Origin of the sequence: Streptomyces sp. NPDC059224 (assembly GCF_042754285.1) — a bacterium.
Classification (GTDB): domain Bacteria; phylum Actinomycetota; class Actinomycetes; order Streptomycetales; family Streptomycetaceae; genus Streptomyces.
The window spans coordinates 1-115,343 of record NZ_JBHZAN010000021.1 but is presented as its reverse complement, the minus strand read 5'-3'; the positions used below and the strand labels follow the sequence as shown (position 1 = coordinate 115,343).

Sequence of the window (115,343 nt, the reverse complement as noted above, 5' to 3'; positions counted from 1 at the left end):
ACGAGGCCGAAGCCGCCATGGACGAAGCCCTGGACATGTACCGGAAGATCGCCGACCGCTCTCCCGCCCGGCACCTGCCGAAGCTGGCCGACGCCCTCTCCAGTGCCGTGCAGGTCTTCCGCTCGTGCGGAGACGGTACACGAGCGGTCGCGGCGGCGGAGGAGGCGGTGAAGCTGCTGAGGCCGCTGGCCGAGCGGCAGCCGCTCGTCTACCGGTACTCGATGGGTACGGCGCTGAACAACCTGGCCAACCAGCGCTCCGAGGAGGAGCAGCCGGAAGAGGCCGTGCGGGCCGTGCGGGAAGCGGTCCTGCTCTTCCGGGAAGGCATGCGGACGCTGCCCGACGCCTACCGCCCGGCGCTGGCCGACGCGTTGTGCAATCTCGGCAACTTCTTGAGCGACACCGGACGGCACTCGCAGGGCCTGCGGACCGTCAGGGCATCGATCGAACTGTTCAGGGAGCTCGTCGCGACGGAACCAGAAGTCCACGCGCCCCGCCTGGCGGTCGCCGTCGACGTGCTGGGCAACATCCTCACCGACCTGGGCGAGGAGGAGGCCCTGACGCACTACCAGGAGGCGTACGAACTCCTCGTCCCGTTCGCCGAAGCCGAGCCCGGCGCCCAACTGCATGCTCTGGCCGATGTCGGCGCCAACTGGGTGGCGGCCCTGATCCTCCTGGACCGCTGGAACGACGTGCTCCTCCTCGCCGAACGCACCGTCGGCCTGCTGCGCACGGCACGGCATCACCCTGCTCCCTACCGGAAGGCACTGTCCAAGGCCCTCAGCACGCGCGGTATCGCGCTCGAGGACCTGGGCCGCCCTCACGACGCGGTCGGCCTTTTCCGTGAGGCGGCATCGCTGTCACGACAGGTGGTCAAGGAGCGGCCGGATCATCTGCCGGTCCTGCTCCACGATCTGCGGCATCTGGCCGACGCCCTGCACAATGTCGGCCGTCGGCGCGAGGTCGCCGAGGTGACGGCCGAGGCTCTCTCCGTGCACCGGCATCCCGCCGCGGCCGGGCTCCCGCCCGAAAGCGAGGCCGAGGCACTGATCGCACACGCGGAGGCACTGGTGGAGGCGGGCGAGCACCAAGGTCTGGAGGTGGCCGCGAAGGCCGTGGGGAGGTGTCGCGAGCTGGCACCGGACTCCGCCGAGGCCGAGGCGCTGCTCTGCCAGGCGCTCGCCTGGTACGCGTCGGCCCTGTCCCGGGAGCGGATGCAGCAGGCCTCGATCGAGGCCTGCGAGGAGGCGCTGCGCCGTAACCGGGCACTCTCCCTCGACGTGGCGTCGGCAGCGCTGTCCCTGGCCTGGGAACTGGCCGAGACCGGCTCCGGCGGACGCGCCGTCGATCTCGCCGAGGAGTCCCTGCACCTGCTCGACTTCGAGGACCCCGACATGGACATCGAGGTGGCCACGGCGTTCGAGGTCGTCGCCAGAGCGCACATCGGGCTCGGCCAGGCGGACCGGGCACTGGCGCCCGCACTGCGTTCGGTCGACCTCCAGCGCTCCCTCGCGGAGAAGGTGCCGGAGGTGTACGCGTCGGGCTTCGCTCAGGCACTGGGCCCCTACGCGCTCGCCCTGCGCGCCGTGGGCCGCCACGCGGAGGCGAAGGCCGCCGCCGGAAAGGCGGTGGCCCTGGTCCGCGGCCGCTTCGCCGAGGAGCCCACGGCCTACGCCTTCGACCTGGCCTCGGCGCTGATCCTTCAGGGCCGTGTGCAGCCCTCGTCCGCCGCCCTGGAGGAGGCGAGGCGGATCGCCCTTCGGTACGGCTGGCACCGCCTCGCCGAGGAGGCGCGTCCGGCGTAGCGGCGTTCCGCCGTGCTCTGCCCGGGAAGCGCCCCGTGGCCGCCCCCCGGCACGGAGTCACATCTCGTGCACGTCGACGGAGAAACCGCGGGCGAGCGCGCGGTTGAGGTGTTCGGCGTGTGCGCCGAGCCACTGCACGGTGGGGGTGCCGGGGGCGCTGATCCCGAGGAGTACGTAGTCGTCGGCGTCGTCGGTGCTCCGTCCGCAGACGCAGCACAGGAGGCGCTGGAACATGGTGTCGGCCGGGCTTGTGGCACTGGGCATGAGCGGCAGGGTAATGAGCATGTGCGGCCCGGCGCCGGGATTTTGTGCCGCGCCCGGCGCGCACCGGCTCGGCACCAGAGCGGCTGAGCCTGCTTCCTTCCTTTGGCGGAGCCCGGGTGACACCGGTGGGTTCGCGGCGGTGACCTTGACGAGGACGCAGGGCACGCGCCGATGACCGGCTGGGTACGGTTGCGTCGGGGGGCGCTCGTACCGCTACGCCCAGCGCGGCACCGGCGAGTCCCGTTGGCGGGGCCGCCATACCCTCGCCCGGCACGTCGGGCAGCTCGGCGCCGAGCAGGGGTGGCACCGGGTCGTCACCGCCCGGGGCCGCCCGGTCCCCGCCACCGAGCTGCCGTGGCTGCGCGCCCGCGAAGTGTGCGTCCATGCCGTCGACTTCGGTACCGGTACCACCTTCACCGGCCACTCGGACGGCTTCCTGACCGCGCTGGCCGACGAGATCCGTGCCAGGCGCGGGCTCACCCACCTGCCCGACGCCTCCGCGCTCGGCCCGTGGCTCTGAGAGGTGAGTCCTGTCCCCCTCTGATGTGAGCGTCGTAGGCGGCGGCCTCGGCGCCGTGTTCTCGCATGGTCATGCGCGACGCCGTCGACGGCACCGAACCGACCCGGCTCGATCTGCGCGAACTGCGCGACCTGGAACGGCGCCACGGATACCCGTACCTGGTGATCCACCGCAGCGACCCGCACGGCCTGCTGCCGCGCGCGTGCGATCGGGCCGCGTCGAGCCGGTCACCGACGCGCGGGTGACCTCGTACGACAACACCGACGGCGGTGCCCGTGTGACCCTCGCCTCCGGCCGGACGGGCGGCAGGACCGGGGCGCGCCCGACGAGCTGGACGCCGCCTCCGCCAGGACCTGCGACTTCGTCAGGACGGCCTGCCGTTCACGGGGCGGGACAAGTGGTGGCGGATGTTCGACCGCGATCCGATAACGAACTGGGTGCTGGGCCAGCACGTCGCCCGATGCCGCGCCGAGGACGGCACGGTCCCGCTGTCCTCGGCAAAGGCCGAGAAGCCGACCGCCGCCTCGTGGCGGACGACCGCGGCGCTTACGGCCCGTCAAGGAGCTGTGCGGAGCGTGTGGCGCGGAGCCGGTGTGTACGGTCGCCGTGCGGCGGCGCGTTAGGGTCCGGACATGGCGAACCTTCGGCAGGCACAGAAGCAGATGACGCGCCGGCTGCTGCTGGAGTCGGGACTCGAGCTGTTCAAGACGAAGGGCTACGCCGCCACCACGGTCGACGACATCGCGACCGCGGTGGGCACCACCCGGGTGACGTTCTACGCCTACTTCCCCTCGCGCAGCGAGCTGATGAAGACGCTCATCGACGAGCAGCTCAACGAGGCCTTGCAGCGCGTCAGTTCACCCGAGCACGGCTCCACGGCGCAGGGCCTGGTGGCGGCCGTCACCGACGGGACGCCGGAGGCGGTCACCGACTGGCTGCGGCGCACCGCCGACAGCTGGCCCGCGATCCGGCCGATCATCCGGGTGGGCCGGGACGCCGCGGCGATCGATCCGGAGCTCGCCCACCTGGTGGACCGGTGGCTGGAGGAAGCCATCAGGGACATCGAGGACGGACTGACCGCGGCCGGGCGTCTCGACCCTCATCAGCGCCGCTTCCGGGGTGTGCTGGCGATGGCCGAACTGGACTTCGTCGCCCAGCACTGGGACGGCGCCGACTGGAAGCTCACGCGCGAGCAGATGCTCGACGAGCTCGCCGCCAGCTGGGTGCGGCTGCTGAACTGACGGCGGCGCCCGCGCGCGGCGCCGGCTGTTCGACGTCCTCAAGGGGCCCGGGAAGCTCGACAGCGGCTCCTGTCCCCCGATGCGGTCGCGCCCCTGCCGTCGACGTCTTCGTGGAGGGCTCCCGCACGGTCGTGACCGCCGGGCAATGGCCGCCGAAGGAGATCGCGCACAGGCCGCTCTACCTTCACCCGTGCCGCCGCGCGACTGCACGTCGTCCAGTCCGCTCCCTGCCCGGACCGCCCCCGCCGGGCGGCACGCTCACCGACCTCACCGCTTCGGTGCTCGACCTCGTCGTGCCGGCCGGCCATCCGCTCGCCCGTCGCCACACCGTGCCGATCACCGAACCGGACGGCCTGGACTGCGTGGACTTCCCCGTGAGCTACGGCATCCGGACCGTCGCCGACCGAGCCTTCGCCACCGCCTCCGTCACCCGGCGCGTCGCCCTGGAGATCACCGACCTCCCCACCGGCGTGTCCTACGTCCGCGACCGCCTGGGCGTGGCGCTCTCGTCAGGGCAGCGGACGTCGCCACGTCGACCGTCGACGACGCGGACCTGGTCTGGCCGTTCTCCCTGGCCGTCCCCTCCGAGCGCGCCCCCTGATCGCGACGGCCCACGAGTTCCTCATCTGGCGGGACTGACCGCCGGTCTTGCCGGCGGGACGGCAGCGGGCCGCTCAGCGCAGGCCCGCTGCCTCACCCGGTCCGCCGGGCTCGGACCGCTGTGGTCCCGGACCGGGAAGGACCCGTGGCTCGGGGCCGGTGCCGCCGGGGCGGCCCGGCCCCGCCGTCAGCACCAGCACTTCGTCCTCGGCATGCCACACGCGCCGTTCGGACTTGCCCGGAGCCAGCCGGACGGCGCCGTACCGGCGGGCCGCCCGTGGAAGGTGCGCGTGATAGCCGATGGCGCACTCGCCGCGTTCCAGCGCCGCCGCGACCACCGTGGCGAACGCGGCCTCACGGCCCGGCGTTACGTAGTGGTCGGCCGTGCGCAGGGCGAGCGCTCCGCCGCGCTCCGTGAAGATCTCCTCGAACACGGCGGCGAGTTCGGGGGCGTGCGCGATCTGGGCCATGACCAGGGCGGTGAGTTCCCCGCGGACCACGACGTCGGAGGCGTGCCCGAGCGGGGCGACCCTCCCACTGCGGCGGTCGTGCATCTCCGCCACCACCGGCAGCACCCGGCCCGTCCGTTCCTCCCACGACCGCAGGGTCAGCAGCGCCAGCAGGGTCGGGGCGTCGGAGCCCGCGGGAGCGGGCCCGTGGTCCGTACCGAGAGCGATCACGCTGTCGTACACGGACAGTTCGAGCCCGTGGAGGGCCTCGGGAGCAGCCAGGTCGCGGGTGTGGTGCGTGACGGCGAGCGCGGGCGCGTCGGCGGCGGGGCCGGGGGATTCCTGCCGTGCGAGGGCGAGTTCGAGGTCGGTACCCGGATCCGTGACGACGTCGAGGGACGAGCCCGGCCGGACGGTTCGGCACAGGGTGTCCACGATCATCGGCGCGCGGCGGTTCCAGCCCAGCAGCAGGAGCCGGGAGGGCGGTTCGGGCACGGGCCCGGGCGGTGCGCCGGCCATCATGTCGACCGGTGCCCGGCGGTCCAGGAGCGGGGCGGGCCGGTCGTCATGGGCGACGGTGACGAGACGGTCGCCCTGTTCCAGGACCGTGCGGGGTGCCGGGGTGAGCAGGGGCCGCCCGTTGCGGAGCAACCCGACGGCGCAGGACGTGTCGAGGCGGAGGGCCACCTCCTCGAAGGACAGCCCGACCGCCTCAGGCACGTCGGTCACATGGAACTCGGCGCCGGAGAAGTCGAGGAGGTCGCGCAGGACCGACGGCATCCCCGGGCGCCGCGCGGACTGGACGAGCAGCCGTGCGGCCGTCCGGTCGGTTTCGAGCACCGTGCCGCGCGGCCCGGCGGCCAGGCGCGCGGCGGGCAGATAGCGGCCGTCGTGCACCGCCGCCACCACCCGTGGCCCGGGCCCGTCGGCCGGCAGGGCGCGCAGCGCCAGCAGGGTCCGTACGGTCGTCAGGTCGCCGTCGGCGTCCGCGGCGGGCAGCACCACCACCGCCCTGGCCGCGGCCGGCGTGACCAGCGCCAGGTCGTCCGGGTCGGTGAGCGTGCCGCTGCGGCAGACCAGCCGGACGCCCTCGGTGACGCCGAGGGCGTCCGTGAGCGCCATCCCTGTCTGGGCAGGGTCCCGGTCGGCGAGCACGGTGATCACATGCCGTCCGCCGCCGGCCCGTCCGGCGATCAGTTCACGGATCACGGTGACGGTCTGGTCGTTCCAGCCGACCACCACGTCGTGGTCGCGCTCCAGTACCCGGGAGCGGCCGCGCCGCAGCTCGGTGAGCTGTTCGCCGAGGCCCGTGGTGACGACGCCGACGACGGTCGACACGCACAGCAGGGCGATCAGACCGAGGAGGACGGACAACAGCATCCGCGCCGGCGCGCCCGTCACCGCGCCGAGCCGCAGGGTCTCCGCGCTGGTGCGCCACACCTGGGCGAGGCGGCCGGAGAAGGAGTGCGGCGCGTCGGGATCGGTCCACACCAGCAGGGCGCTGACGGGGACGACGACGGTCAGGCAGCAGACGGCCAGCCAGCCGAGCAGCGTCCCCGTGCTGCGGGCGAGTGTCCTGTCGAACAGGTAGCGCGCCCGGTGCCGTAACGGAGTCCGCTCCTGCCCTCGGTCCACATCTGCCCCCTGATGATCTCCGCGTACGTCTCCCGGAGTCGAAGCGTGCCCGGCACAGATATCGCGACACGCCGTCCGACCGGCACCTTCACACTTTCGGGCAGCATCGGTCGGCTCAAACCCGGGTGCGGCGGCCGGGTTTCCCCACCGCGGCCAGGTCGACGGCGGTGCCGGTCAGGGCGAGCAGGGCGGGGCGGGTGCGGTCGAGGACGCCCTCGGCGAGGGCGGCGAGCGCCTCGGCTCCGATGCCGAGCCATGAGGACGCCAGGACCGCGAGGGCGGGCTTCGACCAGGCCGGCAGCGGGAGTCCGCGCCCCGCGGCCGGCCCGGGTGAAACGCTGCCGGGCCAGGGCGATCACCGTCCACGCGCACAGCAGGCCCAGCACGAGGAGCCAGCCGACGCTGAAGAGCATCGAGAGGATGGGGCCGCCCTCGGCGGCACGGAGCCGTCGGGCGTGCAGCACGCTCGCCGTGAACAGAGCGAGCAGCACCACGACGGGGGGACGAGCAGCGTCCGGGTGTCCCGCTGCCCGGGGGTTCAGCATCTCCCCGACGCTCCCGGCCAGTTGCTCGTACTCGTCCAGCGTCTTCACGTGTTCGCCGGCGCGCGGTGCGGCCCGACGATGTCAGGGCGAGGACCCGGCGACTGCGGCCGCTCTCCCGCCGGACCTCCGTCAACAGGCCGGTCTCCCGCTGCCGTTCGCACGGTGCGTAGACCTGCGCGTGCGGCACCGGCCAGAACGGCGCGGCGGTCCGGGCCGCCTCCGCGCATCCGCGCGGGCGCCGCGCGGACCGCGTTCGCTCCAGGAGCCGTTCGGCGACGCGTACTTGTCCCACCGCCGATTCCCGCTAGCGTGGGGGCGCCAGGTCACCAGGTCCGCCTCTCCCCCCGCCCCAGGAGGCTCCGTGTCCATCCGTCCTCGCCGGCTCGCCGTCCCCGCTCTGTTCATGGCGGCCGCCCTCGCCGTGGCGGCTCCGGCCGCCCAGGCCAGCGGCACCAAGATGACCCAGGCGGCCGCGGCCGCCAAACTCTCCGCCGCGGGCATCACCTGGAGCTCCAGCGGCAACTGCACCACCCGCTCCAACTCCACGTGTACGTCGTTCGACCAGATCAACTCCGGCACGGTCGACGCCATGATCACGCTGAAGCGGGCCAGTGGCTGTGCCGTCAACATCACCGGCGGCACGGAGGTCGGCCACGCGTCCGGCACCTACAGCCACTACAACGGCTACAAGGTCGATCTGGCGCACAACTCGTGCCTGGACGGCTATGTGCACAACAGCTTCACCTACATCGGTTACCGCGGTGACGGCTACCCGCAGTGGCAGGCCGCCTCCGGCAACCTCTACTGCGACGAGGGCAACCACTGGGACGTCACGGTCTACTGAGTTCAGCGGCGCGGCTCAGGCGCGACGCCGCGTCGCAACGGAACGCATCCGCCCGCCGGGTGCAGGCCGGGATCGAGTACCGAACGGCGGCAGGGCTGAGTACGAGCACGCACCCCCGGCCTCCTCGGACCTTCGACACCGAGTTCTCTCGCCGACCCGGCCGCCGTCCTCGCCTCGCTCCGGCGCGTCGGCGTCGAGCCGGCCGTCATGGCGGCCGCGGGCCCGTGGCGCATCCCTCGTCTGGGACGCATGCTCGCCCGCGAAGGCCACATCCCCGTACACCGCGACGACCACCGCGCCTCCCGGCGCCTCGGCCTGGCCGCGGCGGCCCTGGGCGAGGGCCGTCCGGTCCTCGTCTACGGCGAGGGCCGGCTCCCCCGCCGCACCGACCCCGCCGCGGCCGCACCCGCCGCCTTCCGCAGCGGCCTGGCCCGGCTGGCCGAGTACACCGGGGCCCCCGTCGTCCCTCTCGGTCAGGCGGGAGCCCGGCGGATCACCTCGGGCAACACCGTCAAGCAGATCGCCGGCCTCGTCACGACCCCACTGCGCCGGCCCACCGTGCACGTCCACATCGGGGCGCCGATCCGGCTCACCGGCGACCGGGCCACGCGTACCGCGCAGGCCCACGGCGCGGTGACGGCCGCGTGGCGGACGGCGGCCGAACGCCTCGGCGAACCCGCCGGGCCGCCGTCGCGTCACGGCTGACCCGCGAGCCGGACGGTCGGCTTCGCCGGGTACGGCCGTCTAGCCGCGCCGCCGGCCCTTGGGGCGGCGGGGGTAGGGGAAGAGCCGTGGGCGGCGCTTGGCGGCCACGTCCTCGATCCAGCCGAAGAGCAGGATCGCCAGGCAGATCAGCGGAACGGCGATCACGAGCGGGGTCCACTGGCTCGCCAGCAGCCACTGCGCGTGGTCGTAGAAGAAGCTGTTGCTCCACAGCGGGTCGATCAGCGGCTCGGTCAGCACCAGCGCGAAGGAGTGCCACAGGTAGACCGTGACCGCACGGGAGTTGAGCAGGCTGATCACTCCGTTGAACCGCTCCAGCGGCCTGGGCCACCGCTCCCAGGACGGGCTCAGGTGGAGCAGCAGCAACACCGCGCCGAACGACCAGATCGCCTGGGCCACCGGCACCGCTTCCAGGTCGTGCCCGAGCCGTGGGTCGTCCACCGGCGACCGCAGCAGCCACCAGCAGCCGAACATGAGCACCAGCGGGGCGAGGGACGGCACGACGTACTGCGGGATCCTGCGGAGCAGCCCCTCCTGGTGCGCCATGCCGAGCAGCCAGCAGGCACCGAAGGTGGTGAAGTCGGTGGCGGCCTCCATCAGCCGTCCGGACTGCTCGACCAGACCGGAGTTGATGACGAACGCGAGCGCCAGCGGCACCAGCAGGGTGACCCAGGGCAGTCTCCGCATCGCCCTGAGCATGAGCGGCGAGAGCAGGACGTACCAGAGGTAGGCGCGCAGGTACCACAGCGGCACACAGATCTGTTCGGCCCAGGAGCTCGGCAGGTGACCGCCGAACGTGTGCAGTGAGGCCCCGAACGGCGGCTCGCTGAGCGGCAGGACCCAGTACGCCAGATCCGTCCACCACCAAGAGGGGTGGTGGACGTCGGGCCGCCAGCCTTCCAGGAGCATCAGCGGCACCACGACCGCGCCGAACAGCCACATCGGCGGCAGCAGACGGCGCAGCCGGCCGCGGATCACGCTCAGCGCGGGCCGGTTGAGGGACCGCGCCATCAGCGACCCGGCCAGCGCGAACATGACGCCCATGGAGGGGAAGACGATCGGCAGCCAGTTCCAGCTGAAGTTGTGGTAGACCACCACGCGGACCAGGGCGAGCGCGCGCAGCAGGTCGAGGTAGCGGTCGCGGCCGGGTGTGCGCGCGGGCTCCGGCTCCGCTTCCTCGGCCCGCGGGAGGTGCTGCGCAGAAAGCACGGCCGGGTCGATCACCCGCAGGGCGACGGTGGAAGCGTCCTGGACGCCGAAGGCACCTCGTTCCGCGGTACTCATGAAGAAGTCGCCCCCGTGGTGACGTCGAGTCCTACCTCACCGGTGCGCCGCAGCTTCTGCCAGCGCAACCGGCCTCCGGTCAGTGCGGTGATGAAGGACTGCATCAGCACCATGTACATGAGCACCCGGTAGACCACCTGCTGGGCCGGCAGCGTGATCAGGTGCCACGCCTTCTCCCTGTCCAGGCGGAAGGACCACCAGGCGCAGACGGCCTGCAGGGCCATCACCGCGAACCACGCGGCCAGGGTCTTGTACGCGTCGACGAAGACCACGCCGTAGACCATGCCGATGTCGATGGCGGGTGCGAGCATCGGGGTGACCACCATGAACAGGGCGACGAACGGCAGGCCCACCCGGCCGAAGTGGCCCGCCGCGCCGCGCTCCAGCACCGCGTGCCGGTGCTTCCACATCGCCTGCATGGTGCCGTAGCTCCAGCGGTACCGCTGCGACCACAGCTGCTTCATGCTGACGGGCGCCTCGGTCCAGGCGCGGGCGTCCTCTGCATAAACGATCTTCCAGCCGGTCCGGTGCAGGGCCATGGTCACGTCGGTGTCCTCGGCGAGCGTGTCGTCGCTCATGCCGCCCGCCTGCGCGAGCGCCGTGCGGCGGAAGGCGCCCACGGCCCCGGGGATGGTCGGCATGCAGTCGAGCACGTCGTACATCCGGCGGTCGAGGTTGAAGCCCATCACGTACTCGATGTGCTGCCAGGCGCCTATCAGTGTGTCGCGGTTGCCGACCTTGGCGTTGCCCGCCACCGCGCCGACGCGCGGGTTGCCGAAGGGCTGCACCAGCTCCCGGACGGTGGCGGGTTCGAAGACCGTGTCGCCGTCCATCATGACGACCAGGTCGTACGAGGCGGCGGCCACACCGGTGTTGAGGGCGGCCGGCTTTCCGCTGTTGGGCTGCCGGATCAGCCGGACCATCGGCAGATCGAGCTCGTCCACGAGGGCGGCCGTGTCGTCGGTCGACCCGTCGTCGACCACGATCACCTCGATGGGATGCTCGCTTCTGGCAAGCGAGAGCAGGGTGTTGGTGATGCATTCCTGCTCGTTGTACGCCGGTACCACCACGGTGACCGGTTCGACGACCGGGTCGCCCCAGGAGAAACCCGGCCTGCGGATGCGCCGCACGTGGATCGCCGAGAGCACCAGCATCAGCGCGAACCGCGCCATGACCAGCACGCCGACCACCGCGAGCAGCCCGACCAGCCACGGCAGCAGCCGTACCGAGAAGGTGGTGCACCACAGGAACGCCTTGCCGACCCACAGGTTGTACCCGGTGACCTCGGTGTTGGCGGAGCCGGTGCCGAGCGCCTCGCCGAGGGTCTTGAAGGTGTAGCCCTGTGCCTTGAGCCTGTCGATGACGACCGGGAGCGCGGCCAGCGTCTGGGCCCGGTTCCCGCCCGCGTCGTGGAGCAGGATCATCTCGCCCTGGCCGGGCAGGTCGGGCATGGCGGACCGGACGATCGAGTCGACGCCGGGGCGTTTCCAGTCGTCGGTGTCCTTGTCGATGAAGGCGGTCAGGTACCCCTCCGACCCTGCCTGCTTCGTCACCGGCCACGACCAGTCGTCCAGCGCGTCCACGGTGGAGGAGTAGGGCGGCCGGAACAGGCTGGAGTGGATGCCGGCGACACCGGCCAGCGCGAGCTGGGTCTCGCCCAGTTCCCAGGTGAGCCTGGTGCCGGAGTGCAGCGCGAGGTCAGGGTGGGTGAAGGTGTGCAGTCCGATCTCGTGGCCGTCGGCCACGATCTGGCGGATCAGCGACGGGTTGCGGGTGACCATCGAGCCGGTGACGAAGAAGTCGGCGCCGACGTTCTCCTTCTTGAGCACCTTGAGGATCTTCGGCGTCCACTGGGCGGACGGGCCGTCATCGAAGGAGAGGACGACCGTCTTGTCCGGGATCGTGTAGTTGACCGGCTTGCCGTTCCTGTCGCCCCGTGCGTCGACGACCGGTCCTCCCTCCAGCACGCTGGTCGGGACGGTGCCCTTGTCGACCGAGACGGCGATGCGCTCGTCGTGGAAGACCTCGTTGTTCGCCATGCCCCGGAGCACCATCAGCGCCAGCAGGGTGGCCAGGACGGTCACCGGCAGGAAGAAGCGCAGGGGAGGTGCGGCGAGCCGGCGCGGCCTCGCGATGGACTGCCGGGAGCGGTGGCGGCGTGAGCGGGACATGGTCTTCCTGGTCGGTCGCGTCTGGCTACTGCGCGGCGGCGGTCACGGAGCCTGACGCCGCCGTACCGGCCGTCGCCGTCGTAGCGGTGACCGACGCGGTGGCGTCGGACGTGGCCGCTGGGGCGGCGGCGCCCGCTCCGGACCCGGCGACGCCGGGAGCCGCGGGCAGCGGTGCGTTGAGGTACTGGCCGGGCGGGGTGGTGTCCGCGGTGCCGGGGACGGTGAGCGCGGGCGCCTGCGACTGGGTTCCGGCCAGGCCGGAGACCATCGCCACCACGAACCCGGTGCAGACGAGCCCCACCAGCCAGCCCAGTCCGCGCAGACGGCGGCCGCGCAGACCGGTCCGGTCCACAAAGACGGGAGCCGATTCGACCTCCGTGGAGGCACTGCTCATCGACGGCCTCGAGCTTCCTTGATCGTGTTGCAACTGTCAGCCCGGTGCTGCCGAAAGCAGTGACTGGTACGGAAAAAAGATCAATGGGTACGGCAAGGAGGTCATCCCGCCCGCTTCCGATCTTGCGGCAAGATTAGTATGGAGATTCAGTGAATGTCACGTGGGTCTCGTAGAGTTCCTGCTAAGTCGCTTGCCTTCAGCCCGATCGGACCTCGCCGCATGGCCATCGCCCGCCGCCACCACCGCCTGACGGTCGCCGTGATCCTCATGGTCGCCGTCTGCTTCGTGGCGGATGCCTGCGGCGGCGCGGGAACCAAGGGCGCGGCCGGCCCGGCCACGTCCGCCACCCCGGCCGCGCGCTTCCGGGTTCCGTCCATGCTCAGGCCGTCCGGCCGCGCGCTCGGTGTCGTCGACGACAAGACGCCCTGGCAGTACGGGATCGTCAGCACCTTCACCCACGAAGCAGGGCGGGCGCCCGACATCCGCGAGTACTACAGCTCCTGGGGCGACGACTTCGACACGGAGGGCAACGCCTTCCTGTGGCGGCGCGGCCGGCTGCCCATGATGGCGCTGGTCCCCTCCGACACCTCGCTCGCCGACATCGCGAAGGGAACCGACGACCCCTACATCCGCCGGCTGGCAGGCCAGATCACCGCCTACGACGGGCCGTTGGCCCTCTCCTTCGCCGGCGAGATGAACGGCCCGTGGAACTCCTGGGGTCCCCGGCACACCAAGCCGTCGTCCTTCGTCGCGGCGTGGAAGCACGTGCACGACATCTTCGCCGCGCAGGGCGTCACCAACGTGATCTGGGTGTGGACCCCGCACGTCGTCGACTCGGGCACCACCGCCGGGCTGCGCCCCTACTACCCGGGCGACGCCTACGTCGACTGGGTCGGCCTCATCGGCTACTACGGGCCGATCGACGGCGCCGCCTTCTCCAGCCTGTTCACCCCCACCCTGCGCCAGATCAAGGGCTTCTCCGGCAAACCGGTACTGATCGCGGAGACCGGGGTCGCTCAGAGCAAGGACAAAGAGGCCCACATCCGCGACCTGTTCCAGGGCGCCGCGAAAGCGGGCGTCATCGGACTCGTCTGGTACGACCAGCACAAGGACTGGCCGGGCAGCAAGCAGCTGATGGACTGGCGGATCGGCACCTCGACAGGTGCGCTGGCCGCGTTCCAGGTGGAGTCGGCCCGCAACGGCTTCGGTCATCCGTTCAAGAACGGCTGATCCCGAGCAGGCAGGGCAAGCCGGGCACAGGCCCGACCCTTATCACCGCGCGTCGATGCGACCGGAGCATGCGAGCGCGGCTACCCGACCAGGGGGGATCACGGAGATGACGAAGGAATCGTCACCGGGCCAGGGAACTCCGCGGGAGGAGCCCGGCTGGGCCTTCCAGCCCCGCCGGCGGGCCGCCGCCCCGCGGCCGTACGAGGAGCGGCGGCAGACGGAGCCGTCCGCATCCGGGCACGGCCGGCCGACCGGCAACTCCTCGGCCCCGCGCTGGGACACCACCGTGCCGCTGCGGTTCCCCGAACCCCGCACGGGCCGCCACGAGGCCGTCCCCGAGCCGGACCGCGGCCACCCGCCGCTCCCCCGGCGCGGCAGCGAAACGGTCGTCACCGAGCCCGGACACCCGGCAGCGGCCACCGCCGTCCTCGACCGGGCGGGCCTCGCCCACCCGGAGTCGGCTGCCCCGCAGCCGGCCCCCGCCGCGGGCGCGGCCGGCGGCGAACGGCGTGGGGGGAGCAGCCGGGTGGGCAGGATCGCGCTCGTCCTCGTCGTCCTCGCCGCCCTGGTCGGGGCCGCCGCCGTCCTGCTCGCACAGGAGGACGCGGCCACCGTCGCCTCCAGCAACCTGAGACAGGCGTGGCAGATACCGGCCCCCGCCGCCGACGACACGCTGACCGGCAGCTGGCTCACCGGCGAACTGCTCGTCCGGGCCAGCAGCCGAGGCGGCCTGCGGGCGTACGACCTCACCGACGGCAGGCAGCTGTGGAACACCACACCCTCCGCCGACGCGGCCGAACGCGGCACCGTCCCCTGCGCGATGTCGCCGACGCTCAGCGCCCGGGGCATCGGCACGGTCGCCTTCGGCAAGGACGGCAGCACCTGCACCTGGCTGGCCGGCGTGCGGGCGGCCACCGGAAAGATCCTCTGGTCCATGCCGCTGACCAGCACGAAGCACCCCGCCGCGGCGACCGCCGCGACCTACCTGCAGGGTGATGTCGCGACCGTGGTCAGCGAGAACTTCCTGGGCGGGGTGGACATCCGCACCGGCGACCGGGTGTGGGGGTACAAGGCCCGCGGCCACTACTGCAACGCGTACGACTGGGGCACCGACGGCACCGTACTCGTAGGCGACTTCTGCCTCGACCGGAAGACCAGGTTCACCCTCACCGCGTACGACGGCAGAACCGGCAGGAAGATCTGGCAGAAGCCCGAGAGCGCCCACTCCGAGGTGACCCACATCCTGTCCGGCTCACCGCTGGTCGCCGCCGTCCACACCGCCCGGCAGGACGCCGTGCGGGTCTTCGACACGAGCGGGACCGGCCGCAAACTGGCCGTGGGCGACGACGAACTCACCAGCGGCAACGACACCGCCGCCGATCACTCCGCCCGGATCTACGGCCACGTCCTGGTCACTCCGGCCTCGGCCGCCGGCCGCACGGTGATCGACGGCTTCGACATCACCACCGGCGCCAGACTCTGGACCCATGACTCCGCCGTGCTCGCCGTCCCCGCGCCGGGCGCGGACGACACGGTGTACGCCGTCACCACGTCCGGCTCCCCACAGCTCATCGCCATCGACCCGCGCACCGGTCACAGCAGACCGGTCGCGGGCCTGCCGGCAGGGACCGGCACGTGGCACCTCACCTCCGGCACGGTGTACGTCCGCCCCGACGGCGGCGTGCTGGAACTCAACGCCCTCGGGACGAACGGCGGCGTACGGCTCTACCAGTAGGGCACCGTGCGCACGAAGCCCGGGCCACACGCCCACGGGCGGCTCGTCAGGCGACGACACCCAGGGCAGTGCCCCGGCCCGTGGCAAGGTGGGCACCGGCGTGGACCGCGAGACGCCGGCCGTGCGGTTCGGCGACCGGACCCACGACTACGGCTTCGCCGCCGTCCAGGGCACGACCTACGACGGCCGCGCCTACACCGTCTACGCCGGCACGTCGCTCGCGGACGAACAGGCCACCCTCGACCAGGTCTCCCGCGCCATGCTCGCCGCCCTGCCGTTCCTGCTCCTCGTCGTGGCCGGCGTGACATGGCTGGTCACCCGGCGCGCCCTGCGCCCGGTGGAGGGCATCCGGGCCGAGATGGCCGCGATCACCGGCAGCGGCGACCTGACCCGGCGGGTCCCGGTACCCCGCTCCCGCGACGAGATCGCCCGTCTCGCCCGCACCACCAACCAGACACTGGCCGCGCTGGAGAAGTCCGTCGAACGCCAGCACCGGTTCGTCGCCGACGCCTCCCACGAACTCCGCAGTCCGATCGCCTCGTTGCGCACCCAGATAGAGGTCGCCGACCAGCACCCCGGGCTGCTGGACACCGGAGGCCTCCACCACGACGTCGTACGCCTTCAGCACCTGGCCGCCGACCTGCTGCTGCTCGCCCGGCTCGACGCGGGCGAACAACCCGGCCACGCCCGCCTCGACCTGACCGCACTGGTACGGGAGGAGGTCGCCCGGCGTTCCCCGTCGGACCGGGTGACGCCCGGTGTACGGGCCGACGAGGACGTGCCGCAGGTCCGGGGCAGCCGCGGCCAACTGGCCCGCGTGCTCGGCAACCTCCTGGACAACGCCCAGCGGCACACCGCCACCGCGATCACGGTGACCTTGGTCCGCGCGGGCGACGACGCCGTCCTCACCGTCGCCGACGACGGCCACGGCATCGCGCCCGCCGACCGTCCCCGGGTCTTCGAACGGTTCGTCCGCCTCGACGAGCACGCAGCCGCGACGAGGGCGGGGCCGGCCTCGGCCTGGCCATCGCGCGGGACGTCGTACGCAACCACGGCGGGGACCTCACCCTCGCCGAGGCGCCCGGAGGCGGCGCCGCCTTCCTGGTCACCCTGCCGGGCGCACCGGCCGGCGACGGCGACGGCGACCGTGTCTGACCGCGTCCCCGTGCCCGGGCCGTGACGCCGGTAGGGCCGGAGCACGGGCGGCACAAACCGGTCGCGAGGGTTTTGGTATCGTCACGCCGTCGGACCACCCAGCATCCTCACGGTCCGCGCAACCACGGCATTCCCAGCCGGTGACACGAGCCCACGAGCCGTCAGTCCGGCCCCGGTCGCCAGGACCACGCGCGTCCGAGGCGGGGCATGCTCTCTCGTCCAGAGGCAGACCGTCATGCGCAAGTTCCGGACCGGCTCCCGCCGTGCCGCCGTGCCCCTCTCCGTCGTCCTCGCCGTGGCCTCCCTCGCCGCCGCCGGCTGCTCCGGCGGCCGGACCGGCACGGGTACGTCCCCGAAGGCCCCGGCGGCGAAGGTGTCGGCCCCGCCCGTCCACGCCGGCGTCGACTACCAGCTCGGCGGCGCCTACACCCCGCCGAAGGGCGTCTCCGTGGTCTCCCGCGACCACACGGCATCTCCCGCCCGTGGGCTCTACAACCTCTGCTACGTCAACGCGTTCCAGGCCCAGCCGGGCGCCGAGGGGGAATGGGACGCCGACCTCCTGCTGCGGGACCGCTCCGGGAAGGTCGTCATGGACGAGGACTGGGGCGAGGCGATGCTCGACATCGGCACCCCGGCCAAGCGCGCGCGGATCGCCGAGAAGGTGGACGACTGGATCGACACGTGCGCCGACAAGGGGTTCGACGCCGTCGAGCCGGACAACTACGACAGCTACACCCGCGCCCCGCGCGGACTGCTGACCGCCGCCGACGCCGAGGCGTTCCAGACCCTGCTCGCCCGCCACGCGCACGCCCGGCACCTCGCCATCGCCCAGAAGAACACCCTCGAACTGGCCAGGGACCGCAAGCGGGTCGGCCTCGACTTCGCGGTGGTGGAGGAATGCGGGCAGTACGACGAATGCGGCTCCTACGTCGACGCGTTCGGCGACCACGTCATCGTCGTCGAGTACACCGCGAAGGGCATGAAACGGGCCTGCGCGGGCTGGGGCGACCGGATCAGCGTCGTCCGACGGGACCTCGACGTCGCCCCGGCCGGCCACGAACGCTACGTACGCGAGACCTGCGACCGCTACTGACGACGAACCGTCAGGGCCGCGCCGGCCGACGCCAGACCCCCGCCCCGAGGGGGCAGGGACCCGCTGCGAGAACTTACGCCATGTTCGCTCAGCTTCTCGCGGCCACGGGTGTGCTCGCCGTCCCGACCACGGTCCCCGGCCCGGACATGGCGGTGGTGACGAAGCGGGCCATCGCCCCGGCCGGCGGGACGGGCTTCGGACGGCGGGCGGCATCACCGCGGGGCTGCTCATCCGGGGCGCGCTCAGCCTCGCCGGTCCGGCCGCCGTGCCGGCGGCGTCCGCCACGGCCTGCACGGCAGTCAAGCTCCTCGGCGCGGCCTACCTGGCCCTCCTCGCAATCCAGGCGCTCCGGCAGAGCCGGCGCGGCCGTGCCGTCACCGCGCCCGCTCTGCCCCTGGCCGGCAACCCGTGGCGGACCGGGCTGGTCGGCAACGTCCTCAATCCGAAGATCGCCGTCTTCTACACGGGCCTGCTGCCCGCTCTCGCACCGTCCGGCTTCTCGCCGCGCGCCGGGACGGCCCCTGCTGGTTCTCGTCCACACCGCCCTCACGATCGTCCGGCTCGGCAGCTGGGTGATGCCGCTTCCCCGAGCCCGTGCCTTCTTCGGCAGGCCCCCCGTACGCCGCGCCCTGGACCGCGTCACCGGTGTCCTCCTGATCGGGTTCGGAATCAGGGTCGCCACCCCTCAGCCCTGAACCCGCATGTCCGGGCATGGCGCCCGGGCGGGCGGCGGCGGGCGCCGAGGGTGCTGCCTCCCCGCTTAGTTCATGACTTGATTTAACTGGTGAGTTTCAACGGTCCGCAAGCCTCGCGCAGTTGGAATCTTTCCGGAGCCCTCTTCTGCCGGATCCCTTGACACCTGGATGACATGCCCTCAACACTCCTCGGCGGGAGAGCGCTCTCCCAACGTCTCCCGGCGCCCCCCCACGTCAGCCCGTCCGACACCACGTCATGGGGGCGCCCGGCGACGGCCTCTGACACCCCACCGTCCAGGAGGAGGTCTCCATGCCACGGAGATCGAAAGGCCTGTCAGCCACGCTGATCACCGGCGCGCTCCTGCTGACCTCGCTCGGCCTCGGCGGCATCGCCGTCAGCGCCGGGCCGCCGGCACCGCACAGCGCCGCCGCACAGTCGTTCGCTGCCACCCACTCCGGTCACGCGATGGCCGCGTCCACGGCCAACTCCCCCGAGGATCCGGACGGCGACGGCTACATCCCCGCCAACCCGCCGGTCACCGGCGTGACGCCGTCCACCCAGGACCCGCCGCACCGCTACTTCCACGAGTTCCAGGCCAACTGTGCGGTCACGCACACCAGGCCGGACGACCCCATCGTCTACCCGCAGCAGCCGGGCAAGTCCCACGACCACACGTTCATGGGCAACACGACGACCGACGCCAACAGCACCACCGCCTCGCTGTCGGCCGGCGGCACCACCTGCAAGGCCCCCGGCGACCTGTCCGGCTACTGGATGCCCACCCTGTACAACGGCGACCAGCAGATCCTGCCCGTCGGCCCTCAGGTCATCTACTACAAGTCCGGTGTCACCGACTACACCAGCGTCCGGCCCTTCCCCAAGGGTCTGCGCTTCGTCGTCGGCAGCCCCCTGCAGAGCGCCGACGAGTTCCGGCACCATCCCGGTTTCGTCGAGGGCTGGGAGTGCGGTGACAGCTACTTCAACACCGAGTTCCCCGCGACCTGCCCCAACCGCGCGGACGTCCAGCTCAACATCCGTTTCCAGGCTCCCAGTTGCTGGGACGGAAAGTACCTCGACACCCCGGACCACAAGAGCCACATGGCCTACCCCGTGGTCAAGCCCGGCACGAACGACAACATGTGCCCGGCCGACCACCCCGTGGCGCTGCCGATGATCGAGTTCAAGATGGCCTTCCCGGTCAACGGCGACATGTCGAAGGTCCGGCTGGCCAGCGGCACGGGCCACAGCTTCCACTACGACTTCTTCAACGCCTGGGACGACCGCACGCTCAAGGCGCTGGTCGACCACTGTGTCGTCGGCGGCCTCCAGTGCGACGCGCGCGGCTACGACGAGACCCACCCGGAGGCGGGCGCCGCGCTCGACGAGCACTACCGACTGCCCTGAGGAGCTCGCGAATGACCCCACGCACCCGCACCCGCACCCGCACCCGCACCCGCACCCGATCCAGCCGTGTCGTGGCACCCCTGACGGCCGGCGTACTGGCCGCCGGATTCCTCGCCGCTCTACCCGCCACCCAGGCCCACGCCGCGGGCAGCGTCGTCAAGGTCACCGGCGGCCAGGGCGCCTGGCAGCTGACGGTGGACGGGCAGCCGTACCAGATCAAGGGCCTGACCTGGGGCCCGAGTGTCTCCGACGCCGAGAAGTACCTGCCGGACCTCAGGTCCATGGGCGTCAACACGATCCGCACCTGGGGCACCGACGCCACCAGCAAGCCGTTGTTCGACTCCGCGGCCGCCCACGGCATCAAGGTCGTCGCCGGCTTCTGGCTGCAGCCGGGCGGCGGTCCCGGCAGCGGCGGCTGCGTCAACTACCTCACCGACACCGCCTACAAGAACCAGGTGCTCGACGAGTTCCCCAAGTGGGTCCAGACCTACAAGGACAACCCCGGCGTGCTCATGTGGGACGTCGGCAACGAATCGGTCCTCGGGCTGCAGAACTGCTACAGCGGCGACGAACTGGAGAGGCAGCGCGACGCCTACACCACCCTCGTCAACGACATCACCCGGAAGATCCACGCCATCGACCCCAACCACCCGGTCACGTCCACCGACGCCTGGGTCGGTGCCTGGCCCTACTTCAAGAGGAACGCGCCCGACCTCGACCTGTACGCCGTGAACTCCTACAACGCGGTCTGTGACATCAAGTCCGCCTGGCAGCAAGGGGGTTACACCAAGCCCTACATCGTCACCGAGACCGGGCCGGCCGGCGAGTGGGAGGTCCCCGACGACGCGAACGGCGTCCCGCTGGAGCCCTCCGACCAGGCCAAGGCCGCCGGCTACACGCGGGCCTGGGGCTGTGTCACCGGGCACCAGGGGGTCGCGCTCGGCGCCACGATGTTCCACTACGGCACCGAGTACGACTTCGGCGGCATCTGGTTCAACCTGCTGCCGGCCGGCCAGAAGCGGCTGTCGTACTACGCGGTGAAGAAGGCCTACGGCGGCGACACCAGCCACGACAACACCCCGCCCGTCATCTCCGACCTGACCGTGGAGGGCGGCGCGGGCCAGGTGCAGGCCGGACGAGACCTCGTCCTCGCCGTGAAGGCCACCGACCCCGACGGCGACCGGATCTCCTACGAGGTCCTCGACAACAGCAACTACATCGACCAGAGCAAGAACCTGGCCTCGCTGCCCTTCACCGACCTCGGCGGCGGCCGCCTGAAGTTCACCGCGCCCGACCGTCCGGGCGTCTGGAAGGTGTACGTCAAGACGACCGACGGCAAGGGCAACGTCGGGGTCGAGACCCGCTCGATCCGGGTCGTGCCGCCGGTCCCGTCCGGCACCAACGTGGCACGGGGCAAGCCCGCCACCGCCTCGTCGTACCAGGCGAGTTACGGTGACTGCCCCTGCACCGCGGCCAACGCGGTCGACGGCAACCAGAGCACGCGATGGGCCAGTGACTGGAGCGACCCCCAGTGGCTCCAGGTCGACCTCGGCACCCGCACCACGTTCCGGCACGTCCAGCTGTCCTGGGAGGCCTCGTACGCCAAGGCCTACACCATCCAGACCTCCGACGACGGCCAGAACTGGCAGACCGTGCGCACCGTGTCCGACGGCAACGGCGGGATCGACGACTTCGACGTCACCGGCACCGGCCGTTACGTCCGCGTCAACGGCACGGCGCGGGGCACCGGTTGGGGCTACTCGCTGTACGAGTTCGGCGTCTACGCCTGACCGAGGCAGCTCTCCCGGAGCGGCGACCCCGCTCCGGGAGAGCGCTCTATTGCGGGATTCGCAGGTCCGTTAGGGTGCCTGCATGAGCAGACGGGCCCCGACGCTGGAGGACGTCGCCCGGGAGGCCGGTGTCTCCCGGGCGACCGTTTCCCGCGTCGTCAACGGCATCCGGAACGTGGATCCGGAGATACAGGAGGTGGTCCGCGGGGCCATCGAGCGGACGGGTTACGCGCCCAACCGGGCCGCCCGTTCCCTGGTGATCCGGCGGGCCGAGACCGTCGCCCTGGTGGTGTCCGGCGCCGGCGACACCACGGACGCCGGCCAGAACGCGTTCGCCACCTCGGTGTTCGCGGACCCCTTCTTCGGACGGGTCGTCAGCGGGATCGTCGGCTTCCTGCGCCCCCGCTCGATGCACCCCGTCCTCATGTTCGCGGAGTCCGCCCAGGCCCGGGAGGAGGTGCTGACCTACCTGCGCCAGGGACGTGCAGACGGCGCCCTCGTGGTCTCCACCCACGCGGACGACCCGCTGCCCGCCCTCATCGCCGACGCCCGGCTTCCGGCGGTGCTCTTCGCCCGCCCCTCCCGTCCGGTCCGGCTCAGCTACGTGGACCTGGCGCACCGGGACGGCGGACGCCTCGCCGCGGAGCACCTGCTCGCGCGCGGCTGCCGCCGGCCCGCCACGGTCTGCGGCCCCCTGGACGTGGCGGCGAGCCAGGAGCGGCTGGCCGGCTTCCGTGACACGCTGGCCCGCCACGGCCACCCCTGTGTTCCGGTCGCCGAGGGCGGGTTCACCCTGGACAGCGGTCTCGCGGCCATGTCGGACCTGCTGGCCCGCCACCCCGACACGGACGGTGTGTTCGCCGCCAACGACCTCATGGCGCAGGGTGCCTGCCAGATCGTACGGGAGCACGGACGGCGGGTGCCCGAGGACGTCGCGGTCGTCGGCTTCGACGACTCCGGCATCGCCGTGACCTGCCGGCCCCGGCTGACCACGATCCGCCAGCCGGTCGAGGAGATGGCGGCGGAGATGGCCCGCCTGCTCGACGAGCACATCCACGGCGTACGCACCGAAGCGACGTCGGTCATCTTCGATCCGGAACTGGTGGTGCGCGACTCGGCCTAGCGCCGGGTGGAGGCGGACGGGTGCCGGGCGTGGTCGGGGCGTCGACCGACGGCTCGTCCGGTCCGGGAACCCTGCCACCGGCGCCGTGATCCGCCGGACCGCACGCGCTACTCGTCGAGGAACCGGTACGCCTCGCCCAGGGCCCGGATCACCACGGTGCCGTCGCGGACCTGCCACTCACTCATGCCGTCGACCTCGTGGCTGACGACGAAGAGACCGGTGATCAGGTCGTTGTCGTCGTCGGAGGCAGGAATACGCGCCACGCTCCGCAACCGCTCCAGAAACCAGTCGACGGACTGAGCACGCATCTGGGCCCCGAAGAAGACCCAGTTGACGAAGTTGTACTGCCGCGGGGGAAAGGCCCAGCCACCGCTGTACGTCCGGTCAGGATCGTCCGATCCGACGATCTCCCTGACCTGGGCGAGTTGCCGGTCATCGCACTGCAGCCAACCCCTGGCGTCGACGAAGACACCCACGACGACCACTCCCCCCACGTTCCACACGCCGTCCGGGCCGGCCCGCCGCCCCGTCGGCACGATAGAGGCGACCGGATCGTTCGAGCAATGCGTTTCGGCCCGCGCGGGAGAACCGCACGATCCTTCGCGGCGGCCGGCGGGCCGGCGGCGTGGCGGCGCGCTCCGGCGCCGTGTCCGGGCCGTCGCCCGCGGGCACCACCTCGCCTTGGGCGCTCAGTTGCCGACCTCGGCCGGCCGCGCGTCGAAAGGCGGCTCCTGTGGCCCCGCGACGCCCCTGGCGCATGACCTCGTGCAGACCCCCTAGGCGTACCGACCAGTCGGTACTACCCTCTGGCCACGCTCTCGGAGCCGGGCCGCCGCAGTGCCCGTCGCACCGACGCGAAACGCCCGGTTTCCGGGTATCCCTGGGAGGAGCCGCATGTCCGCTGCCACGACACCGTCCGACGCCGACAGACCCGCGCCCGATGTCCCCTCCGCGGACACCCGCGGCCCGATGGCCCGGCTGTACCGCCGCGAACTGACGGACTACCCGCCCACCGGCCGCCGCATGGCCTACCTCGCGATCGTGGTCGTCACCACGGTCGTCCTGTACTACATGCTGTACATCCAGTACGCGGTGGCGACGTCGATCATCACGCACTTCGACATGACGTACCGCTACTTCATCTGGGTCTCGGTGATCGGCAACGCGGTCGGGGCCTTCGCCTCGCTGGTGGCGGGCCTGGCGGACCGCTGGGGCCGGGCGAATCTGGTGGTCTACGGGCTGTTGGTCGCCGCGCTCCTGGTCTTCTTCGGGCTGCCGAACGCGGCGAACAAGACCACCTATCTGGTGCTCTTCGCGCTCGTCAGCTTCATCGAGGGCATCGTGCTGGTCGCCACCCCCGCACTGATCAGGGACTTCTCCCCGCAGCTCGGCCGGGCCACCGCGATGGGGTACTGGACGATGGGCCCGGTCATCGGCTCCCTGGTGGTCACCACCGTCACCAGCAACACCCTCGACAGCGCCAGCTGGCAGGACGAACTGCGCTATTCGGCGATCGCCGGGTTCGTCGTCTTCGTCGTCGCGGTCTTCGCGCTGCGCGAGCTGTCCCCGGCGCTGCGCGACCAGATCATGGTGACGCTGCGGGACCGGGCGCTGGTCGAGGCACGCGCCAAGGGGCTGGACACCGAGGCGCTGCGCCGCGGCGAGTGGCGGCAGATGATGCGCCTGGACGTACTGGGCTCGGCCTTCGCCATCGCCGTGTTCCTGCTGCTGTACTACGCGGCGGTCGGCAACTTCGTCGTCTACTTCTCGACCGTGTTCGGCTACAGCGAGCAGCGCACCAACGCGCTGGCCAACTGGTACTGGGGGGCGAACGCCATCGCCCTGGTCCTGGTCGGCCTGCTCTCGGACCGGCTGAAGGTGCGCAAGCCCTTCATGATCGTCGGCGCGGTCGGCTCGATCGTGGTGACCGCGGTCTTCGCCACCCGCGCCACCCACCTGACGACCGGCTACTACACCTTCGCGTGGCTGTTCATCGGCATCGGCGTCTTCAGCGGCATCGCCTACGCGCCCTGGATGGCGAGCTTCACCGAGACGGTGGAGAAGCACAACCCGGCGGCCACCGCGGCGGGTCTGGCGGTGTGGGGCTGGACCGTGCGCATCGTGGTCGCCGTCTCCGCCGCCTTCATCCCGGTGCTCGTCACCTCCGTGACCCCCCTCGTGGAGCACGGTGCCGAGGTCAAGGCCGCCTCGGCGCAGGCCGCGCCCGCGCTGGCCGTCGTCAACGCGCACCCGGAGCTCTTCGCCGAGATGAACAAGTACCCGCCGGGCAAGGTGCCGCCCGCGCTGGGCGCCCGCGCCGTCCAGGAGGTCGGCGCGGAGAACCTCGCCGTCGTGAAGAAGGCGGGGCCGCAGCTGAAGCTGTTGCAGGAGTACGGCGCCAAGGTCGAGAAGGCGTCGAAGGACGGCCCCGGCGAATGGCGCACCTGGTGGTGGATCTGCGTCGGCGGCCAGGTGCTCTTCCTGCCCTTCGTCTTCGTGATGGCAGGTCGCTGGAGCCCCAGGAAGGCGCGCATGGACGCCGAGGCGCACGAAGCCGCCGTCAACCGCGAACTGGCCGCGCTCGCCACCGCCGAGGAGTGACAGGACAATAGACCCGGCACCGGCCGCCCCGTACGGGGCGGCCGGGATCACCCGGCAGGAGCCGCCCGGTGGATGAGGCACGGATCAGCCGGGGCGCCTCGCGAACCGCGTCCTGGCCTCGACGACGGACGACCGAGACACCCTGTTTGCTCCACGAAGAGGAGGAACGTCGCGTTGTCAGTGGCGGACGGCAGTATGCACGTCATGACAACACCTGCAGCACAGATCGTGGATGCCGTCGCCTACGCGCGGGCGGTCCAGGAGGCCGTCGGGGCGGCCGCCGCGTACTACGCGGGCGGCACGTCGCCGCTGGACGACGACGCCTACGACCGGTTGGTGCGCTCGATCGCCGGGTACGAGGCCGGACACCCCGAGCAGGTGCTGCCCGACTCCCCCACCGGGAAGGTGGCCGGCGGCGCGGTGGAGGGCGATGTCCCGCACACGGTGGCGATGCTGAGCCTGGACAACGTGTTCGCCGCTTCGGAGTTCACCACCTGGACCGAATCGCTGGCCCGTCGGATCGGGCGCGAGGTCACCCGCTTCCACGTCGGCCCGAAGCTGGACGGCCTCGCGATCGCCGCCCGCTACACCGACGGCCGCCTCACCCGGCTGATCACCCGCGGGGACGGGACGGCCGGGGAGGACGTCTCGCACGCGATCGGCACCGTCGAGGGGCTGCCCGAGCGGCTGGCCGAGCCGGTCACCGTGGAGGTGCGCGGCGAAGTCCTGATGACGACAGGCCAGTTCGAGTACGCCAACGAGGTGCGCACCGAGCACGGTGGGCTGCCGTTCGCCAATCCGCGCAACGCGGCGGCGGGCACGCTCAGGGCCAGGGAGCGCCTCTACACGGTGCCGATGACGTTCTTCGGCTACGGGCTGCTGCCCCTGCCCGGCACCGACCCGGAGCTCGCCGACCGGCTGACCGCGTCCGCGCACAGCGACCTGATGCACCTGGTCGCCGAGCTCGGCGTGCACACCAGCGCCCGCACCGCCGTCCCGGACTCCGTCGCCGAGTCCGTGGCGGAGGTCCTGGCCCGGGTGCAGGACATCGCCGCGGTCCGGGCCGGCCTGCCGTTCGCGATCGACGGCATCGTCGTCAAGGCCGAACTCGCCGCCGACCGGCAGGCCGCGGGCTCCGGCTCGCGCGCGCCCCGATGGGCGATCGCCTACAAACTCCCGGCCGTGGAGAAGATCACCCGGCTGCTGGCGGTCGAGTGGAACGTCGGCCGCACCGGCGTCATCGCCCCGCGCGGCGTCCTGGAACCGGTCGTCATCGACGGTTCCACCATCACCTACGCCACCCTGCACAACCCGTCCGACATCACCCGTCGCGACCTGCGCCTGGGTGACCAGGTCATGGTCCACCGCGCCGGCGACGTCATCCCCCGCATCCAGGCCCCCGCCGCCCACCTGCGCACCGGCGACGAACAGCCCATCGCCTTCCCCGAGACCTGCCCGCGCTGCGGATCCGGCATCGACAGAAGCCAGGAACGCTGGCGGTGCACGCAGGGCCGCAACTGCCACCTGGTCGCCTCGCTCTCCTACGCCGCCGGCCGCGACCAGCTCGACATCGAAGGCCTCGGCCACACCCGCGTCGTCCAGCTCGTCGACACCGGGCTCGTCACCGACCTCGCCGACCTGTTCACCCTCACCCGCGAACAGCTCCTCGGCCTGGACCGGATGGGTGACACCAGTACCGACAACCTCCTCGCCGCCATCGCCAGGGCCACACGGCAGCCGCTGTCACGCGTCCTGTGCGCGCTCGGGGTGCGCGGCACCGGCCGCTCCATGTCCCGGCGCATCGCCCGCCACTTCGCCACCATGGACAACATCCGTGCCGCGGACGCCGAAGCGATGCAGCAGGTCGACGGCATCGGCGTGGAGAAGGCACCCTCGATCGTCGCCGAACTGGCCGAACTCGCGCCGCTCATCGACAGACTCGCCGCCGCGGGCGTCAGCATGAGCGAACCCGGCGCCACTCCGCCCGCGCCCGCCGATGCCGCGGACTCCGACCACGCGGCACCCGCGGCGGCCGCGACGGCGGCGGGCCCGCTGGCCGGGATGGCCGTGGTCGTCACCGGCGCGATGACCGGAGTCCTGGAGAAGCTCTCCCGCAACGAGATGAACGAACTGATCGAACGGGCGGGAGGGCGTTCCGCCTCCAGCGTGTCCAAGAAGACCGCCCTCGTCGTCGCCGGTGCGGGCGCGGGCTCCAAGCGGGCCAAGGCCGAACAACTCGGCATCCGGCTCGCCACACCCGACGAGTTCGCCGCGCTCGTCTCCGCCCTCCTGAGCTGAACCGTCGATCACTGACGGGGCCCCGGCCGGCGCCGGGCCCCGTGGCGGCGGTGCCGCGGTCGGCGCGGTGCGAAGGTCAGGTGCGACGCGGCGAGCCTCGTTCACTCTCCTGAATCGTTGCCACACCTATTGACCCCACTTCGGAGCCCGGATTACGGTTCCCGAGCCCACCGTCATTGAAACGATTCAACCGATGGCGGCCCGCCTACAAGGCCCTCTTCCTGGAGGGCGACTTCTTCTACGGCTCCAGCCCGACGCTGGCCGTCGCCGACGCCCGCAGGCTGCTCGCGTTCGCCCGCGCGGGACTGCCCACCGTGCTGTTCGGCGCCTTCGACCAGGCTCTCACGCCGGGCCTTCCCGACGACGGCGAGAGCGCCGAAGTGCGGTCGCTCACCGCGCGGTTGCTGGCCCTTCCGAACGTCCGCCAGGTCACCGACAAGACCCTGGTCGGTGCGGCCTTCGAGGACCTCGGGGTGACGTCCGACGTCTCCTACAGCGTCTCCTCGACACTCCTCAACGCGCACCGCGCGACCGACGAAGCCGACTTCTACTACTTCTGCAACGGCAAGCACGCCGAGACCGTCAAGCCGGCGGTGGCCGCCATCGACCACGACGTGACGGTGCACAGCACCGCGCGCTCCGGTTCCGGCGCCGTCCCCTACCTCCTGGACCCCTGGACCGGCCGCGTCACGCGGCTCGCCGAGTACGCCCAGGACGACGACGCGTTCACCTTCCGGGTGACCCTCCAGCCCGGTGAGACCCTGATGGTCGCGCTGGCGCGGCCCGCCGTGTTCGGGGACCGGACCGGTGCCCGTCCGCACGCGGTCGCCACCGACGCGGACAGCGTGCGCTTCGCGGACGGCTCGCTGACCGTGCGCGCGACGACGGCCGGCACGTACACCACCACCCTGTCCGACGGCCGCACGGTCACCGCGAGGATTCCCGAGGTGCCGGCGCCTCTCACCCTCGACCAGTGGACCCTGTCCGTCGACGACTGGCGGCCCGGCGCCGACGCCGACAGCACCGAGATCGTCGGACACACCCTCCCGCTGGACGGGCTGCTGCCCTGGTCGCAGATCCCGGAGCTGGCCGACGTCGGCGGCATCGGCCGCTACCGGACGACCGTCACGCTGCCGAGGACGCGGTCGTCCTCGACGGGCGCCCTGCTGCGGCTGGGGAGCGTCACCGACACCTGCCGGGTCACCGTCAACGGCGTCCGGCTGGACCCGGTCGACCGCCTCAACCCCGTGGCCGACCTCGGCGGCCACCTCCGCGCGGGCTCCAACACGCTCGAAGTCGAGGTCGCAGTCCCGCTGTTCAACCGCCTGCGGGTCAGCAACCCCACGGTGTTCGGAACGGCGACACGCCAGGCCTACGGCCTCGTCGGCCCGGTCCGACTCGTCCCCTACGCCGAGCAGACCGTGTCGTGAACAAGCCGGGGACAGGGGCCGCGGGCGCTCGGTAGCCGTACCCGCCGGCTGAACTCCCCGGATTCCGCCTGGCCTACGATGTCGCGGTGAAGTTCGTGATGGTGCCGGGGGGCTGGCAAGGCGGGTGGGTGTTCGACTCGGTGGCCGCCGAGTTGAACCGAGACGGTCACCAGGTCGAGGCGGTGACCCTGTCGGGATTGGAGTTGGACGGTCCGGTTGATGCGGACCGTCCGCCCAATCTCGACACTCACATCGACCAGGTGGCCGAGATCGTGGAGAGCAGCGACGGCACGCCGCTCGCTCTGTGCGGACACAGTTACGGCGGGATGGTGATCGCCGGTGTCGCGGACCGGCTCGGCGACCGCCTCGACCAGCTCGTCTTCATCGACGCCTACGTCCCGGAGGACGGGGATTCGTGTTGGTCTTTGACCAGCGACGGTTTTCGGGAGTTGTTCGTGGCCGGCGCGCGCGGCGACGGCCGGTGGGTCGCGGTTCCCGACGGGCTCGACCCTCGCGCGCGACCGCACCCCATGGCGAGCTTCGTCCAGTCGGTCAGGCTGGGAGGCGACCCCGGCCACGCGCTCGGCCGGACGTTCATCAGTGGTGGCGCATGGGCGGGCAGCCCGTTCGTGACCCTGACGGAACGGCTCCGGGAGGACTCGGACTGGCAAGTCCACGAGATTCCCGTCGGCCACAACATCGCCCGCCGCGACCCGCACGGCCTCGCCGCGGTTCTCCGCGCCTTGCCGCCGGGCTCCGCCTGATCCACAGCCGGTCGCCCCGGCGTCAGTCCAGGGTCTGCGTCAGTTCGCTCCGGCCGGGTGTGTGAACGAGACGGCCGTACGCCCCGTTGACGATCGGCATGTAGGGCGGGACGTGGCCGCACTCGATGTCGGCGACGATCGGCACGTTCAGGGAGCCGAGCGCGTCGAGGACGGCCTCGTGCTGGCTGAGGGAACGGTTACCGGGTGCGTGGGTCCGGCCGACGAGCACCGCGTTCGCGTGGTCGAAGAACCCGGCGAGCCTCATGCCATGCAGGTTCCGGCAGATGGTGAAGGCATCGTCGCCGGCCGCCTCCACGTACACGAGGAGTCCGTCCGGTGACTCCTCGAGGGCGAAGGCCGAGACGTCCAGGCAGGCCGTCCCGGCGAGATTGCACAGTGTTTCGATGCAGCCGCCGATCAGTCTCCCCTCGGCCTCGACGTCACCGCTCCCGTCGAGCCGGGTCCAGGCACCCGCGGAGTCGAGCGTGTACTCGCGTACGTCGGGGAAGGCCGCGAAGTCGTCGAAACCGCTGGTCCGGTGGCGACCGGGCGGGGTCTGGGTGAACCGGTGCCCCGGGGGTGCCGCGACGATGTCGAGCCACGGCCGCAGTCCGTCGGGCACTCGGTAGGGCGTGTCCATGAGGTTGTTGCCATGGAGGGTCGCCGTCCGGGTGAGCAGGGTCATCGGCGTGATCAGGGTCGACATGTCGGAGAATCCGACCAGCCAGGTGGGCTCGGCCTCCCGCAGCCTGTCCCAGTCGAGCAGCGGCAGGAGGTCGATCGCGGTCTCCCCGCCCCACGGCGGGACGACGGCTTTGACGGTGGGGTCGGTCAGCATCGCCATCAGTTCGCCCGCGCGCTCGGCGGCCGGCGCACTGACGTGCCCGGAGCCGTCCATGCACCGGCCGACGACGACCTCGTACCCGCGGTCCCGGACGTGCCGGACGGCGACATCGAGACGCGCACGGAGTTCCGTCGGGACCCCGCTCGACGGCGAGGTGACACCGACACGGTCACCGGGACGCAGGGGCGACGGGTAACGAATGGCCATGCGCCGGATTCTGGCACGGTGCCCTACCCGTGCGGCACCGAGTTCCCCGCGCCCCGAACGGTCAGTAGCCGACGGTGAATCGCTCACCGATGTGCTGTGGCCGTTCGATCTCGTCGAGCAGGGCCACCGCGTAGTCCTCCGCGGAGATGCGGCTGCTGCCGTCCTCGGCCACGATCAGGTCTTCGGTGGCGGTGCGGTAGGTGCCCGTGCGCTCGCCCGGTTCGATCGTCGCGGCAGGGCTGAGCGACGTCCACCTCACATCGTCGACGGTGCGGCAGTAGTCCAGGGCGTCCCCGTGGGCGTGCATGATCTGAAGCAGGAACTCCGGCAGACCCTCCGCGTCCCAGACCTGCGAGCCGTCCGGGTTGCGCAGGGAACCGGCACCGCCGACCAGGATGAGCCGCGGTGCGCCGGCGCCCAGCGTGCGGATACCTGCGACGAGGGATTCGGCGCTGGGCTTGATGGTGGCGATGTGGCCCGGCCCGTCACCTCCGCCGACCGCGCTGACGACGGCACTCTGTCCCCCGGCATGCGCGGCGACGGACTCCGGGTCCAGAACGTCCCCGGTGACCACCGTCAGGCCGGCGTCGTCCCGGTCGATCTTCGCCGGGTCACGGACGACGGCGGTGACGCTGTGGCCGCGACGGAGCGCCTCGTCCAGGATGCGGGATCCGAGGGTGCCGGTGGCACCGAACAGGGCGATCTTGGACATGCGAGTCTCCTGTTCCCGTTGGTCGTCACTGGGCCCGCACACTAGTGAGACCACTCGCCACAGGCCTGCCGCATCGGCTCGCCCCGGACGAACATGACCCCATCGGACGACACCGTCCGACCAGGTGGGGAGTGGGACCGGTGACACGGACCCGCCGCCGGCCGCACGTCACACCGGGGTCGGGCGCCGGACCGTCTAGAATCGAACACATGAACGAGTTGCCGCCTGATCCTCCGCGCCTCCGGGCGATCCTGGCGCACCTCGACAAGCAGATCGCCGACACCGAGACCGTCGCCACCTACCTGCGTCTACAGCGCGGTGCCGTCCTGGCCGCGATCTCCCGCACCGAACGCAAGGCGGTCCCACGCCCCGCGCCCCCCGCGCCCCAGCGACCCCCGGCCCCGGCCACCCGCCGCGACTCCGGCGGCCGCCCGACGACCCGCTACATCGTCGAACGGCCCGCGAGCGCCTCGAAGACCGCGCTCGTCCACACCGGTGACTGCACCAAGGGGCTCACGGCCAGCCGTCCCATCGAGGCCGACGTCGCCCGCGAGGTGCTCACGAACGACCCCAAGGGCTTCCAGGCCTGCGGTGCCTGCCACCCGGACACCGAACTGGGCATCGACACCGCATGACCGGTCAGGACCGGTGCCTCCTTGCCGCCCCGCGCGCCCGTCAACGGGCGACCGCGTCCTCCACGGTCGGGCGGACATCCAGGACGGTGTCCGCTCCCGTCAGTTCCAGGACCCTCGCCAGCGGCGGGGCGGGCCTGGCCACGCGGAGCACAGCCGTCCGGTTGAAGTGCAGCAGCAGGTTCAGGACGGTCGAGTCCGCGAAGGTGAGGCCGGCGGCGTCCAGCACCACCTTGTCGTGCGTCCGTGCTCCGGCCTCCAGCGCCGCCGCCAGGGCCGAGGTCGAATTCAGGTCGAAGGCGCCGAACACGGCGACCACCCACGCGTCGCCGTGTTCGCACTGGACCACCCGGGGCAGCGATCCCGCATGCGCCGTGGTCGGATCCTGCCGCCTGTCCTCGCCATCCGCGGAACTCATGCCGGTGAGTATGTCGTGAAGATCTCGCCCGCGCGAGAGAACGGCACCAGCTCGAAGAGACATGCGTCCGGCCCGTCACCACCGCGGAACGGGGTGTCGGGCCGGGCTGGGTCAAAAGCACCGGGAGCGCCGGCGAACCCGGCTCAGGACCGGGTCGCCGACGGGTGGGTCAGTGGCGGTTGGGAGTGCTGTTGCGGTGGCCGCCGTTGCGGTGGCCGTGGCGGTGGCCCCAGCTGACCTGGTCGACGATGCGGGCATGGTCGTTGCGCAGGGTCGCGGTGTCGTTGTGGTCGTCCCAGGCGTAGCCGCGGCGGTCCTGGTAGACGTCGCGGGCGTTGTCGCGGCCGCCCCGGTGTGGACGCGGACGGTGGCCCGTCCTTCCAGACGGACGTGGCGGAAGGTGTAGCGGCGGCCGTCCCCGCCGGTCAGGGTCCAGTGGTCCAGGTTCACCGTCCGACGGGTGGCGTTGGTGATGTCCACCCACTCGTTGTTCAGGGAGCGGTTGGAGCGGTCGTCGCGTCCCGGGGAGTCGTACTGCACCTTGCTGATCACCACGTCGCCGTGCGGGCGGGCGCCCGGACGGCCGTCGGCGGCGGCGGGCAGGGCGAGCGCGCCCACGGCGGCAGCGGCCACGGCAGCGGCGGCGGTCAGACGGCGGGCGGTCACGGACACGGACACGAGGTCCCCCTTCCCGGAGCCGGCACACCCGGGGCGGGCGACGGGAACGTCGCAGGCCACCCGGGGTGCGTGGTGCGGGTCGGCGGCCGGTCGGCCGCACACCCACACCACCCAGGCCGTCACCCGAAAGTGAGCAACAACGGGAGCGACCGGGCGGGGCCGGGGCTTGGACGGTCGCGGTCGTCGGAAAGTCCGCACGGAAGCGAGAGCGGCGGGATGTTCGCGAAGTGGGCGGAACGTCCAGCGGGATGGTCATCCCGCCCGCCCTGAACCGGTACCTGTGGTCAGAGCAGTCGCCGGATGTCACCGCGCACCCGGTAGAAGCCGCCGGCCGCCGTGTGCAGGGAGTCCACGACGTAGCGGGCCCCGGGTTCGCGTATGGCGTGCGGGAACTGGACGTTCAGCGACTGGTCGAAGCCCTCCGACACGACGTGCACCCGGACCCGGCCCGACTCCTGGACGCACTCCACGACGATCGCCCCGGTCGGCGGCTGCGCGACGGTGGCCACCGCGCTCACGGTCGTGGCGGGCGCGTGGGCCGGCATCGCCGCGGCCAGCTTGACGTCCCGCGGCACCGGCACCGTGCCCCGCTGGGCCGCCGTCACGGCCGCTTCGCTCGCGTCCACGCAGACCAGCGAGCCGTCGGTGGTCACCAGGTAGAGCCGCTCGTCGTGGTACTGCATCGACAGCGCCGAGCCGTCGCCGGTGCCCAGCTTCCACAGCCGGGTGCCGTCCTGGTCGAAGCAGTAGACGGACGAGGACGCGTCACCGGCGAACACGAACCGCCCGCCGGGCGAGGTGGCGCACGAGTACACGGCGCTGTCGCAGGTGTACGTCGCCTCGATCGCGCCGGTCGCCTTCGAGAGCCGCTGGACCGCCTTGTGGGCGGTGCCCGCGTACACCACGTCGCCCTCCTGCCAGCCGAACAGCACCCCGCCCTTGGTGGGCGTGTGCCACAGCTCCCGGCCGCCGTCGGGGGCGTAGGCCGTGACGCCCCTGCTGTGGCCGTGGTAGACGGCATGTCCGTCGGCGCGGACCATCCAGGCCTGCTCGCCCTGGCTGCGGCGGGCCCACTGGTGCTCGTCCTCGTGGTCGATGACGGTGAGCCGGCCGTCGCGGTCGGAGACGTCCAGCACGCCCTCGTGGATGTCCAGCCAGAAGATGTCGACGTCCGCGGCGATGTCGTAGGCCACGAACGGCAGCTTCGAGGACAGGTCGTACACCTTGCCGTCGTCACAGCCCGCGTAGATCCAGAAGTCGTCGGCGACCAGGCACTTCACGCCGTCCGGGAGGCTGAAGCGGGCCAGCACGCCGCCCTCGTGGTCCAGGTTGTACACATCGCCCGACTGGTTGCCGACCCAGCAGCGGTCGTCGTCGACGTGGATGCCGAACGCGGCGGAGCCGGTGCGGAAGCGCCACAGCACGGGCGCGGCGGAGCGCGCGGTGGAGGGGGCCGACGCGACCTGACGCCGGGTCACCGAGCGTGGCGCGCGTACTCCCCGCACGGCCGGGGCGTATCCCTTGCGGACCTTCTCGCCGACCTTCTTCGCGGCCGCGGCCCGTGCCTTGTCCACCGTCGCGAACGTCGTCGTCTGTGTCTGCCCCTCGGCACCGATCCGGCCGTACCGCACCGTCACCACCAGGTCGGCGACGGACACCTCGTAGAACTTGTGCGCGGCGCCGTCTTCCTGGGACAGCTCCAGGTACGTCGTCGACACTGCAGCAGAACCGGTGGACATGGCAGACCAGACCCCTCCCGTCACGGATCCGCCGTTGATCCGGCGAATCCCACTGGTCAAACCGTAGTCGGCGGCACTGACAACGGCCTTCGTGCGCCCGCTCGGTACCGGCCCCGCTCGCTCGCGCCGTCTAGGCGCCCGTCCCGGCCGTCGCCTCGTCGTCGTGGGATTCCGCCGCGTGCGGGATCACGGGGCGGTGCACCGTCAGGTTCTCGACCCGGTAGGAGAGTTCGGTGGTCTTGGGGTCGGGGCGGGGGTGGTAACGGCCGGCGCAGACGGAGAGGCTGACGATGAGGTGCGCGTACCAGCCGGATCCGACACCCCGTCCGTCGGCGAAGACCTGGGTGCCGTTCAGCGCCCAGAGGACACTGCGCCGGCCGAAGGTCACCCCGAGGTCGACGGCCCCGCCCGGACGCACCGCCGGGTGGTGAAGGTAGGTGTGTCCCTGACCGACGTGGTTGGTGAGCTCCAGCAGATCGGGGTTGTCGGGGTGGTACTCGAAGACGTCGACCTCGTTTCCGCCGTCCCGCCAGGTCCAGATCGCCGGCCAGGCGCCCAGCCCGGTGGGGAGGCGGACCCGCGCCCGGAGCTGGTCACCGGTGCGGACCGTGAAGCCCTCCTCGCTTCCCTCGGTGGTCAGCAGGCCGGTGTTCCACCAGCCGTCGGTCCTGCGGGTGGCGCGGAACGTGCCGGTGCGGCAGTAGGCCGCATCCGAGGTGAGGTAGTCCAGTTTGTTGTCGTCGGGGTTGGTGGGGCCGCCGCCGGGATAGGCCCAGGAGCGTCCGGCCACCCATTGCCGGGCGGAGGTGAAATCGGCCGTGAAGACGACGTCGCTCACGTGCGTGCTCCCTCGGTGGACACGGCGTCGGATGCCGCTGTGCTGCCCGGCCCGGCGGCCGGCCATGCGGTGGCCGCCGGTCCCCCGGTGATCCTCGCACCTGGGCGTGAAGGGGCAACCGTCCGCGTTCGAACCGCTTCACGGCATACGAACACGTTCTCCTGCCGGGCAGGCGACGGCCACCGCGGCTCTCACGCCGGTGGGAGGACGTGGCCGGGATCGTGCGCGGGGTCGTACGGTCCGGCGCCGCGGACCGTACGACCCCGGGGTCACCGGTGACCGCGCGGTGTCACCCGCCCGCCCTCGGTGGTCAGCGCTCCTCCTCCTGGCCCAGACCGAGACCGGTCGACCAGGACGTGACGTACACACCGCCCTTGTAGATGTCGGTCGTACCGGGGAAGAGGAAACTCGTCGCGCGGCTGCTGCCGTCGGGCATGGCGAGCTTCAATCCGCTGACCTGCACCTTGTTCTCCGGTGCGTCGGGGACCGAGTAGGCGATGGTCGTGTGCAGCGGCGAGTCGGAGCGCAGCACGAGGGTGCCGCCGCGGCCGTTGACGGTCACCGGGAGCTTGTGGGTCTCGTCCGGCGGCGAGCTGAAGGTGATCAGCGGGGTGTCGCTGAGGGTGCAGGTGATGCCGTCGTGTGCGAGGAGCGTCAGGTCGAAACTGCGGTGGCTGAGTCCGTAGGAGTAGCCGCCGAAGTAGAACGAGACGTTGTTGGTGGAGCACGGTTTGACGGATGGCTTGGCCGATGGCTTGGCGGGGCTGGCGCTCGCCATCGCGGAGCCGGCCAGGAGCATGGCGGACAGCGCCGCCGCGACGGCCGTGGCCCGAGTCCTTCGACGCATGGGGACGGGTCCTCTCGTTTCTCGTCGGTGGAAGCAGAATCGGTGGTGGCGGAAGAGGTGGGTCAGAACGCGCCCAGGCCGTGGGGCATGCCGATTCCGGTCAGCCCGTCCCAGCCCTTGCCGGCGTTGCACAGCGACGCGCTGGTCCCGGGATAGTCGGCGCACTGCCGGTAGTCCTCGTTGTTCCCGCCGGTGACGTCCGTGAAGTCGGACTGCGGGGCCTTGTAGAGGGTGTTGGGACCCTGGACGGCGGCCAGGTGGCCGGCCCGGGCGTACAGGCCCGCTATGTAGGGGGCGGAGGCGCTCGTACCGCCCACGATGGTCCAGTCGTCGGGCTCGCCGCTGCTCGGCGCGTAGGTGTCGTAGACGGCCAGACCGGTCGCCGGGTCGGCGTCCGCGGACACGTCGGCGGCGGCCCGGTGGTGACCGCAGGCGGCGGTGGCGGACTTCGGCTGCCCGGTGGCCGCGGCGAAGCGGGTCTCGCAGCCGCTGCCGGCGGCCCACCAGCCCGTCGCCGGAGCGTCGGCGGGCAGGGTGACACCACCGACCGCGGTCACCGAGGGCAGGTCGGACGGCCATGACTGGTGGATGCCGCCGTTGAAACCGGAATCTCCGGTGGACGCGGTGATCGCGACGCCCTTGTGCCGGAGAGCCTTCAGGTAGGCACCGCTCGTGTTGGTCACGTCCGCGGTGTATCCGTAACTGATGCTGATCGCCGAGGCTCCCTCGGCCACCGCCGTGTCGACCGCCTTGGCGAAGTCACCGGTGGACACGTCGTTGTCGTCCTCGCCGTCCTGCCAGGGCACGGAGATCTCCAGCAGGTGGCAGGTGGGGCAGGCGGCGGAGGCCGCGTCGAGGTCGAGCGAGGTCTCCAGGGCGACGTCCTCCTCCAGTGCCGCCCCGGCCCCGCTCCTCTGCGGTGCCGGCTGCTTGCCACCGGTGTAGTTCTTCAAGGTCAGACAGCCGGACGCGGTGCCGCAGGCGGGCAGCCCGAAAGCGGCGCGGTAGGTGGCCAGATCGGAGGCCAGGGTGGCGTCCACACCCGCGTCGATGATCGCGATGGTGGCGGTGCTCTTCGACTTCGCGGGCAGGCCGTAGGCCTTGGCGAGGTCGCTCGGACCGTAACCGGCGGGCGCGGAGGCGCGCAGCGGGGTGGCGCTGCCGGTCTTCACCGTGACGACCTGGGCCGCGCACCGCGGACATACGCTGCGCACGCCGTGCGCGGCCAGCAGGGACCCGGACCGCACCTCCTGACGCAGCCGCACCACCGGGTCGCCGCCGTCGGTGACGGCGGCCGTCCGGGCGGTCCCGGCGTCGGCCGTCGGCGCCGCGGCCACGGCGTGGGAGGAGGTCAGAGCTCCGACCAACAGGGCGGAGACCACGGTCAGGACGGCAAGCCCCCCGGCCGTCCGGCGCCTCCTGCCGACCGCCCCCGCGGCCATGCGCAGGACGGTGCGTCTTTCTCTTCTTCGCTGCACGGATCCACGAATCCCTTCTGCGTTCCCCTGGTTGGGTGCGACGCGCCATGCGACGCGTCACGCACGTGGGATCCATGCAGACGCCGAAGAGTTCGCCGAACGGCCGGTAATTTTTCTGACACCCCGTCATGTCAGTGCCGTCGGCTTCCATGACGGGGTGTGCCGCCGTCACGCGCTGCGGGCCCGTCCACCGGAGTGGACGGGCCCCGGGCTTCGCTTCGCGTGCGTCACTTCACGTGGATCGTCACCGTGACGGTCTTGAGCACGGCCGGCAACTTGGTGGTGTCGACCTTCAGGATCTCGCCGTTGTCGGTCTGACCCGTGGCCGGAAGCACCTTCTGGTGGACGGTCCACTTCCCGTCGGGGTCGACGGCGATGGTGTCGATGCCGAAGTCGTCGTCGTTGGACAGGTACAGCGTCCTGCCGGCGTCCGTGGTGGCGATGCCCTCGACCTTGTCGTGCGCGAAGAACTTCCCACTGGGGTCGAACTGGCTCACCAGCGTACCGACGTTGAGGTACGGCTGCTTCTGCGCGACCTGGACGCCGGCACCGGTGAGCGCGGTGAGCGCGGCGTCGGTGCCGACCTTGCCGACGAACGCCTCGGGCGACTTGCCGCCGATCGTCACTCCGCTCACGTCGGTCGCGCCGTTGATGTCGACCTCGTAGAGGGACTTCTGGGCGAACGGCTCGACGTTGCCGTCGCGTTCGTCGATCACGAACTTCGTGTCGGACAGCGCCGTGATCTCGCTGTTCGCGTCGCCCGTGGTGGCCGGGTCGTCCAGCAGGTACAGGTACTGCTTCGTCTTCAGCGTGCGCAGGTCGACGGTGACGATGCGGGTGGGCGAGAGGTTGGACGCCTTGGTGGTGCCCAGATCCGGCTGCTGGAGCGCGGCCTGCATGACGCCCACCAGGGTCGACCCGTCCGGAGTGACCGTCAGGCCCTCCATGCCCTTGTTCTTCAGGCGGTTGGCCAGCTCGGCCGGCAGGTGGCCGACGACCTTGTGGTACTGGTTGTCCTGGCTGTCCTTGTACGGGGTCAGCCGGCCCAGCTCGTAGCCCTTGGCGTCGAAGTGCGTGAGGTACGGGCCGTACTCGTCCGAGACCCAGAACGTGCCGTCGGGCAGCGCCACCAGGCCCTCGGAGTCGTAACCGTAGGGATCCCGTTGGACGGGCACGGGCGTGCCGCCGCCGGCGTTCGTCGCGTTGACGTCGTCGATCACCTCGGTCGTGTCGTGCGGCGGCCGGCCGCTGTAGGGCACGCCGCCAAGGCTCTTGGGCCCCTTCAGGGTGATCTTCCCGACCAGCTCTGCCTTGCCCTTGACGAGTTCGAACTCGCCGATCTGCGGAATGAAGTCGGTCAGCATCTCGGACTTGTTGCCGTCGGGGGCGTCCGCGTTGGGGCCGCGGTCGGTGAGACCGTAGAAGCGGCCCGACCTGCCCGGCACCGGGGCGAGCGCGGAGCCGTAGCCCTCACCGGAGATCTGGGTGGTGGTGCCGCCCGGGCCCGCCACCGTCGCGAGCGAGGGCAGCGGGGCGCCGTTCGGCTGCGTGTCCTTGAACAGCTGTACGGCGTCGGTGGCCGTGTAGGTGAAGGTGTCCGTCCCCTTGAAGCCGGGGCTCGGCGTGTAGCTGAACGTGCCGTCCGCGTCGACCGTCGCCGTGCCGTGGGACGGGTCGGTGTGCCGCACGACGGCGGTCGCGCCGGAGTCGTTGCGCAGCACGTCGCCGGTGACCTTGTCATGGCCGGAGAAGGAGTCGGCGGTCGCGTCGAAGTCGTGCGTCGGGGCCGACAGCCAGCCGTGGGCCTGGGCCACGACTGTTCCGGTGCCGGCCACGGCGACCGTGACGGCGATCGCCGTGCCGATCCGGGTGCGCTTGCGCAAGCGAGGTCTTGAGGTCATACCCGAGAACTTGCAGGTCGGTGATGAACTCCGAGTCGTCATTGGGTGAACCGACGGTTCAGAACCGGCCTGCTTCCGCTCTTGCGGCAGCCGTGGCTCAGAGCGTCCCCGTCGTCTGCTCACCCGACGCACTGCCCGCGAGCCACTCGTCCCAGCCGAGGTTGAAGTCGGCGTAGCCGTTGTCGGCCGGGGCCTTGGCCCGGGGCGAACCGGTGATGGTCACGGGATCGCCCTGCTTGACCTGGCCGTAGAACCACTTGGCGTCCGACATGGACAGGTGGACGCAGCCGTGCGAGCCGCGGGCGCTGCCGCTGCCCGGGTTCGGGTCGCCGGTCGAGTAGTGCACGTACGTGCCCGACTGGGTCAGGTGGACGTCCCAGGGCAGGGTCAGGTCGTAGTAGTTGGGGCTGCCCTTGTCGCAGCTGATGCCGACGCTGCAGGAGGTCATGTGCACCTTCTCCTGCTTGTCGATGACGGCCATCGTGCCGTTCCACGTCGGGTACTCGGCGCTGCCCGCGTTGATCGACAGGGTGCGTAGCGTCTGGCCGTTGCGGGTCACCTTCATGGTGTGGCCGGTCACCGAGACGTCCGCACGCAGGTCGTCGCCGATCTTGAAGGTGTGCGTGTAACCGTGCACGCCGTAACGTCCGTTGCCGTTGCTGACGCCCTTCATGTCGGCGTCGATCTTCACCGTCGTACCGGAGGGCCAGTACGTCTTGGGACGCCAGTCGGCGCGCCTGTCGCCCATCCAGTGCCAGGCGCCCGCCACCGGCTGCGAGGCACTCACCTTCATGTGCTTCTCCACCGTGGCCCGCGCCTTGGCCGCCACCGGGTTCGTGAAGATCACCGAAATGGGCATCGCCACACCGACGGTGGTGCCCGTCTGCGGGGTGATCGTGTCCAGCAGCATCGGCGGACCCGCGGGCTTCGTCGGCGTGGGCGAGGCACTCGCACTTGGTTTCACCGAAGGCTTCGCGTCGTCGCCGCTCGCCTTGTCACTGCCGCCTCCGCCGCAGGCACTCGCACCCACCAGCATCATGCCCGTGACGAGTGCGATTCCTATGCCGCCCTTGCGCCGCCCCACAGCCTGCCCCGCTCTCTCGTTCTCCGGCCCGTACGGACCGGACTCCCAACTTAGTCTCAGACAGTGATGGCATGGCCCGCGGTTGCCTCTCGCGCGTAAAGCCTGTCTCAAGATTCGGCGCGCGCCCGGGGAGGAGCGGGTCAGAAGCCGGTCAGCGCGTCACAGACCGGCCACCCGCGCCAGGGACGCCCGCTCGTCCTCGTCCAGGTGAAAGCCGGCCGGTTGTCCGCCGTCGGCCAGCAGACGCCGTACCCATGCCGCGTCGGCGACGAACGCCGCCCGGCACAGGGCCCGTTCGGGGTGGTCCTCCTCGGGACCGCTGACCGCCGGGTCCCACGCGCTGTCGGGGTTGGCCGGCGCGGACAGCGCGGCGGCCACGAGCACGAGACCGAACACCTCGTCCCGGCGTGGGACCGACGGGTCGGCCGCCAGCCGCAGCAGGTACGGGAGGACCGCCGGCATCGTCGCGCTGATGGACATCGGTCCCGACATCACGAGCCAGTCCAGTGCCCGTTCGGCCATCTCGGCCGCGCCGGGATCGAGCAGCCCGCGCAGGACGACCGGGACATCGCCCGGGCAGCCGGGAATGGAGGACCACTCCACGCCCTCGCACCCCTCCAGTGCCGGATGCGGAGAACCCTCCTGCCTCAGGTACGGGTAGGCGGCCGTCAGAGCCGCAGTCGCGGCCACCGCCGCGGCCTCATGGTCCACCGTGCACACCGGCGTGCCTCCTCTCCGCTCACCCGCACCGTACCGGCGGACCGGGGGCCGGGTCTTGCCGCACCCCGTCGGCCAGGCCCCGGGCGGGCCTACGCGGCCAGGGTCTCGTCCTCTTGGATGTCCTCTTCCCTGATGCCCTCTTCCCGGACGCCGTCCTCGCGGGTGCCGTCCTCGCGGCTGGAGCGGTAGCCCTGCAACAGGCTGTCCGCCATGTGCAGGGCCTGCTCGGTGCCGGTGGCTCCGGTGATCACGCACAGCGTGTAGGTGGCGTCCTCCAGCCGACGGCTGGTGCGGCCGGTGGGGCGTACGTCGTGCTCGATGCGCGCGTCGGCGAACCGGGCCAGCGCGGCCCGCAGTTCCTTCTCCGCCGGAAGAATCATGTCGCTTCCCACTCCCCCAAGCTCGGCTCCCGGGCGCGTCGGCGCCACGGCGAGGCACAGGTTGCACCGATGGCGCCGCGCGCCACCGCTCGACGCGGGATCGCGACGAGTGAGTCTCCGTCTGCCCCGCAACTAGAGGTCTATACCTGGAGGGGCGAGGGGAACCGTCCCCGAGCGGCGGCCGAGGACACCTACCGGGCGTGCGGCAGCTCACCGCACATCAGGTTGCCCGGCTCGCGGGGGTCGTCGCTGGTCCAGAACTGGGTCCACAGGGCGGCGAACTCCGGGCGGCTGAGGTAGCCGTCGCCGTCCAGGTCCAGGCGGTCGAACACGTCCCCTGTCTCGATGACCTGCCCGTGCCACGTGTCGATCAGGCGTTTGTGCTCGCCGCGGCCGATCCGCCCGTCGCCGTTCTCGTCCACCGCGTCGAAGACGGTGTCGGCCGTGGCGGTGACGGCGTCCGGAATGGAAGGCAGCAGGTCGACCATGGCGAGGAGATCATCCATGTCGATCCTGCCGTCCTCGTCCGTGTCGACGGCGGCCGACAGCTGCTGCCACCAGCCCCTCATCACGCTCTCCACCCGCACGGCCAGCCCCGTCTCCGTTCTCACACGCGGCAACCGGCCCCAACGGATGGCGAGCGCCGCGAAGTCCGCCTCCTCCAGATATCCGTTGCCGTCCGCGTCGAACGCGTCGAACATCGCCCGCAGCTTTTCCCGCTGGAACTCACTGGCCATCACATGCCTCCTCGCACGGTGCTGAGGAGATGCTGTCCGCCGGCGCCGCTTCCCCAACGGCGCACGCGCTCACTGGCCCCCAGGCCGACGACCCCGCCCGCCGGGTCCGCGCCACGCGCGCCGGTTTGGGCCGTCGTCAAGAGCACAGCCATCGCGGGGCGCGGCCCCCGGCGGGCAGGGTCACGCCATTCTGCGCCAGGCGGCGATTCTGTCATGTTCATACCTTGACGGGCTTGGTATAGACCTTTTACTTTCCCGGTGTCAGGTTGTCCCGACGTGCGTCCTGTCGGTGTCCGCCGCACCCACGTGCCACCTCGGAAAGGCTTCCCCACCCCCCATGGCTGCTCGCTCCTCCTCCCCCGCCTCACTCCCCTTCCTCACCACCGCGTTACGCGGAACTCCTGTCGTAGCCCTGACGGCCTTGCTGCTCAGTCCGTTGACCGCGGCACCGGCGGCCGCGGCGGCCGGCACGGTCACCGGTCTCGCCGGCAAGTGCCTCGACGTCGCGAGTGCCGGCACCGCCGACGGCACCCCGGTCCAGCTCTACGACTGCAACGGCACCGCCGCCCAGCAGTGGACCCCGGGCGCCGACAGCACCCTGCGCGCCCTCGGCAAGTGCCTCGACGTGACGGCCAACTCCACCGCCGACGGTGCCAAGGTCCAGTTGTGGACCTGCACCGGCGCCGCCAACCAGCGATGGACCGTCACCGCCGCCCACGACATCGTCAACCCGGCCGCGAACAAATGCCTCGACGTCACCGACCGCTCCTCCGCGAACGGTGCCCGGATCCAGATCTGGACCTGCACCGGCGCCGCCAACCAGAAGTGGAACGCCCCCGCGCAGCAGTCCGGCGAACAGTGCTGGGCCACCCACTACGGTCCCCAGCCGCCCGGCGCCCTGACCGCCAGCGGTGAACTCTTCGACAACAACGCAGACACGGCCGCCACCTCCCTCTCCCGCCAGCCCCAACTGCCGTTCGGTACCCGTGTCCAGGTCACCAACGTCGCCAACGGCCGCTCGCTGACCGTTCGGATCAACGACCGCGGCACGTTCGCCCAGACCCCGCAGGAACCCAAGTGCCTTGATCTGACCGACGGCGCTTTCAGCCGGCTCGGCGGAGTCCTCGACCCCGACGCCGGACACATCGTCGTGACCCAGCAGGTCCTCGGCTGACACGTCCGTCGCCGGCAGGCCGGTCCCGCACTCCTCCCTCCCTCGATCCACGTCAGGAGCAGTTCCTCATGCGCCTTCCTCTCCTCATGTCCCGCCGCCGTCGGCGCGGCGCCCTCGGCCGGCTGACGCTGGGCGTCGTCCTCGCCGCCGTCCTGTCCGCCCTGTTCACCGTCGCCCCGGCCCAGGCGGCCACCGGGCAGATCACCGGGCTGGCCGGCAAGTGCGTCGACGTGGCCGGCGCGAGCAGCGCCAACGGCACCGCCGTCCAACTCTACGACTGCAACGGCACCGGCGCCCAGAGCTGGTCCAACAACGGCGACGGCACGTTGCGCGCCCTCGGCAAGTGTCTCGACGTGGTCGACCGCGGTACCGCCGACGGAGCGGCCGTCCAGCTCTGGGACTGTTCCGGCGGAGCGAACCAGCAGTGGGTCGTCACCGCCGCCCACGACATCGTCAACCCCGCCGCGAACAAGTGCCTCGACGTACGGGACAACAGCAGCGCCAACGCCACGCGGCTGCAGATATGGACCTGCACCGGCGCCGCGAACCAGAAGTGGAACGCCCCGGCCGGTGGTGGCGGCGGCAACCCGTCCGGTTTCGTCGTCAGCGAGGCGCAGTTCAACCAGATGTTCCCGAACCGGAACGGCTTCTACACCTACAGCGGTCTCACCGCCGCGCTGAGCGCCTACCCGGGGTTCGCCACCACCGGCAGTGACACCGTCAAGAAGCAGGAGGCCGCCGCCTTCCTCGCCAACGTCAGCCACGAGACCGGCGGACTGGTCTACGTCGTCGAGCAGAACACCGCCAACTACCCTACGTACTGCGACCGCAGTCAGTCCTACGGCTGCCCGGCCGGCCAGGACGCCTACTACGGGCGCGGCCCCATCCAGCTCAGCTGGAACTTCAACTACAAGGCGGCCGGGGACGCGCTCGGCATCGATCTCCTCGACAACCCCTGGCTGGTGCAGAACGACTCGGCCGTCGCCTGGAAGACCGGCCTGTGGTACTGGAACACCCAGAGCGGTCCCGGCACGATGACCCCCCACAACGCCATGGTCAACGGCGCCGGCTTCGGCCAGACCATCCGCTCCATCAACGGCTCCCTGGAATGCGACGGCCGCAACCCGGCCCAGGTGCAGAGCCGTGTCGACGCCTACCAGCGCTTCACCTCGATCCTCGGCGTCACCCCTGGCGCCAACCTGTACTGCTGATCACCTCCGCGGGTGCGTGGAGCCGGCCGGGCATGTGGTTGCCCGGCCGGCTCCGTCGGGTGTGGGGGGCCGTCGACTCCCCCGCCGACGGCTCAGCCCGGCAGTCTCCAGTTCTGGGCCGCCGTGGCGTTGCAGGTGTACAGCTGGAGCTGGGTACCGTTCGCCGTAGAGGAGTTGGGGTCGTCCAGGCACAGCTTCGACTGGGGGTTGACCAGCGATCCGTTGCCGCCGGCGGTCCACTGCTGGGCGCCGCTGCCGTTGCAGGTCCACAGCTGGACCAGCGTGCCGTTGGTGGTCCCGCTGTGATCGGCGTCCAGGCACTTGCCGAGGGTACGGATCGTCCCGTCGCCGGCGATGATCCAGTCCTGGGCGTAGGTGCTGTTGCAGCCCCAGACCTGGACGTGGGTGCCGTCGGAGGTGCCGGAGGAGGCGTCGTCCACACAGAGGTTCGAGGCCACCGCCGAGGTGAGCGGTCCGATGCGCGGCGAAGCGGGGGCCGCGGTGTCTCCGGCGTAGGAGGGCGGTGCCGCGCCGGCCGCGGTCGCCCAGGACGTGTTGGCGCTGGTGCCCAGCGTGAAGTCGAGCGTGCCGCCGGCCGTGATCGCCGTGGTGGGAGCGTAGGCGTTGTTCCATGCCGTGCCGTTCCACGCCGCGGACTGGACGTAGGGGGCGTTGTCGGCGGCGCCGTCGCCGTTGACCGTCAGCGTCGCACCCGAGGGAAGGGTGACCACTGCCTGCGTGAACAGCGGTGACCCGAGGGCGAGGTCGGAGGTGCCGGGCGTCTCGGGGAACATGCCGAGCGCCGACCACACGTACCAGGCGCTCATCGCGCCGAGATCGTCGTTGCCGTCGGCCAGGCCGCCCGGGGTGTTCGACCAGATCTGGTCCTGGATCGCCCGCACCGTGCCCTGCGTCTTGTAGGGCTGCCCCGTGTAGTCGTACTCCCACGGAAGCTCGATGCTCGGCTCGTTGCCGACCCAGGCGTAGCCGTTGGCTCCGGTGTAGCTGCGCAGCACGGTGTCCAGGTAGTGGTTCATCGCCGTGTTGCCGCCCTTGGCGCGCGCCAGCCCGCCGATGTCGAAGGGCACCATTGCGGTGTAGATCCACGAGTCGGCCTCGACCATGTCGGTGCCGCTGGTCGGGTCGAAGCCGCCGGTCCACGAGCCGTTGGCGTTGCGGGGCTCCACGAATCCGGAGGCGGGGTTGAGCACGTTGCGCCAGTCCTGCGCGCGGTTGGCGTAGGTCTTCTGGTTGGCGGTGTCGCCGAGCGCTCCGGCCATCGCGGAGATCGCGAAGTCGGCCGTGTCGTACTCCAGGGTGGTGGCGACCGGGCCGTAGAAGTTGCAGCAGCCGTAGCTGCCGTCGTGCGGCATGTACCCCGGCGCGTTCAGGTAGCCGAGGCCGGGCCGGTCGTTGTTGGTGGTGCTCGCCTGCTTGACCATGTCGGCCAGGGCGGTCGTGGTGTCGAAGTTCCGGGCACCGAAGGCGTAGTAGTCGGCGATGACGGCGTCCGCCGGGTCACCGACCATGACGTACGACTCGCCGTTGTTCTCGGACCACTTGGGGAAGATCCCGGTCTGCGCGTAGTCGTCGACCATGGACTGCGCGGTGTCCGAGGCGACCTGCGGGGCGATGAGGGCCTCGAGCTGGGCCTGCGACCGGTAGATGTCCCAGCCGGAGTAGTTCGCGTACACCGCGCCGTGACCGGCGTCCACGGTGTGCGTCCTCCCGTCGAAACCGTAGTACTGGCCGTTGCTGTCGCTGATCACGTTCGGGTGCAGCAGCGAGTGGTAGAGCGCGGTGTAGAAGCTCTGCTGCTGCGCGGCCGTCCCGCCGGCCACCTGCACCTTGCCGAGCGTGCTGTTCCACGCGTTCTGCGCGGCGGTACGGGTCGCGTTGAAGTCCCAGCCGCCGTTCTCCGCGGTCCGGTTGGCCACGGCGTTGGCGACCGACACGTAGGAGACGCCGACCTTGGCCTGCACGACCGGGTTGCCCGTGGTGTCGAAGGTGACGTAGCCGTTCGAGGCGGCGGCGGCAGGGGTGGCGGCGTCCTTCGTGGCGTTCGGGTCCGCGGTCCTCGAGCTCTTGCCGTGCAGTACAGGCTCATCGGGCTGCTCGGCGGTGTTCTTCGACGCCTCGGCCGCAGCCGCAGAGGTGGTGGGCGACTTCTTGGCGACCGAACTGCCCTGCGACGCGAACGGCTGGTCGAAGACCATGTCGAAGTAGACGTTGTACGTGTTTCCCGCGCCGCAGAAGTGGCCGCTGGTGACCTGCCCGCTCACCTCGGTGTTCGACACCTTGGTGAACTGGGTGGAACTGGCTCCATTCTGACTGCCCGTCAACTTGAATATCAGGTTGGCCTGGCTGGTCGAGGGAAAGGTGAAGCGGGCCATGCCGCTGCGTGTCGTGGTGGTCAGCTCGGTGGTCACCTGGTTGTTGAGCGTGACCTTGTACGACCCGGCGGACGCCGACTCGTTGGCGTGCGAGAAGGCGTCCGTGGCACCGGTGTTCACGGCTCCCACCGTGGGCAGCACCGGTACGTCACCGGCCGCTCCGCAGCCGGGTCCGGCGATGTGGGTCAGGCTGAAGCCGGTGATCGACGAGTCGTTGTACTCGTAGCCCCCGCCGTCGGGACGCGAGGGTGTGTCCGGGCTCCACTGCACCATGCCGAACGGGACGTCGGCCCCCGGGAAGTCGTCCGCCTGGTTCGACGTCCCGATGAACGGATTGACAAGAGTCGCGGGCGAGGTGACGAGCGCGGCCTTGCCTGCCGCCCACGCGGGCGCGCACAGCCCGGCCGCGGCAAGTGCCGCGGCCGCGAGGAGACCGATCGCCATGGTTCCGGGCGGTCTCGACAGTCGTGTGATCACGGGGTTTGCTCCTCTACTCGGAAGTGGAGGTCCGACAACGTTGTCTTCGCGCCCGAGAGCACGGCCCTGGTGATGAACGATGTGCCGGGACGGTGAGATCACCGAGGCTGACAACGTTGTCCAACCGTGGAGATGAGGTGCCTGAGAGACGAACGCTTAGAGAGGACCCTGAGCTGCGGGCGCCCAAGGAGCAGAGCGGGAACTCCTCGTGAAGCTAGCCACAAGGCAGGGGCATGTCAACGAGTGCCGCAAGCCTGCTCCCGGGGGCCGACACGAACCGCGGCCCGGCGTGCGGGTCGCGGGTCGCGGACGGCGTCCCGGCGGAGCGACAGGCTACGGTGGCGCATCCGGCGCCAAGGGAGGCAGTACGTGATCGATGTCGTCTTCGGAGTTGACGTTGGCACCTCGAGCACCAAGGGCGTGGTCGTCGACACCGCCGGCCGCATCCTGGGCGAGGCGGTACGCGGCCATGTGGTCGACCGTCCCCGGCCGGGGCACGTCGAGATGGACGCACACGTGTGGTGGGACGAATTCGTCTCGCTCGCGGCCGAACTGCTCGGCCGTGACGACATCACCGTCCGGGCCGTCGGAGTCAGCGGCATGGGCCCGTGCACCCTGCTGGTCGACGGCGCGGGAGAGCCGGTGCGCCCTGCGGTGCTGTACGGCGTGGACACCCGCGCCGAGGAGCAGATCACGCGGCTGAACGGGGAGTTGGGCGCGGACACGGTCTTCCGCAGGTGCGGGTCGGCGCTGTCGTCCCAGGCCGTCGGGCCGAAGCTCGCCTGGATCCGCGAGCGGGAACCGGAGGCGTGGGCACGCGCCCGCCGCCTCCTGATGCCCGCGTCGTGGCTGGTCCAGCGGCTGACCGGCGCCTATGTGCTGGACCTGCACTCCGCCAGCCAGTGCACCCCGCTGTTCGACATCCAGGAACAGCGCTGGATCCCCGAGTGGGCCGAGTACATCGCGCCCGGCATCGAACTCCCCCCGCTGCGCTGGCCGGGCGAGGAGGCGGGCCGGGTGAACAGGCCCGTCGCGGGCATCCCGGCCGGCACACCGGTCATCGTGGGGACGATCGACGCCTGGAGCGAGGCGGTCAGCGTCGGCGGCCACGGCGTCGGCGACCTGATGCTGATGTACGGCACCACGATGTTCCTCGTGAACACCGTCGACCGGCTCCTGACCAGCCCGTCGATGTGGTCCACGGTCGGCGCCCTGCCCGGCACCCGCTGCCTGGCCGGCGGCATGGCCACCTCCGGAGCCGTCACCGACTGGCTGGGGCACCTCTTCGGCGGCGTCGGCCCCGGCGTGCTCTTCGGCGAGGCGGCCGCCTCGCCTCCGGGCGCGAACGGCCTGGTGATGCTGCCGTACTTCGCCGGGGAACGCACACCCGTCATGGACCCCGACGCCCGGGGCGTGATCGCGGGCCTGACACTGCGTCACACCCGCGGCGACCTGATGCGGGCGGCGCTGGAGGCCACCGCCTACGGGGTACGGCACAACGTGGAGACCATGCTCGCGGCCGGTGCCGACATCCGGCGGATCGTCGCGGTCGGCGGCGGTACCCGGGGCGGACTGTGGCCCCGGATCGTCAGCGATGTCACCGGCCTCGAACAGATCCTCGCCCGCACGACCATCGGTGCCAGTTACGGTGCCGCCTTCCTCGCCGCCGGCCTGATCGGCCGACCGGACATCACGGCCTGGAACCCGGCGGAGTCGGTGGTCCGGCCCGACCGTGCCACCGCACCTGTCTACGACCGCCGGTTCACCCAGTACCGGGTCCTGTACGAGAACACCACCGCGGTCACCCACGCCCTGGCCCGCGACCAGGACACCGGCCCCGCGCAACACGCCCTTCCGTAGGCGGTGCACCAGAGCCCGCCGGCGTCCCGATTCCCCACGGCACCCGCGAGTTCAGGCCGCGGGGGTGTTGTAGTTGACGATTCCCTCCACCATGAGCGCCACCGCGCCGGCCAACGGGCTGGCCGTTCCCGTACCCACGACGTCGGGCAGCCGGTGCGCCTCGCTCTCGGTGACGGCCACCATGCCCCAGAACGCGTTGAAGCCGGAGGGATCCGCCGGCTTGTCGGTGGCCGCGCCCACGGTCAGGACGCCTCCCGCCTCGGCCACCGCCAACGCGCCCATCTGCCGCAGCGTGTCGTGATCCCGCTCCGCCGCGGCCACCACGCTCCAGCCCGCCACCTCCACCTGCCGCAGCGCGTCGAGGAGCGTGCCCTGCGCGTCCGCGCCCGAGACAACGATGTCGGGCAGCACGAGGGCCACCGGTCCCCGTGTCATCGGCAGGGCGGACCGGATCGCCCCGTCGAGACCGGGTCCGCAGGACTCGTCCTGGTAGACGAAGACCATCTGGAACATGTCGGCGTAGCGGGCGAGATGACTCACCGTGTCCAGCTTGTGGGGTGCGAACACGACGACCAGGCGCACGTGGAGTCCGCTCTTGGCGAGTTCGACGACGGCTTCCAGGCTGCGGTCCAGGACGGTGACCCCGGGAGCCAGACAGTGCAACTCCTTCGGGTAGGGCGCCCCGAAACGTGTTCCGTGGCCGGCACAGGGCAGGATGACCGAGACATCAGGTACGGGTGTGGACGGACTCTGCATCGCGTAGCACTCCGGTTGTGTGGACGATGGGGGATCTTGCACACCTCGCCGAGCACAGACTGCCCAGAGCCGGCCGCCGCCGAACCTCCGGCACCACGCGCACCACAGCCACCTCGATGAGCGCTCCCGCGATTCCCGGATAATCAAGTCCGTTGCGAAACAACCGAGTTGACCGGCGCGGCCGTGCGCGGAGGGGGGCGAGGCGAGCATCGCCGGCCCCGGCCGACCGGCAAGACCCGACGGAAGAGGACACTGAATGCGGGTGCTGTTGTCTACATACGGGACACGTGGCGACGTCGAGCCGCTGGTGGCGCTCGCGGTGCGGCTGCGGGAGCTCGGCGCGGAGGTGAGGATGTGCGCGCCGCCGGACGAGGAGTTCGCCAGGCGGCTCGCGGGTGTCGGTGTGCGGCTGGTGCCGGTCGGGCTCCCGGTCAGGGAGTTGATGCGCGGGCAGACCCTGCCCTCGGCGACGGACCTGGCCCGCTACCGGGACGAGCTGGTCGAGGCGCAGTTCGACACGTTCCCCGCGGCGTTCGACGGATGTGACGTGGTGCTGGCGGCCGGTCTGGGGCAGGTCGCCGCACGGTCCGTGGCCGAGGCTACGGGTGTCCGCTACGTGTACGTGAGCTACGCGGCGGTCCATCTGCCCTCTCCGCACCACGCGCCCCCGCCGCGGCCGGGGTGGCCGGAACCGGAGGCCGCCGACAACACCAGGCTCTGGGAGCTGGACGCCCGCAACGTCGACGCGCAGTTCGGCGAGGCGCTCAACAGCCACCGGGCGGCCCTCGGTCTGCCGCTGGTGGACAACGTGCGCGATCACATCATCACCGGCCGTCCGTGGCTGGCGGCGGACCCGGTCCTGGGGCCGTGGCGGACGGCCCCCGGCCTTGACGTCGTACAGACGGGCGCGTGGACGCTCGCGGACGAGCGTCCCCTCCCGGCGGACCTGGCCGGGTTCCTGGACGCGGGCAGCCCGCCGGTCTACGTGGGCTTCGGCAGCATGGCCCCGGCCGAGGGCGTGGGCGGCATGGCCGTCGAGGCGATCCGCGCCCAGGGGCACCGCGTCCTGGTGTCCCGTGGCTGGGCGGACCTGGACCTCCTCGACGACGGGGACGACTGCTTCGCCATCGGCGAGGTCAGCCATCAGAACCTGTTCCGCAAGGTGGCCGCCGTGGTCCACCACGGCGGCGCGGGCACCACGCTGACGGCGGCCCGGGCAGGCGTGCCGCAGGTGGTGATACCTCTCCAGCTGTCGGACAACCCGTACTGGGCCCACCGGGTGGCGGCCCTGGACCTCGGTGCGGCTCTCGACGCCCCCACCACGACCGTCGAATCCCTGGGCATCGCGCTCAAGACCGCCCTGTCCCCCGAGACCCGCGCACGTGCGACGTCATTGGGCGGCCGGCTCCGCACCGACGGAGCGGAGGTGGCCGCGCGCCGGCTGGTCGAGGAGTCGCGGTGAACGACGCCGTCCCGTAACTCCCGGACCGATCCGGGCGAAGGGGCCCCGGGCGGGGTGAGCCGTCCGGGGCCTCGGCCTGTGCGGGCCGTGATCACGTGGTCGATCGTGCCGGGGCCGGCCCGGCACTCCCGTTGCTAGCGTTCGGGTTCATGGACGACGGCGTGTACACAGGCAATGCGGGCAAGGACGCGGCAGCGGACCGGGGTTGGCTGCTCGGGCACTTCAAGGAGGAGGGCGATCCCCGCCACAGCGACGCCGTCGAGGTGAAGTGGGGCGTCCATCCACGCGGTGAGCAGCGGGCGCAATGGGTGAAGGGCGAGGTGCGGACGGCGCTGCTGGTGCTCATCACCGGACGCTTCCGTATGGAGTTCCCCGGCCGCAGTGTGCTGTTGGAGCGGCAGGGCGACTACGTCGTCTGGGGTCAGGGGGTGGATCACTCCTGGCGCGCCGAGGAAGACTCCGTGGTCATGACCCTGCGATGGCCTTCCGTATCCGGATACGCCGTCCCCGACGAACACGTCGCGCCGCGACCGAAGTGAACCATTGGCCTCGTGTGGTCCGCTATCTTCGGGCAAAACCCTTAATGTCGCATGCCGAACGTAAACGGCAATCCGACGCCCAACGTGTGTGGCGTTGGTCACGGTTGACCACTTAATCGGAGCACATTTAGCATCGACGGAAATGAGACACCGCACAGGTGGTCGAATAAACAGAAACGTCCGCAATCGCCACCCGCCCGGATCCGTGAAAGCCCGGTTCGAAATCCGGGACGACCTGCCCTCCACGCCGTTCGTGTGGCAGCGGGATGGAGGCCTTGAACTGCACGGACAGCAGAATGTCCCCACAAGGGTCCCGCCGGGGCCCCGGCCTCGTGGGCATTGTTTTCTGGTCGCACATTGATTGCAACGCGCGCGTTCCGGACGTCGGTCCGACACTCCGGGAACGCCGGCCCTGATTTCCGCCGCATTCTGTTCTCGTGAAGGGTAATCCGTGTCTTTACCCCGAATCGCAGTCAGTAATCATTACGACCAGGAGACGGAATCCGCGCCTTTGTCACTGGCGCAGGAGCGTCTGTGGGTCATGGCGCGCATGGACGGAGACGCCAGCGCCGCCTACAACGAGCCGATGCCCTTCGACATCCGGGGGCCGCTGGACCGGGACGCGCTCATCGAGGCGCTGCATCTGCTCGCGGCCCGGCACGAGGCCCTGCGCACCCGGCTGGTCCCCTGTGAAGGTTCGGCCCTTCAGGTCGTCGATCCGCCGGACACGGGGTTCCCGGTGACGTTCGAGGATCTGACGGGGCTGCCGGACCGGGCCGAACGGTTCACACGCATACGGTCCCGGGTGGAGGGCGCCCCGTTCCGTCTGGGCGAGGAGCCGATGGCACGCGGCTGCCTGATAGCGCTCCGACCACACCATCACGTACTTGTGCTGATGGTCCATCACATCGTCTTCGACGGCTGGTCCCGCTCCCTGCTGCTGAGAGAGCTGGGCCAGGTGTACTCCGCGCTTCAGCGGGGGCAGGACGTCTCCCTGCCCGAACTGACCTGGCAGTACAGCGATTACACGCGCTGGCAGTGGGAGTGGATGGCCGGAGACGAGCCCGCCCCGCACGCCGGCTACTGGACCACCGCGCTGGCGGACACCCCGGCCGTGATCTCCCTGCCGACCGATCGGCCCCGGCCGCCCGAACAGGACTTCCGCGGCGACCGGTTGCCCGTGTTCGTCGACGAGGACCTGACACGGGACCTGCGCGCGCTGGCCTCGGACAACGATGTCTCCCTCTACGCGACCGTCCTCACCGGCTGGTCCGTGCTGCTGTCCCTGCTCTCCGGGCAGGACGACATCGTGGTCGGCGCGCCCACGTCCAACCGCCGACGCGGGGACGTCGAGGGTCTGATCGGCTTCTTCGTCAACACCCTCGCCCTGCGCGCGGATCTCTCCGGCTCGCCCAGCGTCAGGGACGCCCTGAAGCGGGTGAACCAGCGGATCCGGGACGGCCTCAAACACGTCGACCTGCCCTTCGAGCGAGTCGTCGAACTGGTCAACCCACCGCGAAGCCCTGCCTGCACAGCCCTGTTCCAGACCATGTTCGCCTGGGTCCCCTCCATGCGGAAGGAACTCGAACTTCCGGGCCTGGAAGTCGAGTTGCGGCAGGACGCCGCTCACGTACCCGCGAAGTTCGACATGGTCCTGGCCCTGGCCGACGAGGGCCGGCACCTCACCGGGGAGATCGACTACGCGGTGGCGCTCTTCGACCGGGGGACGATCGAACGGTACATACGTCAGTTCCTCCGCGTGCTGCGTCTGATGACCGAGCAGCCCGATGCCGATATCGCCGACCTGACACTGCTCGACGAGGACGAGCAGCGGAATCTCCTCGCCGCCTTCGGCACGGGCCCCGCCGTGGCCGACCCGGCGCCGGCGGGCGTGCTGGAGCGCTTCGCCGCGCAGGTCCGCGAACGGCCCGGGCAGTGCGCGGTGGCCGCCGGCGGCACGGAACTGGACTTCGCGACGCTCGACCGCCGGTCCAGCCGTCTCGCCCACGCCCTGATCGCCCGGGGCGCCGGTCCCGATCGTGTGGTGGGTCTGCACGCCGGACGCACGGCCGAACTCGTCGTCGGTGTCCTCGCGATCCTCAAGTCCGGAGCGGCCTACCTGCCCCTGGACCCCGGCCAGCCCCCGGAGCGGCTCACCACCATGGTGACCGACGCCGCGCCTGTCCTCGTGCTGAGCGACCGGAGGGACTCCGCGGACGACCGCGGACAGCCGTGGGAGCACCTCGCGAAGGTGGAGGCGGAGGGCGGGCACGACGAGCCGCCGGCCGTCGGCGCGGACCTGGCCCGGCTCGCCTACGTCATCTACACCTCGGGATCGACCGGCCGTCCCAAGGGCGTGGCGGTCACGCACGGCAGCGTCGTCAATCTCCTCGACCACTGGCGCGACCTCATGGGGGACGCACCCGGCGAGGCGGCCTCGGCCTGGTCGAACATCGGCTTCGACGCGTCGGTGCACGAACTCCTCGTCCCGTTGACCACCGGCGCCGTGCTCCACCTGGTTCCCGACGAACTCCGCGGTGACCCGCGGGCGTTGCTGGACTGGATGCGCGAACGCAAGGTCACCCAGGCGTTCCTGCCCCCGTCCTACGTCCTGTGGATCGGCGAGGACCCGGCGGCGCGCCTGGCCGGATCGAGCCTGCGCCAGCTCCTCACCGGGGTGGAGTCCCTGCCCGAGAGCACCCTGCACCGCATGCGTGAGCTGCTGCCCGGCCTGCGCGTCTGCTTCGGCTACGGACCGACCGAGGCCACGCTCTACTCCACCGCCTACACCGATCCACAGCCGTTGGAGAGGCCGTGCCCCATCGGGCGGCCGCTGCGGGGCACTCGGCTGTACCTGCTCGACGGCCGCATGCGCCCGGTGCCCGTCGGAGTGCCCGGAGAGGTCTACCTCGGCGGCGCGAGTCTGGCCCGTGGATATCTGAACCGCCCCGGCCTGACCGAAGAACTCTTCGTCCCCGACCCGTTCGTCCCCGGTGAACGGCTCTACCGGACCGGCGACTTGGCGCGCTGGCTGCCGGACGGCAACGCCGAGTACGTCGGCCGCCGCGACGACCAGCTCAAGCTGCGCGGCTTCCGTATCGAACCGGGCGAGGTCGAGGCGGCGCTGCTGGCGGTCCCCGGGGTGCGGGAGGCCGTCGTCCTGGCCGATCGCGACACACCCGGCGGCCCCCATCTGGTCGCGGGGGTGGGCTGTGACGCCGAGGCCACGCGGATGCCGTACGAGTGGCGTGCGGCCCTCAGGGACCGGCTGCCGGACTACATGATCCCCGCCGTGGTGGCCGAGTTCCCGCGACTGCCGCTGAACCGCAGCGGCAAGGTGGACCGGGCCGAGGTGCTGCGCGCCGCCGCCAAAACCCGTGCGGGGCGGGTCAACGCTGCCGCGCCCCGCGACCATGTGGAGATGGCGCTGTACCGGGTCTGGCGCCGGGTGCTGCTCCATCCCGACATCGGGATAGGTGACAACTTCTTCGAGCTGGGCGGCACTTCGATCTCGGCCATCAAGATGGCGTCCGCCGTCCAGGACGAACTCGGCGTCGCCCTGCCCGTCCGGGACGTCATGCTGCACCCCACCATCGAGGCGCTCGCCGAACGGGTGCGCGGCAGCGGCAGCGGCGGCGAGGCGGGGTCCGCGGGATCCAGCAGTCTGGTCGAGTTCCGTGCGGGCGGCGGCCGACAGCGCGTGGTGTGTGTGCACCCCGCCGGCGGCACCGCGTTCTGCTACCTGCCGCTCTCCGCCGAACTGGCCGACGACATCGGCGTGGTGGGGCTTCAGGCGCCCGGCATCAATCCCGGCGAGTCCACCCTGCCCGGCGTCGAGGCGATGGCGGCGGAGTACCTGCGGCTCGTCGACGCACGGGCCGACGAGGCACTGGTGCTGTGCGGGCTCTCCTACGGCGGTCTGATCGCGTACGAGATGGGCCGTCGCCTGGTGGCGGCCGGTCACGAGAAGGTGAGTGTGGTCCTTCTGGACACCCATGGTGCCCAGGACGACGAGCAGCGCGCCGCGATCACGCCGGTCGGCATGGCGGAGTTCCGGGAGAAACTGGTGCGCTTCAACGGCATGTACCCGGGTATCGACGACGACCAGGTGGCCCGGTACCTGAACGTCTACAACCACCACCGTGCGACCGGGCGCGACTACGCCGTACCCGAATCACCCGCCCGTGTCGTGCTGATGCAGGCCACGGACGTGGCGGACGAGGACGCGGACACCGAGGACGCCGCCGCCCGTCTGCGCGCGTTCTGGCGGCGTCGCGTCAGCGGTGAGTTCGCGGTCGAGCCGGTCGCCTGCGGTCACTGGGACATGCTGGAGAGCGACGAACTCCCCCGCGTCGCCGCCGTCCTCACCGCCGAACTGCACCGGCTGACGTCCGCGGACGACGCGGGCGAGACGCGGCGCACCACCCCCTCAGGCACGTCGGAGGCACGATGAAACCGCGCGTCGAGACATCCCCCGCCGACGGAGCCGAGGACCCGGACGCCCCGACCGGAATAGCCCTGTCGGTTCACCGCCGGGCCCTGAGGACACCGCATGCCGAGGCCGTCGCCGACGGTGACGTCGGCCTCGACTACGCCACGCTGAACGCCGCCGCGGCCCTCGTCGCCCAGGAGCTGCGGCGCCGGGGCGTCACCGCGGGGCAGGCCGTGGCCGTGGCGCTGCCGCGGTCGTGGCGTCTGGTCTGCGTGATGCTGGGCATTCTGCGGCTGGGGGCACAGGTCGTGCCTCTCGACACACAGAGCCCCGCCGAACGCCGTCACTTCATCCTCCGCGACTCCGCCGCGGTCGCCCTGGTCCACGAGACGGCCGGGGCCGCCGTTGACCTTCCGCAGGACGTGCCGGCACTCGCCGCGCACGACCTGCTGCCCGGGCCTCCGGACCCCGGTGCCGCCGTGCAGGACCCGTCCGGCCCAGGCGAGGTGTCCTTCCTCTTCTACACCTCCGGAACGACGGGGCAGCCCAAGGGAGTCGAGGTCCGGGACGCCGGGGTGCGGCGGCTGGCACATCCCGGGTACATCCGCATCGAGCCCGGTCTGCGCTACGCCTGCCTGGCCAATCCGGCGTTCGACGCGCTGAGTTTCGAAGTCTGGGCGCCCCTGCTGACCGGTGGCTGCTGCGTGGTCCTGCGCGAGGGTGACGTGCAGACTCCCGAGCGGCTCGCCGCGGCGCTGCGGCGCGAGCGGGTGGACACCGTCTTCATCACCACGGCGCTGTTCAACGCGATGGTCACGGCGGTGCCGGACTGCTTCGCCGCGGCAGGCGAGGTCCTCGTGGGCGGCGAGCAGCTCGACCCGCGGGTGATGCGCCGCTGGTACCGGGACAACGCCGGCAGCGGCACCCGCCTGTTCAACATATACGGGCCGACGGAGTCGACCACCTTCGCCCTGTGCCACCCGATCCCGCGGGACTTCGACGGTGACGTGGTGCCGATCGGCCGGCCCCTTCCGCAGACCGGTGCGGTCGTGGTCGTACCGGGTCAGGAGCGGATCGCCGCATCCGGTGAGGTCGGCGAACTCCTGTTGAGCGGGGCCGGACTCGCCGTCGGATACCGCAGCCTTCCCGAGGAGACCGAACGGCGTTTCGTGCGGCTGCCGTGGCTCGACGGTGGCGAGGAGCGGTACTACCGCACCGGCGACCTCGTGCGGACCGACGACGAGGGCCTGATCGAGTACGTCGGGCGAACCGACCGCCAGGTCAAGGTCCGTGGCTTCAGGATCGAACCCGGCGAGGTGGAACGGCGCGTTCTCACCCACCCGGCGGTCCAGCGTGCCTATGTGTGCACGCGCCGCGCGGGCCTGGCGGGGCCCAACGAGCTGCTGGCGTTCGTCGTCCTCAGACGGGACGTGTCCTACGAGGAGTTCGACAGCCACCTGGCGGCCCAGCTGCCCGCCTACATGCGCCCCCATCAGATTCATCTCGTGGCCGAGCTGCCGCTCAACGCCAACGGCAAGGTCGACCGGGCCGCCCTGCTGCGGCAGACCGACCGTCCCTGGCGGCCCGTCGCCTGCGGCCCCGACGGTCCGGCCGTCACAAAGACGGAGCGTCAGGTCGTCGAACTGGCCGAGGAGATACTCGGCACCACAGGTCTCGGGCTGGGCGACCGGTGGATCGCCAGTGGCGGCGACTCGTTGAAGGCGCTCCGGTTCTGCTTCGCGGTGCGACAGCGATGGGGCCGCGAGCTGACGCAGGCGGCGGTCCTCCACGGCTCCCTGGCCGACGTCGCCCGCTCCCTCGCCACGGGCCGTCCCGGCGAGCAGAACACCTTGCCGGCACCGGTGGTCTCCGGTGCCCGCTCGGCGCCCGCCGGCAGCGAGCAGCAGCGGCTGTGGCTGCTCCAGCGCCGCGCCCCGGGCTCCCGGGCCTACTCCGTCAACCAGGCCTTCCGCGTGGACGGCCCCGTCGACACCACTGCCCTGCGGCGGGCGCTGCGCGGCCTGGTGGCACGCCACGAGGCGCTGCGGACGGGCTTCGGCCTCGGCCCGGACGGCCTGGAGCAGACCGTCGGCGAGCCGTACGACCCCTGGCACGAGCCGGGGCCCCGGCGGACCTGGGACGAGGAAGAGGCGCACATCTTCGCCGACACCTTCTTCGCCGAGCCCTTCGACCTCGCCGTCCCCCGCATGCTCCGCGCCTGCTGGCTGCCGCGAGACGGCGGCGGCACCCTGCTGCTGCACCTTCACCACATCGCCGTGGACGGCTGGTCGTTGGGCATCCTGCTGCACGACCTGTCGGCCGCCTACGCCGGAACCGCGCGGCCCGGCACCCCGGCACCGACCCCGCTGGACTTCGCCGTCTGGCAGAACGATTGGTTCGCGAGCCCGGTCTACCAGACACAGCGCGACGAACTCCTTGCGTTCTACCGGGGACTGGCGGATCCCCAGGAGCCGTTGCCCGCCCCGGACGCGGATCCGGCTCCTCGGGCCCGCCTGCTGCACACCTCGCTGGACGTCGTCCGGCGGTCGCACGTGGACCAGTTGTGCGCCGAGTTCGGACTGACCCGGTTCCAGATCCTGCTGAGCGTGTTCTCCTGGTGCCTGTACGGCGTGACCGGCCTGGTGCGCCCACGCGTCGCCGCCCCGGTCGCGGGCCGCCCGGTGCGCGAGTGGGAGAACAGCGCGGGCATGATGGCGAACACCGTACTGCTGCCGCTGACCGTCGCACCCGGCGCGGACCTGCGCTCGCACCTCGCCCGCACCGGGACCGACACCGGGCAGGTACTGGAACGCCAGGACGTGGCACTGGCGGACGTGCTGACCGGCTGGGAGGCCGTCGGGGACAGCACACCGTTCGACTTCCTGTTCGTCCTGGAGAACACCGACTTCGGGGCGTTGCGACTGCCCGGCTGCGTCCCGACCCCCCTGTGGTGGGCGGCACCGGAGGCCAAATGCCCGATGACGGTCTCCGTGGTCGAGCACGCGGACGGGCTCGACGTGCTGTGGGAGTACGCCGAGGACCGGTTCACCGCCGAGGACGTCGAGGCGATGGCGGACCTGTTCCGGCGGGGCGTGGACGCGCTCGCGGCCGGTGGCCGCGGCACCGCGCGTGAACTCGTCGCGCCCTACCGGCGGTCCCTTCCGGTGCACGGGCGCGGACCCGCCCCGGAACCCGGCTTCACCACGATCGCCGAGGGCTTCGGCCGGCAGGTGGCCCGCACTCCGGACGCCCCCGCCGTCGTCACGGCCGACGGCGCCACCCTGAGCTACGCGGCCCTCGACGCCCGTGCCGCGGACCTCGCCACGGAACTGGCCCGCCGCTACCCGATCCCGGCCGACGGCGGCCCCTGCCGGGCGGCCCTGTACCTGGATCCCTCCGCCGAACACGTGGTGGCCCTGCTGGCCCTGGCAAGGCTGAACGTCACCGCCGTCCCCCTCGACCCCTCCTACCCGGCCGACGTACTGCGCCCGGTCCTGGAACAGGTCGACCCGCTGTGCGTCCTGACCGCGCAGGACGGCTCGGCCACGCTGGACACGCTGCTCCCGGACGGCGTGGTGCGCCATGTCGTCACGGCGGCGGATCCGGCGCGGCACGGCGGCGACGGCACGGGCGCGGAGCACGACCGGCACCGGGACGGCCAACGCCCGGCCGACGCACCGGCGCACGGCGGCACCCGCCCGCTGTACACGCTGTTCACCTCCGGCTCCACCGGCGTCCCCAAGGGCGTGCAGATCTACGACCGCACGCTGTGCGACCTGATCAGGTGGCAGTCCGGTCCTGGCGGCCTGACCGCCCCCGCGGCCACCCAGCAGTTCTCGATGCTGGCGTTCGACGTGTCCTTCCAGGAGATCTTCGGGACGCTGTGCACAGGTGGCGTCCTCCACCTCGTCCGCCCGGAGTGGCGGCAGGACGTACCCGCGCTCCTCGACCGGCTGGACTCCGCGGGCGCCGAGCGGATCTTCATGCCGTACGTGGCCCTGCACCTGCTCGCCGAGTACGCCGTCCGGCTGAACAGGTATCCTGCCCGCCTGCGCGAGGTGGTCACCGCCGGCGAGCAGTTGGTGTGCACGGACAGCATCCGGCGGTGGTTCGCCGGGCTCCCCGGCGCGCGCCTGTTCAACCACTACGGGCCGACCGAGACACATGTGGTCAGTGCCCTGTGCCTGGAGGGGGATCCCGGGCGCTGGCCCGAGCGGCCCGCCGTCGGACGCCCGGTGGCCGGCGCCGATCTGCGGGTGGTGGACGCCCAGGGCGACCCGGTCCCGCCCGGCCGCACCGGCGAGCTGCTGATCGGCGGGACCATGACCACCCGCTGCTACCTCGACGCACCCGCGCTCGACGAGACCCGGTTCGTCGAACTCCCCGGTGCGGGACTGTTCTACCGCACCGGCGACCGGGCGTACTTCGACCGTGCGGGCCTGCTGCACTACGCGGGCCGTGACGACCAGCAGATCAAGCTGAGCGGGCACCGGCTGGAACTCGGCTCCGTCGAGGCCGCCCTGCTGCGCCATCCCGCGGTGGCCAACGCCGTCGTCACAGGCGACGGCGGCCGGCTGACGGCGGGCCTGGAGGTCCGTGGCGAGGTGCCGTCCGCCGACGACCTCACCGCGCATCTGTCCGCCCTGCTGCCCTCCTACGTACGTGTGGACCGCTTCCGCAGGCTGGAGAGGCTGCCCCGCACCCCCAGCGGCAAACTGGACCGGCGGGCGGTCCTCCGGGCACCGGGGGAAGAGATCCGTCGTTCCGGGACCGCCCGCACGGGCCTGTCGGCCGAGGAGGAGCGCATCAGCGCCGCCTTCGAGGAGGTCACCGGATCGGCGATCGCACCCGATCAGACCTTCTTCGAGGCGGGCGCCTCCAGTCTGACGCTGATGCGCTTCCATCTGCGCTGCACCACCGAACTCGGCCTGCGCTTCAGCGTCGCTGACCTGTTCGAGCACGTCACCGTCCGCTCGCTGGCCCGCCATCTCACCACCCGGCGGCCGCCCACCCGGCCGGCCGCGATGGACGACGGGCCCCCGGGGCGGACCACCGGACCCGGCGAGCCGATCGCGGTCGTCGGCATGGCGGTACGAGTGCCCGGTGCCCCGGACCTGGCCGCCTTCTGGGAGCTGGTGGTCTCCGGCGGCACCGGGATCCGCCGCATCGACGCGCCGGAAGGAGTCGTCGGCGCGCACAGCACGCTCGACGGCATGCTCGACTTCGACCCGGGTCACTTCGGCATCAGCCCGCACGAGGCACGGCTGATGGACCCGCAACAGCGTCACCTGCTGATGGCCGGCGTGCAGGCCCTCGCGCACGCCGGAGTGGCGGACACCTCGGCCACCCGGGTGGGCCTGGTGGCCGGCGCGGGAGAGAACACCTACTTCCAGTCCCTGCTGCGCGAGGCGGACCCCGGCCGGCTGCCGGACGGCTTCCAGCTCGCCCTGCACCACGAGAAGGACTTCCTGGCCACCAAGGTCGCCTTCCACCTCGGGCTGACCGGTCCCGCCTTCAGCGCCCAGACGGCCTGCTCCAGTTCCCTGGTCGCCGTGCACCTCGCGGCCGGCCTGCTCCGGCAGGGTGAGGCCGACGTGATGCTCGCCGGCGGAGTGCTCGTCGACCCCGGGCTGACCGGCGGGTACCGCTACCGTCCGCAGCACATCTTCTCCGCGGACGGCGACTGCCGGCCCTTCAGCGACGACGCGACCGGCACGGTCGGCGCGAGCGGTGTCGGCGTCGTGGTCCTCAAGACGCTGCGGCGGGCACGACGGGACGGCGACACCGTCTACGCGCTCATCACCGGCTCGGCGATCAACAACGACGGTGCGGCGAAGATGAGTTACACCGCGCCGTCCCTGGCAGGACAGCGCGAGGTGATCCGCACCGCCCTGTCCCGCGCCGGGCGCACCGGCGCCGACCTCGGCTATGTGGAGGCCCACGGCACCGGTACCCGGCTGGGTGACCCGATCGAAGTGGGGGCGCTGCGGCAGGCGTTCGACGTGAGCGAGTCCGGCCGCTGCGCCCTGAGCTCCGTGAAGAGCCAGCTCGGCCACCTGGGCGCGGCCGCCGGTGTGGTCGGCCTGGTACGCGCGGTCCTCGCCGTGCACCACGGGACCCTGCCGCCCAATCTCAACTTCCGTGCCTTCAACCCGGAGATCGGTCCCGACCCGACGCCCTTCCACGTCCCGGCCGAGGCCGTGCCCTGGCCCGAGGGGCGCGAACGGGTGGCCGCGGTCAGCAGCTTCGGGATCGGCGGCACCAATGCCCACGTCATCGTGGAACAGGACACCGCGACGGGAACGGTGGCGGACCGCGAGGTACCCGGGTGCCTCGTCCTGTCGTCCTCCAGCGCGGACGCCCTCGCCGCCGACGCCACCCGGATCGCGGACTACCTTCAACTGCACCCGCAACGGTACGGGTTCGTGCTGCGTCATCTTCAGGGCGGGCGGGTCGCCCGCCGCCTGCGGGCGGCGGCACCCGTGACGGACGCCGCCGCGGCCGGGCGCTGGCTGCGCGCGGTGGCCACCGGGGCGGTGCCGCTCGGTACCGCGGATCCGGACGCCGTACCGGTCTCCGCGGCCGGCCGCGCGGCCGACGGCCTCGCCGCGGACTGGGCCGCCGGACGCCCCGTCGACTGGGGGGCAGGCTCCGCTCCGGCGCCCTGGGACTTCCCGCCGCCGTCCTTCTCCCTCGCGGAGTACGACTTCGACCGGCCGCCCGAGGAGCCGCGCGAGGCGCCGGCCGCCCCGCCCCGGCGGCTGCCCCGGGAGAACTGGCTGCACCAGCCGCACTGGGTCCGGCTGCGCCGTGCCGCGGTCGCGGACACCTCCGTGCCGGGCGGCCGCGCGTCCGCCGTGGTCGTCGTGGCCTCCGGGAACACTCCGCGGACGGCGCTCGCGCCCTTCAGGGCGGTGGCGTCGCGCGTCGTCCGGGTGCACCCGGCCGGCTCCTTCGCGCGCAGCGGACCGGACGCCTACGACGTGGACCCCGCCGATCCGGCGTCGCTGCGCCGGCTGCTCGACGCGCTGTCCGAGGACGGTGTCCCGGTCTCCGCCGACACCGAGTGGGTGCACGCCCTGCCCCTCGACGTGACGGGGCCGGTCGGTCCCGTCACCCTGGAACACGCCCGCCGCACCTGCGTGGACGGCACGGCTGCCCTGGCCCAGGCGCTGACCGGGCGAAACGCCTCACCCCGGGTGTGGTGGCTGTCGTACGGCGCCCGGCCCGTGGCGGGTGTGGTGGACAGACCCGAACTGGCGCTCCTCACCGGGCCGGTCGAGGTCGCCCACCAGGAATCGGTCCTGGAGGGCCACTGGCTCGACCTGCCCGACGGCGACCTCGGCCGGTGGGGCGGTCACGTGGCCGCGGTCCTCGCCGAACCGCGTGCGGCCGGGCGTCCCGACCGACCGGCCCTGCCGCGCCAGCTCGCGCTGCGGCAGGGTTACTGGTGGCGGCCGGGCACCGTCCCCGTGGCGGTACCGGAGGGGACGCGCTCCCTCGTACCGGCCGGAGCGGACACCGTCCACCTGGTGCTCGGCGGCACGGGTGGCATCGGCCGGGCCGTAGCCGCCTGGCTGCTCGAACACACCCGTGGCCGGGTGCTTCTGCTGTCGAGGAACCCGCGGCTGCCCGTGGAGCTGAACGGCTGGGCGCACCGCGTCGGGCTCGTCCCGGCGGATCTGGCGGCCATGCCCGTGCACGAGGTCGCGGCGGCCGTCGCCGGCCACACCGCACGGCTGGACGGCGTCGTCCACGCGGCCGGTCTCGGCCACGGAGGGCTGCTCGTACGACGCGACGCCACCGCGATGCGCGAGGCCGCCGCGGTCCGCGACAGGGGCGCACTCGTCGTCGAGCACCTGATCGGAGCCTTCCGCCCGGAGATCGCGGTCTACTGCTCCTCGATGTCCGCCCTGCTCGGCGGTGTCGGCCAGAGCGACTACGCGGCCGGGGCGGGGCTCCTCGACGGCTTCGCCCACCACCGGGCCACCGGGACGGAGACAACCGTCCGGATCGGTATCGACTGGGACATCTGGAGCGAGACCGGGATGGCGACCCGGGTCCGGAACCCGGACAGCCGCCATCAGGCCCACCTCGGGGTCGGCCTGACCGTCGAGGAAGGCAAGGCGGTCTTCGCCGATGCGCTCGCCCTGCAACTGCCGCAACTCCTCGTGTCCACCACCGGCATCGAGGTCTCCCGGGCCTTCTACGCGCCGGCCCGGATCGCGGACCGGCCCCGGGGCTCCGGAGCGGTGCCGGCCACGGACGGCGAGGAGACAGAGGCGGCCTCCTGCGACACCGGGGGTGCCGGAGCGCGGGCGGACGCCATGGCCCGGGTGGTCCAGGACCTGCTGGGCGTGGCGGAGCTGGACCCCGAGGACTCGCTGTACGACCTGGGCGCGGACTCGCTGACCCTGCTCAGCCTGATCGCCCGGATCGAGGACGACTACGGCGTCGAGTTCGATCTGGCCTCCTTCAGTCACCGTGTCAGTCTCACGGAGATCCTGAAACACATCGAGGCGGCCCTCACCTCCGCCGAGCCCATCGCCGAGGCGGCCGACGGCGCCTGCCGGGTCGTGCTGGACATCTGGCAGGAGGGAACCGGTCCGGCCGTCCTGTGCCTGGTGCACCCGGTGGGCGGAGACATCCAGGCCTACCGCGCGCTGGTGGCGGCGCTCGGCCCGGCGCCCACGGTGTGCCTCATCGCCGACCCGGGCCTCCGCGACGCCGGGACGCCCGCATGGTCACTGGCCGAGCGGGCCCGTCACTACGACACGGAACTACGAGAGCGCTTCGGCGGACCGGACCACCGGCTGCACCTCGCCGGATGGTCCTACGGTGCCCGTGTGGCGATGGAGATGGCGGGTCTCGCCGAGTCGGCCGGCCGGCCGCTGGAGGCGCTCTACCTCCTGGATCCGCCACCGCCCCAGGCGCAGGCACTGGTCGCCGCCTACGACGAGGCACATCTGGAAAAGGTGTTCGCCGCCGAACTCGGCGCCGGGGCCTCCTCGTTGCCGGCCGGGCACGCACAGGCGTACGCCGAGAGGCTGGCCCGGTGCTGCCGCGCGAACCTGCGCAGCCTCGGGGAGCACCGCGTACGGCCGCTCGTCTCCGTCCCCACGTATCTGTGGCTGGCCGAACGCTCCACGGCGGGCATGCCCACCCCCGTGGGTCCTCGGGAGCCGGACCGGCAGTGGGCCACCTGCCTGCCCCCGTCCGCCGTCCTCAGGTCTCTGCCCACGGACCACTACGGCATCGTCGCGGCACCCCACGTGGACACGGTCGCCGAGACGATCAGGACGACGCTGGCGGCATCGGGCACCGCTGGCCGCGGGATCGCCGACCTGTAAACCGCATCCCCCTCAGGAGGTTGACATGGAGTCATACGAACGCGAGGCACTGGAAGCGGTGACCACACGTCCCGCGTACCCCTACCGCACGCTGACCGTCGAACGGATCACCCCCGTTCTGGGGGCGGAAGTCTCGGGCGTCGACCTGTCGCAGGAGATACCGGCGCAGCAGCTGGAGGAGATCCGGGCCGCCTTCCGCGACCACCACGTCCTCGTCTTCCGCGATCAGACGATCACCGCCGAGCACCACAAGCGCTTCGCCGCCGCCTTCGGTGAACTGCGCCCCGTCAACCCGCCGCCGGAGGAGGGTGATCCCTACATCCTGGAGATCCGCACGACGTCGGCCGCGGCGGATGTGGCGGGCAACGGCTGGCACGCGGACGGCACCGCCGACGCCGAACCGTCCCTGGGGTCGATGCTCTACATCACCGAGATCCCCGAGCCGGGATGCGGCGGCGACACCCTGTTCGCCAACATGCATCTCGCCTACGACATGCTCTCGCCGGCCATGCGCGCCCTGCTGGACCCGCTGACCGCGATACACGACGGCGCGCAGGCCCTGGCGGGATACACACCGCCCGCCGACTACGTCGTCCCCAAGAGCGAACACCCGCTCATCGCCCGGCACCCCGAGACCGACCGCAAGCTGCTGTATGTCAACAAGGCCTACACCAGTCGCATCCCGCAGCTCTCCGCCGACGAGAGCCGGGCCCTGCTCGACATGCTCTTCGACATCACCGCCCGCAGGCCGGTCCTGCACTGCCGCGTCCGCTGGACGCCGGGCACGCTCGTCTTCTGGGACAACCGGTGCGTCCAGCACCACGCGTCGTACGACTACTACCCGTACGCCCGCTACGGCCAGCGCGTCGCCATCAACGGCGGCCCCGTCAAGGGCTGATGCCGTGCACAGGTGCGGCGTCGTACGCGGGACCGGTCCCGTGTACGACGCCGCCCGGTCAGCTTCTGTCCGTGAGGTCTAGAACTGCTCGACGAAGTAGGGCTCGACGGTCATCCAGCCGTTGCCCGAGGCGCCGTTCAGGCGGCCCGAGGAGTTCTGGGCGAGGGTGTACCAGGACTCCACGTAGTCGGGGTCGTCGGTGAACCACCCGTCGGGGATCGCGCTCAGGACCGCGTTCACCAGCGGGATGTAGGTGCCCTGGTCGGTCACCGTGAGCAGCGCCGTGGTGATCGCCTGGGCCAGCGCACGGTAGTTGGTGCCGTCGTCGTCCTCCATCATGACGACGTCGGCCAGGTTGTACTTGTAGTTCGACCAGTTGACCAGGATCTGGTTCGGGTAGTAGACGGTGCCGTCGTAGTCCAGGTAGGGCATGTCCACCGAGTCGACGCGCGCCGCGCCGTCCTGGCCGAATCCGGTCACCAGCGAGAACATCTCGGCGGAGCCCTTGAACCACGGCTCCTCGTCGTCGTTCACCTCGATGGCCGTGACCTTGGTCGCCCACCAGCCGGCGCTCGCGGCGGCGGCGCTGTTCGCCGCCTTCGGCGCAGAGGTCAGCCCCTTGTCGACGAAGGCCTTCTGCAGCACCTTCAGGCCGGCCCGGTGCGCCTTGGTGACGTCGATGTCCAGGATGTACAGCGGGCGGTCCGGGACGCGCGCGGTGTCGACGGCGTGGGCGTGGCCCTGGCTGTCGTACGCCGTGATGGTCGTGGCGTCGTCGTCGGTGGCGGCGACGGCGATCCAGGGGGTGACCTTGGTGTTCAGGTGCGACCGCATGGACGGCGCGCCCAGCCGGACGCGCAGCAGCGAACCGGTCGACACGGGCAGGCCCTTCAGGTCCGCGATGCGACGGTCCGCGGCGGAGACGGCGGCGAGCAGGTTCCTGCCCTGCGGAGCCGCGGTGCGGCCCGCCAGCGACTGGAGGTCCACGTCCTCGGTGCCGAGCGCGGCCGCACGCACCTGCGCGCGCCACCGCGGGTCGCGCAGCGAGGCGGACAGTGCCCGCGCGATGTCCTGTTCGGTCGACCGCACCGGGGACTTCCGCAACGGTGTGGCCTGGTCGCCCGCGTCCCGCACCGGCGCGGCGATCGCCGGCTGGACGGCGCCGCCGATGACCGCGGACAGCATCACGCCGATGAGGACGCCGCGTCTCTTGCTTGATCTGCTCACCATGCTCCTCGTGTTGGTGGTCGCCGCCGCGCCCACGGTGAACGGGCGGCCGTGCTGGGGTGGTGGGCCCGAAGTGCTCCGGGCATCCGGAATTAGCCCGTACATGACACGCGTAGACACGGCGGATGAACGGGCGGCCATGCTTGATCGGCGCCGGGCCGCACAGCGGCACTCGTCGCCTCGAGGGGAGGCTGTGGGAACGGAGTCGCGGCCGGGAGGCGCGGCTACCGGGTACGGTCGGCGGCCGGGCGCCCCCGCGGACTGCCCAGCGACCTGAGCATGATCTTCTCGGTGCCTGCCAGGTACGTCTCCGCCGCGCGGCACGCCTCCTCGCAGTCCCGGTCGACCACCGCGCGCACCACCGGCGCGAGCCGGTCCGTGGCCCGCGCGGCGTCCTCGAACGGCGCCCGCAGCGAGGCCCGTACCGGAAGATATGCGTTGAACAGCGTGTTCGTGAGGAGGAGATAGACCCGGTTCCCCGTGGCCCGCGCCAGTTCGCGGTGGACCTCCGCGTCGGCGAGCTGGACGGCGTCGGCGTCCGGGCCGTCCGCGACCAGACGCAGCAGGTGTTCCAGGCGCCGGGCCTGCCGTTCCGTGCGCCGTACCGCCGCGCGGCCGGCGATCAGAGTGCCGACCTGCCGCCGCACCTCGAAGACCTCCCGCAGCCAGGAGGGGTCCTGCGCGGCCAGCATCGGGAGCAGGTCGGCGCCGCCGACCCGCAGGTAGTCCAGGATGCGCGTACCGATGCCGTGCCGGGTGCTCAGCAGTCCCGCCTGCTCCAACCGGGACAGCGCGTGCTTCAAGGTCGTCCGGGTGACCCCGTACCCGGCGGCCAGCTCCCTCTCGGGGGGCAGCAGGGCGCCGGGTTCGTGCGTGCCGCTCAGGATGTCGTCACGCAGCCGTGCTTCCAGCAGGTCGACCACGGTTCGGCGCGGAATGCTTTCGACGGCCACGGAGGATCTCCCAGGCTTCGGTCAGTGGTTCAGCGGCCCGCTGGTCCAGCGGGCCCACCGGTTCAGCGACTTCTTGGTCCAGTGGCTCAGCCACTGCCTCAGTGAAGCAGCCTCCTGGCACCGCGTCAATTGCCTGACGGACAGGTTCGGTTGCCCACGTTCTACGCGTGGAGAACCGGCGCGCGGCACGGGCCCTCGCCCGGTCGTCGCCTTCCCTGGAGGCGCCCTGACCAAAGGGGGCACCGACCACCACGCCGGCCTCTGAGGACGTGCGCGACCGGGCCCCGGCCCCGGGCCTTCATCAGGCGCGTCCCGCCCGGAAGGGCTGTCCGGCCTCATCCGGTCCCTCCCCGGCACACGGCGGTGCGAGAACCGACTCGCGGTCGCCGGGGGGTGACCGCGTCGTGCTCTCGCAAGAGCCGGGGAGAGCCGGGCCCTAAGCCGGGTCCAGCCCGGTCATGAGTTCCGCGAAGGCCTGGGCGGCCGTCGGTGAGGTGAAGAGCCGGTCGAGACGGGCCCGGGCCACGTGACGCAGGAACGGGCCCGCGTGGGTGTCGTCGCCGGCGTCGTGGACCGTCCGGGTCAGCCAGTGGGAGAACTCCTGGTCGTTCCAGACCCTGCGCAGGCAGCGCCGCGAGTAGGTGCGCAGCCCCGTGTCGTCCTGGTCGCGGACGTGGTCCCGCACCGCGCGGGCGAAGAGATCGGCGTCGTACAGGGCGAGGTTCATACCCTTGCCGCCCATGGGGGACACGATGTGGGCGGCGTCCCCGACGAGGAACAGCCGGCCGTACTGCATGGGGTCGTGGACGAGGCTGCGCAGCCGGAAGGTCTCACGGTCGGTGATCGGCCCCGCGATCAGGGCCGGGTCGGCCAGGCGGGTGCGCAGCGCCTCCCAGACGCGGGTGTCCGGCCAGGCGTCGGGACGGTCGTCGGACGGGCACTGGAGGTAGTAGCGGCTGCTGTGCGGTCCGCGGGGGAAGTGCGCGGCGAAGCCGTGCGAACTGACGGCGAGCAAGGGGTGGGCGGGTGGCGGGGCGTCGGCCAGGACGGTGAGCCAGCCGATGCCGTGGTCGAGGGTGTGCGCGGTGAGCACACCCTCGGGGACGGTGGACCGGGAGACGCCGTGATCACCGTCGCAGCCGGCGACGAAGGCGCAGGTGATCGCATGCCGGGCGCCGTCGGCGGAGCGGAAGCGCACGGTCGGGCGGTCTCCGGTCAGGTCGTGCAGGGAGACGTCGGCCACCTCGTAGCGCAGGTCGCCGCCGTCGGCGAGATGGGCGGCGGTGAGCTTGTGGACCAGGACCTGCTGGGGACACAGGCGCGCCCCGGGGCCTGCGGAGCCGTCGCTGTCGTCGACGAGGTGGCTCTCCCCGTCCACCCGGAACTCCAGGATGCCGTCGTGCGGGGCGCCGCCCAGCACCAGGTCGGCCAGCCCCCAGGACGCGAACATCCGCACGGCACGGCTCTCCACGATGCCGGCCCGCTGCCGCTGCGCCACGTACGCACGGCTGTGCCGCTCCAGGACGACACAGTCGACGCCGCATCTGCGCAGCAGACTGGCGACGGTCAGCCCGGCCGGACCCGCACCGATCACCACGACCGTCGTGGACTGCGACACCTCGGCCGACTCGTGCTCCCCTGCTGCCACTTGCCACCTCCGCGGTCAGCGCAGCGAGGGCCTGGCGGTGTCCGTGGCACGGTCCGCCGTGGGCCCCGTCAACTGCGGGTCACCGGCCATGATCCGGGCGTGCAGGCCGGTCGGCTCCGGGCCGGGGCCGATGCCCAGTTCCTCGGCGAGCACCTGGCGCACCCTGCCGAACACCGCCAGTGCCCCGCCCTGGCGTCCGTGAAGCCGATGAGGTCCGCGACGACCAGCCCGTGCCGCCCCTCCCGGAGACGGTGCTCGAATTACTGCTCACGAGGTCGAGACCCCGGCGAGGGGTTCGCCCCGTCGGAGCGCGAGCGCCTCGTTCAGCAGGCTGCCGCACCCGGCCTCCCGGCCGGCGTCCCGTGCGTTCATGGCTTCGGCGGCGAGTCCCTCGGCCCGCACCGCGTCCACCGACGCGGGTGGGACCGTCAGTTGGCAGCCGTCGCGCAGCGACACCAGGAGCTTGGGCGCGGCCCGGTTCTCCTCCACGACCTGCCGCAGTCCGGATGCCCTCGGCCATTCCCCTCCCCTGACCCAGCCTCCTCGCCGGGCGCATCCCGATGCTCTGCCAGTCTCGACTCACCTGCAAGCCGCGCGACCGATAATCGAGATCTTTTGACCGAAAACAGCAGTCGATTTCCGCCGCTCCGTGGCCCCGACCTCGCACCGGAAGCGCCGGAACGGGCCGCGACCTGCTCCTTCGCCGGCACCACCGCCCGTGACGGGCGTCGGCCGGTCGGGCCACGTACGCGAGACCGCCCACCCCGGGTTCGCGGCAGAGGCCGGCGTCGACGCGCCACGGGCGCGCCTCGAAGGCCTCGCGCAGGCGACGCACAGGAGTCGATGAAACGTTGCGCCACTCTATTGACGCCGCTCACCAACTTTCATATGTTGCCACCGCATTACCGATTTGAAACGTTTCAAGTCGCCTGTCCGCTCCACCGCTCACCGAGCCGCCCTGCTTCGCCCGACGCGCGTGAAGGAGAACTCCGTTGGCCAGTCAGACCACACCCCCCACCCCCGGCTCACCGGAACCCCCGGTCAGCAGACGCGGCTTCCTCGGCACGGCCTCGGCGCTGGCGGCCGGTGCTCTCGCCGCGGGCGCCGTCGGCACGTTCACCGCGGGCGCGCAGGCGGCCACCGGAGCACCCGCGGCCGGGCCCGTCGGGCTGTCCCCGGCCCGCTGGATCTGGTACCCGGAAGGAGATCCGCGCTCCGGCGCCCCCGCCGGACACCGCTACTTCCGCACGAGTTTCACCGTCGCCGAGGGTGAGGTGACCGACGCGCAACTCGTCGTCACCGGCAACGACTTTGTCGACGTATGGCTCAACGGAAAGCCCCTCGCCGCCTCCCCCAGAGCCGCGCAGTCCTGGCGTGACGCCCTGTACGTGGACCTGCGGTCCGCCGTGACCGCGGGGACCAACACCATCGCGCTGGCCGGCCGGAACGAGGGCGGGTCGGCCGGTGTCATCGGGCGGATCCGAGTGCTGACCAGCGGCGGCACGACCGATGTCGTCACCGACGGCCGGTGGTCGGCGGGCAAGGACGTGCCGACGGGATGGGAACAGCCGGGCTTCGCGGCCGAGGGCTGGCCGGCCGCCCGGGATCTCGGCGGCTACGGAACGGCTCCCTGGTACGCGCGGGTCGCCGCTCCCGACCTCTCCGCCCCGTCCCCGCTGAGCGTGGCCGGCCGCACCGTGGAGCGGCGCGCCCTCCCCCTGGGCGTGGACGCGGACCACCCGCGCTTCGGCTGGAGACTCGACTCCACGGAGCAGCAACAGCGCCAGGGCGGCTACCGGATCCAGGTCTCCTCCACGGCGGGCGGCTCCGGTGATCTGTGGGACAGCGGACGGGTCGCGTCCGGCAGCCAGACCGACATCGTCTACGCGGGCCGGCCCCTGAAGAGCCTGACCCGGTACTTCTGGCGGGTGCGTGTCTGGGACACCCGAGGCCGGGCGGCCACGTGGAGCGAGCCGGCGTGGTTCGAGACCGGGCTGCTGGCGCCCGCGCAGGAGTGGTCCGCCGCGTTCATCGGGCGGCCGCCGGGCCCGGACCTCTCGGGAGCCACCTGGATCTGGTACCCGGAGGGCGATCCCGCGTCCCAGGCACCCGTCGCCACCCGCTCCTTCCGGCGCACCTTCACGCTGGCGGCCGCACCCGCCGCCGCCGGCCTGATCGTCACCGGCGACGACACCGCGGACGTCTGGGTCAACGGAACCAAGGTGAGCAGCTCCCGGCGTGTCACCGACTCGTGGAAGAGCGCCGCCACGGTCGATGTCACCGGGTATCTCAGGAGCGGCGACAACACCCTCGCGGTCGCGAGCCAGAACACGACCCTCTCCCCGGCCGGACTCATCGCCAAGCTCACGGTCACGGGCGGCCCGACCGTGGTCACCGACGAGGCGTGGAGGTCGCACCAGGACCCGCCCACGGGCTGGCAGAGCCCCGGATACGACGACAGCGCCTGGCCGGCCGCACGCGCGCTCGCCCCGTACGGCAGCGGCCCATGGGGGTCGAACGTCCAGGTCGCGGGGCCGGCACCGATGCTGCGCGGCACCTTCGACGTGCGGGGACGCGTCACCTCGGCACGGCTGCTCACCACCGCGCTCGGCCTTCACGAGACCCGGCTCAACGGCGCTAAGGTCGGCGAGGACGTGCTGGCCCCCGGGTGGACCGACTACGCGAAGCGCCTCCAGTACAAGGTGTTCGACGTCACCGCGGACCTCCGGCGCGGGACCAACGTGCTCGGCGCCTGGCTCGGCAACGGCTGGTACTCCGGCAACCTGGGCTTCGCCGGCAGCCGGCACTACGGCACCCAGCCGTTCTACGGCGCACAGCTGCACATCACCTACGCCGACGGATCCACCCAGCTCGTGACGACGGACCGCGACTGGAGGACGGCCACCGGCGCGATCACCGCGGACGACCTGTACCAGGGCGAGTCCTACGACGCGCGCCTGCACGCAGAGGGCTGGGACTCGCCGGGCTTCGACGACAGCGCCTGGACCGCCGTCGCCGTGCACGACGGGGCCGTCCCCCGGCTGGTGGCGCAGGTCGACGGCGGTGTCACCGTGCAGCAGGAATTCCGCCCGGTGTCGGTCACCGAACCGCGGCCCGGGGTGTGGATCTTCGACCTGGGGCAGAACTTCGCCGGCTGGAACCGCATCGCGGTCCGCGGCGACGCCGGCACCACGGTCACCGTCCGGCACGGCGAGGTCCTCAACCCCGACGGCACGCTCTACACCACCAACCTGCGGGCCGCCCAGGCCACCGACTCCTTCACCCTCGCCGGCACCGGGAGCGTGGAGACGTACGAGCCCCGGTTCACCGTCCACGGCTACCGTTACGTCGAGCTCAGCGGCCTGCCGTCCGGATTCCGGCCGGACGCCGGCGCCGTCACCGGTCGCGCGGTGTGGACGGACGCCCGGCGGCCGGGCACGTTCAGCGCGTCGGACCCGCTGCTCAACAAGCTCCAGCACAACATCGTGTGGGGCGAGCGCAGCAACATGCTCTCGATCCCGACCGACTGCCCCCAGCGGGACGAACGCCTCGGGTGGACGGGCGACATCGCCGCCTTCTGCGCGACCTCCACCTTCAACCTGGACACGCACGCCCTCCTCGCCAAGTTCGTCGACGACCTGGCGGACGCCCAGCAGGCGAACGGCGCCTTCACGGACGTCGCGCCCGCGGTGATCGGCGGCTCCGGCACGGCCGGCTGGGGAGACGCGGGAACCGTCATCCCCTACACGCTGTGGCAGCGCTTCGGTGATCTCAGCGTCGCGGACCGGCACTTCACGGCGATGGCCCGGTGGGTCGACTATCTGCGCGCCACGGCCGGCAGCGACCTGATACGCGATCAGCAGACCTACGGCGACTGGCTCAACGTCGACGACAACACGGCCCAGGACCTCGTCTGCACGGCCTACTTCGCCTGGTCGGCCCGCCTGGTGGCGCGCATGGCGGCCGCCACCGGCCGGGGCACCGAGGCCACCGCCTACGGGCAGCTCGCCGACCGGGTCGCGGCGGCCTTCCGCGCCCGGTTCGTCTCGGACGACGGCACGGTCCGCGGCAACACCCAGACCGGCTATGTGCTGGCTCTGGCCTTCGAGCTGCTGCCCGCGTCCCTGGCCGGGGCGGCGGCGGACAAGCTCGCCGCCAAGGTCGCGGCCACCGGCGGACACCTCAGCGTCGGCTTCCTCGGCGTGGAGAACCTCCTGCCCGTGCTGGCGGACCACGGTCACGTCGAGACGGCGTACCAGGTCCTGCTCCAGCGCGGCTTCCCCGGCTGGGGCTACATGATCGAACACGGGGCCACCACGATCTGGGAGCGCTGGGACGGCATCCGCACCGACGGCTCGTTCAACGACCCGGGCATGAACTCCTTCAACCACTACGGCCTGGGCTCGGTCGGCGACTTCCTCTACCGCCAGGTCGGCGGCCTCGGCCCCGCGAGCCCTGGTTACGCCTCGCTGCGCATCGCGCCGCGGCCGGGCGGCGGCCTGACCTCCGCCGTCAGCACGTACGACACCCCGTACGGCGCCGCGGCGAGCAACTGGGCCGTCTCAGGCGGCCGGTTGCGGCTGCACGTCACCGTGCCCGTCAACACCTCCGCCGCCGTCACCGTGCCCACCTCGCGACCGGAGTCGGTCGTCGCCCCGGTGCAGGCTGTCCCGGCAGGCCCGGCGACCTACCATCTGCCGGCCGGTCACTACACCTTCACGGCCACCCTCTGACCACCCGGGAGGTACGCGGGGACGGGGCGCACGCGCCGTCCCCGCACGACCGCCGGGGCCCGCGCCGGCGGGCCCTCTTTGAGAAACGACAGCGATAAATCCGATGTACGTGAGCTGTTGGACTCGGGAATCAAGCCGGGGCACAGTAGGCACGTTCACCCCCCGAACGGTATGAAACCCACTGCCACCTGCGGAGACCCCCATGAACCACGTCGCGGACCCCGAGCGGTACAACGGCACGATGCGCTATCGGCGCACCGGGCGTTCGGGCCTCGACCTGCCCGTCCTGTCGCTGGGTTACTGGCACAACTTCGGGGACGACCGGTCCTTCGAGAGCCAGCGGGACATCGCGCTGCGCGCCTTCGACCTCGGGATCACCCACCACGACCTGGCGAACAACTACGGTCCGCCCTACGGCTCCGCGGAGATCAACTTCGGGCGGCTGATGAAGCAGGACCTCGCGCCGTACCGGGACGAGCTGGTCGTCTCGACGAAGGCCGGATGGGACATGTGGCCCGGCCCCTACGGCCAGGGCGGTGGCTCCCGCAAGTACCTGCTGGCCTCCCTCGACCAGTCCCTGCGGCGCACGGGCCTCGACTACGTCGACATCTTCTACTCGCACCGGCTCGACGCGGGCACGCCCCTGGAGGAGACGATGGGCGCGCTGGACACCGCCGTCCGCCAGGGCAAGGCCCTGTACGTCGGGATTTCCTCCTACGACGCCGAGCGCACCCGGCAGGCCGCCGCGATCCTGCGGGACCTGGGCACACCCCTGCTCATCCACCAGCCCTCGTACAGCATGGTGAACCGCTGGATCGAGACGAACGGGCTGCTCGACGCGGCGCAGGAGGAGGGCTTCGGGGTCATCGGGTTCACGGCGCTCGCGCAGGGCCTGCTCACCGGACGCTACCTCGACGGAATCCCCGAGGACTCGCGGGCCGCGGCCGGCACGTCGTTCGACACAAACTGGCTGTCGGACGACATGGTGAACAGGCTCCGCGCCCTCGACGCCGTCGCCCGGCGCCGTGGGCAGACCCTGGCGCAGATGGCGCTCGCCTGGGCGCTGCGTGACCGGCGGGTCACCTCGCTGGTCATCGGCGCGTCCCGTACCGAACAGCTGGAGCAGAACGTCGCCGCGCTGGAGAACCTGGAGTTCACCGCGGAGGAGCTGGCCGAGATCGACACGCACGCCGTCGACGGCGGCGTCGATCTGTGGCACGACGCCCGGACCGGGAAGATGAACTGAGGCCCCGCGCCGGACGTTCGGCAGACGGCCGTGCCGGGGTGCCACTCGGGACGGCCGAAGCGGTGGGCGGCCCAGAGCAGGGCCGTAACTCCGGCGGCCAGCAGGAGCGCGCTTTCAGGAGCAGGGGAGGCTGCCGGCCGGACCACTCGATGCCGGGTGTGGTCGCCGTGGCGCAGTTGGCGGCGCACGTGCGCCACCGGCCGGAAAGAGAAACGCACCGCCCCTGGCCCGCACCATGCGCCGGTCCCCGGCTTCGGCGGCGCGATCGAGTGCGCACGAGCAACAATTGCGAGGGCGTGGACAAACGGCGCAGACCGGCCCCCGCTTCACCGCCGCCCTCCGGCCGGCGGTACGCAACGGGGCCGTTGCCCGAGGTCAGCAGGGTCGGGGCGGCATCAGGCGAAGGCGAGAGAGCGGAACGCGTCACGGACGGGGACGAGGGACTCGTGTTCCCCGGTGCGGTGACCGGAGTTGGTCAGCAGGACCGCCCAGCGGCCCTGCCCGGGGGACAGCCATGCCGCGGCCGCGCCGGAGCCGTGGTGTTCCCAGACGTCGTCGGCCCCGGGAGCCGTTTTCGGCGCCGGACGCCAGAACAGGCCGCCGCCGGGGGTGAGTCCGCCGGTCTGGAGGCGCAGCGACTCCTTGATCCAGGCGCTGCCGAAGCCCGGCCTGCCGTCGCCCCGTCCCGGCTGGAGCAGGTGGCGGAGGAAGGCCGCGAGGTCGGGCAGGACGGAGAGGACTCCGCAGGTGCCGCGGGGGCCGAACCGGGTCCGGGTCATGCCGAGGGGCTGCCACACGTCGGTGGCCGCGAGGACCTCGAGTCTCTGACCGGAGACCTCCTCGGCCAGGTAGCCGAGGACGAGGGCGGCGCGCCCGGTGTACTCCACGGCCTCCCCGGGCGGGCGGCGCACGGCGTCACGGAGGACGCCGTCGCGCATGTCCCGCGGGTCGGTGCCGTACAGGTTGCTCAGGTCGGTCCGGAGCGGGAGACCCGCCGTATGGGTGAGCAGGTGGCGGGCGCTCACCCGGCCCAGCGGACGGCCGCGCACCTCGGGCCAGAAGTCACCCAGCGGCTCGTCCAGGAGCAGCTTGCCGCCCTCGACGAGCGCTCCGACCGTCGACCACACCGCGAGGACCTCCGTGAGGCCTTCGACATCGAAGACGGTGTCGTGCCGCATCGGTTCGTCGGGCCGGCCGGAATCCGGCAACCCCGGCGTGCCGAGGACCATGTTTCCGGAGGGGTCGCCGACGGCCCAGACGGCGCCCGGGTAGACCTGGTCGCGGACGCCTTCGTCGACGATCTGGCGGATGCGGTCGATGTCGAGCTCAAGAGCCATGGTCTCCCGATCTGTCCTGGTCCATACCGTTCCATGCCGTTCTGTACCATCTCCTGCCGCTCAGCGTAGTGAGACGAGCGGGGAGCTCCTGGCTGCGCCACGGCGGGGCGGAGACGTGACACCCGCTCTCCGGCCCGCGGACCATGGCGGGGGCGGACTTCCGGCCTCGCCCGGGCGGACCGCCCGACCCGCCGCACGGGGCGGCGCCCGCCGACCGGCTGAGGTCGCGCCGCCAACCGGCGGGTTTGTGACCGGCCGGCGGCAGACGGGCTCCCGCGGGGGTAGGCATCGACCGATTGACGCGAGGAGCGGAGCGCCCATGATCCGGGTACTGGTGGTCGATGACGAGGCTTTGATCCGCACGGGTTTCACGCACATCCTCGAATCGGCCGACGACATCGAGGTGGTCGCGGCGGTGCCAGGCGGCGAGGCCATGCACATGGTGCGGGAGCTGCGCCCGGACGTCGTCCTGCTCGACATCCGGATGCCGGACGTGGACGGGCTCACCATCCTGGCGGAACTCCGCCGCATGCCGGAGCCCCCGGTGACCGCCATGCTCACCACGTTCGACACCGACGAGTACGTGGCGACCGCGCTGCGTTCGGGCGCCGCCGGATTCCTGCTCAAGGACACCGATCCCGAACAGCTGCCCTACCTGGTGCGCAGCCTGGCCGAAGAGGGGACCGTACTGTCGTCCAAGGTGACACGCCTGGTGGTGGGCGGCTATCTCGACAACACCGTCCGTGAGCCCGGCGCCCTCCGCCTCACCGCCCGGCTCACCGAGCGCGAGCGTGCCGTGCTCGTCCTGATGGCGGAAGGGCTCGCCAACAACGAGATCGGCGAACGGCTGCACCTGAGCACCGGCACCATCAAGGGTCACGTGACCAGCGTGCTCGGCAAACTGCGGGTGAGCAGCCGGGTCCAGGCGGCTCTGATCGCCGAGCGCGCGGGGCTGCTCACCCACGCGCAGGACGAGGGCGCCAGGTGAGCCGCCGCAGGCCGCCGGCCACGCTCGTCGACCTCGTCGTCGTCGGCGTCGCGCTGGCCGACGCCTGGGCGCACGTCGACCTGCAGGACCGGCCGACCACCGGATGCGCGGTGGTCGGCGCCCTTGCCCTGGCGCTGCGTCACCGCACACCCCTGACGACCTTCGTCCTCACGCTCCCCACCGGTCTGGTCACCGACGCCGTGGTCGCGCCCATGGTCGCGCTGTACACGCTGTCCTCCCTCAACCGCCACCGTCTGCTGCTGGGCGGCTGTGCGCTGCTCTACGCGATCATCGACTTCCTGCCGTGGCCGTGGTCGTCCCTGGACGCCACCGAACTGTCCCAGACGAACAGCGTGTTCCACCTCAGCTATACCCTGGCAACCGCTGCCGCTCCCGTCTTCCTGGGCCAGCTCGTCCAGGCCCGGCGCGAGCTGTCGCTGCGGCTCGCCGACATCTCCGAGGCCCGCAGACAGGAACGGCTGCTGACCGCTCAGAGCGTTCTGGCGAAGGAACGCGCCCAGCTGGCCCGGGAGATGCACGACGTGGTCTCCCATCAGGTCAGCCTCATCGCCGTACAGGCCGGAGCGCTCCAGGTGGGCGGGCGGGACGCGGAGACGAGACACGCCGCGGCCACCATCCGTCGGCTGAGCGTGCAGACCCTGGAAGAACTGCGGCACATGGTCGGCGTCCTGCGGGCGTCGGGCAGCAGGCCCACGGAGCTGACCCCGCAGCCCTCGCTCGCCGACCTGGAGCATCTGCTGGAGGCCGGCGGTATCGAGGCGAAGCTGGAGATCGATCTGCCCGATGAGCTGCCGCCCACGGTGCAGCGCGCCGTGTACCGGACCGTGCAGGAAGCACTGACCAACGTCCGCAAACACGCCCCCGGCGCCACCGTGACCGTCCGCATCGGGCTCAGCGACGGCGCCCTGCGCGCCACGGTCACCAACACCGCCCCCACCCGCAGCGCGCTCGCCCTGCCGAGCGCCCACCACGGCCTGGCGGGACTGGCCCAGCGGGCGGAGCTCCTCGGCGGCACCGTCACCTCCGGCCCCACGGCCGAGGGCGGCTACGAGCTCTGCCTCGAACTGCCCCATGAGCGCGGCCGCTGACCACGGACCGCGGTCCGGCTCCACACCCGGCCGGTCGGCCGGGTGCTTTCGGACACCTGGCGGATAGTGCCGGCCGGGTCCTGCGCCGACTGTGGAAGGCACGGGTCTCACCCCGTCGGAAGCCGCACCCGGCCAGGAAAGAGGTAGGTCCCATGACGATCCACCTGACGCTTCTGTGTGCTCCCGGCGGCGACGCCACCGTGGACCCGCTGCTCGGTGACGCCCATCTGAGTGACCAGGCCCTGCACCTGGCGGAATACGCGAGAGCGGTGCTCTCTCCCCACGAGCCGGCCGTCCGGACGCCCTCCGTCCGCTGTTCGGAGACCGCCGACGCCATCGGCCTGGCGGCCTCGTCCGAACCCATGCTGCGCGATCTCGACGTGGGCAGCTGGCGCGGCCGCACGGTCCGTGACATCGCCGCGACCGATCCCGACGGGTTCAGCGCCTGGCGCACGGATCCGGATGCCGCCCCGCACGGCGGGGAGTCGGTACGGCAGCTCTGCCGCCGGTCGGCGGACTGGCTGGGCAGCGTGGCGCAGGACACGGGCCACGCGGTGGCCATCGCCGAGGCGGCCGTCATCCGGGCGGTGCTCGTCCACGCCCTCGCGGTACCGGCACGAGCCTTCTGGCACCTCCCCGTACCGGCCCTGTCCGCGGCCTTCCTCACCCGGCGGGACGAGGGCTGGGACGTCCGGTTCGGCTCGGCCTGGCCCCAGGGGTCCCGGACGCGTCTGGGCTTCGTGCCGAAGCCGGCCTCCAGCGGCTGCGGATAGGGGTCCGGCACCGGCGCCGAGGGTCCGGGGATGCGCCGTCGGCATCCCCGTACGAGCATGGGGTTATGGCATATCCACTCGTCCCCCCAGGGGAGACCCCGCCGGCCGAAGGCTGTACGGCGGAGGCGCACGAGGAACGCGCGGACGGCGGCGCATGGGAGCACCCGGGCCTGTGGCTGGGGCTGATTCTCATCGGCGTCGCGGTCGTCGCCGCGTACTTCATCGCACGCATCTTCCCCATGTGAGCCGTCAGCGGTCCTGAGCAGCCTCCGTCGGAGCAGACCCGGTGCGAGCCTGCCCGGAGGCGTGGGCGCGTGATCGGCAGGTGCGGGCGAATGCTGAGGGAGCCGTATGGACTCCACGCCCTCCCCCTCGTCCTCCTCGCCGTTCGACATGGTCAGCAGCGCGCTGGGGCGATACGTGCCGCGCGGTGGGACGGCGCCCGCGGGCAACGGCGACGGACCCGCCGGTCACGCCATGCGCCGGCGTCCGGCCGACGACCCCGCGGCCGGGCGTCAGGACCAGATCCTCGGCGTGGTCAACCTGGACAAGGACCTCAAGGTCATCGGCCGCAATCTGGACGCCCCCGTGTTCGAGGGGCTGGACGCCGTGCCAGGGAGTCCCTTCGTCGGTCTGCTGCCCCCCGGGGACGTTCCGACGGTCACGCGGCGGCTGCGGCAGGTGCTGGACACCGGTGAGGCGCACGTCGCCCGGATCCAGCGCCTGCGGCGCGGAGACGGTTCGGAGCTTGTGGTCTCGCTGAGCATCCTGCCCGCCGCGGCCCCCCAGGAGGGGCTGACCGTCTCCCTGATCGCCATGGCCACGCGACTGCATCTGTACGCCGCCGAGACCGCGATCGGCACCTCCCTGGACATAGGCGAGACCGCGCAGTCACTGGCGGAGTCCCTGCTGGCCTGGGGGGACGTGGCCGCCGTCGACCTCGACTTCACCGTGTGGACGGGTGAGGGGGTCACCGGTCAGGCACAGGGGCGCATCCGGCTGCGGCGGGCCGCCCTGGTGCCGGACCGGGCCTGGCCCCCGGGCTATGTGACCCCGGGTGACGACCTGCCGGGCGACGCGAGCCGGCTGCTGACCCAGGCGGTACGGCGGGACGACGCCCCGCAGGCCATCGTCATCCCCGACCGGAAGGCGGTCGAGCGGGTGCTCGGCGACCCGCGGGTGATGCGGGCCCTGGTGCCCGGCGACCGGTCGGCCGGTGTGGCGTGCATACCCCTGGTCCTGGACGGGACGCCGCCCGTCGTGCTGGGCGTGGTGGAGGTCTGGCGGCGGGCGGACCGCCCGTTCCGCGACAGCGAGCTTTTCGACCTGCAGGAACTGGTCGCAAGGACCGCCCACCACGTCGACCTGGCCCGTCAGCACCAGCGCGAACACAAGCAGGTGCTGGCCCTGCAGCGCCGGCTGCTGCCACGGACCGGCGGCGACACGATCGAGATCGCCAGTGTCTACCAGCCGGCCACGCCGGACAGCGCGGGCGTCGGCGGCGACTGGGTGAACAGCTTTCCGCTGCCGGACGGCCGTACCGCGCTGGTGGTCGGAGACGTCGTCGGGCACGGTCTGGGAGCCGCGGCGGCCATGGGCCAGCTGAGCATGGAGGCCCGTGCGCTGCTCTCCGCGGGGCTGGCTCCGGACGAGGTGCTGGAACGCCTGGACGAGACCGTGACGCTGCTGGACGACGCCGAGTCCGGACTGGCGGCCGGCTACAGCGCCCTCGGGTCGACCTGCTGCATCGCTCTCTACGACCCGGTCCGCCACAGCGTCGCGCTGGCCAGCGCCGGCCACCTTCCCCCGATCCTGGTCTCCCCCGACGGGCGGGCGAGCACGCTCGGGGTCCGTCCGCATCCCGGCCTGGGCGCCGAGTTCGCGCTGCGCGAGCCGTTCGACGTACACATGTTCGACGTACCACCCGGGTCCCTGCTCGCCCTCTACACGGACGGTCTCGTGGAGGATCCGAGCGTGTCGATCGACGAGGGCATCGGCGCGCTGGCGGACGCCGTGTCCACCGTGCACCCCTGGGACGGGCTGCAGCAGGCCGCGCGGCACGTGGTCGCCGCCCTGGCGCCTCCTCACCAGCGCGACGACGTGAGCCTGCTGCTGGCGCGGATGATCGGCTATCGCAAGGGGGACACCGCGACCTGGCGGCTGCCCGCCCGCGACGACGCGCCCGCCCGGGCCCGCGCGCACGTCTTCGCGCAGCTGGGGCGATGGGGCACCCGGGACGACACCCGCGACAACGTGATGCTGCTGACCAGCGAGCTGGTCACGAACGCGGTGCGCTTCGCCACCGGTCCCGTCACGGTACGGCTGATCAGGATCGGCCACGGTCTGCTGGTCGAGGTGGGCGACACCGGTAACGGCAGGCCCCGGCTGAGCCGGGGCGGCCCTTTCGACGACGGCGGCCGCGGGCTGCACGTCGTGCACAAGCTCACCACCCGCTGGGGGGTGCGCTGGACGGACGCCGGCAAGGTGGTCTGGGCGGAGGTCGTGAGATGACCGGGCCCGGGCAGCCGGGCCCTACAGCCACTCCCCTTCCAGGGCGGTCGCGCTGAGGCCCGGGGCGGCCGCGTACAGGACCGCGCGACTGCCCGGCCTCTGTCCGGCGTCGTACGCCCGCCGCATGATGTCGAACACGGCGGCGCCTCCGCGGTTGCCGGTGGTGTAGCTGTCGCGGCTGAAGTCCAGCAGGCCCGACGGCCACGCGTCGGGCATCGTCTGCTCCATGTACTCCAGCACCCGGGTTCCGCCGGGGTGCGCGAGCAGCACGTCGGGGTGCCATGAGTCGGGGTCGTCCTGGTACCGGACGCGCAGCCACTCCCACATCGCGGTCACCGTCTCCTGCACGGCACGCGGCCCGCGCCGGTCCATCACGAAGTGGGTGCCGTCGGCCCGCGTCTCCAGGCGGTGCAGGTCCTGTGTCCCCGGCAGGGTGTGGTGCCAGGCGGCGTCCAGTCGCAGCACCGACTCGTGCCGCCGGCGGCCCGTGACCACCGCGGCGACCGCGGTGTCCGCGAACAGCAACCGGACGATCAGGGACTCGAGGGTGTCGTCCGCCGGCTGGTAGGTCGTGCTCAGCGCCTCCGAGATCACGACCAGGACCACCCGGTCGGGGTCCGCGGCCACGAGATCCGCGGCCAGTGCCAGCGAGCGGGTTCCGGCGATGCAGGCCCACTGCGTGGCGGGCAGCAGCATCACGTCCTCCCGGAGCGAGAGCCTGTTGGCCAGGGTGACGTCCAGCCCCGGGAGCGCCGGGGTGGTGGAGTGACTGGTGATCAGGCAGTCGACGTCCGAGACGTCCAGACCGGCGCTCTGCAGGGCTCCGCGCGCCGCGCGTTCCCCGTAGGACTGCACCGCCTCCCAGGCGGGCGCGGTGCGCTCCTGGACGGTCTGCGGCGCGGGTATCGCCTCCAGGGCGGCGATCACGCGGTCCACGTCCTGCTGGGTGAACCCTTCGCGCGCCAGGGCCTCTTGGGCCGGCGCGCTGCCGACGGCCCGCAGAGCACCGCCCTTGCCGGGCGCGACGGCGGCCTCCAGCGGCAGCATCCACCCGCGGCTCGTTATCCCCGTACTGGCCGCGATGCCGTCGATCCGTGGTGCCCACGCCGCATGCGGATGCCGGTCGCGCACCTCCGTCACGATCTGGCTGGTTTCCACGGTGTGCTCTCCGTGTATGACGGCAGGAGGGCAGAGGTATGCGGCCATGATGAGACACCTTCCGAACGAAAAGGGACAAATGTCGCGAATGCCGTGCCCTGGGTCGCTGTGGAACGCCCAAGAGGTCGGCGACGGGCTCCACTTCGAGTACCGGCCGCCGCATCGAGCATGGAGGCTAAAGGGACATTTCTGCTGTGATGCAGACAACTCAGACGGCAATGGGTTCACGTGACAAGTCACACACCCCGCAAGCCGAGGCCCTCAGGCCGGTGCCGGGCCCCCACCTGACCCGCCGTCAGCCGGGCCGGATACCGCGCCGTTCGTGAGCCCTCCGCCGGGCGCGGCGATAATCGGCACGTGAGCGCCTACGAGTCCACCGATGCGTCCCAAGGGCTGGCCACGCGGAGCACCACGCGCTGGCGCTCCTTCGTGCAGACCGAGACCGGCAGTGCCGTACTGCTCCTGGGCGCGGTGTGCGTCGCGCTGATGTGGGCCAACACCGACCCGCGCTCGTACGACGCCGTGTGGCAGGCGCACTTCACCATCGGCTTCGACACGAAGCACCTGTCGCTGACCCTGCACGAGTGGATCAACGCCGGGCTGATGAGCCTGTTCTTCTTCGTCGTCGGCCTGGAGGCCCGGCACGAGTTCGACATGGGGGAACTGCGCGACCGGCGCTGGGTACTGCTGAGCGCGGTGGCCGGTCTGGGCAGCATGGTCGTTCCGGCGCTGGTCTACCTCGCGTTCAACGCGGGCCGGGACTCCGCGCACGGCTGGGGTACGGCGATGTCGACGGACACCGCCTTCGCGCTGGGCATCCTGGCCGTACTCGGGTCGCGGCTGCCGGCTTCCCTCAGGGCGTTCATCCTGTCCATCTCGGTCGTCGACGACCTGGTCGCGCTCCTGGTGATCGCCGTGTTCTACAGCGACGACATCCACCTGCCCGCGCTCCTGGTGGCCGTGGGCACCCTGCTGGTGATCATGCTGCTGCGGCTGGCGCGCGTCCGGAAGGGGCGGTACTGCGCCGTCCTGTCGGTGGTCGTGTGGGTGGCGCTGCACGAGGCCGGGGTGGACCCGGTCGTGACCGGGCTGGCCGTCGGCGCCCTGATCGTGGCCTATCCGGCGCCGCGCGAGGATCTGGAGCAGGCCAGTCGTCTCTTCCGCCTGTTCCGGGAACAGCCCACACCGGAGCTGCAGCGCTCGGCCGTACAGGGCCTGACCGCGGCGATCTCCCCGAACGAGCGGCTGGAACAGAGGTTCCTGCCGTGGGTGAGCTTCGGCATCGTGCCGCTGTTCGCGCTGGCCAACGCGGGCATCGAGCTGAACGGTGCGAAGCTCGCCGAGGCGTTCACCTCGCCGATCACGCTGGGTATCGTGTGCGGCTGCGTGGCGGGCAAGGTGATCGGGCTGGTGGGGTCCATGGCGGCCGCGCGGCTGCTGTCCGGAGGACGACTGCGGCCCGGTGTCGGCTGGGGCTCGGTCACCGCGGGCGGCGCGATCGCCGGAGCGGCCTTCACGGTGTCCCTGCTGATCGCCTCGCTGGCCTTCGAGGGCGAGGAACTGGACCAGGCGCGCATCGGCATCCTCGCCACGCTGATCGGCGCCTTCGCGGCGAGCTGGGCGGTCACCGGCGTGGTCAACCTGCTGCCCGCCGCCCGCCGGGCCCGGGCCCTGCTGGGCAACACCGATCCGCTGACCGACCTCGCGGTCGCGGTCGACGTGCGCCACGACCGTGTCCGCGGCCCCGAACGGGCGGCGGTCACCCTGGTCGAGTACGGCGACTTCGAGTGCCCCTACTGCGGCCAGGCCGAGGCGGTGGTGCGCGAGTTGCTGGGCACCGACGCCGACGTCCGCTACGTGTGGCGGCACCTGCCGCTCACCGACGTCCACCCGAACGCGCAACTGGCGGCGGAAGCATCGGAAGCCGCCGCCCGTCAGGGGCGGTTCTGGGACATGCACGACCTGCTGCTGGAGAGGCAGGACGCTCTCGGCGCACGCGACCTGCTGCGGTACGCCGAGGAACTCGGCCTGGACGCGGCGCGGTTCCGGCGGGACCTGCAACAGCGGCGCGGAGCCCCCAGGGTGGCCGAGGACGTGGACTCCGCGGACCTCAGCAGCGTCTCCGGTACGCCCACCTTCTTCATCAACGGCCGACGTCACCACGGCGCCTACGACATCCAGACGCTGGCGGCGGCCGTCGACTACGCCCGGCAGCGCGCACTGGCGGAGCACGCGGGCGCCGCCCGGACGAAACCGGCGACGGACTGAGCGGCTGGGCGTCCCGGCGCATTCCACGGCACGGCGCCGCGGTCACGGCCGGGGGCGCGGCTGCGCCCGCACGGGTGACTCCGTCGTGCCCACCGCGCGGCACCCGGGTCCGGCCGGGCCGACCTGATGATCATCTGAGTGTGACGACCTATCACGGCCCCCGTGCCGCGCACCCCGCACGCCGCACGGCGCTCTCCGCCGGACTCGGCGCCCTCTCGCTGCTCTGCCTCGCGTCCCTGTCGGCCGCACCGTCCGCGGCCGCGCACGAGGGGGCCGTCACGGGGGCGCCCCGGCCGATGACGGCCGCCGAGGCGCGTACCGCCGCGTACCTGGAGTCGATCCGCAACGACCCAAGGCTGCTGCGCGGTTTCTTCCGGCATCTGCCCAAGGGCGGCGACCTGCACAACCACCTCTCCGGAGCGGTCAGGACCGAGTACCTGATCGAGCTCGCGGCCGAGGACGGACTGTGCGTCGACACGGCCACACTGACCGCCGTCGTACCGCCGTGCGGCCCCGGCACCCGGCCGGCCGCCGACGCCCGCACCGACCACGACTTCCACGACGCGATCGTGCGGGCCTGGTCGATGCAGGACTTCCCGCCGGACCAGAACGGTCACGACCACTTCTTCGACACGTTCAACAAGTTCGGCGAGGTGCCGTGGCGCCACCGCGGCAAACTGCTCGCCCAGGTCGCCGACGCGGACGCGGCGCAGAACCAGTTCTACCTGGAGACCATGATCACCCCCGCCTCCGACGGCGCGCGGCAGCTGGCCGCCGAGGTCGGCTGGGACCCCGACCTGGCCGCCCTGCACGCCAAGCTCGTGGCCGGCGGCAGGCTCGACAGGGTCGTGGCCGACGCGCTCAAGGAGGCCGACGACGGTGACGCCGAGTTCCGTACCGCCGCCCGCTGCGGCACCAGCCGGCCCCGCCCGGGCTGTGCGCTGACCGTCCGCTGGATCTCACAGGTCAACCGCGGCAGTTCGCCGGAGCGTGTCTTCACGCAGCTGGCCCTCGGCATGCGGCTCGCCGAGCGCGACTCCCGGTTCGTCGCCGTCAACCTCGTCCAGCCCGAGGACTGGGACAGCTCGCTGGCCGGCTACAGCCTGCAGATGCGCATGATCAACTACCTGCGCACCGTCTACCCGAAGGCCCACGTCACCCTGCACGCGGGCGAGTTGTGGCCCGGACTGGTCAAGCCCGAGGACCTGAAGTTCCACATCGCGGAGGCCGTGAACGTCGCCGGCACCGAGCGCGTCGGCCACGGCGTCGACCTGGTCCACGAGGACGGCTGGCAGCAGACGGCCCGGACGATGGCCGCCCGCGAGATCGCCGTCGAGGTGCCGTTCACCAGCAACGCGCAGATCCTCGGCGTGCGTGGCGCCGACCACCCCTTCGAGACCTACCGTTCCTACGGCGTACCGGTCGTCCTGGCCACCGACGACCCCGGCGTCTCCCGTATCGACGTGACCCACGAATACCAGTACGCCGCCCGGACCTACGGCCTGACCTACCCCGAGCTGAAGGACCTGGCCCGCGCCTCCCTGGAGTACGCCTTCCTCCCCGGCCGGAGCCTGTGGCAGGGCAACCCCACCCGCGACGGCTACCGCCCCGCGACCGCCTGCGCCGGCCAGCTGCCCGGCAGCGGCCGCACCCCGGCCGCGGACTGCCGCCGGCTCCTCGCCGGCAGCGCGAAGGCCGCCGTCCAGTGGCGGCAGGAGACCGCCTACGCCTCCTTCGAGCGGTGAGCGGGGGACGCGTACCCGGCCGGTGTGAGCCCATCGGCTGCAAATTCGGTTGAACAGGTGTCGGGCGACGCATGGTGAGTCATTCATGTGTCGCCCGGACCGATCAGGACAAGGGGTGCAGGAGGCACCGTGCTCACCGCGTTCGTCAATGCCTTCAGGACGCCCGACCTGCGTAAGAAGCTGCTCTTCACGCTGGGCGTCATCGTGCTCTACCGGATCGGCACCCACGTCCCGATCCCCGGCGTCAACTACCGAGCCGTCCAGACGTGTGTGAACGAGGCGTCCGGCAACCAGGGTCTGTTCGGACTGGTCAACCTCTTCAGCGGGGGCGCGCTGCTGCAGATCACGGTCTTCGCGCTCGGCATTCTGCCGTACATCACCGCCAGCATCATCCTTCAGCTGCTGACCGTGGTCATCCCGCGCCTGGAAGCCATGAAGAAGGAAGGCCAGGCCGGCACGACGAAGATCACCCAGTACACCCGCTACCTGACGGTGGCCCTCGCCGTCCTGCAGGGCACCGGCCTGGTGGCCACGGCCCGCAGCGGCGCCCTCTTCTCCGGCTGCTCGGTCGCCGCCGGCATCATCCCGGACCGGTCGGTCTTCACCACCATCACGATGGTGATCTGCATGACCTCCGGCACCGCCCTCGTCATGTGGCTCGGCGAGCTGGTCACCGACCGCGGCATCGGCAACGGCATGTCGATCCTGATGTTCATCTCGATCGCCGCCTCGTTCCCGTCGGCGCTGTGGGCCATCAAGAAGCAGGGCACCCTGGCGGGCGGCTGGATCGAGTTCGGCTCGGTCATCCTCGTCGGCCTCGCCATGGTCGGCCTGGTCGTCTTCGTCGAGCAGGCCCAGCGCAGGATCCCGGTCCAGTACGCCAAGCGCATGATCGGCCGCCGGGCCTACGGCGGCACCTCGACCTACATCCCCGTGAAGGTGAACCAGGCGGGCGTGATCCCGGTCATCTTCGCCTCCTCGCTGCTGTCGATCCCGGCCCTGGTCGCGCAGTTCTCGGGCGGCGACTCCGTCTGGAAGCGGTGGATCGCCCAGAACCTGACCAAGGGCGACCATCCGGTCTACATCGTCCTGTACTTCCTGCTGATCGTGTTCTTCGCGTTCTTCTACGTCTCCATCTCCTTCAACCCGGAGGACGTCGCGGACAACATGAAGCAGTACGGCGGCTTCATCCCGGGCATCCGGGCCGGGCGGCCGACCGCGACGTACCTGTCGTACGTGCTCAACCGGATCACCTGGCCGGGTTCGCTGTACCTGGGGGTGATCGCCCTGGTCCCGACCATCGCGCTGGTCGGGTTCGGGGCGAGCCAGAACTTCCCGTTCGGCGGCACCAGCATCCTCATCATCGTGGGTGTCGGCCTGGAGACCGTGAAGCAGATCGAGAGCCAGCTCCAGCAGCGCAGCTACGAAGGCTTCCTCCGCTGACCCCCGACCGGACAAAATCGATAAAACCGGCACGCCGTGCGGTCCGGACTCCGACTTCAGTCATCCCGTCATCGAAGGAGCGGCCATGGGTGGGCCTGAACCGATCAGCGCCGAGGGCCGTCGCGCGCTGGAGCAGCAGCTGGCCGATCTCCACGCCGAGCGGCAGGACGTCGCCGCGACGCTGGTCGGCGACGACTCCCCGGGCGACCACGCGGACCAGGCCGACGAGTTGCAGCGGGCCGACGAACTGCGGCGCCTGGACGCCCGCATCGAGGACATCACGCTGCGGCTGCACCAGGCGGTCGCCGCCGGGCCGGCCCCCGCGGGCGTGGTCGGTGTCGGCAGCACCGTCACCGTGCGGTTCACGGACGGCGCGGTGCAGAGCGTCGCGATCGGCGAGATCGCCTCCGCGGCCGACGAGAACCTGGTGACGGAGGACAGTCCCCTCGGGCGTGCGCTGCTCGGGCATCGGGTCGGCGACACCGTCAGCTTCGAGACACCCCAGGGCAGCGCGCACGCCACCGTGGTGTCGCTGGGCGACTCCTAGAGCGTGTCACTCCCCCTGGCCGGTGTCCGGCGTGACGGGGGCCGCCTGGTCGGCCGGGGCGGCCGGCTCCCCGCGCCGGAGGACGGTGAACCTGGCCGGCAGCCGCCGCGCCGCGCCGATCACCCACGCCGGGGTGTGCGCGCGGAGGTAGCGGCGGGCGCGGACGTGGGCGCGGTCCACGGCCAACTGAGCCCTGGAGCCCGCCTCGGTGGGCCCGAGGTCGTTGGTGAGGGAGATTTCGAGACCGCCGTTGTACGGGGCGGTCAGGTTGTACAGAAAAGTGGTCAGGGCGGCCAGACACGAGCCCAGGACGACCTCGAGGACGATGACGCTGAAGGCGATGGTCAGGAACGTGCTCAGCCGGGGCAGGGCGTCCGGTGCGAGGAGCGCGGCCAGACCCCAGGCGGCGACCGAGGCGAGGACGGTGAGGACGCCGAGACCGCCGAGGAGCAGGAAGCTCATCACCGTCACGGACCAGGGCTGTGCCTCCGATATCCGCATGCGCATCGTCCGCGGCCGGGACCTGCGGGCCGGCGCGGGGCGGTCCGGTATGGACTCACCCGGTGCGACAGCCGTCGCCGCGGTCCCGGTGCGACCGGGCGCGGCGGCGTCGCCGTCCCGGCCGTGCGGCGCGGGCCCCGGCCCGGCGGCGCGGCTCTTCCGCTCCGTTTCGACGGTTGCGTCGAGCCCGGACGTGGCCCGCTTGCGGGAGGTGTTACGGGTCCTGCGCTTGGCGCGACTCATACGTGTCTCCCTGAGTGGCCCGGCAGCCTCGCAGGGACTCCTCCCGCATCGGACGGCCCCCGACGGCCGCCCGGCGGCCGGTGGGGGCCTGCTGGTCGTTGCCTTCGACGGTATGGGCTCCCGCGTTACCCTGCACTCCTGGTGGCGCACCCGGGGGTGTCCAGGGCCGGCCGCGGCACGGGCGCGGACCGCGGAGGCCCGCGGCGCCGGTGGGGCGTGCGGGCCGCCGGCGAAGGGCGGCTCAGGCGCTGTGAACCCCCACCTCGTACAGCGAGTACCCCCAGCCGGTGCCGCGGGCGAGGCCGTGGACCCGGACGTAGCGGGCCGGGGTCCCGGTGAACCGGGCCGTGTCCAGGCCGCCGTCGCCGGAGGTGGTGGACCAGGCGGTGACCCAGTCCGTGCCGTCGGTGGAGAGCTCGATGCGGTACGACCTGCCGTAGGCGCGCTCCCAGTCCAGCGTCACCCGGGACACCAGGTGGGTGGAGCCCAGGTCGACCTGCCACCACTGGTCGTCGCTCCAGTCGCTGGCCCAGCGCGTGGAGTCGTCGCCGTCGGTGGCACGGCCCGGCTGATAGCTGGTGAACGGGTTCCACTCGGACGAACCGGCGCTCGCCGGCCGTCCCCCGGCGAGGTTCACCGAGGCCTGGTGCCGCTCCGCGGCCCCCCAGGTGCCGAGGTAGGACTCGGCGCCCCGGAAGAGGTCGTCCACCGCGTCCCGGCCGCCGGCCTGCCGGATGTCCTCGATCCAGTCGGGGACCATGCCGACGTGCGCGGCGCCGTCGGTGTTGATGTCGAAGGTGCGCTCGCCGGAGGTCTGCCGGTCGATGACGGAGCCCCCGTCGACGCTCCTGAAGGGGTACGTCACCTTGTTCGCGGCGTCCGCGCCGCGCGGGGCGGGGTGGTCACCGACGCCGTTGAAGTCGGTGCCGAAGCCGTAGCCCACGCCGTACCTGTCGCGCAGCGCCTTGGTCCGGGCGGCTTCCGCGACGAATCCTTCGGAGCCGTGCATGTACTGGGCGACGAAGCCGCCGAGGGAGTAGACGCGCTCGGTCCAGTTCAGGTCCATCCAGCTGTGCGAGGAGATCACGCCGGGGTAGGACTCCGACTCCAGGATGTCCAGGGCCTGGCCGACGGCCTTGACGCCCATGTGGTCGATCTCCAGCATCATCTTGCGTTTCATCATGCCGCGCACCGCGTACGCCCCGAGCTCGGTGAGGCCGCGTGTGTTGCACCGGGCGTCCGAGTCGTAGGCGGGGACGGACACACCCGCCGGGAGGTCCGACTCCGCCTGCGACGAGGCGTTGCCGATGGGGTTGTCGTGCTGCGGGCCGGCGCACTCCTCGGTCTGCCAGAACGTGCCGGTCGACAGGAACTGCCCGACGTTGACGGCCGTTCCGAGGCCACCGGAGTCGAAGCGGACGCCGCACAGCGCGTTGTCGAACTTGTGGCACAGGAACATGGAGCGCACGCCGAGCGCGTACAGCTCGTCCAGCCCCTTGTCGATGTCCGCCTTGCCGCACTGCGGGATGTCGAGGACCTGCTTGCAGCCGAAGGGCTCGGAGGTCTCGACGCCCAGGACGACGGCCAGCTTGCCCTGCTCGACGACCGCGCGTGCCTGCGCGCTGTCGGTGACGATCCGGAACCAGCCCTTGCCGGTGCCGCCGTACATCCGGTCGATGTACGCCTGGAGGTCGTACGTCATCTTCGCCTGCAGCCGGATCGACGTCATCTCGTCGCACCCGCGGTCCTTGAAGGGGTAGACCGAGCAGATCATCCCGTTGGTGACCAGGTCGTTGACGAGCACCCGCTGTCCGCCGCGCCAGGCCCGCTCGACCCAGGCGTAGTAGTCGGCCTGGTGGGTCATCGAGTCGTACGCCGGCCAGTCCCTGAACGTCGGCCAGCCGACCGGGTCGTGCCTGCCGTCGCCGCCGTGGGTGATGTAGTCGAAGAGCGCGAGTGAGCCGTCGGGGTAGTGCTCGGGACAGTCCTTCAGGGCGTCGGCGACCCCGGCCTCGGAGAAGACCTTGCCGCAGATCAGCCTGCCGCCGAAGGCCTCGTTGCCGAACAGGTGGTTGTGCGCGTCGACGAACCCGCGCACCTCGCCCGTGGCGGTGGTGCCGGTGAACGGTTCGCCCGTGACACCGATCTGGACGTCCGGGGCGGGTCGTGCGGCCGGGATCCACCAGTCGCCGCCGGCCGCCGAACTCGGGGTGGGCCCGAGGACCACGGCCAGTACCAGGAGGAGCAGCGACAGCACAGTGACGTTTCTGCGCCTGCGGTACGAGCGTCGAGCCTGCGTCACGGCCACATCCCTCGGTCGGCGGGAAGGCGCGGTTGACGGACCCTTGAGGTTGTCATGACCCGCGCAATACCTCGGACGAGGATGGGGCCGCCCGGCTACCGAGTCAAGGGTCCCGAACGCTTGACCCGCGGACTCAACAGCGCGACTGGCGGGCCCAGTTGCCGAGCACGGGCACACACTTCTCAGCGAAGTACTCGTAGTCGGCCGGGGTGTTGTAGACGTGGGCGGACACGCGGAGGTAGCCGATACCGCCGAAACTGGTGAAGGCCGCCTCGACGGCGAGTTCGCGGGCCACCCGGTCGCGCAGCGCGTCGGCCTCGATCCGGCTGCGCCCGAGTCCCTCGGGCAGCCGTACCAGACGCATGCCGGGGACGGGCATCCCGACGTCGGCCCGGCTGTCGTCACCGGTGAGCCGGGTGAACGCGGCGCCGATGACGTGGGCCGCGTGGTCCGCGAGCCCGTCCATGTACCGGCGGGCGGCGGCCCAGCCCCAGGTGCGCTCGACGAAGTCGAGGGACGTGGGCGCGGCGAGGTAGGAGGTCGCGTCGAGCGTGCCCTGCTGGTCGAAGCGGTCGGGATAGGGGTCCTCGGCCCCCCAGGAGTCGATCAGCGGGTAGAGCAGGTCCCGCTGGGGTCCGCGGGCGACCAGGGCCGCCGTGCCGCGCGGGGCGCAGCCCCATTTGTGGAAGTTGCCGGTCCAGAAGTCGTAGGTCGCGCCGTCGAGCGGTGCGGCGAGCAGACCGGGCGCGTGGGCGCCGTCCACGAGCATCGCCGCGCCCTGCCGGCGTGCCTCCGCGCCGATCCGCTCGACCGGCAGCCGGCGGGCGGTCGCCGAGGTGATCTGGTCGATCACCACCAGGTCGGTGGCCGGCCCGATCTCGGCGGCCACGGCCTGGTACGCCTCGTCCTCGTCCGCGCCGAGCGGTACCCGCGCCGTGCGCACCCGGCCGCCCCAGCGGCGGGCCAGCCGTTCGGCTCCCATGGTGACGGCCCCGTAGCCGTGGTCGGTGACGACGATCTCGCCGCCACCGCGGCGTGGGAGGACGTTGTAGACCACGCTGGCGCCGGCGCTGGCGTTCGGAACCAGGGCGAGGTCACCGGCGTCGACCTGCAGGAAACCGGCGAGTTCGACGCGGGTGGCGGCGATCCGTTCCGGCAGCTCGGGGAACCACACCACCGGAGCGCGCTCCATCTCGGCGCGCAGCTGTGCCTGCCGCTCCTGTGCCACCAGCGGAACGGCACCGAACGAGCCGTGGTTCAGGTGGGTCAGAGCCGGGTCCAGGGACCACGCGTCGGCGGCGGGTGCGCCGTCGGCCAGCAGCAGGGGGTGCGGCGCGACGGCCACCTCGGTCTCACTCACGTCAGGAAGCCTCCGGGAACACAGCGATCTCCCGGCATCCTGACACGACGCCGATCGCTCCCCGGGACCGGGTCGGCGCTCGTCCTCAGCCCGCCGCGGCGCTCAGTCCACGGGCCACGTGTGCGCCGCCGCGTTCAGGTGCATGTAGTCCATGTACGCGGTGGTCATGCGGCGCAGCGCCTCCCGGCGGTCGCGGACGCCCGTCCGCTCCAGGTGGTGGACCGTCTCCGCCTGCCACAGGGCACCGTTGCGGCCGTTCACGCAGCGCTGCTCGACGATGCCCAGCATGGGCTCGCGCCAGGAGGCATCCAGGCCGGCCAGCTCCAGACCCCGGTGCGCCAGCGGCAGCAGGCGCCTGAGCACGAGTTCCGTGACCGGCACCTCGCCCACCCCCGGCCAGTACAGCCGGGCGTCGATGCCGTCCCGGGCCGCGGCGTGCAGGTTCTCCTCGGCGACCGCGAAGGACATCCGCGACCACACCGGACGGTCCTCGTCCACCAGGGCCCGGGTCAGGCCGTAGTAGAACCCGGCGTTGGCGATGATGTCGGCCACGGTGGGGCCGGCCGGCAGGACGCGGTTCTCGATGCGCAGGTGCGGCCCGCCGCCGGTGACGGCGTAGACGGGCCGGTTCCAGCGGTAGATCGTGCCGTTGTGCAGGGTGAGTTCCCCGAGCTGCGGCACGCCCCCGGCGTCCAGCACCCGCCGTGGGTCCTCGTCGTCGCACACGGGCAGGAGCGCCGGGAAGTAGCGCACGTTCTCCTCGAACAGGTCGAAGACACTGGTGATCCACCGCTCGCCGAACCACACCCGCGGCCGTACCCCCTGCGCCTTGATCTCCTCCGGACGGGTGTCGGTGGCCTGCTCGAACAGGGGGATACGGGTCTCGCGCCACAGTTCCCTGCCGAAGAGGAAGGGCGAGTTGGCGCCGAGGGCGACCTGCACGCCCGCGATCGCCTGGGCCGCGTTCCAGTAGGCCGCGAAGTCCCTGGGAGCCACCTGCAGATGGAACTGGGTGCTGGTGCAGGCGGCCTCCGGGGTGATGGCGTCGGCGTACATCGAAAGGCGCTCCACGCCTTCGAGGCCGATACGCAGGTCCTCGCCGCGCGCCGCGAAGATCTGCTCGTTCAGCAGCCGGTAGCGCGGATCACCGGACAGCGCAGCCTCGCCCACGTCCGGCTCGCCCAGCGTCGGCAGGATCCCGATCATGATCAGGTGGGCGCCCACCGTCGCGGCACGGTCCTCGGCGTGGTTGAGCGCGTCCCGGATGGTCTGCTCCCAGGCTCCGGGGCCACCGGAGGTCAGCTCCCGGGGCGGGATGTCGATCTCCAGGTTGAAACGGCCGAGCTCGCTCGACCAGGCCGGGTCGGCGATCGCCCGCAGCACCTCGGTGTTCCGCATCGCCGGCAGCCCGTCGCCGTCCACCAGGTTGAGCTCGATCTCCATGCCGACCTGGGGGCGCTCACTCTCGAAGCCCGCATCACGCAGCATCTGCGCCAGTACGTCGAGACAGGTGTGCATCTTCTCGCGGTACCGGCGCCGGTCCTCCCGTGTGAACACCCGGGCCGGCACATCACGTCCCATCGGGCCCTCCCGGGTCCCCTCGGCGGATGCCTTCCGGGTCCAGCGTCGCACTTCCCGGGCATCCCGGACACTCGCGGCGCCCGCGTTCACGGGGCGCGCCCGGCGAGGCGGCCGGGAGTGACCAGCCGGTCCTGCGATTGGCATGGACCTGTCCATGATCCACGGCTAGGCTCTGCCGCGCACGTCTGAGAGCGCTCTCACCGGTCTGCTGTTCCACCCCCACACCACCGGAACGACGAAGGGGCAATCCCTTGAGACGTACCACAGCCATGCGCTCCGCCCTGTCCGCGCTGCTGCTCCTCGGCACCTGGGCGACCGCGAACACCCTGCCCGCCTCCGCCGCGGACACCCCGGCACCCTCCCCCCAGGCACCGGCCTCGACCGCCCTCCTCTCCGCCATGCGCCACGATCTGGGCCTCACCGAGGCGCAGGCCGAGGCACGTCTGGCCGCCGAGAAGGCGGCGACCGCCGTGGAGCGGAAGGCCGAGCGGGCCGCCGGCTCGTCGTACGGCGGCTCCTGGTTCGACGCCGCGAGCGGCACCCTGACCGTCGCCGTCACCCGCGGCGCGGACACCGGAGCAGTGCGCGCGACGGGCGCGACCGTACGCCTGGTCGCACACAGCGCGCGGCAGCTCGACGCGACGAAGGCGCGCATCGACAGGATCCACGCCCCCGCAGGGGTCGCGAGCTGGCACGTCGACCCCGAGGCGGGCGCGGTCGTCGTGAACGTGGTCCGCGCACATCGTGCCGACAACGATGTCCGGACCTTCCTGTCCCGCGCCCGCGCGTCGGGACCCGTCGTGGTGCGGCAGACCGCGCGCACGCCCAGCACGCTGGCCGCCGGAACCGTGGGCGGCGACCCCTACTACACGGGCAACGTACGCTGCTCCATCGGCTTCTCGGTCTACGGCGGCTTCGTCTCCGCCGGGCACTGCGGTCAGCCCGGCGCCGCCGTGTACGGCTGGGACGGCTCCTACGTCGGGAACTTCCAGGGCTCCTCGTTCCCGGACAACGACTACTCCTGGGTGAACGTCGGCAGCGGCTGGTGGACCGTACCGGTGGTCCTCGGCTGGGGCACGGTCTCCGACCAGCTCGTCCGCGGTTCCGCCGAGGCGCCCGTCGGTGCGTCCATCTGCCGTTCGGGCTCCACCTCGCACTGGCACTGCGGGACCGTCCTGGCCAAGAACGAGACGGTCAACTACAGCCAGGGGGCGGTCCACCAGCTCACCAAGACCAGCGTGTGCGCCGAACCCGGTGACTCCGGCGGCTCCTTCATCAGCGGCGACCAGGCGCAGGGTGTCACCTCCGGTGGCTGGGGCAACTGCGGCTCCGGCGGCGAGACCTGGTACCAGCCGGTCAACGAGATTCTCAGCCGGTACGGGCTGACGCTCCACACGGCCTGATCCCGGGCCCGGGTGCACGACGCGCAACCGCCCCGGACACAGCGGCCGTTCGGCAGGGCGGCCGCCCGCGCGGGTTCGCGTCGTGCACCGACGGCCCTCGTCCCACCGGACCCACCGGACCCACCGGAAGGCCTCGCCCGCCGTCACCGGCGTGTACAGAGGCCGGTACGGGTACCCGTGCGGTTCGATCACGTACGGTGGGCGGGCCGAGCGCCGGTTCACGACCGGGGAAAGGGGCGTCCCGCCTTGTCCGACACGTTCTCGGATGATCTGAAGCAGCTCATCGACAGCACACCGGTCTTCGCGGTCGTCGCGACCGTACAGCCCGACGGCAGCTCCCAGCAGTCCGTCGTCTGGCTCCAGCGCGACGGCGGCGATCTGCTGTTCTCCACGACCGTCGGCCGCCGCAAGGAGCAGAACCTGCGCCGCGACCCCCGCGTGAGCATCATGATCAACCCGCCGAACGCGCCCTACACCTATGCGGAGATCCGTGGCACGGCCGAGGCGACCACCGAGGGCGGCCAGCGGCTGATCGACGAACTGTCCCTCAAGTACACCGGCAAGAAGTACCGCGACTTCAACCCCGCGTCCGGGGACGACGCGCAACGGGTCGTCGTCCGCGTGACGCCCCGCAAGGTCGTGGGCAACATCTGAGTCCGCTCGCGGGCGGCGCTGTCGGGGGCGTGGTGTTGAATGCGGGTTCATGAGTGACAGCGGACGCGCGGCGAGCCGGACAGCGGTACTGGTCTGCCAGGGCCGGGCGGCGGCGGACGGGCGGATCGCCGCGGACCGGTTCACGGATCCGGTGGCGGTCCGGCTGCTGAGCGGCGCGGAGCGGGTGCCCGTGGACGAGGTGCGCGCGGGCACGGTCCCGGAGGGCTGGCGGGCGCGGGTCGCCTTCGAGAGCGTGCGCGCGTGTGCCGAGGTGGTCGCGGTGCGCACGCCGGCGATCGACGAGGCCCTGCGCGCCCGCCCGGCCGGCCAGCTCGTGATCCTCGGCGCGGGCCTGGACACCCGCGCGTGGCGGCTTCCCGAGCTCGCGCGCACGCGGGTGTGGGAGGTCGACCATCCGGCCTCCCAGCAGGACAAGCGCGCCCGGCTCGCCGGGATCCCCGAGTTGCCGGCCGTCGCCCGCTCCGTGCGGTTCACGCCGGCCGATCTCGCCGTCGACGACCTCGGCGAGGTCCTGGACGCGGCCGGCCACGACGCCTCCGCTGCGACGACCTGGCTGTGGGAGGGCGTCGTCCCCTACCTCACCCGTGACGCGGTCCGTACGACGGTCGCCGCGCTCACCGCCCGCTCCGCCCCGGACAGCACGCTCGTCCTCAACTACCAGGCGCCCTCGGCGCGGGCGTCCGCCGGCCGGCTGCTGGCACGCGTGCTCGGCAGTTCCGTGACGTCGGGCGAGCCGTGGCGGTCACTGTGGCCGCCGAAGCGGATGGCCGAACTGCTGGCGGAGTACGGCCTGCGGGTGGTCTCGGACGACGACCTCCTCACGCTCGCGCGGACCGCCGGCACTCCGGCGCGGCACCGCTCGTCCTTGCGGTCGGGCCGCGTCGCGGTCGCCGCGTACCACGGCGGCTGAGCACGGCGGTTGTCACCCTCTGGACCGACGGCGGGACCGGCCCGTCGCTCCGAGCCGGACGGTCGCCGCGTCTGCGTGCCGCCGGCGAGGCCGCACGTGAAGCCGAGCGGGGTCGCGGGCCGTGACATCCGGGGCGAGGGCGTCGAGTTCGGGACGGGCGACGGGTCAACCCTCCCGGCGGCGGCCGGCGGGGACGACGGACGGCACGGCAGGGGCGGCGTCCGTCTCCCGTTCGGCCGCCGCCACGCTCTCGGCGTCTCGACCCTCCCGGAGTCCTGGCTCTCGCAGAGCAGGGCCGGGGGAGAGCCAGGCCCGCTCCACCGGTCGTTCACTCCCGTCCGCCTCACCGCGTCCGCGCGACCGCGGGGCCGCTCCCCCGGGTTCGGCGTGCAGAGCCGAGCACGTCACGCCCCGTCCCACCAGGGCGGTCTGACGTGCGGTCGGCCGGCGCTCCCCGGCTCCGCGGGTGCCCGCACACGCATCTCCTGTACGAATACTGTTTGCCTGCCGCATGCTTTCCCCGTGTCTGATGGCGGCGGCCGCGCACGCTACCGGGGGTTCCGTGCGTCCGCCGCCATCTCGCCCCGAGTCCGCACGGTCCGGGTGCCGTACGGGCTGACAACGTTGTCCCCGATGGCCCCGAACCGCGCCGTGTATCGCGACGTTGGAGAGGTTCCGTGCCTGTCAGACCCGATGCCCTGCTGCCCCGCCCACTGCCACCGAGAACCGCCCGCCGGCGTCGCCGGTCACTGCGCGCGGCGGTCGCCTCGCTGCTCGCCGGGGCGCTCGGCGTCGCCGCGCTGGCGGGCGGCGGCGCGGCGCTCGCACTGCCCGCCACCGCCGGGTCCGCGGGGACGTCCGGGGGCACCGACTACACGAAACTCGTCGACCCGTTCGTGTCGACCGCGGGCGACGACGGCAACGACCTGCCGGGCGCGCAGGCGCCCCACGGCCTCGCCAAGGTCAACCCGCTGACCACCCCGGACCGCAACCACACCGGGTACGACTACAACGAGGACCACATCGCGGGCTTCACCGCGACGAACCTCGACGGCGTCGGCGGCTCGGGCGGCGGTGGCGACCTGCTCGTCGTACCGACCTCCGTGCAGTACGACAAGCGCCCCGCGCCCAGCACGTACGCCCACACCTACCGCCACGACGACGAGAGCGCGACGCCCGGTTCCTACCAGGTGGGCCTCGGATCCGTCTCCGGTACCGCGTCGTCGGTGACGCAGGACCCGGGCACCGTCAAGGCCGAGATGACCGCGACGACGCGCACGGCGCTCGAACGGTACAGCTTTCCCGCCGGATCGAACCCCGAACTCGTCCTCGACCTGGCGAACAACTTCACCAGCCGCACCCGTTCGACGATGAAGGCGACGACCCTCGCCGACGGGACCACCTCGATCTCCGGGCTCGTCGCGGGGTCGTTCAACGGCGCCGCGTACCAGCTGTACTACCACGCCACCACGAACGTCCCGGTGACCTCGCTGAAGAGCTGGGGCAACGACGGCAAGCTGACCGACGCGACCAGTCAGGACGGCTCCGACACCGGCGCCGTCCTCGGATTCGACAAGTCCGCCGGGAACGACGTCGAACTGCGCGTCACGCTCTCGCCCGTCAGCGCGGAACAGGCCGCGACCGACCAGAAGAACGAGGTGGCGGGGCTCACCTTCGACCAGGCCCGCGCCCGGACGAAGGCGGCCTGGAACAGCGCGCTCGGCGCGGTCGACGTGCGCTCCTCGGCGAAGTCCGACCCCGGGTCGACGCTCACCAAGGAGTTCTACACGCACCTGTACCGCATGTACGCGCTGCCGGTGAACGCCACCAGCACCAGCGGCACCTACCGCGGCGCGGACGGAGCGGTGCACAAGGCGAACGGCTTCACGTACTACGACGGTTGGTCCACCTGGGACGACTTCCGCAAGTACTCCGTCGAGGCGTACATCGACCCGGCGACCTACCGGGACATGATCCAGTCGCTGATCGAGCTCTTCGCCGACCAGCGCGCCTCCGGCAAGAGCCTCGGCAGCCTCACCCACTCGGTTCCCACGGTGCGCTGGGAGCGTTCGGCCGTCCTGGTCGCCGACGCGCTGTCGAAGGGCTTCAAGAACTTCGACCGGCTCGACGAGGCGTACCCGGCGCTGCTGGCGTACTCCGGGTACTACACGGGGGCCCAGCTGCGGCAGGGTTACGTCAGCGGCGACCCCGGTACGACCGTCCAGCGCGGCTACGACCAGTGGGCGCTGTCCGTCATCGCCGACGCGCTCGGCAAGGACGCGGACGCAAAGAAGCTGCGTACGCAGTCGACCATGGCGATCGACAACCTCGTGAAGTCCGACGCCTGGACCGCTGCCGACGGCACCGCGGTCGGTCTGCTCACCCCGCGTGCCACGGGCGGCGACTGGCAGGCCGCCGACTACGAGAAGTTCGAGGCGGCCGGCCTCTACCAGGGCACGCTCTGGCAGTACCACTGGTACGACGCGTACGACATGGGCGGCCTCATCAAGGCCATGGGCGGCGACAAGGCGGGCAGGGCCGCGGTCAACCACATGTTCGGCGAGGACTCGGCCGTCGACGACGGCTCGACCATGCTGCACTCCAACGCCAACGAGATCGACCTGCAGGCCCCGTACCTCTTCAACTACGTCGGAGAGCCGAGCCTGACCCAGAAGTGGGTGCGGTCCATCTACACCGGCACGACCTGGAACCGCTACATCGCGACGGGCTCCACGAACGAAGCCCCCAGCTCCGGCGGCCAGTTCACCCCGCCGGTCAAGACCCAGGTCTACAAGCTCTCCCCGAACGGCTTCCTGCCGACCATGGACAACGACGCCGGCACCATGTCGACCATGTTCGTCGGCGCCGCCCTGGGCCTGTTCCCGGTGACCGCCGGTTCCAGCCAGTTCCAGATCGGCAGCCCCTTCTTCGACGCCACGACGATCACCTACGCCAACGGCTCCAAGTTCACGGTGAAGGCCGACGGCGTCTCGCCGAGCACCTACTACGTGCAGAGCGCGACCCTCAACGGCAAGCGGTTCGACAACACGTGGCTCGACTACTCCCAGATCATCTCCGGCGGCACCCTGGACTTCACCATGGGTTCCAAGCCCTCGCAGTGGGGCACCCACTCGCAGCCCGCGTACTCGCTGAACACCGACGGGGGCGACACGGGTGACGGCGGCGCCGGAACGGGCAAGGGCGACACCGTCGTCTCCGCCCGTCCGGACACCGTCGACACCGGCGCGGACGGCGAGGTCGACGGCAGCGTGAAGCTCACCCTGTCCGGGCCGGCGTCGTTCGCCGCCCGCAACGGAACCAGCCTGACCAGGACGGGAGCGGCGACCGTGACCGGCCTGCCGGGCGGTGTCACCGCGGACCTCCGCGTCACCGGTTCGCGGACGGCGACGCTGTCGCTCACCGGCAGCACGCAGGTCGACGCGCACTTCGGCATCACCTTCGCCGACTCGGCCTTCGCCCACGGCGTGCGGGCCTCGACGGTGCGCGGCACCGGGGTGTCCCCGACCGACCCGCTCGCCGTCTCCGCCGCGAAGGTGCACCGCAAGGCCCTCCGCACCCTGGTCGACCAGGCGTCCCTGGTCCGCAGCGGCAACTACTCCGACGGTTCCTGGAACCTGTTCCGGTCGGCGCTCGAACGCGCGCGGACCGTCCTCGCGGACCCCGCCTCCGCGACCGGCACGATCATGGCCGCCGCCGACGGGCTGCACTCCGCCGTCGACACGCTCACCATCGACGAGGGCGGCTACGCCGTCCTGCAGGCCGAGTCCCCCGACCAGAAGGAGGGCCCCAGCCTCGTCAGCGAGCGGAACAACTCGGACGGCAACCTCGGTGGCGTCACCGACGGCGCCTGGGAGCGGTACACCAAGCTGGACTTCGGCGGGGTCGCGCCCAGGACCATCTCGGTCCGCTACGCCAACTCGCAGGCGACCAACGCGAAGCCGAGCAGCGTCGACATCCACGCCGGCGCCGCCGACGGCCCCGTCGTCGCCACCGCCCAGCTCCCGGGAACCGGCGGCTGGCAGTACTACAGCACGGTGCAGGCGGCCGTCACCGACCCGGCCGCGCTGCTGGACGCGTCGGGCGCGACGTTCGTGTTCCACGCGCCGGCCGGCCAGCAGTGGGTGTCGAACTTCGACTGGTACCAGTTCTCGCCCTACGAGGTCGCCACGTCCCCGACGACGACACTCGCCACCCTCACCGCGGTCAACAGCACCACGACCGGCGGCGGTTCGGCCCCGCTCAACCTCTCGAACGGCATCTTCGAGAACGTGACGAACGGCGCCTGGGGCGAGTGGAAGGACACCGACCTCCGGGACGGTGCCGACACCCTCACCGTCCGCTATGACAAGCCCCAGTCGCGGGCGGCCTCGGACTCGCACATCGAACTGCACCTCGGTTCCAAGGACGGCCCGAAGACCGTGTCCGTCCCGCTCGACTACAGCGGATCGGGCTGGGGGACCATCGCGACCACGAGCGTCCACCTCGATGCGAGCCTCTTCACCGGCGTCCAGGACGTGTACGCCGACTTCGTCTCCAGCACGCAGTCCTCGTCCCAGCCCTACGTGGGCAACATCTACTCGCTGGCCCTGACGCAGCAGGCCGACGCGCCCGTCGGCTTCGACGCCACCGCGTTCCACGCGAACAGCGGCGGCGGGCTCAAGAGCGAGCCGGTCGGCTGGACCGGCTCTGGCTCCACCACCGACCTCGGCGGCACCTACGACGGAGCCTGGCTCGACTACGGGGACATCGACTTCGGTGCCTCCCAGAAGAGCACCGTCACGATCACCTACGTCAACAACTCGGCGCGCTGCGGAACCGGTTCCGCCGTCGGCCTCTACCTGGACTCCTTCGACACCGCCGACCCGGGCACGCCGTACGCGACCGTCCCGCTGCCGGTCACGGGAGCCGCCTGGTCGTCCGGAGGGACGACGAGCCTGACGCTGCCCAAGGCGATCACCGGCAAGCACACCGTCCACCTGCGGTTGACCACGACCCCGGACTCCTCGCACCCGTACGTCGCGAACCTGGGCCGGATCACCTTCAACCACGTCGAGACGCCCGCCGTCACCGACAAGTCCGCCCTGCGCAAGGCCATCGAGCAGTACGAGGGCCTCTCTGCCGACGAAGCGCGCTACGACACCATCGACTTCGGTGTGTACCGGCGCGAACTCGGCGCCGCTCGGGCCCTCGTGGACGCCGACGGCACGAGTCAGCTGGAGGTCGACACCCAGACCCGGAGCCTGACCCTCGCCGCCAAGCAGCTCGTCCCGGTGCCGAGGCTGCGGCTGGAGGACCTGGTCGCCACCGCGTCGGCGCTCCAGGACACCCGCTACACCGACGCGTCGTGGAAGGCGTTCACCCAGACGCTCACGGACGCGAGGACCGCGCTCGCGGCCGAGACGGCCACGGACGCGACCCTGACGGCACGGTACGACGCGCTCCAGCGCGCCCTGTCCGCGCTCGCCACGAAGCCGAGGACGGTACCGGCCGCGCCGGACACGGTGTCGGCGACGTCCTCCGGCACGAGCGTGACCGTCGCCTGGGCCGCGCCCGGGGACACCGGCGGATCGCCGGTCACCGGGTACAAGATCACCCTGGACGACGGCCACCAGGTCGAGATCCGGGACCCGGACAGCCGGAGCACCACGTTCACCCGGCTGCGGTCCGGCAGGTCGTACACGGCACGTGTCCGTGCGGTGAACGCGGTCGGCACCTCCCGCCCCAGCGCGGCCACCGCGCCGGTGGTGACCAGCGGCGGCAAGCCCCAGAAGCCCTCCGTCACAGGCGTCGTCACCACCGGCAAGCAGGTCCGGGTGACCTGGCGGCCGGCCGGCGACGGCGGGTTCCCGGTCGTCGGGTACACCGTGGCCCTGAGGGACGGAACCACCGCGCACGTCTCCGCCACCGCGGACACGGCACTGCTCACGACCGCGGGCAAGGCGAAGGCGCACACGGCCACCGTCACCGCGGTCACCCTGGCCGGGACCTCGGACGACTCCGCCAAGAGCGCCTCGGCGGACGACTCGGCGGCGGCAGCCCCGGTGGACACCGCCGACCCGGCGTACGAGTCCTCCCCCTTCCCGGACGAGACGCTCGACGCGTCCTACCCGTCGGACAAGTGGCCGGGAACCGGTGACGGGACCGACTACTTCTACGGCCTGCTCAACGGCATCGGCGATCTCGGCTCCGGCATCATCGGCGCCGACACCAAGGTGTCCCAGGGCACCCCGCCGACCGCGGAGAACGACCGGATCGCCGTGCGGATCAACAACGCGGCCACCCAGAAGGAGGTGGACCGGGCCGAGGTCGACGCGACGAACAGCTCCACCGTCACGATGGCGGACGGCCTCGGGTCGCGGCTCGGGCAGATCTACGGCGACGCCCTGAAGGACGGTCGGCTGCCCAAGACCAGCGCCCTGTTCTCCCGTGTCACGCAGAACCTAGACAAGGTCGACGCGGCCAAGACCCACTACGGCTACCAGCGTCCTTACGTGCGGCTCGGGTTCGTCGGCGACGGCGGCTCCGTCTACGAGTCGCAGGACGGTTCGTACGGCAGCCTCGCCACCAGCGGCTCGTACCCGAGCGGCCACTCCTACGGCGGCTACGAGGCCGGCACGATCCTCGCCACACTCCTGCCGGAGCTGGCGCCGTCGATCCTCGCGCGCACCTCGGAGTACGGGGACAACCGCGTCGTCCTCGGGTTCCACTACCCGCTGGACGTCATGGGCGGCCGTATCTCCGGCCAGGCCACCGTGGCGCACCGGTGGGCGGACCCCGACTTCGCGAAGCTGCTGCTGCAGGCCCACACCGAGATGGAGAACGTGCTGCTCGCGCAGTGCCAGGAGGAGGGATACGGCGACACGCTCGCGGCCTGTGAGGGCGACCCGTACGAAGGCCTGAGCACGGCGCAGGACGTCGACCTGTACACGCGGCGTCTGACCTACGGGTTCTCCCAGGTGGGCAAGGCCGGGCAGGCCCTCAAGACGCCGTCCGACGCGGCGGCCCTGCTGATCACGGCCTTCCCGGACCTCACCACCGCTCAGCGCAGCCAGATCCTGGAGCAGACCGCGACGGACTCCGGGTACCCGCTCGACCTCACCGCCGACGGCGGGGCGAGCTGGCAGCGGATCAACCTCGCGGCGGCGATGGCGGCGAAGGTGGTCGTCAACGCCGACGGGTCGGTCACGGTGAAGAACTTCTCGGACGCCACCGGGGCCAGCGTCGCCGACGCGAAGGCGCTGACCGTCGGAGGTGCGGCGATCGACGGGTTCGACCCGGAGGTGTCCACCTACGTCGTCGACTGGCCGAAGAACGGCAGGATACCGGCCGTCTCCGCCGTGCCGGCCCGGTCCGGTGAGCGGGTGAAGGTCACCGAGGGCAGTTCGGTCCTCCTCTCGGCCGGGTCCGGGTTCACCACCCGCACCATCAGGGTGACCTCGGCGAACGGCGCGGTCACCCGGACCTACACGGTCGGCTTCCAGCGCACGGACCGCGACGAGCGGCGGGTGCCGGCCGCGGGTGACGGCGCCGTCGCGGGACCGGGCGGGTGGAACACCTCCGGCGCCCCGGGCGGCGGCGGGCTCTGGTCACGGGGAACGGAGTGGGCGGAAACCCGCGGCATGCCCTGGGCGTAGCGCACCGGGTGACGCCGGGACCCGCCGTGCCCTTCGGGGCACGGCGGGTCTTCGCCGTTGCGGGCCGCTACGAGACGTCGGGGGTGTTCATGGCCCAGCGGATCGTGCGGGTGAGCAGCTGACCGGCCGGTCGCACCGTGACGTCCTCGACGGCCGCGATACGGGGCAGCCGCAGCAGTGACCGGGCCCATGAGGGCAGCAGGGTCACGGCGTTCGCGGCCAGGATGCCGTACAGCGGACGGACCGGCAGCGGCAACGGGGGTTCGAGGAGCAGGAAGCGCGCCGCGGACCGGGCGTCGGGCGTGGCCCTGAGCTCGGGCCGGTAGCCGGCCAGCCGGGCCGGCAGTTCCCTGCGGTCACGCGGCGGATCGATCACCCCGAGTGCCTCGGCGACCCGTGCGGTGTCGGCGACGTAGGCGTCGTAGCCGGCCCGGTCCAGCGGAGCGCAACCGTAGCGCTCGTGGGCGCGCAGGAAGCACTCCGTCTCGGCCGCGTGCACCCATCCGAGCAGGTGCGGGTCGGCGGCGTGGTAGGGCCGGCCGTCCGGCGTCGTGCCGCGCACCTTCGCGTGGATGCCCCGGACGGCGGCCACGGCCGCCTGGGCGTCGTCCACCGTGCCGTAGGTGGTCACCGCCAGGAAGGCGCTGGTGCGCTGGAGCCGCCCCCAGGGGTCGCCGCGGTATCCGGAGTGCGCGGCGACCGCGGCCATGGCGAGGGGATGCAGGGACTGCAGGAGAAGGGCGCCCAGCCCTCCGACGAACATGGCGGCGTCCCCGTGCACGACGCGGATCGGACGGCCGGAGACGAACCAGCGGGGGCCGGGTGTGCCGTGGATCCGGGCACGGGTGGCCGGTCCGTCGGGGCCCGCCACCCGGCGGAAGAGCATCGCGCCCAAAGACGCGCGGACGTCCGGCACCACGGCTGCCGCCTTTCTCGCCCCTCGCATCGTGTCACCGGCCGGCCGGTCCGTCACCCCCGATCACCCGGGCCAGCCACTCGGTGCGGGTCCGGCGGGCGGTGACCGAGAGGCGGGCCTGCGGGAAGAGGGCGTCGAAGCCGTGGAAACCGCCTGCCCAGACGTGGAGTTCGGCCTGGCCGCCGGCCGCCCAGATACGGCTCGCGTAGTCGGTGTCCTCGTCCCGGAAGACCTCGGCGGAGCCGGTGTCGATGTAGGTGGCGGGCAGGCCGGAGAGGTCGTCGGCGAGCGCGGGCGAGACATGCGCGGGCACCTCGTCGCCGGCGAGCCGGCCGAGCACGGCCCGCCACCCGAACGCGTTCATCTCGCCGGTCCAGACCCCGGGCACGCCGGTGTACTGGCGGCTGGAGACGGTGGTGTTGCGGTGGTCGAGCATGGGACAGATCAGCACCTGCGCGGCGATCGCCGGGGTGCCCAGATCGCGTGCCAGGAGGGTGAGACCGGCGGCGAGTCCGCCGCCCGCGCTGGCGCCGGCGACGATGATCCTTCCCGGGTCGATGCCGAGTTCGGCGGCGTGCTCGACGGTCCAGAGCAGGCCCTGGTAGCAGTCGTCGACGAGCGTGGTGCCGGTGGCCTCCGGTGCGAGCCGGTAGTCGACGGAGACGACGACCGCGCCGAACTCGTCGAGCCACTCCAGCGGGATGTCGAGCTGCGAGAAGCGGTCGCCCATGACCATCCCGCCACCGTGGATCCAGTAGACGCAAGGGGCGGCGGCGGTGGCGCGGGGGGTGTGTGCGGGGCGGACGACCGAGAGGCGGATCGGGGTGCCGTCCTCGGCCGGCACGGTGATCTCCCGCCGTTCGGCCTGCCGGTGCGCGAGGAGGGAGTCGACCGGCGGGGAGGGGAGCCGGCGCAGCTGGGCGAGCAGGTCCGGGGTGAGCCGGGACATCAGCGGCATGCCGGCGAGCAGCCGGCTCAGTTCGGGGTCGAGGGCGGGGCGCGCGATGGTCATCGTCTGGCCTTTCTTCCGGTGCCGGAGGGGAGCGCGGGGGTTCAGAACGCGGCCCTGCCGCGGACCGGGACGTAGTCGGTGTACTCGGCCTCCTTGGCCAGCAGACCGCCGATCCGCGCCACGATGGCCTGGGCGGCCTCGCCGGCGAAGATCCGGTGGTGGTCCTCCTCGCTGGTCCAGCCCTCGGTGACATGGACGACGTCCGGGTCGGACGCGGACCGGGAGACCAGGTAGACGACGCAGAATTCGCTCGCGCCGGGGCTGCCCTCGTCCAGGCCGGTCAACAGCAGGTCGACCAGCCGGTCGCCCATGCCGGGCCCGGCGGTCAGGGTGGCGTTGAAGCCGTAGGCGGCGATCATGGTTCCCTCTTCCCTGTGATGGAGTGCGGTGATTCCATTCAAGCGGCCTGACCTGCGGAAACGTTAGAACGATGCTCGCGTGAACTTGCACGATCCTCTCGGCTGCGAGAGCACGATGGCAGCGGGGTGCTGCAATGGGGGCATGTCCCTCGACGAGTTCCGCAGCCTGCTGGACCGGCATGCCCGGTCCGACTGGACCACCGCCATCGACGGCGTCCTCATCTCCAGGGTCGACCGGCCGGACCCGCCGGCGCCCTCCATGTCCGGGACGGTGCTGGCCGTCATCGCCCAGGGCGCCAAACGCCTCGCCCTCGGTGAACGGGTCTACGAGTACGGCGCCGGCCAGTACCTGGTGGCCTCCGTCGACCTGCCCGTCACGGGGCAGTTCACCCAGGCCGGTCCCGAGCACCCGGCCCTCGGGTTCGGTCTCACCCTGGAGCCGTCCGCCGTCGCCGAACTGCTGTTGCGGGCCGGACCCGGCGATCTCCCCCGGGCCGGCGGAGGAGTTCCGTCCGGGATCGCCGTCAGCGACGCCCCGGCCGCACTGCTCGACGCGGTGGTCCGGATGCTGCGGCTGCTCGACGAGCCTCGCGACCGGGCCGTGCTCGCCCCGCTCGTCAAACGCGAGATCCTGTGGCGCCTGATCACCGGCGAGCAAGGGGCGACGGTGCGCGAACTCGGCCTGGCCGACAGCGGCCTCAGCCATGTCTCCCGGGCCGTGCGCTGGATCCGCGAGCACTACGCGCAGGCCTTCCGCGTGGAGGACGTGGCCCGCATGTCCGGCATGAGCGTCTCCGCCTTCCACCGCAGCTTCCAGGCGGTGACGGCGATGAGTCCCATCCAGTTCCAGAAGCAGATCCGGCTCCAGGAGGCCCGGCTGCTGCTGGCCACCCACCCCGGCGACGTGACCGGTGTCGGCCGGCGCGTCGGCTACGACAACGCCTCGCAGTTCAGCCGGGAGTACCGACGGCAGTTCGGCGCGCCCCCGAGCCAGGACGCGGCCCGGCTGCGCGGCACCACCCGGGCACCCGCGGGCGTCCTTCCCTGAGCGGACCCGCAAGACCCCGACCGGCTGCGCCGGAACGCGCCCCGTTCGGCGCGCACACCGGGACCGTCGAGCCGGGCGCCGGCCTATCCGCAGGTCAGTGTGGGTGTCCCCCAGTCTCCGTGGTCGTTGCCGTTGCCGTCGCCCGCGTCACCGACCTTGAGGTCGATCACCTGCGCGCCGCTGACGTCGACGTCGACCGGCACGGCGGCCTGTTTGCCACGGACGGTCGGTGTGGTCACCAGGGTCCTGCCGTCGGCGATCACGGAGAAGGTGACCGTGCCCGCCCCGCCCGTCTCGTCGTCGACCCCGACGTCCGCGGTCAGCCTTGAGCACTGTCCGCCGAGGTAGAGCTGGACGTCGCTGACGGAGTTGGTGCCGAGGCCCTTGGCGTGGCCCGCGCCCGCGATGGTGATCGGACGGCCGTCGCCGGCGGCCTGCTCGCCGACGCTGCTGTCACGCTCCACGGGGCCCCACCCGTTGGTGGACGACAGGAACGGCAGGTCGCTCACCGCGCTCCGCCCGGCCGGCGGCGCCGGTGGGATCCCGCCGACGATGCGCTCGTCGGTGCCGGTGGCCGCCCGTCGGTTCTGCCGGTAGCGCACGGTGGTGGTGAGGGCCGAGGCGGACGGCAGTGTCCCGGCCGGTGGCTGGACCTTCCAGGTGACGGCGGCCGAGGTGCCGGGCCGCACCCGCTCGACCGACGTGGGGCTCATGGCGGTCACGGTCCAGCCGTCGGGGGCAAGGAGCGCGGCCGTCAGCCCGGTGACGGCGGGCCTTTCCTTGGGCACCTCCACCGTCGTACGGGCGGTGAACGCCTGCTCCGGCCGGGCGGTGCCGGGCACGTCCAGGGTGACGTCGGCTCCCGGACGCTTCGGCATCGCGTACGTCCGGGCGTCGTAGCGGGGACTGTCGTTCTGCGCGACGCGCAGGGACGAGGCGTAGCTGCCGTAGTCGGTGAGCGAGACCTTGCCGAGGCCGCCGGTACTGCCGTCGAGGTTCCAGACGGCGATGGCGATGCTGTTGTGGCCGTTCGGGTTCAGGATGCCGTCGGGGACCGGGAAGGTGTGCTGCGGGCCGAGGTAGTTGACGTAGTTTCCGACCTGCCAGCCGTTCACGAAGATCGTGGCGCGGTACTTGCGGGACGGGTCGTCGGTGAACGTCAGCCCGAGTGAGGTGTCCTGGCCGTGCGGCAGATCCAGACGGGCGTCGGTGCGGTACCAGGAGACCCCGGGGCGGGTGTCGGCCGTCGGAAGGGAGACCCGGTCCCAGGCGCCGTCCGGGTACCCGGGCAGGGACCAGCCGGCCCGCTCGCCGTACAGACCGCCCGTCGAGAGCGGACCGCGCACGGGGTCCTGGAGGTCCTCGCCGCCCCGTACGCCCTGCAGCCGCCAGGTGACGGAGGTCAGCGGCGCCCCGACGAGGGAGGCGCTGGTCAGGCCGCGCGCGGTCTTGTTGCCGTTGGTGGAGTTGTAGTCCTCCTCGTGCCCCATGTTCACGGTGAGCACGGAGATCACGTCGTCGCCGTCGGACTTCAGCGCGCCGGCCGGGAAGGTGAAGTCGGCGCTCCCCGTGGTGGAGCTGCCCAGGAAGGTGCCGTTGAGCCAGGCGGAGAAGGCCTGCGCGCCACCGCCGGAGTCCGAGACCAGGTGGATGCCGTTCTCCTTGCCGGTGGCCCGGAAGCGGCCGCGGTACCAGGTGTTGCCGGTGTGGAAGCCGTAGTCGTCGGCGTAGAGCACCGGCAGTGAGTTGACTCCGGAGACGCTGTCGGTGGTCGCCTTGTCTGCCGCCTGCCAGCTGGAGTCGTCGAAGCCGGGGGCCGCTTCGGGAGACTCCTCGGCGTGCTTCCAGTGGGTCAGTGCCGGCAGGTGAACGGGGGCGGCCACCGCAATGGTGCCGGTCAGGCTCCCCGCGTCGGCCCTCCTGCTGCCCAACGCCTCGCCGTTCCAGGTGACATGGGCGGCGGAGGTGAACACCTCGATGTTCTTGTCGTCGGCGTTGTCGCCGGTGAGGGCCACGGTGCGGCCGCCGTCCCGGCTGGTGGCGGTGCGCAGCAGATGGGTGCCGCGCACGAGTACCGGGCCGGCTGCCGTGTCCTGGCGCCAGAAGGTCTCCGCCGTGGCCTTGTCGCCGAGGAGGAGCAGCAGCGGGCGCTGTCCGCCGCCGCTGACACTGACCCGGATCAGGCCCCTGTGGGTGTAGTTCAGCCGCAGGTCGCCGGTGGCCGCGTCCCAGGTGGCGGCGACCGTGCCGCCGGTGGCGGTCACGCTGGGCTTCGCCGCGTAGCGCAGAACGGTCTCGCCGTCGCTGTCCTGGTCGCCGTAGAGCACGGCCACGTCCCGGTCGCCGATCGTGGCGCTGGTCATGATCTCGGAGGTGGAGTACTGCAGCTGTGAGTCCCCGAGCCGGTAGTTCGCCACGATGACGTGCGAGTCGCGTCCGTCGAGGGTGATGGCGGTGCCCGGCTGCTGCGGCACGACCGGATAGGTCGGCTGCACGGCGTCGGCCGTCGGCACGTCGATGGCGTCGACGGCCACGTAGTCGTCCGTGGACCCCGCACTGTGGTCGCCGTTCACGACGATCTTCAGGGTGTGCGCGCCGGCCGCCAGGCCGGTCTTCTGGAAGAGCACGGCCTGGTTCTCGCTGCCGGAGTCGTCGACGGTGGCTGCTTTGGCGCCGTCGAGGTAGACGTCGGCGTAACCGTGGTTGTTCGTCTTCGACCCGATCCAGCGGATCGCGGTGCCGTCGAAGGCGACGGTGAGGGAGTCGCCGGCCTTGGCGGAGAACGACTCGGTGTGCTTGTAGTCGCCGCCGGTGTAGCTGGTGTCGGCCACGTGGGACCACGAACCGGAGTACTGCAGCGCGGAGTCGGGGTCGTCCCAGGTGTAGGTGGTGTCCGCGGCCGGCTGGGCGTTGAGGTCGAGCGCGATGTGGGTCGTGTCGGCGGCGGTGGACGTGGAGTTGCCGTGCCGCAGGACGTGGAACTGCGTCTTCGTGTCGGGGTTCATCCGGGCGGTGTCCACGACGGCGGAGTCGTCCGGCGGGGTGGCCCTGATCGCCTCGGTCCTGGTCAGCGGGGCGACCGACTGGGTGAAGTACCCGATCAGCTTGTCTTCGTAGTACTTCGGATCGAGCTGGCGGGTCTCCCGGATCGCGGCGCCGTAGTCGTAGGACGTGTAGTTCTCGGGCATGCCGAGCCAGCCCCAGTTGGTGCCGCCGTAGGTCATGTAGAAGCTCTGCGCGGTGGCGCCGACGGCGATGTTCTGCTTGTAGAACACGTCGGCGAACCGGTCGTCGATCAGCTGCGCGCACTTGTCGTAGCCGGGGCCGCCCCAGGGGTCGAAGGCGCCGCCCTGGAACTCCGGTGAGTAGAGCGGTTTTCCGGCCGGGTGGTCGTAGCTGATGTCGGGAACGCCGTTCCACTTCGCGGGGTTCGAGCAGTCGAAGCCCTGCGGGTAGGAGTCCGGGCCGTCCACGTCCAGGGCGCCGTTACCGGAGTTGAAGGTGCCGTTGTTGTTGCCGGTCAGCGGAACGGTGATGCCGTCGGCGCGGGCCTTGTCCTCCAGGTGCTGCATGTAGGAGCGGCCGGCGGCCGAGCCGTTGTAGTACTCGTTCTCGACCTGGTAGGCGATGACCGAGCCGGTGCCGTTGGTCAGTTGGTGGCGCGTGATGATCCCGTCGATCCGCGTCAGCCATTCGTCCGCGTACTTCAGGAACCGCGGGTCGTCGCTGCGGTTGTTCCCGGCCTTGGTGGTCAGCCAGCCCGGCAGGCCGCCGCTGTCCACCTCGGCGTTGATGTACGGCGCCGGGCGGGCGATGACGTAGAGGCCGGCCTCCTGGGCCATGTCGAGGAGTCTGTCGACGTCCCGTACCCCGGTGAAGTCGTACACCCCCGGCTTCGGCGAGTGGTATCCCCAGTCGAAGTACAGGGAGGTGGAGTTGAAGCCGGCGGCCTTCATCTTCTGGAAGATGTCGCGCCACAGGTCCTGGCTCGGCAGCCGGAAGTAGTGGAACTCGCCGGACCACAGGTAGGTGCGTCGGCCGTCCACGAGGAACGAGTAGCCGTCGAGAGTCACCGTGTGCGCCCGCGGGCCGGCGGCGGGCGCCGCGGCGGGCGGCTGCCGGCCGGCGTCC

Annotated in this window: 76 protein-coding genes and 5 pseudogenes (1 of these 81 running past the window's edge); 45 read left to right on the top strand and 36 right to left on the bottom strand. The window is 71.7% G+C overall.

From position 1 onward, the window contains the following. Positions 1 to 1,805: the 3' end of a tetratricopeptide repeat protein gene (locus ACFXI4_RS24015; RefSeq protein ID WP_384994234.1), read on the top strand. Its footprint begins 2,749 nt before the window's first position; the window shows 1,805 of its 4,554 coding nt (coding positions 2,750-4,554); the start codon falls outside the window, past its left edge; it ends in the stop codon at positions 1,803 to 1,805. A gap of 57 nt (positions 1,806 to 1,862) precedes the next feature. Here ACFXI4_RS24015 and ACFXI4_RS24010 read toward each other — a convergent pair whose 3' ends face one another. Continuing rightward, on the bottom strand, positions 1,863 to 2,069 hold the full coding sequence (locus ACFXI4_RS24010) for a hypothetical protein (RefSeq protein ID WP_384994232.1): 207 nt from the start codon (positions 2,067 to 2,069) through the stop codon (positions 1,863 to 1,865). Positions 2,070 to 2,442: 373 nt separating this feature from the next. Between ACFXI4_RS24010 and ACFXI4_RS24005 the strand changes: the two genes are divergently transcribed. The 4 genes and pseudogenes from ACFXI4_RS24005 to ACFXI4_RS23990 all read left to right on the top strand — a co-directional run. Then, positions 2,443 to 2,589, top strand: coding sequence for a hypothetical protein (locus ACFXI4_RS24005; protein ID WP_384994229.1), 147 nt, complete (start codon positions 2,443 to 2,445; stop codon positions 2,587 to 2,589). A 65-nt stretch (positions 2,590 to 2,654) separates the two neighbouring features. After that, positions 2,655 to 2,834, top strand: coding sequence for a hypothetical protein (locus ACFXI4_RS24000; RefSeq protein ID WP_384994227.1), 180 nt, complete (start codon positions 2,655 to 2,657; stop codon positions 2,832 to 2,834). 387 nt (positions 2,835 to 3,221) lie between these two features. After that, positions 3,222 to 3,830, top strand: a complete 609-nt coding sequence (locus tag ACFXI4_RS23995) for a TetR/AcrR family transcriptional regulator (RefSeq protein ID WP_384994225.1) — start codon at positions 3,222 to 3,224, stop codon at positions 3,828 to 3,830. Between the two features lie 110 nt (positions 3,831 to 3,940). Then, positions 3,941 to 4,276 (top strand): annotated as a pseudogene (locus tag ACFXI4_RS23990) (LysR substrate-binding domain-containing protein); the annotation flags it as partial. A 228-nt stretch (positions 4,277 to 4,504) separates the two neighbouring features. Here ACFXI4_RS23990 and ACFXI4_RS23985 read toward each other — a convergent pair. Beyond that, positions 4,505 to 6,514: an NAD-binding lipoprotein gene (locus ACFXI4_RS23985; RefSeq protein WP_384994223.1), complete on the bottom strand. Its 2,010-nt coding sequence runs from the start codon at positions 6,512 to 6,514 to the stop codon at positions 4,505 to 4,507. Positions 6,515 to 7,462: 948 nt separating this feature from the next. On the opposite strand from ACFXI4_RS23985, the gene ACFXI4_RS23980 reads away from it, so the two are divergent. Next, positions 7,463 to 7,903 carry a hypothetical protein gene (locus ACFXI4_RS23980; RefSeq protein WP_384994403.1) on the top strand — a complete coding sequence of 147 codons (441 nt, stop codon included), beginning with the start codon at positions 7,463 to 7,465 and terminating at the stop codon, positions 7,901 to 7,903. 141 nt (positions 7,904 to 8,044) lie between these two features. Next, positions 8,045 to 8,584: pseudogene (locus ACFXI4_RS23975) on the top strand (lysophospholipid acyltransferase family protein); the annotation flags it as partial. 63 nt (positions 8,585 to 8,647) lie between these two features. On the opposite strand, the gene ACFXI4_RS23970 reads toward ACFXI4_RS23975, so the two are convergent. The 3 genes from ACFXI4_RS23970 to ACFXI4_RS23960 are packed head-to-tail and all read right to left on the bottom strand — an operon-like array spanning position 8,648 to position 12,475. Then, positions 8,648 to 9,910 (bottom strand): acyltransferase, encoded by a 1,263-nt coding sequence (locus ACFXI4_RS23970; RefSeq protein WP_384994220.1) that lies wholly within the window; start codon positions 9,908 to 9,910, stop codon positions 8,648 to 8,650. Then, positions 9,907 to 12,081: a glycosyltransferase gene (locus ACFXI4_RS23965; protein ID WP_384994218.1), complete on the bottom strand. Its 2,175-nt coding sequence runs from the start codon at positions 12,079 to 12,081 to the stop codon at positions 9,907 to 9,909. Before ACFXI4_RS23965 ends, ACFXI4_RS23970 begins: the two co-directional genes overlap by 4 nt. Positions 12,082 to 12,106: 25 nt before the next feature. Then, on the bottom strand, positions 12,107 to 12,475 hold the full coding sequence (locus tag ACFXI4_RS23960; protein WP_384994215.1) for a hypothetical protein: 369 nt from the start codon (positions 12,473 to 12,475) through the stop codon (positions 12,107 to 12,109). A 219-nt stretch (positions 12,476 to 12,694) separates the two neighbouring features. Between ACFXI4_RS23960 and ACFXI4_RS23955 the strand changes: the two genes are divergently transcribed. From ACFXI4_RS23955 to ACFXI4_RS23920, 8 genes and pseudogenes are all read left to right on the top strand, one after another. Beyond that, positions 12,695 to 13,705: a glycoside hydrolase family 26 protein gene (locus ACFXI4_RS23955; RefSeq protein WP_384994212.1), complete on the top strand. Its 1,011-nt coding sequence runs from the start codon at positions 12,695 to 12,697 to the stop codon at positions 13,703 to 13,705. 106 nt (positions 13,706 to 13,811) lie between these two features. Continuing rightward, positions 13,812 to 15,440, top strand: a complete 1,629-nt coding sequence (locus ACFXI4_RS23950; protein ID WP_384994210.1) for a PQQ-binding-like beta-propeller repeat protein — start codon at positions 13,812 to 13,814, stop codon at positions 15,438 to 15,440. A 34-nt stretch (positions 15,441 to 15,474) separates the two neighbouring features. Further along, a pseudogene (locus ACFXI4_RS23945) lies at positions 15,475 to 16,595 on the top strand (sensor histidine kinase); the annotation flags it as partial. A 235-nt stretch (positions 16,596 to 16,830) separates the two neighbouring features. Further along, positions 16,831 to 17,688: an endo alpha-1,4 polygalactosaminidase gene (locus tag ACFXI4_RS23940; protein ID WP_384994207.1), complete on the top strand. Its 858-nt coding sequence runs from the start codon at positions 16,831 to 16,833 to the stop codon at positions 17,686 to 17,688. Between the two features lie 211 nt (positions 17,689 to 17,899). Further along, entirely contained in the window at positions 17,900 to 18,469 is a 570-nt protein-coding gene (locus tag ACFXI4_RS23935) for a LysE family transporter (RefSeq protein ID WP_384994401.1), read from the top strand. Between the two features lie 224 nt (positions 18,470 to 18,693). Then, positions 18,694 to 19,788, top strand: coding sequence for a DUF1996 domain-containing protein (locus ACFXI4_RS23930; RefSeq protein WP_362723731.1), 1,095 nt, complete (start codon positions 18,694 to 18,696; stop codon positions 19,786 to 19,788). A gap of 11 nt (positions 19,789 to 19,799) precedes the next feature. Beyond that, positions 19,800 to 21,578: a discoidin domain-containing protein gene (locus tag ACFXI4_RS23925; RefSeq protein WP_384994203.1), complete on the top strand. Its 1,779-nt coding sequence runs from the start codon at positions 19,800 to 19,802 to the stop codon at positions 21,576 to 21,578. Between the two features lie 82 nt (positions 21,579 to 21,660). After that, positions 21,661 to 22,701 (top strand): LacI family DNA-binding transcriptional regulator, encoded by a 1,041-nt coding sequence (locus tag ACFXI4_RS23920; protein WP_384994201.1) that lies wholly within the window; start codon positions 21,661 to 21,663, stop codon positions 22,699 to 22,701. 107 nt (positions 22,702 to 22,808) lie between these two features. On the opposite strand, the gene ACFXI4_RS23915 is transcribed toward ACFXI4_RS23920, so the two are convergent. Next, positions 22,809 to 23,177, bottom strand: coding sequence for a hypothetical protein (locus ACFXI4_RS23915; protein ID WP_384994198.1), 369 nt, complete (start codon positions 23,175 to 23,177; stop codon positions 22,809 to 22,811). A gap of 418 nt (positions 23,178 to 23,595) precedes the next feature. On the opposite strand from ACFXI4_RS23915, the gene ACFXI4_RS23910 reads away from it, so the two are divergent. The 4 genes from ACFXI4_RS23910 (at position 23,596) to ACFXI4_RS23895 (ending at position 29,794) form a co-directional block, all read left to right on the top strand. Further along, on the top strand, positions 23,596 to 25,302 hold the full coding sequence (locus ACFXI4_RS23910; RefSeq protein WP_384994195.1) for an MFS transporter: 1,707 nt from the start codon (positions 23,596 to 23,598) through the stop codon (positions 25,300 to 25,302). A 204-nt stretch (positions 25,303 to 25,506) separates the two neighbouring features. Beyond that, positions 25,507 to 27,600 carry an NAD-dependent DNA ligase LigA gene (gene ligA / locus ACFXI4_RS23905; RefSeq protein WP_384994192.1) on the top strand — a complete coding sequence of 698 codons (2,094 nt, stop codon included), beginning with the start codon at positions 25,507 to 25,509 and terminating at the stop codon, positions 27,598 to 27,600. A 176-nt stretch (positions 27,601 to 27,776) separates the two neighbouring features. Next, positions 27,777 to 29,030: a hypothetical protein gene (locus tag ACFXI4_RS23900; protein ID WP_384994189.1), complete on the top strand. Its 1,254-nt coding sequence runs from the start codon at positions 27,777 to 27,779 to the stop codon at positions 29,028 to 29,030. Positions 29,031 to 29,116: 86 nt separating this feature from the next. After that, entirely contained in the window at positions 29,117 to 29,794 is a 678-nt protein-coding gene (locus ACFXI4_RS23895; RefSeq protein WP_384994187.1) for an alpha/beta fold hydrolase, read from the top strand. A gap of 22 nt (positions 29,795 to 29,816) precedes the next feature. Here the strand turns inward: ACFXI4_RS23895 and ACFXI4_RS23890 are convergent, their stop codons facing one another. After that, the gene (locus tag ACFXI4_RS23890; protein ID WP_384994185.1) at positions 29,817 to 30,845 is read right to left on the bottom strand and encodes a S66 peptidase family protein; all 1,029 of its coding nucleotides are present in this window, start codon (positions 30,843 to 30,845) and stop codon (positions 29,817 to 29,819) included. 61 nt (positions 30,846 to 30,906) lie between these two features. Then, positions 30,907 to 31,557: an NAD(P)-dependent oxidoreductase gene (locus ACFXI4_RS23885; RefSeq protein ID WP_384994182.1), complete on the bottom strand. Its 651-nt coding sequence runs from the start codon at positions 31,555 to 31,557 to the stop codon at positions 30,907 to 30,909. A gap of 209 nt (positions 31,558 to 31,766) precedes the next feature. Here ACFXI4_RS23885 and ACFXI4_RS23880 point away from each other — a divergent pair, with 209 nt between their 5' ends. Further along, entirely contained in the window at positions 31,767 to 32,192 is a 426-nt protein-coding gene (locus tag ACFXI4_RS23880) for a DUF6233 domain-containing protein (RefSeq protein WP_384994180.1), read from the top strand. Positions 32,193 to 32,232: 40 nt separating this feature from the next. Here ACFXI4_RS23880 and ACFXI4_RS23875 read toward each other — a convergent pair whose 3' ends face one another. From ACFXI4_RS23875 to ACFXI4_RS23825, 11 genes and pseudogenes are all read right to left on the bottom strand, one after another. After that, on the bottom strand, positions 32,233 to 32,607 hold the full coding sequence (locus tag ACFXI4_RS23875) for an STAS domain-containing protein (protein WP_384994178.1): 375 nt from the start codon (positions 32,605 to 32,607) through the stop codon (positions 32,233 to 32,235). A gap of 169 nt (positions 32,608 to 32,776) precedes the next feature. Beyond that, positions 32,777 to 33,273: pseudogene (locus ACFXI4_RS23870) on the bottom strand (lamin tail domain-containing protein). Between the two features lie 296 nt (positions 33,274 to 33,569). Beyond that, positions 33,570 to 35,024 (bottom strand): WGR domain-containing protein, encoded by a 1,455-nt coding sequence (locus tag ACFXI4_RS23865; protein WP_384994176.1) that lies wholly within the window; start codon positions 35,022 to 35,024, stop codon positions 33,570 to 33,572. Between the two features lie 130 nt (positions 35,025 to 35,154). Beyond that, positions 35,155 to 35,862, bottom strand: a complete 708-nt coding sequence (locus ACFXI4_RS23860; protein WP_384994174.1) for a beta-glucanase — start codon at positions 35,860 to 35,862, stop codon at positions 35,155 to 35,157. A gap of 310 nt (positions 35,863 to 36,172) precedes the next feature. Beyond that, complete coding sequence (locus ACFXI4_RS23855) at positions 36,173 to 36,709, bottom strand: hypothetical protein (protein ID WP_362716395.1); 537 nt, start codon at positions 36,707 to 36,709, stop codon at positions 36,173 to 36,175. A gap of 62 nt (positions 36,710 to 36,771) precedes the next feature. Then, entirely contained in the window at positions 36,772 to 38,151 is a 1,380-nt protein-coding gene (locus ACFXI4_RS23850) for a hypothetical protein (protein WP_384994171.1), read from the bottom strand. Between the two features lie 263 nt (positions 38,152 to 38,414). Beyond that, positions 38,415 to 40,088, bottom strand: a complete 1,674-nt coding sequence (locus tag ACFXI4_RS23845; RefSeq protein WP_384994169.1) for an esterase-like activity of phytase family protein — start codon at positions 40,086 to 40,088, stop codon at positions 38,415 to 38,417. 97 nt (positions 40,089 to 40,185) lie between these two features. Continuing rightward, positions 40,186 to 41,124, bottom strand: a complete 939-nt coding sequence (locus ACFXI4_RS23840) for an Ig-like domain-containing protein (protein WP_384994398.1) — start codon at positions 41,122 to 41,124, stop codon at positions 40,186 to 40,188. A gap of 207 nt (positions 41,125 to 41,331) precedes the next feature. Continuing rightward, positions 41,332 to 41,892: a hypothetical protein gene (locus ACFXI4_RS23835; RefSeq protein WP_384994166.1), complete on the bottom strand. Its 561-nt coding sequence runs from the start codon at positions 41,890 to 41,892 to the stop codon at positions 41,332 to 41,334. An 89-nt stretch (positions 41,893 to 41,981) separates the two neighbouring features. Then, entirely contained in the window at positions 41,982 to 42,272 is a 291-nt protein-coding gene (locus ACFXI4_RS23830; protein WP_384994163.1) for a DUF5133 domain-containing protein, read from the bottom strand. Positions 42,273 to 42,463: 191 nt separating this feature from the next. After that, a complete protein-coding gene (locus tag ACFXI4_RS23825; protein WP_384994160.1) occupies positions 42,464 to 43,009 on the bottom strand; it encodes an EF-hand domain-containing protein in 546 nt (181 codons plus the stop codon). Positions 43,010 to 43,346: 337 nt separating this feature from the next. Here ACFXI4_RS23825 and ACFXI4_RS23820 point away from each other — a divergent pair. From ACFXI4_RS23820 to ACFXI4_RS23810, 3 genes and pseudogenes are all read left to right on the top strand, one after another. After that, a pseudogene (locus ACFXI4_RS23820) lies at positions 43,347 to 43,862 on the top strand (lectin); the annotation flags it as partial. 45 nt (positions 43,863 to 43,907) lie between these two features. Next, a complete protein-coding gene (locus ACFXI4_RS23815) occupies positions 43,908 to 44,183 on the top strand; it encodes a septal ring lytic transglycosylase RlpA family protein (protein WP_384994395.1) in 276 nt (91 codons plus the stop codon). Between the two features lie 86 nt (positions 44,184 to 44,269). Further along, positions 44,270 to 45,394 carry a glycoside hydrolase family 19 protein gene (locus ACFXI4_RS23810; RefSeq protein ID WP_362716403.1) on the top strand — a complete coding sequence of 375 codons (1,125 nt, stop codon included), beginning with the start codon at positions 44,270 to 44,272 and terminating at the stop codon, positions 45,392 to 45,394. Positions 45,395 to 45,486: 92 nt separating this feature from the next. On the opposite strand, the gene ACFXI4_RS23805 is transcribed toward ACFXI4_RS23810, so the two are convergent. Further along, complete coding sequence (locus ACFXI4_RS23805; RefSeq protein WP_384994158.1) at positions 45,487 to 48,264, bottom strand: lectin; 2,778 nt, start codon at positions 48,262 to 48,264, stop codon at positions 45,487 to 45,489. 372 nt (positions 48,265 to 48,636) lie between these two features. Between ACFXI4_RS23805 and ACFXI4_RS23800 the strand changes: the two genes are divergently transcribed. Further along, positions 48,637 to 50,124 carry an FGGY-family carbohydrate kinase gene (locus tag ACFXI4_RS23800; RefSeq protein WP_384994392.1) on the top strand — a complete coding sequence of 496 codons (1,488 nt, stop codon included), beginning with the start codon at positions 48,637 to 48,639 and terminating at the stop codon, positions 50,122 to 50,124. A 51-nt stretch (positions 50,125 to 50,175) separates the two neighbouring features. Here the strand turns inward: ACFXI4_RS23800 and ACFXI4_RS23795 are convergent, their stop codons facing one another. Further along, positions 50,176 to 50,880 (bottom strand): hypothetical protein, encoded by a 705-nt coding sequence (locus ACFXI4_RS23795; protein WP_384994156.1) that lies wholly within the window; start codon positions 50,878 to 50,880, stop codon positions 50,176 to 50,178. 256 nt (positions 50,881 to 51,136) lie between these two features. Here ACFXI4_RS23795 and ACFXI4_RS23790 point away from each other — a divergent pair, with 256 nt between their 5' ends. The 5 genes from ACFXI4_RS23790 to ACFXI4_RS23770 all read left to right on the top strand — a co-directional run bounded on the left by ACFXI4_RS23790 (position 51,137) and on the right by ACFXI4_RS23770 (position 67,561). Next, entirely contained in the window at positions 51,137 to 52,342 is a 1,206-nt protein-coding gene (locus ACFXI4_RS23790) for a glycosyltransferase (protein WP_384994154.1), read from the top strand. Positions 52,343 to 52,491: 149 nt separating this feature from the next. Continuing rightward, positions 52,492 to 52,881, top strand: coding sequence for a signal peptidase I (locus tag ACFXI4_RS23785; protein ID WP_384994152.1), 390 nt, complete (start codon positions 52,492 to 52,494; stop codon positions 52,879 to 52,881). A gap of 451 nt (positions 52,882 to 53,332) precedes the next feature. Next, a complete protein-coding gene (locus ACFXI4_RS23780; protein ID WP_384994149.1) occupies positions 53,333 to 57,334 on the top strand; it encodes an amino acid adenylation domain-containing protein in 4,002 nt (1,333 codons plus the stop codon). Then, positions 57,331 to 66,663 (top strand): amino acid adenylation domain-containing protein, encoded by a 9,333-nt coding sequence (locus tag ACFXI4_RS23775; RefSeq protein ID WP_384994146.1) that lies wholly within the window; start codon positions 57,331 to 57,333, stop codon positions 66,661 to 66,663. Before ACFXI4_RS23780 ends, ACFXI4_RS23775 begins: the two co-directional genes overlap by 4 nt. 25 nt (positions 66,664 to 66,688) lie before the next feature. Then, positions 66,689 to 67,561 (top strand): TauD/TfdA dioxygenase family protein, encoded by an 873-nt coding sequence (locus ACFXI4_RS23770; RefSeq protein ID WP_384994144.1) that lies wholly within the window; start codon positions 66,689 to 66,691, stop codon positions 67,559 to 67,561. Positions 67,562 to 67,639: 78 nt separating this feature from the next. Here the strand turns inward: ACFXI4_RS23770 and ACFXI4_RS23765 are convergent, their stop codons facing one another. From ACFXI4_RS23765 to ACFXI4_RS23745, 5 genes are all read right to left on the bottom strand, one after another. Continuing rightward, positions 67,640 to 68,791, bottom strand: a complete 1,152-nt coding sequence (locus ACFXI4_RS23765; RefSeq protein WP_384994141.1) for a DUF3103 family protein — start codon at positions 68,789 to 68,791, stop codon at positions 67,640 to 67,642. A gap of 221 nt (positions 68,792 to 69,012) precedes the next feature. After that, entirely contained in the window at positions 69,013 to 69,741 is a 729-nt protein-coding gene (locus ACFXI4_RS23760; protein WP_384994139.1) for a FadR/GntR family transcriptional regulator, read from the bottom strand. A gap of 436 nt (positions 69,742 to 70,177) precedes the next feature. Further along, the gene (locus tag ACFXI4_RS23755) at positions 70,178 to 71,389 is read right to left on the bottom strand and encodes a 4-hydroxybenzoate 3-monooxygenase (protein WP_384994136.1); all 1,212 of its coding nucleotides are present in this window, start codon (positions 71,387 to 71,389) and stop codon (positions 70,178 to 70,180) included. Positions 71,390 to 71,404: 15 nt separating this feature from the next. Continuing rightward, a complete protein-coding gene (locus ACFXI4_RS23750) occupies positions 71,405 to 71,650 on the bottom strand; it encodes a BTAD domain-containing putative transcriptional regulator (RefSeq protein ID WP_384994390.1) in 246 nt (81 codons plus the stop codon). A gap of 6 nt (positions 71,651 to 71,656) precedes the next feature. Next, the gene (locus ACFXI4_RS23745; protein ID WP_384994133.1) at positions 71,657 to 71,878 is read right to left on the bottom strand and encodes a hypothetical protein; all 222 of its coding nucleotides are present in this window, start codon (positions 71,876 to 71,878) and stop codon (positions 71,657 to 71,659) included. A 503-nt stretch (positions 71,879 to 72,381) separates the two neighbouring features. On the opposite strand from ACFXI4_RS23745, the gene ACFXI4_RS23740 reads away from it, so the two are divergent. Together ACFXI4_RS23740 and mgrA are read left to right on the top strand one after the other, a co-directional pair. Then, positions 72,382 to 76,122 carry a family 78 glycoside hydrolase catalytic domain gene (locus ACFXI4_RS23740; protein WP_384994130.1) on the top strand — a complete coding sequence of 1,247 codons (3,741 nt, stop codon included), beginning with the start codon at positions 72,382 to 72,384 and terminating at the stop codon, positions 76,120 to 76,122. Between the two features lie 202 nt (positions 76,123 to 76,324). Beyond that, positions 76,325 to 77,368 (top strand): L-glyceraldehyde 3-phosphate reductase, encoded by a 1,044-nt coding sequence (gene mgrA, locus ACFXI4_RS23735; RefSeq protein ID WP_384994128.1) that lies wholly within the window; start codon positions 76,325 to 76,327, stop codon positions 77,366 to 77,368. A gap of 395 nt (positions 77,369 to 77,763) precedes the next feature. Here mgrA and ACFXI4_RS23730 read toward each other — a convergent pair whose 3' ends face one another. Further along, entirely contained in the window at positions 77,764 to 78,705 is a 942-nt protein-coding gene (locus tag ACFXI4_RS23730) for a serine hydrolase domain-containing protein (RefSeq protein WP_384994125.1), read from the bottom strand. Between the two features lie 319 nt (positions 78,706 to 79,024). On the opposite strand from ACFXI4_RS23730, the gene ACFXI4_RS23725 reads away from it, so the two are divergent. The 5 genes from ACFXI4_RS23725 to ACFXI4_RS23705 all read left to right on the top strand — a co-directional run bounded on the left by ACFXI4_RS23725 (position 79,025) and on the right by ACFXI4_RS23705 (position 84,086). Further along, positions 79,025 to 79,693, top strand: coding sequence for a response regulator transcription factor (locus ACFXI4_RS23725; RefSeq protein WP_362732030.1), 669 nt, complete (start codon positions 79,025 to 79,027; stop codon positions 79,691 to 79,693). Further along, entirely contained in the window at positions 79,690 to 80,802 is a 1,113-nt protein-coding gene (locus ACFXI4_RS23720) for a sensor histidine kinase (RefSeq protein WP_384994122.1), read from the top strand. The genes ACFXI4_RS23725 and ACFXI4_RS23720 overlap by 4 nt, the downstream gene beginning before the upstream one ends. Positions 80,803 to 80,954: 152 nt before the next feature. Further along, positions 80,955 to 81,575 (top strand): histidine phosphatase family protein, encoded by a 621-nt coding sequence (locus ACFXI4_RS23715; protein WP_362717038.1) that lies wholly within the window; start codon positions 80,955 to 80,957, stop codon positions 81,573 to 81,575. A gap of 65 nt (positions 81,576 to 81,640) precedes the next feature. Then, a complete protein-coding gene (locus ACFXI4_RS23710; protein ID WP_362717041.1) occupies positions 81,641 to 81,820 on the top strand; it encodes a DUF6480 family protein in 180 nt (59 codons plus the stop codon). A gap of 106 nt (positions 81,821 to 81,926) precedes the next feature. After that, a complete protein-coding gene (locus ACFXI4_RS23705; RefSeq protein WP_384994119.1) occupies positions 81,927 to 84,086 on the top strand; it encodes a SpoIIE family protein phosphatase in 2,160 nt (719 codons plus the stop codon). A gap of 21 nt (positions 84,087 to 84,107) precedes the next feature. On the opposite strand, the gene ACFXI4_RS23700 is transcribed toward ACFXI4_RS23705, so the two are convergent. After that, positions 84,108 to 85,292: a type III polyketide synthase gene (locus tag ACFXI4_RS23700; protein WP_384994117.1), complete on the bottom strand. Its 1,185-nt coding sequence runs from the start codon at positions 85,290 to 85,292 to the stop codon at positions 84,108 to 84,110. Positions 85,293 to 85,601: 309 nt separating this feature from the next. Between ACFXI4_RS23700 and nhaA the strand changes: the two genes are divergently transcribed. The 4 genes from nhaA to ACFXI4_RS23680 all read left to right on the top strand — a co-directional run bounded on the left by nhaA (position 85,602) and on the right by ACFXI4_RS23680 (position 91,247). Next, a complete protein-coding gene (nhaA, locus tag ACFXI4_RS23695) occupies positions 85,602 to 87,512 on the top strand; it encodes a Na+/H+ antiporter NhaA (protein ID WP_384994114.1) in 1,911 nt (636 codons plus the stop codon). A gap of 140 nt (positions 87,513 to 87,652) precedes the next feature. Beyond that, positions 87,653 to 89,257, top strand: coding sequence for an adenosine deaminase (locus ACFXI4_RS23690; RefSeq protein WP_384994110.1), 1,605 nt, complete (start codon positions 87,653 to 87,655; stop codon positions 89,255 to 89,257). Between the two features lie 129 nt (positions 89,258 to 89,386). Continuing rightward, entirely contained in the window at positions 89,387 to 90,700 is a 1,314-nt protein-coding gene (secY, locus tag ACFXI4_RS23685; protein WP_384994108.1) for a preprotein translocase subunit SecY, read from the top strand. Positions 90,701 to 90,785: 85 nt separating this feature from the next. Continuing rightward, the gene (locus ACFXI4_RS23680; RefSeq protein ID WP_362728436.1) at positions 90,786 to 91,247 is read left to right on the top strand and encodes a GreA/GreB family elongation factor; all 462 of its coding nucleotides are present in this window, start codon (positions 90,786 to 90,788) and stop codon (positions 91,245 to 91,247) included. Positions 91,248 to 91,253: 6 nt separating this feature from the next. Here the strand turns inward: ACFXI4_RS23680 and ACFXI4_RS23675 are convergent, their stop codons facing one another. The 4 genes from ACFXI4_RS23675 to ACFXI4_RS23660 all read right to left on the bottom strand — a co-directional run bounded on the left by ACFXI4_RS23675 (position 91,254) and on the right by ACFXI4_RS23660 (position 97,234). Next, a complete protein-coding gene (locus ACFXI4_RS23675) occupies positions 91,254 to 91,991 on the bottom strand; it encodes a DUF3566 domain-containing protein (RefSeq protein WP_384994105.1) in 738 nt (245 codons plus the stop codon). A 241-nt stretch (positions 91,992 to 92,232) separates the two neighbouring features. Next, complete coding sequence (locus tag ACFXI4_RS23670) at positions 92,233 to 94,293, bottom strand: discoidin domain-containing protein (RefSeq protein WP_384994102.1); 2,061 nt, start codon at positions 94,291 to 94,293, stop codon at positions 92,233 to 92,235. 133 nt (positions 94,294 to 94,426) lie between these two features. Next, positions 94,427 to 95,653: an aminotransferase class V-fold PLP-dependent enzyme gene (locus tag ACFXI4_RS23665; RefSeq protein ID WP_384994099.1), complete on the bottom strand. Its 1,227-nt coding sequence runs from the start codon at positions 95,651 to 95,653 to the stop codon at positions 94,427 to 94,429. A gap of 102 nt (positions 95,654 to 95,755) precedes the next feature. Next, positions 95,756 to 97,234 (bottom strand): glutamate--cysteine ligase, encoded by a 1,479-nt coding sequence (locus ACFXI4_RS23660; protein WP_384994097.1) that lies wholly within the window; start codon positions 97,232 to 97,234, stop codon positions 95,756 to 95,758. Between the two features lie 269 nt (positions 97,235 to 97,503). Between ACFXI4_RS23660 and ACFXI4_RS23655 the strand changes: the two genes are divergently transcribed. From ACFXI4_RS23655 to ACFXI4_RS23640, 4 genes are all read left to right on the top strand, one after another. Further along, positions 97,504 to 98,637 carry an alpha-lytic protease prodomain-containing protein gene (locus tag ACFXI4_RS23655; RefSeq protein WP_384994387.1) on the top strand — a complete coding sequence of 378 codons (1,134 nt, stop codon included), beginning with the start codon at positions 97,504 to 97,506 and terminating at the stop codon, positions 98,635 to 98,637. Positions 98,638 to 98,883: 246 nt separating this feature from the next. Next, positions 98,884 to 99,291: a PPOX class F420-dependent oxidoreductase gene (locus ACFXI4_RS23650; protein WP_384994094.1), complete on the top strand. Its 408-nt coding sequence runs from the start codon at positions 98,884 to 98,886 to the stop codon at positions 99,289 to 99,291. Positions 99,292 to 99,340: 49 nt separating this feature from the next. Next, on the top strand, positions 99,341 to 100,222 hold the full coding sequence (locus ACFXI4_RS23645) for a class I SAM-dependent methyltransferase (protein WP_384994092.1): 882 nt from the start codon (positions 99,341 to 99,343) through the stop codon (positions 100,220 to 100,222). 677 nt (positions 100,223 to 100,899) lie between these two features. After that, positions 100,900 to 107,877: a glycoside hydrolase domain-containing protein gene (locus ACFXI4_RS23640; protein ID WP_384994090.1), complete on the top strand. Its 6,978-nt coding sequence runs from the start codon at positions 100,900 to 100,902 to the stop codon at positions 107,875 to 107,877. Between the two features lie 67 nt (positions 107,878 to 107,944). Here ACFXI4_RS23640 and ACFXI4_RS23635 read toward each other — a convergent pair whose 3' ends face one another. The 3 genes from ACFXI4_RS23635 to ACFXI4_RS23625 are packed head-to-tail and all read right to left on the bottom strand — an operon-like array spanning position 107,945 to position 110,164. After that, entirely contained in the window at positions 107,945 to 108,823 is an 879-nt protein-coding gene (locus ACFXI4_RS23635) for an oxygenase MpaB family protein (protein ID WP_384994088.1), read from the bottom strand. 4 nt (positions 108,824 to 108,827) lie between these two features. Beyond that, a complete protein-coding gene (locus ACFXI4_RS23630) occupies positions 108,828 to 109,805 on the bottom strand; it encodes an alpha/beta hydrolase (RefSeq protein WP_384994086.1) in 978 nt (325 codons plus the stop codon). 41 nt (positions 109,806 to 109,846) lie between these two features. Next, on the bottom strand, positions 109,847 to 110,164 hold the full coding sequence (locus tag ACFXI4_RS23625) for a putative quinol monooxygenase (RefSeq protein WP_384994084.1): 318 nt from the start codon (positions 110,162 to 110,164) through the stop codon (positions 109,847 to 109,849). A 142-nt stretch (positions 110,165 to 110,306) separates the two neighbouring features. Between ACFXI4_RS23625 and ACFXI4_RS23620 the strand changes: the two genes are divergently transcribed. Continuing rightward, positions 110,307 to 111,212 carry an AraC family transcriptional regulator N-terminal domain-containing protein gene (locus tag ACFXI4_RS23620; RefSeq protein ID WP_384994082.1) on the top strand — a complete coding sequence of 302 codons (906 nt, stop codon included), beginning with the start codon at positions 110,307 to 110,309 and terminating at the stop codon, positions 111,210 to 111,212. Positions 111,213 to 111,295: 83 nt separating this feature from the next. Here the strand turns inward: ACFXI4_RS23620 and ACFXI4_RS23615 are convergent. Further along, a partial coding sequence (locus tag ACFXI4_RS23615) for a beta-galactosidase (protein WP_384994079.1) occupies positions 111,296 to 115,343 on the bottom strand: 4,048 nt, incomplete at its 5' end.

What these genes read in the sequence shown, in the direction of transcription:
- ACFXI4_RS24010 (WP_384994232.1), bottom strand. Translation starts at nt 2,069, where the DNA reads ATGCCCAGTGCCACAAGCCCGGCCGACACCATGTTCCAGCGCCTCCTG.
- ACFXI4_RS24000 (WP_384994227.1), top strand. Translation starts at nt 2,655, where the DNA reads ATGGTCATGCGCGACGCCGTCGACGGCACCGAACCGACCCGGCTCGAT.
- ACFXI4_RS23995 (WP_384994225.1), top strand. Translation starts at nt 3,222, where the DNA reads ATGGCGAACCTTCGGCAGGCACAGAAGCAGATGACGCGCCGGCTGCTG.
- ACFXI4_RS23980 (WP_384994403.1), top strand. Translation starts at nt 7,463, where the DNA reads ATGGCGGCCGCCCTCGCCGTGGCGGCTCCGGCCGCCCAGGCCAGCGGC.
- ACFXI4_RS23970 (WP_384994220.1), bottom strand. Translation starts at nt 9,910, where the DNA reads ATGAGTACCGCGGAACGAGGTGCCTTCGGCGTCCAGGACGCTTCCACC.
- ACFXI4_RS23965 (WP_384994218.1), bottom strand. Translation starts at nt 12,081, where the DNA reads ATGTCCCGCTCACGCCGCCACCGCTCCCGGCAGTCCATCGCGAGGCCG.
- ACFXI4_RS23960 (WP_384994215.1), bottom strand. Translation starts at nt 12,475, where the DNA reads ATGAGCAGTGCCTCCACGGAGGTCGAATCGGCTCCCGTCTTTGTGGAC.
- ACFXI4_RS23955 (WP_384994212.1), top strand. Translation starts at nt 12,695, where the DNA reads ATGGCCATCGCCCGCCGCCACCACCGCCTGACGGTCGCCGTGATCCTC.
- ACFXI4_RS23950 (WP_384994210.1), top strand. Translation starts at nt 13,812, where the DNA reads ATGACGAAGGAATCGTCACCGGGCCAGGGAACTCCGCGGGAGGAGCCC.
- ACFXI4_RS23940 (WP_384994207.1), top strand. Translation starts at nt 16,831, where the DNA reads ATGCGCAAGTTCCGGACCGGCTCCCGCCGTGCCGCCGTGCCCCTCTCC.
- ACFXI4_RS23930 (WP_362723731.1), top strand. Translation starts at nt 18,694, where the DNA reads ATGCCACGGAGATCGAAAGGCCTGTCAGCCACGCTGATCACCGGCGCG.
- ACFXI4_RS23925 (WP_384994203.1), top strand. Translation starts at nt 19,800, where the DNA reads ATGACCCCACGCACCCGCACCCGCACCCGCACCCGCACCCGCACCCGA.
- ACFXI4_RS23920 (WP_384994201.1), top strand. Translation starts at nt 21,661, where the DNA reads ATGAGCAGACGGGCCCCGACGCTGGAGGACGTCGCCCGGGAGGCCGGT.
- ACFXI4_RS23910 (WP_384994195.1), top strand. Translation starts at nt 23,596, where the DNA reads ATGTCCGCTGCCACGACACCGTCCGACGCCGACAGACCCGCGCCCGAT.
- ligA (WP_384994192.1), top strand. Translation starts at nt 25,507, where the DNA reads ATGACAACACCTGCAGCACAGATCGTGGATGCCGTCGCCTACGCGCGG.
- ACFXI4_RS23890 (WP_384994185.1), bottom strand. Translation starts at nt 30,845, where the DNA reads ATGGCCATTCGTTACCCGTCGCCCCTGCGTCCCGGTGACCGTGTCGGT.
- ACFXI4_RS23885 (WP_384994182.1), bottom strand. Translation starts at nt 31,557, where the DNA reads ATGTCCAAGATCGCCCTGTTCGGTGCCACCGGCACCCTCGGATCCCGC.
- ACFXI4_RS23880 (WP_384994180.1), top strand. Translation starts at nt 31,767, where the DNA reads ATGAACGAGTTGCCGCCTGATCCTCCGCGCCTCCGGGCGATCCTGGCG.
- ACFXI4_RS23875 (WP_384994178.1), bottom strand. Translation starts at nt 32,607, where the DNA reads ATGAGTTCCGCGGATGGCGAGGACAGGCGGCAGGATCCGACCACGGCG.
- ACFXI4_RS23865 (WP_384994176.1), bottom strand. Translation starts at nt 35,024, where the DNA reads ATGTCCACCGGTTCTGCTGCAGTGTCGACGACGTACCTGGAGCTGTCC.
- ACFXI4_RS23855 (WP_362716395.1), bottom strand. Translation starts at nt 36,709, where the DNA reads ATGCGTCGAAGGACTCGGGCCACGGCCGTCGCGGCGGCGCTGTCCGCC.
- ACFXI4_RS23850 (WP_384994171.1), bottom strand. Translation starts at nt 38,151, where the DNA reads ATGGCCGCGGGGGCGGTCGGCAGGAGGCGCCGGACGGCCGGGGGGCTT.
- ACFXI4_RS23845 (WP_384994169.1), bottom strand. Translation starts at nt 40,088, where the DNA reads ATGACCTCAAGACCTCGCTTGCGCAAGCGCACCCGGATCGGCACGGCG.
- ACFXI4_RS23840 (WP_384994398.1), bottom strand. Translation starts at nt 41,124, where the DNA reads ATGCTGGTGGGTGCGAGTGCCTGCGGCGGAGGCGGCAGTGACAAGGCG.
- ACFXI4_RS23830 (WP_384994163.1), bottom strand. Translation starts at nt 42,272, where the DNA reads ATGATTCTTCCGGCGGAGAAGGAACTGCGGGCCGCGCTGGCCCGGTTC.
- ACFXI4_RS23825 (WP_384994160.1), bottom strand. Translation starts at nt 43,009, where the DNA reads ATGGCCAGTGAGTTCCAGCGGGAAAAGCTGCGGGCGATGTTCGACGCG.
- ACFXI4_RS23810 (WP_362716403.1), top strand. Translation starts at nt 44,270, where the DNA reads ATGTCCCGCCGCCGTCGGCGCGGCGCCCTCGGCCGGCTGACGCTGGGC.
- ACFXI4_RS23795 (WP_384994156.1), bottom strand. Translation starts at nt 50,880, where the DNA reads ATGCAGAGTCCGTCCACACCCGTACCTGATGTCTCGGTCATCCTGCCC.
- ACFXI4_RS23790 (WP_384994154.1), top strand. Translation starts at nt 51,137, where the DNA reads ATGCGGGTGCTGTTGTCTACATACGGGACACGTGGCGACGTCGAGCCG.
- ACFXI4_RS23785 (WP_384994152.1), top strand. Translation starts at nt 52,492, where the DNA reads ATGGACGACGGCGTGTACACAGGCAATGCGGGCAAGGACGCGGCAGCG.
- ACFXI4_RS23775 (WP_384994146.1), top strand. Translation starts at nt 57,331, where the DNA reads ATGAAACCGCGCGTCGAGACATCCCCCGCCGACGGAGCCGAGGACCCG.
- ACFXI4_RS23770 (WP_384994144.1), top strand. Translation starts at nt 66,689, where the DNA reads ATGGAGTCATACGAACGCGAGGCACTGGAAGCGGTGACCACACGTCCC.
- ACFXI4_RS23765 (WP_384994141.1), bottom strand. Translation starts at nt 68,791, where the DNA reads ATGGTGAGCAGATCAAGCAAGAGACGCGGCGTCCTCATCGGCGTGATG.
- mgrA (WP_384994128.1), top strand. Translation starts at nt 76,325, where the DNA reads ATGAACCACGTCGCGGACCCCGAGCGGTACAACGGCACGATGCGCTAT.
- ACFXI4_RS23730 (WP_384994125.1), bottom strand. Translation starts at nt 78,705, where the DNA reads ATGGCTCTTGAGCTCGACATCGACCGCATCCGCCAGATCGTCGACGAA.
- ACFXI4_RS23725 (WP_362732030.1), top strand. Translation starts at nt 79,025, where the DNA reads ATGATCCGGGTACTGGTGGTCGATGACGAGGCTTTGATCCGCACGGGT.
- ACFXI4_RS23715 (WP_362717038.1), top strand. Translation starts at nt 80,955, where the DNA reads ATGACGATCCACCTGACGCTTCTGTGTGCTCCCGGCGGCGACGCCACC.
- ACFXI4_RS23710 (WP_362717041.1), top strand. Translation starts at nt 81,641, where the DNA reads ATGGCATATCCACTCGTCCCCCCAGGGGAGACCCCGCCGGCCGAAGGC.
- ACFXI4_RS23705 (WP_384994119.1), top strand. Translation starts at nt 81,927, where the DNA reads ATGGACTCCACGCCCTCCCCCTCGTCCTCCTCGCCGTTCGACATGGTC.
- ACFXI4_RS23700 (WP_384994117.1), bottom strand. Translation starts at nt 85,292, where the DNA reads ATGGCCGCATACCTCTGCCCTCCTGCCGTCATACACGGAGAGCACACC.
- ACFXI4_RS23680 (WP_362728436.1), top strand. Translation starts at nt 90,786, where the DNA reads ATGGGTGGGCCTGAACCGATCAGCGCCGAGGGCCGTCGCGCGCTGGAG.
- ACFXI4_RS23675 (WP_384994105.1), bottom strand. Translation starts at nt 91,991, where the DNA reads ATGAGTCGCGCCAAGCGCAGGACCCGTAACACCTCCCGCAAGCGGGCC.
- ACFXI4_RS23660 (WP_384994097.1), bottom strand. Translation starts at nt 97,234, where the DNA reads ATGGGACGTGATGTGCCGGCCCGGGTGTTCACACGGGAGGACCGGCGC.
- ACFXI4_RS23655 (WP_384994387.1), top strand. Translation starts at nt 97,504, where the DNA reads ATGCGCTCCGCCCTGTCCGCGCTGCTGCTCCTCGGCACCTGGGCGACC.
- ACFXI4_RS23645 (WP_384994092.1), top strand. Translation starts at nt 99,341, where the DNA reads ATGAGTGACAGCGGACGCGCGGCGAGCCGGACAGCGGTACTGGTCTGC.
- ACFXI4_RS23635 (WP_384994088.1), bottom strand. Translation starts at nt 108,823, where the DNA reads ATGCGAGGGGCGAGAAAGGCGGCAGCCGTGGTGCCGGACGTCCGCGCG.
- ACFXI4_RS23630 (WP_384994086.1), bottom strand. Translation starts at nt 109,805, where the DNA reads ATGACCATCGCGCGCCCCGCCCTCGACCCCGAACTGAGCCGGCTGCTC.
- ACFXI4_RS23625 (WP_384994084.1), bottom strand. Translation starts at nt 110,164, where the DNA reads ATGATCGCCGCCTACGGCTTCAACGCCACCCTGACCGCCGGGCCCGGC.
- ACFXI4_RS23620 (WP_384994082.1), top strand. Translation starts at nt 110,307, where the DNA reads ATGTCCCTCGACGAGTTCCGCAGCCTGCTGGACCGGCATGCCCGGTCC.